Here is a 115,343-nt window from a genome sequence, read left to right on the forward strand (position 1 = left end):
TAGAGAGCCCTGTTTGAAATAGTCTCTTTATTTTAAAGCCTTTATACTTACTTTTACAGATTAGGGACACGCCCTAGGACGTGTTGAATATCAACTCATATCAAAGCATTTACGATAGCGTCTTTATTATGAAGGACGGTTTTGATTCATCGCATCAACGACTGGCGGCATTGGCTTTGGTAACTTGCCTTCTGCCTGCAGCTCTTTGGTGGTTTTGGCATCGATAGCCAGTCCCGCAATCAGGGCAATATCTTTGACAGGTTTACGCGTGCGGGTGGCAAAGCTCACTGGCACCATGCGCGCAAACTCATAAATATGCAGATAAGACTCTTCGCCACCTTCAAAGTTTTCGTCATCTTCTAAGCGAATACCACCGATTTTAGCCAAATCAGACAACATCTCATTTTCGTCACCACTTAGACCACAGTCGGTAATCCCAAAACCCGTCATAAAACCATTTGCCCACTGTTTCAATGCCATCACGCGCTCGTACAAATCATGTTCATCATCTGGTACTAATGGCGTGTAAGAATAAGCATCGTCTTTGTCTTTAAGCTGAAAAACCGTGTCTTCCGCTTCTTCTGTTAACAGTGTCAATGCCTCATCAGGTAAAGGCGCAAAACTGAGCTCCTCAAATACCTTAGCCCATACTTGCTCATCAGGCGCATTACAAGCAGTCATAAGCCCTGTCATCAAGCCGTGCACCTCGCTGATAGATACGTCAGTCCAGTCATCAAAAGCCGTCAGCCATGTATTCCAGCCAGATATATTGTCATTCATAATAGAGGTCCTAGTGATTGATTATTGCTTAAAAAATATTGCTTAAAAAATAAAAACAGACGGATAAAATAGGTTTGAGACATCGCTTGATATTATCAATCAAACCATGGCTAATAAAAATAAACAAACAACGCCTAATATAGGTAATTACTTTGTTGATATAGATATTATGCGGTCACCTATGGCATTATTAAACGCAGAGAACAAAATTCATTCACGCTTACTTGTTAAGGATAAAAACTGACTATGTATGATCAACTTAGAATATTAGAAAAAATGATACTCGACATAAAAAAACAGTATCAGCTTGTCAGTGCTGAACTTAGCAGCCTCAAACAGCATCCTGTTAGCGACCCTCAAGAGCTTGCAACATTAACGACCAAGCTCAACACTAGTCATAGCGAACGCGACGGTGCCAAAAAACAATTGAACGATCTCGACAAGCGCTACCAAAGCTTGGCTGAAGCGCATCATATGATAGGCGAAGAGCAAGATAAATTGCAAAAACAGGTCAGCCAATTGCAACAACAAAACAGCCAGTTACAGCAACAAAATAATGAATTAAAGCAGCAATATAGCGATATTAAACAGCAAAACAGTGAGCTGCAGAAAAAGAATCAATTGGCAGCAGAGCGTACACAAGTTGTATTAAAACGCTTAACCCACATCGATCAAGTAGAAGGCTGATCAGTGATGGTAATAAACGATGACCGATCATCACTACTTGCTAATGAAACCGACAAAATCAAAACGGTAATATTTTATATTACTCATTTTACTGACCAGACATTGTAGGATTTATCATGACCGATGACCACAAAAACTCTATAGAAGAAAAGCCACAAAATGGCCAACAGCAGAATATTTCTTCTAAACCACAACCAGTCGCTGCAACTGGTTCAAATACGTCGAGTGCTACTGTGAAAACCACTATCCCTGAACCACAAATCAAAAAGGTTGATATTGCAATTGCGGGTGTCACCTATCCTATTTATTGCCCAGTACACGAACAAGAAGAGCTGCTCTCAGCTGTCTCGTATATCAATAACCATGCACTAGATCTCAAACGAGATGCGCCAAGCCTCAGTCAAGAAAGTATCTTGGTACTGTGCTGCTTGAATTTGTATGAAAAAATACACACCAATCAAAGAAGCGATGAAGATCGACTACAGCAAGACAAACAATCTGAAGCGCTATTAAATAAAATTATGAAAGACGCACAGTCTGTTTTATAAGCGCATATTACGCGACGAAACAATAAGCGCTTCGCTCTGATGAGCCAAGCGCTTTTTTATGCCCAAGCCATAATCTAATTATTTATACGTCAGGGTTATAAACCTTACCTGCATGAAAATCTGCTTGATGCTCATAATTGCAAAAAAACAATGCTTGGTTTTCGCCAATAGCACTCTCACTATTTGCAGCCAAGTTGGGCTTGGTTTCAAGGACGCCTCGGTATTCAGCCAAGCTGTTGCCACAAAAATTGCACTGACGCGGTGTAATCACATCCCCTTTTTTTGGCATCATGCTTTTGGGCGCACGCGGGTACATAAATTTATAAAACCCCCACATTACTATCCAAATAACGATGATGATAATGATAACAGCAAACACGGCAGTGCTCCTTTGAATATGAGTAAGCGCTATGAATGATAAAAGCCGCTTGGCGGATTATTCAATACGTCTGAACAGTATAACTTAACCAGCAATACTGACGATATAGTCAGAGCATTTTTAAACCGCTACGGTGTTACCCGCCCTAGATGTACTCAGTGTACTATCTGCGGTCGGTCGCCTTGTAGCGATTCTAAAACTCCTTGACTATAGTGCTATGCTTTAGCGAGTTAATTGTCCATCCATTTATCATGGTAATTTATCAATAAATGCCATGATACGGTGTAAAAAACTGGCCATAGCGGGCCAGTTTTTGTATTAAACAGAAAATCAAGTGAGCGATTTATATTAGTGAAACTATAGCTGCAACTCACTGATATCAGCGACGGTTAAAAACAATGCGCGTACTTGCTTAAGCAGCGCTAAGCGGTTGTTTTTAAGGGCGGCATCTTCACTGTTGACCATCACATTATCAAAGAATTGCGTCAACGGCTCATCTAAGCTGGCAAGCGTTTGCAATACTTGTGTGTAATCAGCTTGTTCTAGCAGCGGTTTAACCGCCATCTGCGCTTGCAGCACACTTGCATATAAACTTTGCTCGGCAGATTCAGACAATAGCGCTTCATCCACAGTATCAGCGACACTCACTTCTGACTTGGCCAATATATTGGCGACACGCTTGTTTGAATCAGCAAGCATCGAGGCTTGTGACAATTCGCTAAAGGCTTGTACGGCGCGAATACGCTGATCAAAATCAAGCGGCATATGCGGGTTAATCGCTTGCACTGCCTGAATGGTATCGACGCTCACGCCCTGCTCGGTATACATCGCACGATAGCGCGAGTTTAAGAATGCCATGACCTGAGTAAACGTATCACCCATTTTTTCAATCTTGCTGCCTTCAGCGTCACTATAGCCTTTAATCGCTTGCTCAACGAGCGCTACCAAATTAATTGGCAATTGCTTTTCAATCAAAATACGCAAGATACCGATGGCTGAACGACGTAGACTGAACGGATCTTTTGAACCCGTCGGTGCTTGGTCAATGGCGAAAATACCAACAAGCGTATCTAAACGGTCGGCTAATGCTAAGCAAATGCCAATTGGCGTCTGTGGTAATACGTCGCCACTGAACTTGGGCAAATATTGCTCTTCTAAACTTGCCGCGACTGCTTCAGGCTCATTATTCAAACGCGCATAATAAGTGCCTGCAATACCTTGTAATTCAGGATATTCACCGACCAACGAGCTTGCCAAATCGGCTTTTGACAAAATACCCGCACGCACCGTTTCATCGATATCAATCTGCTGACCTTGCTGTTGCATCAAGGCGGCAATAAAGGCGGCAAGCTTGGCAATACGCTCAGATTTTTCCCAAATCGTACCCAGCTTGTCTTGGAAGACGCGAGTTTTGAGGCTTTCTGTCAACGCAAATAATGGCTGTTTTTGATCTTGTAAGAAGAAAAACTCGGCATCGGCCAAACGTGGACGTACGACTTTCTCATTACCTTCGATAATTTGATTGGGATCTTTTGACTCAATGTTGGTAATAAAAATAAAGTAAGGCTGCAACTTGCCTGCTTTATCAGTTAAGCAAAAATACTTTTGATCCGCTTGCATGGTCGAGATAAGCGCTTCTTGCGGCACTTGTAAAAAACGTGGCTCAAAGCTTGCTCGTAGCGCAATGGGGAAATCAACCAATGCGGTGACTTCATCCAACAAATCTTGCGGCACGATAGCATCAGCATTGACTTCATCTGCTAGCGCTTTGACTTGGTTTTTGATCAGCATTTGACGCTTATCAAAATCAGCCACAACTTTTAAGCCATCAAGCAATTGCTCATAATTACCAGCATGAGCAATCTCATGGTAATTAGGGCTATGGAAGCGATGACCACGCGTTTGATTAGCAGTCTGATGACCTTGGATAGTAGCGTCAATCACAGCACTATCTTGCATCAATACTGCCCATTGTACTGGACGGACGAATTCATTACGGCTAGCGCCTGAGCGCATACGCTTAGCAATCGGCAAGTTATCAAGCGCTGTTTGGAAAATAGCGGGTAGCAATTCAGTCGTTGCTTGACCCTGAATGGTTTGCTCAAAACTAATATAACTACCTTTGCTAGTGCCTGATACAGAAATTTTAATACCGTACTTTGTAAGAAAAGATATAGATTTCTGATTCAGTTCTTCTAAGACTTCTTTATAACCTTGCTTATTTATTTTATCAATAAGTTCTTTAAAATTACGATTTGATTTTTCGTCTTTCGAGTCCCTAAAAAAATTCTCCAATACTTGTGAATTTTCGAAAGGTATATTACTACTTACTGAGCCTCTCAAAGCCTTTGAAAGATTACCCTCTGCATCAAACGCGGCTTTAATCGCAGGACCGCGCTTTTGCTCGCTACGATCCGGCTGCTTATCGCTAATACCCTGAATCTGAAGTGCCAAACGACGCGGCGCAGCAAAAGCTTTAATGCTATCAAAGGTAATATCAGCTTCAGTTAACTGCGCTATCACGCTTGCTTGTAGCGCATCACGTAGAGGTTTTAGGCTTTTTGGAGGTAGCTCTTCACACCCCAGTTCAAATAGAATAGTACTCATGGGATGCTCCTATTTATTGTTATTAGTAGATTGGTTGTTATCAATAGTTTGATTGCTTTCTGTATTCTCAGCGGCTTCTTCTTTTGGCAAATACTTATCGAGCGCCGCTTGACGATGTGCCTCATCCGCTAATGGAAAGCCTAACTTAGCTCGTGCTTCAACGTAACCAATGGCAACCTTACGGGCAAGCGTACGCACACGTAAGATAAAACGCTGACGTTCGGTCACTGAAATCGCACCGCGCGCATCGAGCAAGTTAAAGGCATGCGAAGCTTTTAGTACCATCTCATAAGCAGGTAATGGCAAACCTTCGGCAACCAATTTATCTGCTTGCTGCTCATAAAAATCAAACATCTGACCCATCATTGGCACATCAGCGTGCTCAAAGTTATAAGTCGACTGCTCAACTTCGTTTTGATGAAAGACATCGCCATAAGTGACGCGACCAAACTCACCATCTGCCCAGACCAAATCGTAAACGCTGTCAACACCCTGCACGTACATTGCCAAGCGCTCAAGTCCATAAGTGATTTCACCAGTCACTGGGAAGCACTCAAGACCGCCTACTTGCTGGAAGTACGTAAATTGCGTTACTTCCATACCGTTGAGCCAAATCTCCCAGCCTAGTCCCCACGCACCCAGCGTTGGCGACTCCCAGTTATCTTCAACAAAACGCACATCGTGCACCAATGGATCAATACCAATGGCTCTTAGCGAGTCCAAATACAGCTCTTGGATATTGGGTGGATTTGGCTTTAGCACCACTTGAAACTGATAGTAATGCTGCAAGCGGTTGGGGTTGTCACCGTAGCGACCATCGGTTGGACGACGTGACGGCTGCACATAGGCAGCATTCCAACGCTCAGGACCTAACGAGCGTAAAAATGTCGCGGTGTGAAAAGTACCCGCGCCGACTTCCATATCATAAGGCTGCAAGATAACACAGCCCTTATCTGCCCAATAATTCTGTAGGGTTAGGATTAAATCCTGAAACGTCATCGGTTGAGGGTCTGTATTTTCTATCATCGGAGTTGTCGCTTGGGATGTCATAGTTTGGGTTTTCATAGTAAAGCCACTGTGGAATGGATATTTATAAATAAAGTTTTGATAGCACTCGTATAGCCTATTCGGCAACGACTCTATTTGCCTGCTCACCTTACTAAAAATTGACCATTTTATCTATATTTACATCAATTAAATTTATGCTGCAGACCTAAACGAGTCGTTATAGGGCTCATTTATAATCAAACTGCTGCAATATAGGAGACACAAAAGTAGCAGATAAAAAAATACCCAAATGCGCGAGCATCTGGGCAGGAGGAAAAGTATGTCTTTGGTATCCTGATGAGTCAGGCTTTTTGTTTTTTAGTCGAACTGCTATTCTTTTTTTTGGTAAAAATCTATCTGAGATAATCTCGATAGTGATGCTATCAAAACGATACTACTATTAAGCTATTAAAAAGATAAGAGCAAATATAAAAAAATCTTATTGGTAAGACGCACTAGTCGCTTTTGGCATGATTATCCATAAAATTATATAAATTAAGATGCCAGGTACTGCTGCACTCAAAGATGAGATAATCACGAATAATACTCTCACCCAAGTTGGTGACCAACCAACGTATTCGGCAATGCCGCCCATCACACCTGCTATCATGCGATTGTTCTGTGAGCGATGTAGTTTTGCTAGTTTAGCCAAATCAAATACCTCTCTATCATTTCTATTGTTATTTGAAATTCTGCTTTTTTTCTTCTGTTTTTATGCTTTTTTCCGATTGTAGTTAGGAAGCTGCTTAGCCTTCTTAACTTATGAATAAGTATAGCAACTATTTAATATTTATCTGTTGAACGTATAGACGTACTTTGTGAGTTTATGCTAACCAAGCTTGCCCTAATCTGTCATAAAACCTCATAAACTGCTGATTTTAAATAGTTATTTCAAAATGTTTCATGATTAGCTTTATTGCTGCCATATTACACATGTTGTTACAAATCCAATATTTAGCCATTTTCAGCACATAGATATTGTGTAGATGGACCTTCAGAAATGGTGAGATACTCAAACACTTACAGTTAAATTAATAACTTGGTCATATTTTTATCAGAAAAAAGTCGTATAAAGTCGTATAAAAAGATACCCCTTTACAATAACCTACCTGTAAATCGCCTTAAACCTTTATAACATGCTGGTAAATAACAGATATTCCAGCAGTCTATCTATAAAATTAGTGTGATGAAGCATGACTAAAAATTAAGGAAAGCTATGTACGAGTCAGGATTGATGATTGGACATTTTGAGCCACTACATTTAGGTCAAATGCGCAGTATATTGGCTGCGGCAGGACAAGTGAAAACCTTGCATATTATCATTATGGCGCATCCAGCACCGCATCCAGACTTTGAGATTACTTTGCAAGACAAAGCACGTTGGCTACAGATGGCGTGTGCTGATTTGCCATTTATCCAGATTCATACCACTCATGAGATTGAGCTGCCGCTACATGATAGCTTCGTTGATGTGACAATCGACATTCCTACCAGCAATGCCAAACTACAACGTTTGACGACAGCGCTCGACTTACCAGCAGATACAGTCTTGTTTGTCGCAGAAAACCACCCATTGGCGCAGAGTGATGTCTATGAGCGATTATCGATGCCAGTCGTCACGACCCCGTTACAGCCTGAGTTTGATTCTTATGCCATCGCTCGTAACCCAGTCGCGCATTGGTCAGCTATTCATCCCCAAGCGCGCGGCGACTATACCAAAACGGTGGCGATTGTTGGCGGTGAAAGTTCGGGTAAGACCACATTGGTACATAAACTGGCCAATTATTATGGCGCCAGCTTCGCTTTAGAGATGGGACGCTTATATGTCGGCACAGATTTGGGCGGTAGTGAAGTCGGTCTACAATACAATGACTATGGTCCGATTGCCCTTCAGCATGCTCAAGCTATAAGAGATGCGGCGGCTAATGCGACCGCTCCTGTCACCATCGTTGATACCGATTTTGTGACCACTCAAGCATTTTGTGAAGAATATGAAGGTCGCAGCCATCCTTTTGTGGCGGCTTGTATCGATGAGTTTCGCTTAGATCATACCATTATGCTGGATAACAATACGCCGTGGATTGATGATGGCATGCGCTCATTGGGCACGCCTGAGGCACGTGGACGCTTTGAGCGACGTCTCGTCGATATTTTTGCTCGTCATGATATCAAACCACACATGGTTGATCAGCCAGATTACGATGCGCGCTATCAGCAAGCGCTGCTGCTTATCGATCAGTATGTTTATGGCAGATAGACGACATGGTAAAAATAGCGATGGCAAGAATAGCGATAATACAAAAATAATATGATACTAAAAAATAAAATAAGAACTCATTGTAGTTTTAATACTTTAAGGAAAAAGGCTTTATGCGTATTCAGCTATTAGATAATATTACTGGAAAGTGGGCGATGCAATGGATTGTCACTTGGTTCATTTGCGGGGTAATAGCCTTATCCGCAGGTTTTTGGCTCACGACAGAACACACCACACTTGATATGTTTTATTTGGGCGTGTCTTTCGTTGGTTTGGTCTGTGTGGTTTCGCTATCATTTCGCAAAAACGTCATGGGCAACGGGCTGGGAATGGCAGCGACTGCGGGAGAAGTCGTCGTGCAGGCGACGTCTGGTGCAGTCGGTTTGATGCTCGCGCCACTTTTCAACTTTTTCACCCATGTCTACGGTATTTTTTATTGGTCAAAACATACCGATCCTGATGGCGACATGATACCAAAGGCGGCGAGCAAAGCAGTTTGGTTAATTACCGCCGCCTTTATTATTATTGGTCTCGCACTTTTCCCCACGGTAAATAATTTACTCGCCAGCTATGGCTATGCAGTGGTTGAAAATGATAATAGTAAATTCCTAGGATTTATCTCCTTCTTTTGGATCAACGTCATTGCTTTTGTCCTCTCCATCACTGCACAAGCCGCAATGATTTTGCGCTATTCATTTAACTGGTGGTTATGGATTATCGTTAACTTTGTCTGGCTCATCGTCAATCTAATGTCGGGCAATTACATTTTTGCCATTCAAACCATGATATATCAAATAAACGCTTTTATTGGTTTGTATGAATGGCAGCGCAGTGAACAAGGTTAACGGTTATCTTGTATGGTCATAAGCGCTGATATCTCAAAAGAATAAAATCGAAGAGCTCGCAGATATTGACAAATATATTGATAGCGCTATAGGTTTTGACTGTGCCGTCTATCAGATAATGTGGTGGACTGGCTCAATTAGTGCTACAACTGATAGGAGAGATTTTTCAATTCATCTACTAACACGGAGGTTAGTATGTCTCGTACTCAGCAAAAACGCCTGTCTAAACGCACACTTGAGCAATGGCTTAGTGAATATTCTGTCAGTCATCAAAACCTAGTCAATAAAAAAATCCATTGGCTATGCGTTCCTACTATATTTGTCAGCCTGTTAGGCATGGGCATGTCGCTATCAGTCTGGTTTACCTTGGTACTTAGCGCGTTGGTATTGTTGTTTTATATGCGTCTATCCACGCCGTTATTCTTGGCGATGGGAATATTTATTCTTATTTGTTTGTCAGTGATGGCATTATTACCATGGGGCTTTAAGGTTTGGGCGGCTATTTTTGTGGTTGCTTGGATTGGACAGTTCATCGGTCATAAAATTGAAGGCAAAAAACCCTCATTTTTTGAAGACTTACAATTCTTATTAATTGGTCCAGCATGGGTAGCTAATAGCTTGATGGGTCGAAAAAAAAGCCAAGCCTAACTATTTATCCTTGATAGTATCTTTAAGCTTAGTATCTTTAAGCTCAGTACCGTTAGAATTAGTACCTAAAAAACCACTATCTAAAACTGATATCTTGACTCAAAAAAGCACCGCTCAACAATCCGTTAAGTGGTGCTTTGTATATTACGCTATCAAAGAACAAGTTATAGAAAATAAGCTATCAAAAAAATTTATTGACTGTAATTAACTCCTCTAAATTTCAGAACAATAACACTGTAAATATAGCGTCAAATAACCACAGCAGAACCGTTTACTTCAAAATCGAACCATTCATTTTAGAATAGAGCCAACAGCATAAATTAAGCCTATTCGCCCGATAGTTAATACGCGACAAGCCTCTATGCAATGTGTTGTAAAAACTCTTCACTACGCGCCATCACCGACAGATACAGCACTGGCTGTCCCGTCCTAAACGCTGAGTTGGATTTTTCTGATCGACACATTGATTTGATCGAAGAAGGGTATGAGTTGGTCGAGTATTAAGAGCTGCAAGATTCCAGCGACCAAACAAAACGGCTGGCGCTGATTCGTTATTCGCTCTGTGCCAGTCCCGATTATCTGAGCAGGATGGGATTACTTGAGACGCTAGCAGATTTGGAGAATCATGAATTTTCACAAGATGGTTTTGGCATAACAAGCAACCTAAAGCTGACCGATGAAGAAGGCAGAAAGCAGAAGCACAGGATTCATGCCAAAATTAACGCCACTAATGGTGAGTTTTTGGTAGATATGGCCGTCAAAGGTCAGGGCATTACCTTTATACAAGGTCGATATCTGAATACAATGTCGATATTTGATAACGCAAATAATATCACATGTCTATCACGTTGAATTGTCGCTTATAGCCTGCCGAATCCAGCAATCTTAGTTACTTATGCGCCTTACTCAGTGATAGCAGAAATGACACCAATCAATTTTTTGGTCTTATATCTTGCTTCTGCTAGTGCCATCTTATTCTGCGCTACCACGGTCAATACACAAGGTTTACCAATATAGTCAGTTTTGACAAATAGCATATTCCCAGCAGTGGCTTCGACGATAGTGATGTCGCACTTGCCCTGCTTCATTTGACTCGCGGATGAATCGCTCAGCGCTGATAGCGTGCTACTCATCGCCGCAAACTTGTCCGTTTGATTGCTCAATTCACTGATCGAAAAGCAACTAATGGGAAAGCCATCTGTGGTGCATAAGCTAACCAATATGACTTCTCTATTGGCGTCACACAATGCTTTCATGTGGCTTAATAACGCTATTTTTGCTGGTGATTTTTCGTCTAATTTTTCTTTTAACATAGTCATATCTGGCATCAGTCTTGATTATTAAGGGTATTAAATAATGACAACAGAGACACGGCGGACTCTCTATTTCTAGGATCTGTATGGAGCACGGGTGCCACCACATTATGCTGCATCAACATCACTCTTATTTCTTGTCCCAGTGCTGAAAGACTATCTTTGTCAGCATCCTCGCAATGAGTGATACCAATGATACACGTGGTCTGATTTTTTTCTGGTGCAAAAAAGTGTAATAGCTTATCTAAATTGGCATAATCGGGTGTCTCGCCATATCTAATCAAAATGAGCAATCCCCATAGCGACTGATTGACGAATTCCCATAAAAAAGAAAAACGCTCTTGACCTGGCACACCGTAAATACCTAGCGCCATATCGTCAGACAGAGTGATGCGCCCATAATCGATGCCGACCGTCGTGTACTCTTTACCGATATCAATACTAGATTTTGCTTCTGTTTCGATGGGGCTTATCTCGCTTAGGGTTTTGACCAACTGAGTTTTTCCAGCACCTACTTCACCAATGATTGCTAGCTTCTGATAATTCAATTTTTTACCTCATTCCTAAGAATTTTTTGATCGCACCATAAAATTTGTTAGGCTTTTTCTCATTTACGGTTTGCTCATGTATCGGTGCTGCCTCTGTGACACTCAATAAACCTAAACGATCAAACTCTCTGACAATCTGTGTGACTTGATGATGGCTGCCAAACTCACCACTATCCGCTAGTGCATTAAACGAATAAGGCTTTTTAGTCAATTTGATACACAGGTTCATAATCATTTGCGGCTGGCTTTCATTGTTGAGATCAGGCCATGCCAGCAATCTTAAATCCTTACCTTCATAATACTTTTCAGGCACCGTATCAGATTTTTTTATATCAATAAACGGTTGAATACGTCTTTGTTGAGACTCATTAAAGCTGTTTAACACAGCGCTATTATTCTCAATGAACGCATTAAAAAAGTTGCCTTGATCCACAAAATCAAACACGCTCACAGCCCAATTATGAAAGCTGCGTTTGATCACGCGCACATCCAAAAACACCCAAAGATCTTCATGTCTAGGATCAGAAGCTATCTTACTCATTAACTTGTCTACTTCCAGATAAGGGCCTTCTAGCACTTGCAGGTACTGACCTTCACGGTAAGAGATGATACCCGTAATTTGCGATTTTGGATTATGCTTACGAGAGACGCTAACGATGTCTGATAACCCAGTAGGCATTCGAATAGTGCGATCACTGATTGGAACTCTACTGACGTATGCAATACATTTCATTTTGCCACCACTTGATAAAACGGCTCACGCTCGTTAAGTTGTTACCACTGTCTATAAAATAATAATTCGCTATGTACAGTACGTACATAGCGAATTTGACCTTGTTGCCAGCCTTGTCTTATTTAAGGCGCGATAAGCAACAAGGAGAGTTTGATAAATCACTCATTTTTTGAACACGACCAACCGAATTATACCTCTAGTTTATTTTCTACCGCTTGTACCTTACGGCGGGCTAATGCAAGATTGGCTTTTGATTTATCAAGCACCAAATAAATAAACAAGTCTTCATGCTTGGCTGTAGGACGAATGATGTGCAGTTGAGACTCCAAGGTGATCAACATATCTTCGATTTCACCTTTGATATCTAATGACTTCATTGTTGCTACCTTCGCCTTTACCACTTGCGAGTTACCTGCTGCTGCAAGTTCTAAGTCAACGCCGCCGCCAGCCATACCAAGTACCATGCCTGACATATAGTCAACGATACAGCCACCCATTGCACCATCAAGATTCATTAATTCTTGTGACGACTCATCGATATTTGACATACTTTTTCCTATTTATCTGATTGTATTTAAATGAAGTCATTCCATCACAGAAGTGCCTTCGTAATTTAAAGGTATGAAGCTAAATTTAGCTTATTATTTACTCTTTTTATTATTAGTATATCTTAACGTACACTAAAAACTTATAAGATAATTATAACAATAAAATATCAATAACTAAGTATGTTTTTTGGTAAAAACGATATAGTCTATTTATAAACAACGTCTACATACCGTAGCGGTGGTCATTATATTCCATATATTAGACTCGATGACGCTTCTTGCCCCTAACCACTCATGAACAAAAAACGACCGTTGAGTAGGAAAAAATAAAAACATCGAATAGTCATGCGGATTTAAAGTTTAAAACCCCCACTCTTGACACTAAAATGCCATTGATCATTAAGTCATTTCAAGCAAAAAAATAAGGAAAAACGATGCCCGATTTACTTATAAAAAATGCCCAATTACCCAATCATAAAAATTTGGTCAATATCAGTATAAACGGCGCTTATATTGAGAGCATTGACGACATTTCGGAAAAACCTGAACATGATGATGCGCCAAAAGCAATTTACGATGCTAAAGGTTACTTTGTCTGTGCAGGATTCTATGAGAGCCACATTCACCTTGATAAAGCCTGCATCCTTGATCGCTGTACTATAGAGCAAGGTGATTTAAACGAGGCTGTTGAAGAAACAGGTAAGGCTAAAAAGGATTTTACGGAAATAGATGTGTTTAATCGTGCTTCACGAGTGATTGAGATGGCGATTAAAAAAGGCACCGTTGGTCTGCGCACCTTTGTTGAAACAGATTCAAAAACAGAGATGCGTGCCTTTAATGCCATCAAAAAAGTCCGCGACACCTATGCATTTGCCATCGATATAGAGATTTGCGCCTTTGCGCAATCAGGATTGACCAATGACCTGCATACTCATGAGCTACTAAAACTGGCATTGTCGCAAGGCGCTGATTTGGTTGGCGGGTGTCCATACAAAGATGAGAATTCTCACAAGCATATTGAAATGGTGTTTGATTTGGCTGAGCAGTTTGACGTCGATGTTGATTTTCATCTGGATTTTGATCTGGATCCACAAGGCTCGAGCATTCCAAAATTGGTTGAAGAAACCATCAAGCGCCATTATCAAGGTCGCGTGTCTATTGGTCATGTGACTAAATTATCGGCGATGGACAAAGACAAACGTATAGAAATGGCTGCCTTACTGAAATTCGCTGACATTACCTTGACCGTGTTACCAGCCACCGACATATTTTTGAATGGGCGTGATTATGATGCGCTCATTCCTAGAGGCATGGTCAACGCCAATGAGCTATTAGCAATGGGCATCAATACGACTATTTCTAGTAATAATATTTTAAATGCTTTCACGCCTTACGGTGATGCCTCACTGATTAGAATGGCAAATATGTATGCCAATATCACTCAATTAGCAAAAGATGAGCAGATAGCGGAGGTATTCGATATGATTAGCAAAAATGCAGCGAAGCTTTTGTCACGGCAAACGGAGATTAAAGTAGGAGCACCGGCTACCTTAGTCATATTAGAAGCGAAAGACGCGGTAGAAGCGATTAGAATCAATTCACAAGCCATAGCAGGCTTTAAAAATGGCAAGCAAACCTTTTGCAATGAGGTTGCTCATATTTGCTTTTAATAACTTGAGTTACTTGAATACTCTTTAATTGAGCACATTCAGTCAACTGAAAGATACAGCCTATCAATGCGCCAGCATCTTTATCATAAAACATAGGTCTAAAACGATAAAAGCGTCACCCAACTATACATTGGATGACGCTTTTCATAACGGCTTTTTTACTATTTACTATAGCTTTAACATCATGGTTTAAATACTTTCATATGCAGATAAACTTAGTCTAAGGTCTGCACACCGCCGCCATTCACAAATATGGTTTGACCACTGACCCACTCAGATAGTGGTGCGGCAAAATACAGCATAGCACCAGCGATATCATCGGCTTCACCCAAACGTTGAATCGGCGTATGCTCTAGCATTTTCTTTTCGATTTCTGGTGTTAGTACAGTTTTTAACGCATCAGTACGCGTGGCACCAGGGCCAACCGCATTGACACGTACCTCAGGGCCAAAATCATGTGCCAAGTTCGCCACCATATGATTGACAGCCGCTTTTGATCCTGCATAACCACTCATGTTCGGGCTTTTATTGATACTCGACATCGAAGTGGTAAATACAATCGAGCCATAACCCGACGCTTTCATGTGTGGCACGCATAACTGCGACAAGCGCCAGCCACTAAAAACATTCAACTCAAAGTCACGGCGAATATCATCGACCGATGCTGTGGCTGGGTTTTCACGACCACCGCCGCCGCCACCAGCATTATTGATTAAAATATTGACAGTGCCAAATTCAGCGACGACCTTATCTACCATAGCGACCAAATCTTCATCTTTTAAGATATTACATTCGACTGCCAAGCCTCTGACACCATACACTTCGATATCCTTGACCGCAGCCTTTGCATCTTCTAGTTTTAAATCAGCGATAGCGATATTTGCCCCAGCTTGTGCTAGACGTAACGCCGTTGCTTTACCAATACCATTTGCACCACCTGTCACAATTGCGGTTTTTCCTGACAGATCAAATAATTCATTAAATGCTCTATGTTTGAATTCTTGCATAATTATTCCTTATTATCATCATGGTCTATAGATGGATTATTTGTTGTTATATTCGTTTAAACGATCTATATAATTATGCGTGATTAAACTGAGGCTAATGTGTCAAATTGACCACCTTTTGTAACTTAGTTTTGGCGCTGCAACTTTTAGTAATCTATGTCGTGAATTCCGTCGATAGTAACTTGGCATGTCATCGAAATGTTCTTAAGAAATAATGACAATCCTTAAAATCAGGACAAAAAAAAGCCTCACAATAAAGTGAGGCTTTGATGCTTTTTCAAGCCATATTTGGAGCGGGAAAAGAGATTCGAACTCTCGACCCCAACCTTGGCAAGGTTATGCTCTACCACTGAGCTATTCCCGCTGATTATCGAATTGTAGTGTTGTTAACAACAACTCCGTCTCGATAGGCTGGCTATTCTATCAGATATTCTAACCCTGTCAACCTCATTTTTAACGTTTATTTCCAATATTATGTCTTTAACTCGCTATTTATTGATGTAATTATCATAAATAATTGATTTAGAAAAAATTATTTATTTTAAATAATATCAATTATTTTTCACAATAATGTTAAAAATCTAAAGCTCTGTCCTTGTAGGTAGTATCTCATTACCTATGAGACTATTTTTTGACTGAGATTTATGCCGCCTATCAAGTTTATAGACGTTAATAGCGAAAAATAGATTTGTTGGTGTCAACGTCCCTCTCACTTACAATCCTACGCTGTATTGTTACTTTTCCTGCATTGGTTTTGCCTTAGTAACATTATTATACTTATGCCTAATGACAGTTCGGGTAAAATTTTACTGTTGAGGTCACGTAGCAAGCATAGGTAGAACATTAATAAAAAATTGCCTTACTTGCTGCTTTGACTCTTTATTCCACAAAAAATTTAATTCGAGTCATTTGAATGATAATTGTTTCAACGATAGTCGCTTTGCTATTAATAGCCGCTTTGATAACAGCCACTTTGTTATTAACCGCCACTTTGTTCTATTTTACTTTTTATCATTTACAGCGAGGATGTTTATTATGAAAAAATTACTGACCAGCACCGTGATGGCCGCTTCATTGTCGGCACTAGCCCTGACAGGCTGTACTAGCACCACCAGTACTGGGGCCGTTGGCGTTGACCGTCAGCAGCTATTACTGGTTTCTAGTGAGCAAGTTTTGCAGCTGTCTGCACAGAGTTATGCCAAAACGTTGCAAGAAGCAAAAGCGCGCGGCGTACTAGATACCAATAAAGCTCAGCTTAATCGCTTAAAGAACATCGCTAATCGTTTGGTCGGTCAGGTCGGCGTCTACCGTCCAGATGCGGCGAAATGGCAATGGGAAGTTCATACGATCAAATCTAATGAGCTGAATGCCTTTGTGGTGCCGGGTGGCAAAATCATGTTTTACTCGGGTATCATTGACCGCCTGAATCTCACCGATGACGAGATTGCGGCTATTATGGGTCATGAGATGTCACATGCGCTGCGTGAGCACTCACGTGAGCGCCTATCGCGTCAGTATGCGACGCAGACTGGTATCGGCGTGGCTGCTAGCATCTTTGGACTGTCACAAGGTCAAGCTGAACTAGCAAACGTTGCTGGGGATTTGGGGCTGAGCCGTCCACACAGTCGCACACAAGAAGCTGAAGCCGATCAGATTGGTCTAGAGTTAATGGCACGTGCTGGCTATAATCCGCAAGCAGCGGTTACCTTATGGCAGAAAATGCAAAGCGCAAGCCAAGGTGAGCCACCGCAGTTCTTAAGCACTCACCCGACCAGCAGCAATCGTATTGCTCAATTGCAATCGTTAATGCCTAAAGTGATGCCGCTTTATCAAAAAGCGCGCCGCTAACGAGATTGTTAGATTTCATGCTTTGAGTAAATGGCTGTTACTTATAATAATTGTTACTTATAAAAGCAGAGTACAGGTTATCAATCGTGCTCTGCTTTTTTTATGCTGATAGCTAACAGGTACCGCTACTTGCCATGACCAGCTATTATGTATCGTCATTAAAGACAGTATGTTAAAAAGAATATCTTTCATTGCTATATTTTTTAAAAACAGGATAGCTCAAAAGTGTAATCGCTTACAGGCACACGCAACTTAATAGCAGGCTTTACCGCTAATAGCGTCTGCTATAATGGGCATTATTTGCAATTCACAAATTGCTAAGTATGATACCGCCAAGTACTATTAGGCAAAATATATGGAAAGATTATTATGAGTAAAACACCGACTGCTGATGCGCTCAATGCTGAGCTACAAGCGTTGCAGCCGCAACATATAGAATTGTTGAATGAGTCAATGAATCATTCTGGTTATTTTGATGGTAAAGAAAGCCATTTTAAGCTTACGATTGTTAGTGATGCTTTTGAAGGCAAAAGATTGGTCGCACGGCATCAGCTTGTATATGGACTGGCAAACTCCTTATTAACCTCGCAAGGTGGTCAAATCCATGCTTTAGCGATTCATGCTTACACCCCAATAGAATGGCAAGGTCAAAGCCCTGATAGTCCGTTATGTGCTGGACAAAACAAGAGCTAATAACAAACTATTGCGAAGATAGTGTTTTCCATACCATCATTATATGTAACCAGTAAGCGCTGAAACTGCACCTTTAAAGGAAATAATATCTCATGAAACATCTACACATGCTCATGGCTGTATTGCTCATTGCCCTGTTTTTATATCAGAGCTATTTGGTATTAAGCTCAAACAAGCAAGCGCCACGCGTGGTCAAAATCTCTTCGCACATTCTCTATGCCCTCATTATTGTGTCAGGGGCAGTCATGCTAATGCAGCTGATGAGTGCCAATGCACCCATACAATGGGTGTTTGCAAAAGTAATCTTACTCGTTGCGGCTATCAGTGCCAGTATTAAAGCGTTCAATAATAACGCCACATCTAGCCAAAGAAAGACCGGTATTCTTATTGCTGGAGCGGCATATGTGGGCATTGTGGTACTAGCCTTTGCTAAACCTGGTAACTTATTTTAATAAACATATAACATTTTGATTGCACAAATACTTATATTACTAGCATTGAAAATATTTAATAATTGCTACATTTTCAATATCTTAATCCCATTATTTTTGCTATCTTACATAAATACAATCGCCTTAACCTAGCCTAATGGAGCCACTATGAAAACTCTTACTGCAGCGACACTACTGGCGACAGCTGGCTTTTTTGGTCTCTCAGGCTGTGCCTCGACGGGCAATGTCACGCCACAATATGTGCCGCCAAGCACGTATCAAAGTTACGATTGCCAAGCCCTTAGTCAAGAATATACCCGCGTCAATCGCTATGTCGATGCGGCGCGCAACGAGCAATCAACTTTATCCGCCTCAGGTGTCGGGGTTGGGGTTTCTGCGGGACGTTGGGGCATCTCCCCTAATATTAGTTTTGGCGTTGGCAAAAGCAACAATACTAAGGCGCGCGATGCAAAATTATCACGACTCTATGGCGAGCGTGATGCCATCATTCAATCCGCCCGCATTCAGCGTTGTAGCTTTGCCAATGGTGTCAAGATTTATGGCGAGTAATGTATGATAGGTTATGTTTAATAGATTATATTTAATAAGTTAAGTTTGATAAGTAATATTTAACTGTTCAATCCTTTGATGACTTTAGATAGTATTTGTTATAAAAAAGCCAGCATGCAATAAGCATACTGGCTTTTTTATAATCATAATCCGTTAAAACTCAAGAATGTAAGCTTTGTACCCACTGAACAATTTGATCATTAGGTAACGCACCTGACTGCCGTGCTATCTCTATACCATTTTTGAAAGCCACCATGGTTGGCAAACTGCGAATATTATAAGGTGCCGCCGCTTGCTCATATTTATCGGTTTGTATTTTGGCAAAAACCACTTGTGGCAGTTGCGCCGCTGCGGCTTTGAACTGCGGTGCCATCATTAGACACGGCTGGCACCAACTCGCCCAAAAATCAACTATGGTCAAGACCTCATTTTTTTGAATGACTTTACGAACCGTTTGGGCATTTAGTTCATGAGGACTCCCCTTTAATAACGGCTGACCACATTTGCCGCAATTTGGCGCAGCACTAAGTTTGGCTGCTGGTATGCGGTTGGTTGCCTGACAATGTGGGCAGACCAGATGAGAGTTTTGCTCACTCATTATAAGACTCCTATACAAGTAGCATGGGTATTGGTCAATCAAAGTATCCAATACCCATGCCTGATTATGTATTTATGACAATAAATCTAGCGACTATTTAACGCTTGCAGGTATTCATCCCAAGCATTTTATACAAAGGGCAAAAGCGGAAGAGTCCTGTGAGTAAAGGCACTAAGCCAATCACACCCCACCAGCTTTGAAAATACAAACCCAAGCCGATAATCACGACACCCGCGATAATACGTAGTAAACGCTCAGTACTGCCGATATTAATTTCCATGGTTCAATCCTTAAGTGTGAAGGCTTAATGGTAGAGGAGTAATATAGCCATGTGTTTACGGTAAAGACTAGGGCGTGTCTTCATTTCAAAAATGGAGATAAAAATGAGATAAATTGCCGTCAAACAAGAAAAATAGCGTAGATAATATCGGGATATTAACAAGCTATTTGACGATGTTTGGCAATATTTATCCATTTTTAGCCCATTTAGATGACTATTGAGTGAATTGAAGACACGCCCTAGCATTATGATGGCTTATACTCGTATTGTGCTTACGTAACGTTATGCATGTTTATAATGTTTGCTTCTTCTGATGTCTACTTATCCTGATATCTGTCTTATTGCCCAAGTACATTAATCGGTACTTTGAGATAACGGGTACCATTGTCTTCTGGCTCTGGGAAATGACCTGCATCGATGTTTACTTGTACCGATGGAATAATGAGACGCGGCATGTCAAGAGTGGCATCGCGGCGCTCACGCATTTGCACAAACTCTGCTTCATTGATGCCATCTTTGACATGGATATTGCCCAGTTTCTGTGCAGCGACAGTCGTGGTTGGACAGTGCTGACGACCCTTGCTTGGATAATCATGGCACAGATATATTATCGTATCTTCAGGGAGCGCAAGGAGCTTCTTGATTGAGTGGTACAGCGTCTTGGCATCCCCACCTGGAAAGTCACAGCGAGCCGTCCCGACATCAGGAGCAAATAAAGTATCACCAACAAAGACCACGGTCTTTTCATCATCAGTCGCAATATAGGCCATATCTGCGGGCGTATGACCTGGTACATACATGACCGTAATAGTAATATTGCCAAGCACCAAAGTATCGCCCTCATCCGTTAGAATATCGAACTGGCTGGCATCGGTGCGAAAGCTGGTATCAAAGTTGAATATTTGCTTAAATATTTTTTGCACTTCGGTGATATGTTGACCGATTACCAACTGCCCGCCAAGTGTGTCTTTGACATGTATCGCGGCGGATATATGGTCAGCATGCGCATGAGTCTCTATGATGTAAACCAGCTCCCAACCATGCTCGCGGACGAACCCTATCACCTCATCGACGCTAGTAGTACTCGTGCGCCCTGACTTAGCATCAAAATCCAACACAGGATCGATGATGGCACAGACTTGTTGTTGAACGTCCGCGAGTACGTGAGTATAAGTTTCTGTGTCGCTATGTAAGAATGAATGAACTTGCATGGCTACCTCTTTGCTTTTAGATGAATATTTTATTTTTTGATAAATTGTTCAGTATAATATGCACCGGCTTCAGCTTATCGTATTGACCGCCACATATTTATCAACGATGCATACCAATATAGCAACGATTTAACATTTTATCAATTTATATAATGTAAATAATGATAACTTGCTATCCGTGGCAATATCATTGATAATTAATCCTATCTTAGCTATTAATCCTAAATTTTTTATTATGTCTTATATAAGGAGCTTGCTCTGACTACTTCTACTTCAGCATTGAGCACCTCGACTACTAGCATTGATGATGCGTCATCTAGCGTAGCAGACTTTGCCCCTAAAGACCTTGCTGAGCAAATGCAGCAAGCGTCCATGCAAGCCAGCCAACTATTAAAGTCGCTTTCACATCCTGATCGCTTATTACTATTATGTCAGTTGACTCAAGGAGAATATTGCGTCAGCGAGCTCGAAAGCTTAGTCGGTGTTGGTCAGCCAAGCTTGTCACAGCAGCTTGGTATTCTGCGCAAAGATGCGCTGGTGACGACCCGCCGCGAAGGCAAGCAAATTTATTATAGTATTGCCAGCGACGATGCCTTGGCGGTGTTACATTTGTTGTATGAACGCTTTTGTGCCAAAACCGACAGCTAGTTTGTTGGCTTGAGTTTTTAGCATCACTTGTTAGCGTCATTTTTCAGCATAACTTTATGAATTTAGCGCTTAGCTGTATTTAACCTTTTCTTTTATTCAATTTTTTCTACTATAGTCGGTTCAATATAGTTTAGATACAAGGAAGGCACGCGAAAGTACTACAAATAGTAGACTAAGCGAGCCTGACACCGTATCTGATTTATATAGGATTGAATATATATTGTGATGACATATTGCTATGCCTTCTATCACCGCTCGTCTGATTCCTGCTTGGTTGCGTCAATACCAGCTGTCTGCCTTGCCAACTGACGTTGTTGCTGGGTTGGTGGTTGGGGTGCTCGTCATTCCGCAAAGCTTAGGTTATGCGGTATTGGCAGGATTGCCACCCGTCTATGGGCTCTACGCGGCCATCGTTCCCGTGCTGGTCTATGCATGGATAGGCTCGAGTAATGTGCAAGCAGTAGGGCCTGTCGCTATTACTGCGATTATGACAGCCAGCAGCCTGCACCCTTATGCTACAGAGGGCACTCAGCAATATATATTGATGGCAAGTTTGCTATCATTGATGGTTGGTACGATGTTATGGCTAGCAGGGCGGCTCAAGCTTGGCTGGATTATGCAGTTTATCAGTCGCGGCGTTTCAGCAGGCTTTATCAGTGGTGCAGCCGTATTGATTTTTGTCAGTCAGCTTAAATACCTGACCGCGATTCCTATTGCTGGAAATAACTTAATCGGTTATCTATCAAGCATGCAAATGTATGCGCGCCAGCTACACCCGCTAACCTTAGTTATTGGCGTCATTGCTTTTGCACTGTTGGTGGCCAATCGCTACGGTAGCAAATGGCTATGGAAATCTTGGTTATCAGTGTCTTATGCCAAATGGGCTGAGCGACTATTTCCGCTTATTTTGCTCGGTATTGCGATTGTTTTGAGCATCAGCTTACACTGGACAACGAACGGCGTGGCGACGATTGGGAGTATTCCACAAGGCTTACCAACCTTTACCCTGCCCTATGCACCAGACTTCGATGAAGCGCTGAATCTATTACCTAGCGCAGGTTTGATGGCATTGATTATCTTTGTCTCTAGCAGCTCCGTCGCCAGCAACTATGCACGCCTGCGCGGTGAGGCTTTTAACGCCAATAGTGAGCTGACTGGACTGGGACTTGCCAATATGGCGGGTGGCTTTTTTCAAGGCTTTACCGTCGCTGGTGGCTTTTCGCGCACCGCTATCAATGCCGACTCAGGTGCCAAAACACCAGTTGCAAGTTTAGTAACTGTGCTGGTCATGATTGCTGCTTTAATCGCTTTTGGCAATGTACTCGCACCATTGCCCTACGCTTTATTGGGCGCAACCATCATGGCATCGATCATCGGTCTCATTGATATGGCAACCTTGAAATCGGCATGGCAACGCGACCGTCTAGATGCGGCCAGCTTTTTGGCGGCATTCGTTGGTGTGCTGATATTTGGATTAAATACTGGCTTGGTGATTGGTTTGATGGTGTCGTTTGCTAGCCTCATTTGGCAATCGAGTAAACCGCACGTCGCTGTGGTTGGGCAGCTAGCTGGCACAGGGCATTTTCGCAATATAAACCGTCACGATGTGGTGACCTTTAGCAATTTATTGATGCTGCGTATCGATGAGAGCTTATTTTTTGGCAATAGTGAATCCGTCCATCGTAGGGTCATACAAGCCACTCAGCAATATCCAGAAGCGCATGAGGTCATACTCATCATGTCAGCAGTCAATCACATTGACCTGACCGGACAAGAGATGCTTATCAGTCTTAATCAAGAGCTGTTGAACCAAAATAAACATTTAAACTTTAGCTTTATTAAAGGACCAGTAATGGACATCATCGAGCATACTCCGGTCATTACCACCCTCTCAGGTCAAGTTTATTTAAGCACGATGGATGCGGTAAATGCGCTAACAGATATCTAATCGGTCTGTGAGACATATGTTGCTCAATCAAGCATAATTATTATTATGCTGTGACAAAATATAGATATGATAAAAGCTGTGTTATGCTAAATTGGTATAAGCCCTTAAAAAATACAGCCTTTAGAAGAGATACCTAAAGTACAGCCTTTATACAATGGCGCTTAGCTACAATACGATACCTCCAAACGTCTTTTAATATACGCGACCGAAACGACTTATGACCGATAATTTAACTATTTATAAGCAAATTTATCCAAGCCAATGCACCAAGATTGCTGAGCTTGGCTACCGCTCCGTGCTCAATATTCGTCCTGATGCCGAGACAGAAACGCAGCCCAATAGCGGCGACTTTACCAGTGCCACGGCAAAAGCCAACCTTACTTATCATCATTTACCCTTTGATGATGAGCGCTTGAGCATGGCGACTGTCGAGCAATTTGCGGCGTTTTATCGCTCGATGCCTAAACCGATATTGATGTTTTGCGGGACAGGTGCACGTGCTAAATTGTTATATCAAAGCGCATTGATGCAAGGTTTGTTATAACCGTTACTATAAAAAATCGATAATGCTTACATACGGTCTCTTTAGAAAGTTGCCTATTAAGATTAGGCTAAGATTCTGTATCTTACGCCACACACTTTATTTAGTATAAAAAATAAAAAGGAGCTCTTATGAGCCATCAAATTAGTATTACTGGACAAATCACCCCTGATCAAGTACCTATGATTGCTGAAAATGGTTTTAAAACCATTATTAACAACCGTCCAGATGGTGAAGAGCCGAACCAACCGACCAGCGCTGAGATTGAAGCTGCTGCTAAAAAAGCAGGTCTTGCTTATAAAGAAGTGTCTTTCGCTGGTAGTGAGCTTAATCAAAACCATGTCGAAGAATTTGCTGATTTCTTCAATCAAGCTGAACAGCCAATGCTAATTTTTTGCCGTACTGGCAACCGCTCAACGGGTATCTACGAAGCGGCTAAGCGTATGGATTTATTAGACGACTGATAGTGGTTTAAATATAATCGCTACTGCTGAAAAAACGCCCGTCCAAATTTTGGATGGGCGTTTTTTATTGGAATTACTAAACTATAGACTGGTCAATTTTCAGCATTGGGTACATAATCAAATTTTATTTATATAATTTGATAGGATTTCATGATGCAAAAACTGCTACTCATCATCGGTAATAAAAACTATTCCTCTTGGTCATTACGAGCTTGGCTATTACTCAAAGCCTTTAATGTTGACTTCAATGAGCAACTGATTGAGCTGTTTCATCCATCAGCGACACCCATTCTCAATGAGCATGCGCCAACAGGCAAAGTGCCAGTTTTGGTCTATGGTGAAGGTGATGAAAAAGTCACGGTCTGGGATACTTTAGCGATAGCCATTCACGCCAATGATTATTTGACAGAATTAGATCTTTGGACAGGATTTAAGAAGTCTGATGCTAAGAACAATACCAGCAACAGAATAAACAGCGCTTATTGCCAAAGCATCGTCGCTGAGATGCACTCAGGGTTCATAGGTATTCGTAGTGAGATGCCGATGAACATTCGAGCTAAAGCAAAAATACAACCTAGCAATGCCTGCTTAAATGATATCGCGCGTATAGAAACAATATTCGAAGATTGCCTGAAAGAGCGCTCAAAGGACAGCTACTTGTTTGGCTCATTTACGGCTGCTGATGCTTTTTTTGCACCAGTTATTCTACGTTTGCAAACGTATGCCGATGCCTCTGACATAGCATTGAAATCAACGACCAAACAGTATTGTGAGACGATGTTAAACAATCCTCACATACAAGCTTGGCGAGAGGCAGCACTTAAAGAAACTCGCGTAATTAAAGAAGATGAAGCAGGTGAGATACTGTCGGTGGTTGGGGTGTTGGCTGACCAAAAGTGAATCATTGAAAACGAGCTTAATAATTATCTTTTAAAGGATATTCATTAGGCTCTATATAGCCTTTGTTTTTTTGATAATGAATACGATAAGTAGCGTTATGATATTTCTTGCCTTTCACAAATCCATTGAGTGTTATTTCTAAAGGATAAAATCCATTAACCGTTTTACGACTATCGATGGCAAAAGTAGTTTTGGTATTATCGCACTCTGACATATTCTCTTCACATTTCCCAACGTCTTCGTTGTTATGATCCATGCCTATCCAACTCTCTTTGATACCTCCTCCATCGGGTATTAATATGACTAGGTAATCGTTGTAGTACCCTTGGATTGCGTTGCTATGCTTATTTAAAAACCCCCACGCATTCGGTCCGAACTTCTGTAAACGCCATTTAGAAAGACCAAAACCAAAACTTCCAGCGTTAATGGTAGGATTTGCTGATTCTACTTGCCAGCTACTACCTTGTGGTTTCAATACAAGCATACCGACCAAACCACTGTCAAAGCGAGTGTCGGTATACTCCAACGCTTCACCATCCTCATTAAAACTAGCGTTACCTTTCACCACTATATATAAACGTTTACCTTTATCAGTCTCTAATACTCGTTGTCTATCGATTTCAATACAATAGCCCGTAAACTCCCGTTCTCCAGTTAAACCATTATAAGGCCCTGAGGGTGCAATGATACCTTGGCACTGTTGAGCCTTATTATAGATAGGATAGTATTCTTTAATAATCTCATTAACGCTTTTTGCCGATGCAACATTTGATAAGCTCATAAGCGTAATCGCACCAACAACGCTTAAAGTTATTTGTGATAGTTTGAAGTTTGTCATACTTTATCTTTTCCTAAACGATTAACGGTTATTTTTTGCGACAGCTGCAGCGTGATGTACATTACGATATAAACAATAAAGTCGACACTTAAAAACTGACATCTTTCATTGGATAATCATTAGGTACTTGATACCCTAATCGGGGTTGATACTTAATAAGATAGACTTGATTTTTATATACCTTATCATCTTCAAAACCGTTTAGAGTAATCTCTAATGGATAAAAACCATTAATTATCGTCTTCTCGTCAACGCCTAGCTTAGCCTTTAAAAGTGTACAAGTACTGGCATCAGGATTGCTACAACCTCCTGCTGACCCAGATCCTCCATTAGAATGTTCATACTTGGCTTCTACCCAGCTTCTTCTAATATTACTCTTGTCTGGAGTAAGTAAAATAAAAGCTGACCCTGAATGAACCCAATGCGAGTCACTATGAATATTAATAAATCCCCACTTATCAGGGGCAACTTGTATCAGCTTCCAGTCTTTTAGACCTTTACCAGAAGCACCTGCATTCATCGCTGGATTGGCAGATTATACTTCCCAGCCTGAACCTTGTGGCTTTAGAACAAACATGCCTACTAGACCAGAAAAGACGTGTACTCCATACGCTTCGCTACCATCTTCATTAAAACCTATGTCGCCAGTTACCGATACATACAATCTTGTGCCTTGTCTAGTTTCTACCTTCAATTGTCTATCAATTTTAATACAGTAACCGTTTTGATAAAGTGCGCCTTCACCATCTGATGAGCCATTATTAGCCATAATACCTCGACACTGCTTAGCCTCATTATAGATAGGATAGTATTCTTTAATAATCTCATCGACGGTTTGCCCTGCATAAGCATTGGTTACACTAAATATAAACGATATAAAAACCAGACATTTAACCCAATGACTATTTTTGCGAACTGCATATTTATTTTTCACTATTAAGGCTCTCATAAAATATTAACGAACATATGTTAATTGATAAATTTTTACAAGTAGTATATCAGCACCCATAAAAAAACCACCTCAAAAGAGGTGGCTTATTAGACTAAATTTAGCGTGAAATAACTTACTGCATAACCAAGTACTCGAACGCTGATAACGCCGCTTTACTACCCTCACCCATCGCAATATTAATTTGCTTAAATGGCACAGTGGTCACGTCACCACAAGCAAAGATACCTTTGCGATCAGTACGGCAGCGCTCATCAATCTCAATCTCGCCAAAACGGTTCAAATCAACAAAGCCTTTGACAAACGTAGAGTTCGGTACTAAGCCGATCTGTACAAACACCCCTGCCAAGTCACGCTCATGAGTATCACCTGTACTGCGATCTTGATAAACGATCGAAGTCACTTTACCATCAGTCGCTTTAATTTCTTGCGTCGCTGCGCCAGTGATAAATTCGATATTGGCTTTCTCTTTGGCTTTGTTAATCAATACCTGATCCGCTTTTAAATCATCCGCGAACTCAAGCACGGTCACATGCTTCACGATACCAGCAAGATCTAATGCCGCTTCGATACCAGAGTTACCACCACCGACGACAGCAATGTCTTTACCCTTAAAGAATGGGCCATCACAGTGAGCACAGAAAGCCACACCTTTACCGATGTTCTCTTCTTCACCCGGAACACCAAGTTTACGCCACTGAGCACCCGTCGCTAAGATAATACTGCGTGTCTCAAACGTCTCACCCGTGTTTAGATGAATGCGATAGTTTTCATCTTCTGTCTCACTGATTTCTTTGACGCTGACGTGCTCTTTTAAAGTAATATCGTATTCGCGTAAATGCTTTTCAAAGTTCGCTGATAGCTCAGTACCCGTGGTTAAAGGCACAGAAATTAAGTTTTCGATATCCTGCGTGTCTTTCACCTGTCCGCCGATACGATCAGCAACCATCGTCACTTTTAAGCCTTTACGAGCGGTATAAATCGCAGCGGCAACGCCAGCTGGACCTGCACCAATAATCGTCACATCTTGCTGCTCTAACTGCTCAGCATCGTCATCAGCTTCTGCTAACAAGTCAGGAAATTGCTCTTGCAACTTTCCAATCAATTTGGCCGTGTCGATGAGACCATTGGCAAACGGTTTACCATTTAAGAATACCGCTGGTACACCTTGGATGTTATTAGCATCAACCTGCTCTTGGAATAGAGCACCATCAATCATCTCGTTGCTAATACCATCATTCAATAGTGCAAACTGGTTGAGCGCTTGTACCACTTCTGGGCAACTGTGGCAAGATAGCGACACGTAAGTTTGAAACTGTAGTGGCTTATTAAAACGCTTAATCAGCTTTTGAATACTTTCATCCAATTTTAGCGTATGACCACCGGCTTGCAAAATAGCCAAAATCAACGAAGTAAATTCATGACCACCAGGGATACCACTAAAAACAATACCCGTATCAGTCAATGCACCATCGACATGACTAACCACTTTAAAGCTAATTGGACTTGGTAAGCTGTCATCAGTTGCTGTTGCATCAAAATTGATTTTATCTGTGGTGCCAGCGATTTTAGTCAAAAAATTAATCAACTCAGCACGCTTACTATGTTCGCCACTACCCAATACGAAGGTAATTGGACGAGTCATTTTTTCACTGTAACTTTTGATGGCATCTAATAAACTTTTATCTATCATGTTTGTTCCTCATTATTACTGGATATGTAACGGCAACTGTCATGTTGCTCGTTCAAATATAGACTATTTAGTATTAATAATTTTATCTAAAATATTATAGGCCATAAGTTTATGCCCTTTGATGTCTCTATTATCATAGGTTGTGAGGGTTTCGGCAAGCTGAGAAACTCAAACCTTATGTTTTATAAAACCAATCATTAATTATTATTTATAATTAAATTTTAATCTATATGTAGATTATTCTCATGGTAACAAGGCTGTTTTTTCGCTACAATCAAATGAGGTTAATAGGAAAAACTCTTATTTTCCTCGTTGCAGATTGTCTTTTATGCAAGTTTATCAAAGAAGCTTTCTGCTACTATTAGGTCTTATCCATATTGAGCTAAATAGTGTTTTGGCTTAATAAAATCAAGTCTCAAAATCATAGCAATTCATCAAAACAATCTTACGACCATGCGCGGATGCTTACTACAAGCTTGCGCTTCATAACAAGGATGACAACATGAGAAAGACTGATACATGGCAAGATAACAAAGACATTATTGCTGAGCTTAAGCTAAAAGATAGTCATTTTGCGACGATCTTTGATGAGCATACCCAGCTAGATCAGCAGATTAATCAGTTGGATAAAAACTTGGTGACACACACCAGTCGCGATGAAGAAATTGAACTGATGAAACGACGAAAACTGCATTTAAAAGATGAGATTTATAAGATAATTGATAAAAATAAACTACAATCTCATGCTTAGCGCTTCACTTATTATCACGATGCATGAATAAAAACATTTATTGATAAATAACATAAAAAGACCCCATCAACTTATGCTGATGGGGTCTTCATTTATAATGCTGATTTAACTCAAAGTAGGATATACAGCACTACAAATATCTAAAGTATTGAGCCAGTTCGTTAAATCAAGAGTTAGATTTTACCAACAAGATCAAGACTTGGTTTTAACGTTTCTTGACCAGCTTCCCAAGCGGCAGGGCAAACTTCGCCATCGTTTTCACGAACATATTGAGCTGCTTTCACTTTACGTAGCATGTCTTTTGCACTACGGCCAATACCACCAGCATGAATCTCAGCAACTTGAATCAAGCCGTCTGGATCAACTAGGAATGTACCGCGTTCAGCCAAACCTGCTTCTTCGATCATGACGTTAAAGCCACGAGTGATACGGCCAGTAGGATCACCGATCATTGGGTATTGTACTTTACCGATCGCTTCTGAAGAGTCATGCCATGCTTTATGCGTGAAATGAGTATCAGTAGATACTGAGTATACTTCTACGCCCAAACCTTTAAGCTCGTCATAATGAGCCGCCATGTCTTCAAGTTCAGTTGGGCAAACAAAGGTAAAGTCAGCTGGGTAGAATAAAAATATTGCCCAGTTGCCTTTTACATCTTCTGAAGTGATGGTTTTGAATTCACCATTAACGTACGCATCAGCTGAAAATTCTGGGATTTCTTGATTGATAATAGACGCCATGATTGGCTCCTTTATAGTTGATTGATAGTTAAGTTAATTGAAATTTCTTGGTATGATTGTTTCTATTAAGCCTTTACTGCTTTGGGCTACCTGACAAACTATACGCGAATTCTATCGTTAATCCAGTTAAAAGTTTTTAATGTGATGTTTTGTTTTATTAAACTTGTTAAACTATTCTCTCTACTTTTTATCATCAGTGCATTATGCATCAGCCACTATAGAGCATGCGTCAGTCACTATACAGCCGTTAGGTTACGTTAAGATGACATCGAGTTTGGATATCGAATTGGTACACCCAATGAATCAGCCTAATATATCACGTTAAAAGCCCATTAATAGAGAGGTTTTATGATTACTTTACGTCAACTTGAGTTTGCTTTAGCAGTGGCCAAGCACCGTCACTTCAAACGTGCAGCAGAAGACTGTAATATCTCGCAATCGGCACTGAGCTTGGGTATTGCCGAGTTAGAAAAGCAACTGGATACGCAGATTTTTGAGCGTAACAATAAGCAAGTATTGATTACCCCTATTGGTGAAGACATTTTAACGCGGGCGCAGCGAGTTTTTTCTGAAGTCAATGATTTGACCACACGCGCCCATAGCCATCAATCGCCGCTGGCGTATCCGATGACTGTCGGTATCATTCCAACGATTGCGCCTTATCTGTTGCCAAAAGTATTGCCTGCCCTGCGAGCCAATTATCCAGAATTTCGTATGACCATCGTTGAGCAACAAACGGAGCGTTTGCTAGAGCAAGTGCGTTACGGTCATATTGATACGGCTATTATTGCGCTGCCTTATGCGGTCGATGGTTTGCACAGCTTTGAGTTTTGGAGCGAGGATTTCTTTGCCGTATTCCCAAAAGATGATGTGCATGCCAAGCTTGAAACCATCAACGCTGATGAGCTGGCAACCGCCAACCTCATGCTGCTCGGCGAAGGGCATTGCTTGACCGATCAAACCCTTTCTGTCTGTCATTTTGACCGTGCACAGATGAAATCAAGCTTTTCAGATGCCAGTCTAAACACCCTTATACAGATGGCACTTGCCAATATGGGGACGACATTGGTGCCAGAAATGGCGCTCGATCAACTGCATCTGCAAAACCAAAATGCCGTCGCGATACCACTCGCTGAGCAAGGGCCACACCGCCATATTGCCTTTGTCACACGTTTGAACTATGCCCGTGTCGATGACGTCAACTTATTGGGTAAAGTGTTTAAGCAAGCCTTTGAAGATGCTGCTAATAAAGAATAATCTGTTGGTTGTAAATTGCTAGCAGTTATCAAACGAAGGTTAACAATGGACGATTTGTCGCAACTAAATACTGAGCTTGGTACGATTTTCACGTGGCATTTATCCGCTATAAGTAGCCATATCACGCCAGAGCAAGTGAGCATACTTTGGCAGAATATCGCCATACGATATAACGAGCCACAGCGTGCTTATCATAGCTTGCAACATATTCAGCAGTTGTTTGGGCAGTTCGATCAGGTTAAGGATAATTTGCATGAGCCGCATATCATTGCGTTAGCACTGTTGTATCATGATGTGATATATGAACCGACGCGCTCAGATAACGAGCTTAAAAGTGCAGAGTATGCAGTAGAGTCATTAACTGGTTATTTAAATGCGAAGCAATGCCAACATATCTACGCGTTGATTATGATGACGGCTAGTCATCAAATTGACAAATGGTCAAACAAAGCTAAAGAGAGAGAAAAATACAGCGATGCCGCTTATTTACTAGATATGGACTTAAGTATTTTAGGGTCATCTTGGTCAGAGTATGAACAGTATGCTCACGCTGTACGCCAAGAGTATGCGCATGTCTCAGATGGCGATTATCGCGTCGGACGCATGGCCGTATTAAAAAAATTGCTGGCACATCCAACGCTTTATCTGACAGATTATTACTATGAACGGTTAGAAATACAGGCTCGAAAAAATATTGAGCACGAAATTACGCTTTTACACGCATCTTAATAAACAGCTCACTGCCCTGCCGTGCAGGATGTGAATTATAGCTTGGTGCCATGATTTCAATATCAAAGTGCTGCTCAAAACGCCGCTGATATTCAGCTTTTGTGCCGCCGAACGGTGGCTCTTCTCGTCCAAAGTCTTTATCAAAGAGCAAACCAATCAGCTTACCATGCGGTCTCAGTAACGCTGCCATCTGCTGCACATACTCGTCACGGCGTGATGGATTTATCGCACAAAAAAACGTCTGCTCAAGCACCCAATCAAACTGATACTGCTCAGGCGATAACTCAAAAAAGTCGGCACAGATTAAATGCTCAACTGGAAAGTCAGGATAACGCTCAGCAAACGCTGCAATCGGCGCTGGGGCAAAATCAACCAAGGTGACATTGGTAAATCCTTGCTCATGTAAATAACCTACCTCGTAAGCATTGCCCGCACCCGGCACCAGAATCGATTGCTCTTTGGCAGATTCGGGCAGTTGGTCAATATAGGCTTTGAGCGGTGGCGATACCTGTCCCATATCCCAGCCGATACTGTCTTGCTCATAACGCTGCTGCCAAAACTCCGCTTGATTGACGTTTTCCATACGACATCCCTGTAGACAAAATTATTATTTAAACGACACGATTTATATCGTTATGTCTAATCATATCAGGCTTATTAGAGCGTGTCTCATTTTAAAGATGGTGATGAAAATGAGGACATGCCTTACGATTATGCATATTATTTAGATAAATCGTTTAATCTAATTTTCCAGTCTTCCCCGCCAGCATATCGTGCCAATGCTGATAATCTGGCATTGCGGTTGCGACCGTTTGCCAAAAGGCACGGCTATGATTGGCATGGTGCAAATGACACAGCTCATGGACAATGACGTATTCGGTGCACGCAATAGGATAAGCAGGCAGATACACAGACAACCAAATTCGGCGCGCACGCGTGTTACAACTGCCCCAGCGCGTATGCATTTTTTTTAGGCGTATCTCATTGGCTGTCGCACCGATAATCGGTTGCCACTTTGCAAATAATGCAGGTATCGCTTCGGCGAGATGTTGCCGATAATAGGCAAGTTTTTCATCATGATTTAAAGTGAACGGTTGCTCTACACCCCACAATGGAAAAGTACTATCAGCAGTTGAAGCTTCCGCTAAGGGAAGTTGTTGCCGTTTATACTGCTCTAATACTTGCGGATGGTTTGCTATCGCCCATGACACGCGTTTCATCACAGCCTGCGCAGCTTGGGCTGGGCTAATAAATAGTGGTACAGATACCAGTAATTGATGCGGCTTTAAGCGGAAATTGATATTTTTTACCCGCTTTTTGCTGATATGCAGTTCGATATCTGCTTGCGCCAAATACTGTATCGATTTTTCTAATAAGGGAGACTGATATATTGGCGGCACATTCATGCTCAGAGCGCTTGCAGATGATTATCAAAGGACATCATATGATATTTACTGTTGATAAAAATACGCTCACCTTGATCTATAGTAGCAAGTTCAGCAGCTGCCAAGCTATTAACAGTTAACGCCGCTAACTGACCTTGACCATCACTAACGATAAAACCTGATTGCTCATTATTATCTTCTGCTTTTTCAGTATTATTATTAGACAATACTGCTGCACCTGCACAATCTGGTAGGCTAACATCATCAATCAATGTACGAGTATTTAAATCGTAAATCGCTGCACAACCGCCAATTGGTGTGGTCACGCATAGTAGGTTACGCGCACTATCGACCGCTACACTGGCGATATACTGATGAAAGCGCTGCCATTGATCATTGGGCATCATGAGCGCTTTAAAATCAGTATCACCGCGCTTATGGGTCAATACTAACGGTACATTAATATGCTTTTCGCCTTGGAATTGAATGCCTATCATCACCGTTCCATCGTCATGCATGGCTAGGTGACGCACGCTCATTTGATTGTGCTCAGGCATAATCTGCTCAAGTAAAGCGCCAGTATGACGATTAAGGTAAACCAATGATGGACGCATACTGTCTAAATTGAGCTCTTCACGCGACGCTTGCTCGGTTTTGATACCACCATTAGCGATCACTAACGTCTCGCTATCAGGATGCATAATCAGCTCGTGCGGACCGATACCATGCGAGTTGTACTCTGCTATTTTCTTATAATTATCGTAAGCATCGTAGATACCGATTTTACCATCCAAACTTATGGTGTCATTCTCGGTCACATACAGCAATTCACCGTCTAAACTATAACAAGCGTGTCCATAAAAATGACGGTTGTTTGCAGCGTTAATGGCGAATTTTACTTCTCCAGTTGCTGTGTCTAATACCCAAAACTTTTCGCTCGGACGACGACCCATAACCACGACGTCACGACTGCTATGATTCTTCACCGTACTATCTTGATCACTAAGCACAGGCTGAACGACAATATCATGGACACGTTCAGGCATGGTCGTTTGCCAAACAATTTGTCGCTCAGCATCAATACCGACCACACCAAAATCATTATCATCACGCTGCTCATCATTTGCTAATGCGCTATTTTTTGGCATAGACGCCACGCCGCTAACCCAACAAATGGGTCGCGTCAGTACGGTGGTGGTATGTGCTGCGCTAAAGTCAGCGACGCTATGATGGCTGGTATTATTCCTATCATCTAGCGATAAATAATAAGCGTGCTGCCATGCAGTAGCGGCTTGCTGACAAGCGTAACTAAACCGTGCTAGCTGGGGTGTTGGTGTAGAGGTTAACGACTGCAACTGCGAACGTATGCCTACGACATAATCCTGCAAGCGGGCATCAGGCTGACGCTGCTTGCGATAACGATGATGAATACCGACAAACGCTACGGTACCCATTATAGTAGAAAGCATCGTCAATGCTGATGTTGCCAGCAGCTCATTATTAGACTGCTTATCTTCTGGCTGCGGCGGTAATTTATTTGCTGTCTTAGTATCGATAGAGTGCATTTTTTAATCGCCATCAGTACTGTTAAAGCCCACACGGATACCCAGCGCCGGAATCAATTGGCGCTTAATAATACGTGTAATAGTCGTGAGGTGATCATACAGCTCTTGTTGAGTAGCTTTATCGGCAGTCCCTAAGTCTTCTGGCATTTGCGCTAATAGTGTGGTGGCATCAGCAAGCGCGGTCGATAAATTATCTGCTACTTCATTTTCATTATTGCTGCCCAAAATAGCGGTCAAAACGGGATCTGTCAGTGCTTCATTCAATGTCGCCAATTTAGCATTGATAATGGCACGGCTTTGCTCTGCGGTAGCGGCTGGCAAATGACCTTTTGCCTTTCCTGTTAAACCTAACGGTTGATCGATGGCATTAGACTTCATGGTCTCAACCAACGAGAGTAAAGAATTAAACCATTGATTCAATCCTTGATCGCTGTCAGCCGTTTTATCAATGGCTAATAGATTAGTCGCATTTTGCTGCCAGTTTTTCTCAATATCTTTGAGGCGCGTGCTCAAAGCACTGCTTGCACTCATCACATAAGCACATTGAGCAGCATCCAGACTGTCATTGGCATATAACGCTTCTTCTAATCCTGGCACCCCTTGCACGATGGCACTCTCGTTAGCCAATTGCTCGGCGGTGAGCTTAGGATTGGCAGCGATTAGCTCGGCAACGCCACTGTGTACCAGACCGCGCTCATCAGGATAGTAATTGATATATAAATTACTCATGCTGGCGGTCGCTGGACCAAAATTAATCATCTCAGCGCCTGCCCATGCTTGTGCGAGCACTAGCCATTGATCGCGCAGTGCATGCAGCTCATCACCGCTGACTGGTGCTTGCTGACAATGCTTTTGTGCCAAATCATGCAATAAATCACTCTGTTTTGCGGCATCCGCATAGGCTGGAATGACAATGTCATTTGCCACATGGGTCAAATAGGTCTTTTCAGTCTCAGCACTAATATCAACAGCGGTAATTTTATCTCCACTACTATCTTTTTCTGCAGCGCTGGTAGATGCCGCACTGTCTTGCGCAACTTTTTGGCTATCTACTTCTGGCGCTTTATTGTCATCAGCCGGTTTAACACAGCTGATCAGCAAGCCTGCGCTTAAGGCCGATAAGGCCATCGCTAAAGCATGGTTTATTTTCATAAATTTCTCAATATTATCAATAATGGTTTAAATTCTAATCTTTACAAGCTCTAGTCTCTAGTGTTTGATTGGGCGGATAACCTTATCAACACTTACTTATTTTCTCAGTTATTGCTCAGTCATTTAGCATAGATAAATGACCTTATCTCTATAATGACTGTAAGAACGCATTCAATTCAGAACGACCTTGTTTGTCGAGTTTGAGTACTTTTTGCTGTTGCTTCTGGGCTTCACCGCCGTGCCATAGCACCGCTTCCATCAACGTACGGGCGCGACCATCATGCAAAAATGTTGCTTGTGGATCGACCGTTTGCGCCAGACCAATGCCCCATAAAGCAGGCGTACGCCATTCATAAGAATTGGCTAAAAACTCAACTTGGATATTTTTTGCGGGTAATTTCCCAGCAATCGTGCGGTCGGCAAGATCATCACCCATGTCATGTAATAGCAAATCCGTATAAGGATAAATCACTTGTCCATGCTGCTCGAGATGGTCATCATCGGTTTTTGGCAACTGATATCTTGGCGTATGGCAACTTTGGCAACCCATATCATAAAAGCGTTTTTTGCCCGCTAGCACTAGCGTATCGTCAGCATCACGCCGATGTGGTACGGCTAAATTGCGCGTATAAAACTCTACAAACTTAGCCACTTCATCATTGACTTCGACGGGCGACTTACCATTGCCTTGCTCATCAGCCCCAGTCGTCGCATTCATACAAGCCGTCTGTGTCGGCATACAGGATTCATGAGGACGTATATTTGAGGTCAAGCCCATGTCTTCATTAAAAGCACTTTGGTTTTGAGTAATCAGCTTGGTTTGCCCAGCTTTCCAGCCAAAGCGTCCAAGGGCATGCTTGCCAGTCTGTGGATCCATGACCCAATTGAACTTGCCACTGATATCGCCATTCGTACTGTTTTTATTATCAACCGCTTGTTTTTTAATCGCTTCATCCGGTATTTGCTCGAGTAACCCAAGCCCAATCATCGGTAAAGCCACTCGCGGCGACACCATCAAGTCATCATCAAATGCACCATAACCCGGTTTGGTTAAATTAAAGGTGGGCGCACGCAATGTTTCGATATGACCATCTGCAAAAGTAACGGGCTTGTCTGTCCATTGCACCGCAATTCTGGCTTCAGCAGGCACACCTTGGATACCTCGATCTTGTAACTGACCACCATACATAGGATGAACGACTTTTTCCATAAGTGAGTTTTGCAGTTGCTGACGCTGCTCATCGGTGGTCGCTGGCATCGCAAGGCGAATAAGCAAGCTATCGGCATCGTCATCACTGGTCATAGGTGCATGACCGCGACCGTCCTTGACATGGCACGACTGACAGGCAGCAACATTGAACAATGCGCCCAAACCATCGCGGCTATCGGTACTGGCAGGGGCAATCACCCACGGTTGCCGAAAAAACGCATTACCAATAAAAAAATGCCCTTTCCGTGAGGCCGTCAAGTTTGATGAAGGTTTAGAGTAACTCTCAGCGCTGCTAATACTGATTCCTGTATCACCACCTTGCTTGACCTCTTGCGGATCAAAGCTTGCTAATTGCTGCATTGGTACGCCAGCGAGCGTTTCGATGGTTTGGAGGCGTTCAGGTGTTAGCGTTGGGTTGTCAGCATTATTAATGGCAGATTTTTCGTTTTCAGAAATATCATCAGACACACCGTCCGTCGGCTGACAAGCACTAAGGGATAGCACACATAGAATACCAAGCGTTGGCTTTAACAGGGTAGTTTTGCTGACAAAAGACGCATAAAAAGAGGCAGGGGTTTTGGCTTTGAAAATATTTGTGGTGTTCATCGTGGTGTTCATAAAGAGTACCTTAGTTCTAATCTAGAACCATTAAAATCGCATGCTATAAAGTGTTTCACTTCTAGTCGATAAGGTACAGCGATGTACTGACCTATCAGGCTATTTTAATATGGTAAAAAAAACACGCTGCCAACGGTAGTCGACAACGTGTGTATTATACCTAAATTATTTTTCCATGAAAATAATTCTCATTAGCTTATAACGACTTGTCAGGCATTATCGATCAATGCTATGTCGGTCAATACTATGTCAATCACTGCTATGCTTGCTGTTAAGCCAGTAAATTCGTGATCGGTTAAAACTGCGAACCTGCGTCAGCATCTAAATTGTCAATACCGACCGCTTTTGCCGCATTTTCGATACCAGCTGTCAGCTCTTGTAGGCTAGTGATACTATTTTCAATCCAGCTACGACGGGTATTTTGCTCTTCAGCTGAAATACCTTGTTTGCTTACTTGACCAGCGGTGGCAATCATTTGATCAACTTTTATGCCTTCTTTTTCACCTTTTTCAACAATCACATTAAAGGCGGCTTCTACCTTAGCAAAGTCAGTCGCCAATTTATCAGCCGCTTCTTTGTTGTTCGTATCGACTAGATAGTTTTTAACACCATAACCACCAACGCTCTTACCAGCGACTGTCTTATAGTTGCCGTTAAAGACATTTTGGATACCACGGGCATTGTTGGCATAGCTTAGATGGGTCAAATCACTGAAGCATTCGTGCTCATCTTCGGTAGAGCCCGTTACAAACGCAACCTGTATACGCTCAGAAGCAAGCTCACCCAATGCTAGGCTGCCCATCTGATACATGATTTGGCGTAGACCATTATCGTATTTGCGAGCCATCAGGTCGCTACGTAAGGTATTCTCACTCTCAGGCTGCCACTCAGCTTCCATGGCAGTCAAATCATCAACCAATAATTGAGTCGCTGCTTTTAAGAACGCGCCACGACGCTCACATATACCAGCATCTGCATTGACCGTCTCACCACTGGTACATTGACCTGCTTCAGTTACATAATCAGTCACTGGACGATTGCCTGCACCTTCGCCAACGCCGTTGGTATCTTGTCCCCACAGCATAAACTCAATCGCATGATAGCCGGTCGTCACATTGGCTTCACTGCCACCAATCTCATTCATTTCTGCTAACAGCTCAGGAGTGATAGTACTGGTATCTTGTTTGATACTACCGACCGTAATGCTATCGCTATTGATGATATTGTCTTGGCTATTGTATTCACCTTCATAGCCATCACTAACGTAATCAATCAGCGCCTCATCAAGTGGCCAAGCATTTACCTGCCCTTCCCAACCATCGATACTACCGAGTGCTCGTTTATCATTGGCTGTCACAAAGCCTTCATCAAAACGGAAAATCTCAGTTTGCGAATACGGCTGGCGCGCGGCTTTATACGCCGCTTTTGCCGCATCAAGGTTTGCTTGGGTTGGTGTTGTCACATATGTCTCTACTGCTGTTTGCAGGGCTTTGGCAGTATCTAGCGAATCTTTATAAGCAGCATGCGCCATGTTGGCATAGCTGATCATAAGTCTATCGGTATAAGCTTGATCAACCGCTGATAGTTTCGTCGTACCTGCAGCGGTTGTGTCTTGCACCGCTGTTTGCGTATCGGCGGTAGAGTCCGTGTCTTCCTTGGCTTGCTTGGTACAACCCGACACCATTAACAACCCTGCAAGCGCAGCAGCTAAAGTAGTTGGTAAAATCTTACGGCTCGTTACTGTGGTAATCGTCATACATATCCTCAAAAAGTATCGCAAAAGAAAAATGGGCTTTGAATAAAGAGCATTAGGGCATATCCTCATTTTAAATAATGCTGATAAAAATGAGAAAAACAGCGCCCATAATATCAAGATATTGACCAGAATTTGATACTATTAGACAAAATTTAGCTATTTTTGGTCCATTTAGAACAGCCTCAAATGAACTGACAACCTACCCTAGTATCGCCACAATAACAAAGCTTTGTAAATTATAGTGTTATTGATAATCATTATCAATATTTAATTAATATTAATGTAACCATTTAGCTAACGATTGTTTTATAAATAGAAACACCAAAAATATTTTAATATTGATTTAAAGATAACGGAATCCTGATACATAAAATCATTTTGAATTTGAAATCTAAATATCAGGCATAAAAAAAGGCCAGTTTATCACTGACCTTTTTTAACGCTATAATGACAGCTAAACCATCGTATGAATTAACGTACGTTGTTTGGCGCATTGATGGTTAATTCAACACGGCGGTTTTGCTGACGACCATACTCGGTGCTGTTATCAGCAACTGGGCGAGACTCACCATAAGCGACAACATTGATACGGCTAGAAGCCACACCGCGTGCGCTTAAATAGTTCGCTACTGCGTAAGCACGATCGCGTGACAGTTTCATGTTATAAGCATCAGAACCTTTGCTATCAGTATGACCAGCAACCGTTATCGTATTTTGGTTATACTCATTTAGCGTTGATGCAAGCTTATCAAGCGTTGGTCTAAATGATGGGTTTAAAGATGCATCATCAAATGAGAACGTGATGTTGCCTGGCATTACTAGGTCAATATTACCATTCGCATTTGGCGTAACAGTTACACCCGTACCGGCCATTTGCTGCTCAAGCTGCTTGGCTTGACGCTCCATGTAGTAACCAACACCAGCACCCAAAGCTGCGCCAATCGCGGCATCACGACCTGTGTTATCACCACCTGTTGCTTTTGAAATTGCGCCACCGCCTAAAGCACCTGCCAATGTACCAATGGCAGTTTTGTTCAAGCGTTGTTGTCCAGTGTTTGGATCAGTAGCACAACCGCTAAGAGCTAGACCTGACGCTACTGCTGCAATCATTAATGTATTACGCATAATATTTCCTCTTAAGTTTAAAAAATTATAGACAAAGTGTGCTTTTTATAAATATTTTCTGTTAATTCCATCTACATGCTTAATATACACTCGTCATTATTATGGCAATTACAATCTAATCATGTGTAATATTTTGTCACACCTGTGTATGAGAAGTGCAGAATGATTTAATGAGGCTTTCACAATGATTGGATACATTTGTGTTCTCACTTTTAACTACCCATTAGCGCAAGGTGTTATCACAAGTCACGTTTACACTCGTACACTCTGAAGCGTTTCTGCTAAAATTGTGCAATAAAACTGGCAATGAATCATTTATATACTAATAAGACTGACCGAAAAGGATTTAGCATGCGATTGACATCCACTATTCGAAAAATACACGAACGCAACCCTAAATTAGGCAAAGCCGTTTCACTTGCGACGGCGACTGGGGTTATTGCAGCCAACAGCTTCGGTGGTAGTATTCCCTTATGGTTAATGGGTGTTGGCAAAGTCATCACTGGTGCTCCTATCGCAGACAAAGCGGTCATCAAAATCGCGACTTATTGGATCAGTAGCAACAGTGCCTTGATCGATGACATGTTGCCACGTAAAGATTGGCGCATCAGCTTACCCGATGACGTGCACATCAATGGCAAATATTTGCTGGTCAGCAACCATCAGTCTTGGGTCGATACCAGTATCGTGCAGTACATTAGTGAAAAACGCTTGCCATTGACACGGTTTTTTACCAAATTTGAACTGATTTACATTCCGATTGTGGGTCAAGCCTTTTACTTTTTAGACTTCCCAATGATGCGTCGGCATTCTAAAGAAGCCGTCGCTAAAAATCCTACTCTACAAGGCAAAGACATCGAAGAAGCCAAACGTGCCTGTGCCCTGTTAAAAGACAAACCTTTTACTTTGTTAAATTACTTAGAAGGCACGCGTTTCACCAAAGCCAAACATGCAAAGCAACAGTCTCCTTATATGCATTTATTGAAGCCACGGGCAGGCGGCCTATCTTTAGCCATTAACGCGCTAGGCGAAGACATCGATGGCATGCTAGATATGACCATCGTTTATCCTGATGGTGTGCCAAGTTATAGTGATTTGTGGAAAGGTAACATCAAGCGTTTGGGCGTCGATGTGCGTTATATTGAGATGCCTGATGCATTATTTAACGATATTAAAAATGGTGGTTACGAAAATGATGACGCGGTAAAATCTCAAATGTTTGATTGGGTAGAGCAAATTTGGCAGCAAAAAGATCAGCGTATTACCGATATGTTGGCTGAGTTTGAAACAAACCCTAAAGCTCCGAATGCTTAGAAACATCGTTAACAGAGCAACGGCATACAACAGTGAATTACTTTAAGTCGTTTTAAAACTACGATTGAGCGCTGTTGTTTAAAATACTAATGCTAGATGTCAATTCATAAATGCTAACTGTAAATCCCAACTCGTAAATGATAATGCGTAATTATAATGAAAGATGGGTTGTTTTTTGGCTCTATTCATTGATAATGTGAATAGTCATGAGCCCATGACTTTTTGACCGTTAGTGACTTGATAGCCCTGTACTATTTGAGCCGCTTATTTTTCGTGTTATTTATCATTTATAAGGTTTGACTGTGCCCGCTTCCTCTTCTACTAGCCTGCCTCTAGACTCAGCGCCTGTATCCAATCAGCCGCCTGATAATACGCTGCCACCGCCAAACCGACCCACGCCAAATCGCTTAAAACTCACTTACGATATCGTGATGATTATTGCCATCAGTATCGATCTATTATTGATTAGTATTGATGCTATCTTGATGAGTAGCTTTAGTAGCAATGCCGCAGGATGGCTCAGTATTAGCGATGCTCTCAGTTGGTATCAAAATACCTTACATGAGCCTTTGCGTACCGCTGGTGGATTTTTTACCCTATTTTTGATCTTTGAGCTACTGCTACGTTGGGCGATTGCGATTAAACAAAACGTCTACTATCGCTGGTTCTTTTTTCCTTTTGTCCATTGGTATGAGGTATTGGGGTGCTTTCCCCAGCTGCGTGCCTTACGTTTATTCCGAGCGGTCATCATTGGGCGACGCTTATACCAGCTTGGTTACCAAGTGCTGCCGCAGCCATGGATCAATCGGATTAGGTTCTATATCGACTTATTATTAGAAGAGCTATCCGACCGCGTCATATTGACGACTATTCAAAACTTTCGGCAGCAACTGACCGATCCTAAAACGCATAAATCTTTTATTGAATCAACGATAACTCGTAATCGTAACGAGATTGAGGCAGCAGTGCTGTCGATACTGCGCACAGAGTTAGCACCAAAACTACAGGAGTTGACGGCAGCATCAGGTGGCGGCAGTATATTAGCCAGCGAGATGGGCAATGCTATTGAAGAGGGTTTAGCCAATACGCCTGAGCTGCGTCGCTACCTACGCATGATACCGATTGCCGGTAGCTTGATTGAATCACAGTTGCAACACGTCGGGCACAATATAGGCGAAAACGTCGTTTACGCACTCAATAAACGCCTTCTAGACCCCGAACGCCTCGATTCATTGATGGTAGCGATTGCCAACGGCATTGCCAGTATCGATACGGATAATACTGCGTTAGATACCTTGATTTCGAGTATCATTGATGACAGTTTGACTGAATTTGAAGCGCAGGTAAAAGTGCAGCAGTGGAAGCATCAAGAGATGCTTCATCTATAATCCATACTGCTAATAGCACGTCCTGCCTACAAAACATTAGGCTTGGCAAGCAAATGAATGGTATGACTCGATAATAAAAACAACACCGTGAATACAGTGACAGAATTATCTCTTGAGGGTTTATATATGACAGTTTCAGACAACGACAGCCAAGGCTTGAGCGCCGCGCCAGCATTACCAGCATTGGCATTTTATGGCAAGATGCTGACTTTTTCACGTTTGCAATTTAGCACAGATGATTTAAGCGCGATAGACGCCCAGCTTGCCGCAACGCTTAGTAATAAATCTAGTAACATCCCCATCCTTATCGATAGCGAGGTTGAACAAGATCTCTCAGCATTGGTAGAGCTTTTATGGTCGTGGGGCTTACAGCCTATTGGCGTCGTGACCGGTACACTAGATGCGCAAGCCCGTGAGCAGCGATTGGCCATCTTCCCTGCTGATGGCAAACGTATTGAGCGTATTTTACCTAGCAAGAAAGCTGCAACTCAAGTAAGTAAAGCTCCCGATGATAAACATACAGAATCAGCCAGTACCAATTCAGACAGTACCAATTCAACCAGTATCAATGATACTGCAGCCATCAACGAGTCAAATACAGAAACAACGATAGCAACCACCACAGCAGAGACATTGGTGAGCGCTGAGCATATTACCAGCCTAATTTACGATCAAATGCTACGTTCAGGACAAAGCCTGAATCACGTGGGCGGTGATTTGATTTTGACCAATAGTGTCAATAGTGGGGCGGAAGCGATTACCGATAATAGCTTGCACGTTTACGGTCGTGCCCAAGGTCGCTTGGTTGCTGGCGCTACTGGTGACAAGGATGCCCGTATTTTTTGTCAAGTTTTTAACCCTTCTTTGGTGTCAGTGGCAGGAACTTATTGCTTACGAGACAACTTACCTGAGCACGTGATTGACAAATCTGTACAAGTAAGATTTGTAGAAGGTGAAGGCTTAGTATTTACGGTAATGGATGACGCTTAAATTCTTTTGCCGTTAAGAACAATAGATGCGTCCGTGATTTTTATAAATGTAAACAGGCTAAGCCGATTTTCATCATACATGACGCTTATCAAAAAACGTTTATTAGAAAATCTCAACAGTAGACGTTTAGACAGCGCACTTAATATTATAGTAAGTTTATTTAACAAAACTGTTCTATGATGAATCGCTAGCTCTGCCACTATCTACACTACTCGTCAGCGTCTATTTTATTATTCACAATAGGCAATATTGACCAGCAAATTCTAGGTAGCAACGCTTTGTGATCCATATATAAGCTGTTTTTCTGATTTACTATGGACGTGCTATAAATTTTTGTTTATTTATGCTAGGCTACCTTCGCAGGTAGTGTATATATAGCATGTGAATAATGTGCAATTGCGCTATTTTTTTATATAAAAGATATCCCATTGATTCATAGGAGTGTGCCATTGTGGCGAAGATAGTTGTAATCACTTCAGGTAAAGGCGGTGTGGGCAAAACCACGACAAGTGCCTCTTTTGCCGCAGGTTTAGCATTGCGTGGCTATAAGACAGTCGTTATCGATTTTGATGTGGGTCTACGTAATCTAGACTTAATCATGGGTTGTGAAAACCGAATTGTTTATGATTTTGTTGATGTCATCACTGGTAGCGCACGCTTGTCGCAAGCACTGGTCAAAGACAAACAGCTTGAAAACTTGTATATCCTACCCGCCAGTCAAACGCGTGATAAAGACGCCCTGACAGACGAAGGGGTGGCAGAGGTCATGTCTGAGCTGTCTAAACAGTTCGACTATATTATCTGTGATTCACCAGCTGGTATTGAGCGCGGTGCACAACTCGCCATGTATCATGCTGATGAAGCGATCATCGTCACCAACCCTGAGATTTCTTCAGTGCGTGACTCAGACCGTATTATCGGTATCTTGCAAAGCCAGACCAAAAAGGTTGAAGAAAACCAAGGCTCTGTACGTGAGCATTTGATTATTACTCGTTATAATGCCGAGCGTGCAGCAGCCAACGAGATGATGGACATTGATACCATTTCAAATGATATCCTAAAAGTTCCGTTACTTGGGGTCGTCCCTGAAAGTCACTCAGTGCTTGAAGCATCTAACCATGGTGAGCCTGTCATTCATTATACCGATTCAGTTGCTGGTCAATGTTATGATGACATCGTCGCCCGCTTCTTAGGTGAAGAACGCCCACTACGTCATATTGACGTGAAGAAAAAGAGTCTATTACAGCGCTGGTTTGGAGGTCAATGATGACGAAGAAAAAAGGATTTTGGAGTAGCCTATTTGGTACTGACGACAGTGGTAGCGCAGGTAGCGCTAATATGGCTACTGAGCGTCTTAAGGTTATCGTTGCGAGCGAAAATCGCTTAAACAACCGCTTAACAGCTGATCGTATCGAAAAAATGAAACGTGAGATTTTAGAAGTGGTCAACAAATATGTCAATGGCGTACAGATTGATGATGTAAATATCAATCATCGTTCTGAGGACAGCCTAGACGTATTAGAGATGAATATCAGTCTACCTGAACACAAAAAATAAGCGCTGTCTTAGAAAAACAAAAAGCCCTAAGTATCATAACTTAGGGCTTTTCTATATGGCATGAAATAGTAGGTTTACCTATAGCAGCCTACGATTATTTTGATACCATTATTTTATACGCGCTATCAAATTATCTTTTTTGACAAACTGATGATATAGAGCAGCACCGATATGAATAAGTGTAAAGGCAATAATGGTCGGCCAAATAATATCAGTATGCAGGTCATTATAAAAGCGTGCCAACCCTCTATCTGGTGTGACAAATACAGGGATTTGAAACAAGCCAAAAATATCGACGGGGCGTCCACCATAAACGGACATCAGCAAACCAGCTATTGGCATTGCAATTAATAAGGCATATAAGCCAAAATGCGATAGTTTAGAGGCTAATAACTGCCACTTTGGCATCGGTACAGGTGGCGGCGCCTTAATAAATACACGATTAAGCACCCGTGCTATCATCCAACATAACAAACTAATACCAAACGCTTTATGCAACCCAATATAAAGATTGTTATCCAGATTATCGTACAACAGAATCATTATCCACGTAACCAACAGTAAAACGGCACTGATCCAGTGAAATATCCGGCTGCTGACTGGCCACTTTGACACATTTGAATTGCTACTATTCATGAGCTGTCCTATTACCCTCATCACTAATTATCTATCATCAATGTTATTGACAAAATAACCACTCATTCAACGATTAGCAATCATCAAAGTAATTGGGTAACCCTATTTCTCTGATAGTAGAAATAAACCCCGATATAAGCGAGAAGCTAACTGTCTAAATCGACCAATTGATGCGCAATTTTATCTAAGTCGGGCACCAAATAAGCCTTATCATCGATCATAACCGTTTGGAAAAGATAGGATAGCATAACGTTTTCATCAAAAGGTAGGGCTGTTTTGTCGCTGTCTATATTATCGGCATGCTTAGGGCTGTTAAATTGCTCAGGAACGTCAGTATCTTTAACCTCAGAAATACGCACTTGTCGGTGGTGCAGCTCGCCTGCCGTTTGTAAAGCTAAGCGATGATCGGTAGTATTGCCCTCTAATACAATCATGGTATCTGGCATTTGATCCTGTGGTAGCAGATGACATACTACTATCTTTTGCTGCTGACATTCATAGGTTGCCGTGCGCTCATTATAATCATCCACACTCAAAATCAGGCTGCTTGGAATAAGCCAATCAGGTTGGTCAAATGCTGGCACAATAGTGACATCAAGCATACCGTTATTTGTGGTCAGTAAGCTCACTGCCTCAAACGAATGTTTCAAAATTTGTTTCATACATCGCTCACAATCAGTTAATGCAAAGAGGCTACTACTAATCTTTCATCAATATAGTCTGTTAGTTTTTGTGCTAAATCCGCTGGACTGCCAATAAAACCACAATACCCTGAATCAATAATCGCCTGAGGTTGACTTGGGCAAGCGCTTAAGCTGGGATCTTGCACCCACAATTGACTGTTGTTTTCTTGAATGAGATCCAGATACTGCGAGCCATCATTACCCATACCAGAAAATATAATATTGATAAGCTCGCTACCATAAACGTCACTGGTGTTTTTGAGAATCTGACCAATCGCGGGCTTATACTCACCCTCCCAAGCTTGCTCTAGCAATATGACTCGACCGGTAGAGTCACAAACAATCTGTTTATCAATAGGAGCTATAAGACACTGGCCTGCTCTTAAACGCTGCGAAGAAGTAATCACCTGACAATGCCAGTCATTATGACGATTCAGGATGCGTGGCAGTGTGCCAATCATCGTTTTATTAAAATGGTGCGCCAGTAAAATACATACCGGTAGCGTCGCCGACAAGTTATCCAAAAATTCTTTTATAGCACTCGGCCCGCCCATAGAAGCACCCAAAAATACTACGTAGCGCCAGTCTGCATCAGCATTATCAGGTTTGTGCACGGGTGCATCCATTAAAACGGGTAATGCCAACATATGTGCCAGCTTACGCTTTAATTTGCGCTGCCATTTGGCATATTGCGGCGCTTCATTTAGATAAGGTGCTTGACTAAAACCCACTAACACCGCAGCAGGTTTAGATGCCGTAGTCGCGGCTACCACACTGTCGTCGTAATCACTATCTATTAGCCAGATGTCAATCGAGGTATCAGAGCTCCCCTGTTTTTCTTGCAGTTGCGCCCGTGACATACAGCCAACAAGGCTAAAACCACAACTGCGTACAGTATCTGAAAAGGCCATACGCTGATGATGGTCTTCTGCCACTACCATCACCTTAATATCGTCCTTGTTTTTTCCTCTTAGCGCCAAGACACGTGCATTATCCTTCATAAGTTACGCTGACCTTTTGACCCAGTATGTGCTGGATTTTATTAAGTAGCTCTTGTTCTTGGAATGGCTTACCCATGTAATCGTTCACGCCAATCTCTAGTGCACGCTCACGATGCTTTTCACCTGTACGTGATGTGATCATGATGATTGGGATATGTTGTAAGCGCTTGCTGTGTCTCACTTGAGTAGCCACCTCGAAACCATCCATGCGTGGCATTTCAATGTCGAGCAATATCATGTCTGGTATCATGTCTTGTAATATTTCAATTGCATCGATACCATCTTTTGCCACCGCCACAGTAAACCCTTGGCGCTCTAAGAAACGTGACGTCACTTTACGTACGGTAACAGAGTCATCAACCACTAAAATAGTAGACTTAAACTCTAAACGACTTCGTTTAGAATCAGCAGATTGTGAGATATTTTTGACCAACTGCGCATTACGCATCAAAGCAATCAAGTCTAAGATAAGCATTACTGAACCATCGCCCATGATAGTCGCTGCTGAAATACCTGGTAGATTCGATAACTGTTGTCCTAGAGGTTTGACCACGACTTCAATACGTGACCCTGCAATCTGATCAACCTGCAATGCAATATTCTGTCCGCTACGATTCTTAATGATAATAAGTGGCAAACTGGTATTGGTATTAACGACCAGTTCATTCAGTTCATTGCCTGACAAAATCTCATTTAAATAACGCACTCGATAATCAACATCTTCAAAGTTTAACGTTGCATCACCTGACTGATAATAGTCATAAAGCTTCTCTGGATTAATCCGTACCACACGCTCAATCTGTACCAAAGGTATCGCATAATAGCGATCCGCGGCACGCACAACCAATGCATCAGATACCGCAACCGTCAGTGGTAAACGCATCGTAAAGCGTGAGCCTTTACCCAGCTCTGAAACAACTGATACAGCGCCACCTAATTGACGAATCTCGCTGATGACCACGTCCATGCCCACGCCACGTCCAGAAATCTGCGTTACTTGCTTACTGGTACTCAATCCAGCATGGAAAATATACTGCATGATATCAAGATCAGTTAGGCTGTTATCATTTGCATCAATCAAGCCTTGAGAAATGGCTTTATTACGAACGGCTTCTACATCGATGCCGCGACCGTCATCTATTAACTGAATGACAATCTCACTACCTTCTCGATTTACCTCAAGAGTAATGCGACCACTACGCTCTTTACCTGCTTTTAAACGCGTTGAGGTATTTTCGATACCATGATCGACGGCGTTACGGAGCATATGTTCAAGCGGTGAAGTGATGCGCTCTAGAATGGTTCTATCCATCTCATCATCGGCATTGATGATCGTTAATTCAACAGATTTATTCAGCTCATTGGCAGTTTGTCGTACGATACGCTCAAGACGTGGCGTTAAGCGCGTAAACGGCACCATACGTGAATTCATAAGCCCATCTTGTAACTCGGTCTGTGTACGAGACAGCTGTAATAAAAGGCTTTCACTGTCTCGTGTTTTTTCTAATAGAGTATGATTAATATCAATCAAATCTGAGGCTGACTCTGTCAAAGATTTGGATAACTGATTTAAAGAAGAATATTGATCCATCTCTAGAGGGTCAAACCCTTCATGATTAATCAGCTCATCGTCTATCTGCGACAAGATCTGCGCCTCAAGCTCGATTTCCATTCGACGTAACTGATCAGCCAAGCGCTGTACCGTAATACCCATATCTTCGATACTATTGGTCAAGCTACTCATGCCCATATCGATACGAGCACGGTTGATGGCTGACTCACCAGACAGATTAATCATATGCTCGATCAAACCACCTGAGATACGAATCATCTCGTTATTATTGGCACTCTGATCTTCCTCACCCGTACTGCTGAGCATAGAAGGCATCTCACTAATATCTTTTGCCAGATACTGTGAGTCTTGCTGTTCTCTAGCAATAAAGAGCGCTTCATGCTGCGATTGTAGGGATTCTTTAGGGATTTGCTTTAGGCTGTCAGGATTTTTACTAAATTGCTGCAATGCCTCAATCAATAGCGCAGGCGTCGGTGGATTGACATGTTGTCTAAGGATAGAGATCGCATCAGCAAGCCAGTCATGACTGGCAACCAGCAACTCCAATACTTTTTTGGTAGCAGGACGACGATTATCTACAAAATCTGTATAAACCGATTCCATTTCATGTGCCAGATCAGCGATACCAGCTGCGGTGACCATTCGTGCGCCACCTTTGATGGTATGCAAATCACGCTGCAATGCCTGTAATGCTGTCGTATTATTGGTATCTTTTAAGAACAGTTGCAGATACTTATTACGATTGGTGAGCTCCTCAGCTTCTTCTAAAAACACCGACAATATATCAGGATCTGGCAAACCATTCGCCCATGACTGTTTAATCATCATGTCTAGGCTCAAGGTATCCGATACGTCAGCGCTGAGGTGAGCGTTGTTAGCCACCCTACTTTGTATTTCAGGTTCGAAGTGGGTTTTCGGTATAGGTATGATTAGCTCTACCGTTTCTGGCAAGGCTTGGGCTTTTACAAACTGTTGTAGTTGCTCAATCAACGCTGAGGCAAAAAATGATTTTTTATGATTTACGATATGCAGTACTTGCAACGACATGGTGTCTTGCACTATTTGCATTATTTCAAGCCATTGTGCTGTCGGTATTCTTCTATTCTCTACAAATGCTTCATAGACACTTTCAGCTTCATGGGTCAGATCACCAATACTACGAATACCTGCCATTCGCGCACCACCTTTGATAGTGTGCAGATGGCGCTGTAAAACTTTTAGCGCATTGATATTGCTGATATCAGCACGCCACTTATTAAAACTCTCATCCAGCGCGGCATCGAGCTCTTGAGCTTCTTCTAAAAATATCTCTAATAGCTCAGCATCAGTATCAATAGATTCAAGCTGTAGCTCAGGTGCTGCAACGGCTCTCACGACAAAGATACCCTCATCACCATTGCTATCATCGTCCTGGTAAATACGTTGTAGATCTTCAATAACTTGTTGGTCAATCTTCAATGACGTGCTACCAGCCAATGCGTCGAACAAACCAACCAATTGAGCATGACCAGCATGTAAAACCGCTTGGGTATCGATATTTCTTGCTGTATCAATATTATCTTTCAAATAGGCATAAGCGTGACCCAACTCATTGAGAATATAGGTGAATTTTGGAAACGCTTCTGCTTTATTGGCTAAGTAAGCTATTTGCGATATTTGCTGCGATATATAGCCCTGAACATGTGCTGTCTCAGAATGATTAAGTGCGTCATCTAACTCCCACTCAGCATCCAATAGTTCATCAATATTATTATCTAACAACTGCTCTATCGTTGGTTTGTTATCAGCCGTGACCTTATCATCGCTAATGACGTATTGCTCACCAAGCATGGCTTGCAATGAGGCTATATCTTGCTGACTTTGCGCGTCTTCGATCGATATATTTTGCGGCTGAACGTTTTGCTTGTAGTTGTTTAAATAACCGTCCATTAGCGTAGCAGACTTCGCCAATGCTTCTAGATGTTGAGCATTCATGGCAGTATCTTGCTGCTGTAGTAGCTCTAAGCTATGCTCTATCGTTGCGCTAACCTCGCTGATCGCTGCTAAAGCGCTAGAACCTGAAGCCCCTCGCAAGGTATGAAATGCGCGTACAATCTCATCCGTCACTTCAATATAAGACTGATCTTGATGCTCATCAACGAATTGGTCAATATCTTGCAATAGTCCTTCTGCTTCGTCGATAAAAATCTCACAAAACATTTTTTCTTCTTCGCTTTGCGGTGCTAAATAAATAGGCGCTTCTGCTATCATTTCATTGACAGAATTAATCGTCTGCAGCGTGGTATCTATCTCTGTATTAAGATTATCTTGGGTCGGGCTATGCTCATCAATAGCAGGCGACAGTACTGACGCTTGGATGGTCTCATCCTCAGAACTATTTGATGCTTGCTCATACAAGGCAGAATAGCTAAATGCATCCCCTTGCTGTTTGCTATAAGCATTAGCGCATGCGATCCATAAAGGCACCATCGCTGGATAATTTTGGCTGTCATTTTCAAATACTGTTAGCATCGCAGGATAGGCAGCTAGCACATCAGCAATAAGCTGACGCATATCTGCTGAGACAGTCACACTATGATCCAAAATGCGATTAAGCATATTTTCTATAGCCCAAGCCAGCTCAGCCGTATAATTTGCACCGACCATACGACCGGAACCTTTTAAGGTATGGAACCCTCGACGAATATCCACCAATCCGCTTAAGTCAGCTGGCAATAATCGCCAATCTTCATATAAAGGTACAATCTCAGCCAATACTTCATCAGCTTCTTCTAAAAATATCTCTTTAATATCAGGATCGGCATCATGAGCATCTGCCGCTAGCTGCTCAGTTTCTTGCATAAAGGGTTTGAGTATCGCTGGAATATCAATAGCAGATAAGGAAGCAACAGCAGTGCTCTTTGTACTATCAGCAGTTGTCTCGTTTGACTCATTGCTCATGTCGAGAGCACTTAGCAATTCAGCATCATCATCAAATGGAGGCGATAGTTCTAATGCTGAGTCTGAATCAGCAGTGACAGCATCTAATATGGTCAGCCCAGCATTGATAGGTTGCTGTGTCATGAGGTTATGGCTTTGTAGAATAGTGACAGCAGGATCAAAGCTTGGAGATTGTTGTGCTTCAAAATCTACCACTAATGCTGGTAGACGTTTTGCCGTATTCATCACCAGACTTACAACTTCATCTGTGACAGGCAGCGTTTTATCTAACAGGCGATTGAGCAGATTTTCGATCGACCATGCCATCTCGCTGATGCTAAAAGCCCCAACCATACGTCCTGAGCCTTTTAAAGTATGGAACCCTCTACGCACTTCAGTGAGTGGGGTTAAATCCTTTGAGTCTTGCTGCCAGATATGTAGAAAGTCTTCTAAATCAGCAATGACTTCCGTCACCTCTTCGATAAAGATGTCACGAATCTCTGCGTCCATCTCAAAATTATCAGGCTTAACTTGCTCACGAGCAAGCGTTAATGGTTCACTCTCGGTACTATCATCATCAGCCGTATCTTGCCCTACCACACGCTCATTATCTACATCAGTCAAAGCTTGGTTAGCAACATCATTTTGACTATTAGCAGGAGTAATCTCGCCACTATCATCGTAACGCAATACGTTGGTCGCTACGGATTTTTGGGTAAGGAAAGTGTCTTTAATGGTCTCTGGCGATGCAATATAATGAGTCAGAAGTTGGGCGGCAGTCGCAGTATACTCATTTGCCCGCATTAATAGCTGCGGGTCAAAAACCTGCTGCGCAAGGTAGTCAAGCAACAATTCAATAGACGTTAGTCCTTCAGCCAATGCCTGAGTCACATCCCAACTGAGTACGTCAATCTCATGAATGGTCAATTGTGTAAATATACTTGCCATATCATTCATGGTTTGACGAATTGATGGCAATCCCATGTCGGCAAAAGCATCGCCAATATCGGTAAAATCAGCAGCAATGGGCAGTAAGTCAGTGTCTTGACGCTGTACATATTCATGGAAGCTTTGTTTGACATCTTCTACCGCGATGCGCAGCTCACGTAAACTTCCACCAACAGAAGCCGTCGCAGGACTTTCTTCCGACTGCGTGTCAATATCTTCAAACGTTGCAGACAATGTCGTAAAAGAAGCGGCATCCCCTATCTTGAGAGATATCGTCTGTTCAGTATGATAGATAGCGTTATATAGCTCTTGAAGCTGGCGCTCAATCTGCCATTGTTCTTGTGCAAATCCTGTTTCTGATGATAGAGCCTGCTCTATGTCTGTAACAATTTCATGTATTTGCGACACGTAATAAGTCCAACCTCGACCTTCGAGTTGACTTTGTATTTTCTGTAAAGGAACAAGAAGCGTGTCTGGCTTATCCAAAGTAAAGATAAGTGTCTCAAGCTCACTGAGTATACGTGGTAAAAAGCGTGATCCCGTTGACGACGTTTGCGACAAATTATTTAGAAGTGACAGAGTGCGCTTGCTACTTTGAGCAAGGCTATTTAGTTCGATATACACCCTTATGATTAAGCTTCGAATAACGCTTGATGACAACTCAGCTTGCTGAGTGCGAGACTCTATTACTTGATCCAGCTGACTTAGCAATGACGCATAATGCTCAGGTAATGGGGTGTCATTATGAGCAAGGTCATTTAGCCACAGTTCCGTTAAGTACCAAAGGCGTTGTAAGTCATCATGTTGAATGGTCTGCCATAAGTATTGGCTGACTCTTTCTAGTGTAGTCAATAAGGACGGTTGATTGGTATTGGCACTCAATAACGCTTGTACTTGCTGTCGCCAAACCAGTAATAATTGTTGATAGTGATAATCAGCTAAATGAGTCGCCGTTCTATTCGCCGGCATCATCACTTCGATGCTATTGATACCATCGATAATATGATCATCGATAGCATGATTATTTAGATTCTTATGCTGAGTATTCGCCAAGCTGACCGAGATATCTGGCGCTACCCCCAGTTTCGATAGTGCTTGAGTAAGCTCGTCAGCAGCATTATCAATTAAAACGGTGTTGTGATTACCCATACCTGCGTATTGATTCAACTCACGCTGTAGCAAGCGATGAGAAAACTGACCAATGCGGCGGTCGTTAGCAGAAATACGATCGCGACTGCTAACGTCTGCCAGCAAGCTCAGTTTATTGGCAAGATCTGCTAATAAATTAAGGCGAATCATCGTTAGCGCGCCGCCAACCTGATGATAATGTTGCACCATCTGCTCGTAATCAGTGCTATCAGCGTCTAACTGCCAGCCATCAGATATCTGTGATAATTGCTGATTAAACAGTGGTAATAACCACTCAAGCGTCACTATGTCATTGGGCTGGTTTTTCATAGGGTTATCCTAACTTGTCTAGGCACTAATCTAGACATTAATTTTTTGCCACACATTAACCTGTGGGTGCGCAATACGGCGCATATTTGAAGGACGCCAAAACAACGCCTCACCTGGAGCCAATATAATATATCCACCTAACGCACACTGCTCTGATAGCTTTGCCAAAATATCACGCTGATCAAACTTGCGAAAATATAGCAGCATATTTTGACAGATAATGACATGCTGAAGGTGCGAAGTGGGTGGTTTTTGCTCAATAATATTGTGTAAAGCGAAGCTAACATAGCGTCGTAACGTTGGCGCAATCTGCCAGTCGGTCTGAGTGCCAGTCATCGCCTTTTTTGCGGTAGACACCTTATAAAAATGCGATTGACTGATATCACACTTAGCTCGCCATGGCTGAACGAACTGCTGGCACAGGTCTGGAATTAACGACTGCTGCCGCTTATCATACTGCCCTAGTCGTGCTTTTGTAATGGCTTGTTGGCTGACATCTGTACCCAATATCGTATAATTAATCAATTGTTCAGAAGCCAAGCTCATCGCCAATGACCATGTTTCTTGTCCACTGGCACAACCAACACTCCAAATGCGAAATAAATCATTAGCATCATTGTCGTGACCACGATCAGTACTAGTGGCAGTAAGCTGCTGGCGCTGATGCTGTAATGCACACTTTGTGACAAAATCGATAGAAGGCATATGACGAAAAAAACGACTTTCGTGAATCAGTACTTTATCCAATAACTGCTGGCGTACTTCATCGTTTTTTGGTAGTTGACACCACAGCTTTTCAACTGTCAATCCATGTGATAATGCCGTGTGTTCAATCGCATTTATCAACCATTGCAGCTGGACATTGGGTAGAACGAAACCAATCTCTTGTTCTATATATCGCTGCCACTGCTGCACATCAAAACTGTCTGCCTGCAGCAAACCTTTAATCAACGAGGGCTTGATTGCTTTGATAGAATTGCTGTCTGGTTGAGTAAAATTATTCACGTCACCTGCTATAGTCACTGCTGCAAATCATCGTATCTGCACAGTATATTATTAACACATTAATTTAAAAACGGTCAGTGGTCTCACACCTACTTGACGTTAACACTTGTCATTACACACTTGCTGATAACGCTTCTTCGCTATCCAACATCTCGTTTTCTAGTAGCTCATCATCGTTCGATACTTTAAAACCAGTGACTGACTCTTGCAATGCTGCAGCCATTTCGCTCAGCTCACCAATAGAGCGCGCGGTTGCCATTGTGCCAGAAGAGGTCTGTGAGGTAATATCTTGAATAATATTCATCGTATGAGAGATGTGACCAGCTGACTCGGCCTGCTGCAAAGCGGCGTTTGAGATGTTTTGAATCAAGTCAGCCAAGGTATTAGAAACGCTCTGCACTTCTTCTAGGGCTTCACCAGCATCTTTTGCCAAGCGTGCACCGCGCACAACTTCAGAGGTCGTCGATTCCATTGACATAACTGCTTCGTTGGTATCTGCCTGAATGGTTTTCACCAAGGTTTCAATCTGTTTGGTAGCGTTAGCTGAACGCTCAGCAAGACGTTGGACTTCATCAGCAACGACCGCAAAGCCTCGACCGGCCTCACCTGCCATCGATGCCTGAATAGCAGCATTCAATGCCAAAACGTTGGTCTGGTCAGCAATATCATTAATTAAACCAACGATATCACCAATTTCTTGCGAAGACTCACCCAGACGCTTAATACGTTTTGAGGTCTCTTGAATCTGATCACGAATCACGTTCATACCTTCAATAGAGCGCTGTACAACTTCCGCTCCATTATGAGAGATGGCTACTGAGCGCTGAGCAACAGTCGCCGATTCTGAAGCGTTGTTCGAAACTTGGTCAATCGATACTGTCATCTCATTAATAGCCGCTGATACACCAGCAATTTCTTGTGCTTGGTGCTCAGATGCTTCAGCAAGTTCGACTGCATTCATCTGTGTTTGGTCTGAAGACTGCGAAACGCGGTCAGCCGTGTTGTTAATAACCAAAACCAATTGACGTAATTGGTCAATCGCAAAGTTCACTGAGCCAGCAATTGCCCCAGTAAAATCTTCTGATACGGTGGCATTAACCGTCAAATCACCTTCTGCTAAATCACCCAATTCATCAAGTAGACGTAGAATAGCAATCTGGTTACGTTCGTTTTCTTCTTGAATTTGACGCGCTCGCTCAGATTCCGCTTCTGCTTCCTGACGACGACGCAAGGTTTCTTTTTCAATGAGTAGACGCTCTGATCCCCCACGCTGCTTCAGTAACTGATACAGAGCAAAGAGGATGCCTAATACCCCTACGACAAATATAATCGCTGGTAAAGTAACGGATTGATTAAAATCAGCCAAGTACTGACTTACTGACGATAACGAATTGACCAGCCAAATCAGGCAGGCCACACTTATTAGCACAAAAAACCCTAACAATAACTTCCACTTGCTATTAGCGTCCTTGCCATCTGTTGTATTGGTCGTACCAGCTACAGGTTTCTTTATAACATCACTCATCGTACGTATTCCTTTCAAACAATCATCAAAGTCTCATCGTGACTGACTTTGACAATCTTATTGTTATAAAAACAACAGTGATTAGCAAAGCCTGTATGAATACTGACACCCAACCGTATCATGTCATTCGCTATTATTTCGTCATCGTTATAGCAGCCAGATAGCTGTTATCGACTGCTATATTGCAGCATCGGTATACTGCAAGTCTTGTGCGAGCAGGCTTGGCATAAAAACATACCAATCTTGCTCATTTTTAAAGAACTTACCGTGATTATAAGGAGCAAAGGGCGAATTAGGCTCTATAGCTTCGGCACGGTATTGATCATGCGTAAATTGTTCAATCCCAATAACTTGATCTACTAACAGTCCTGAAAAGAGATTGTCATGTTCAATGACAATGACTTTTCGTTGGCTCATTTGCGTTAAACGACTAGGAACCTGTAGAAACTGAGACAAATCGGTGATTGGCAATAGGCGTCCGCGGATATTGGCGATGCCTAGCATCCAAGGCTTCACTAGAGGCAAGCTGGTATACTCTGGCATGGCCAATACTTCTGATACTTGACCCATCGGTGCAACCAACCGCTGTCCGCCAATCTCGAATACCACACCTTGCCAGTCATACTCTTGTCCACCGCGGCGACCACTTTTGCGCGCGCGTGCCAAGTCTGCTAAGCGCAGAAGCTCAATAAACCCTCTGGAAGCCACAATCTACTCCATTACTTTACGAATGATATTAACCAATCCATTTTCGTCAACGGGCTTTGCCATATACTCTTTAGCGCCTTGGCGTTTTCCCCAAACTCGATCGGTTTCCTGATTTTTGGTACTGATCATAATCACTGGAATATGCGCGGTGGTCTTACCTCGAGTAATTTTGCGAGTGGCCTGAAAACCGTTCATCTCAGGCATAACCACGTCCATTAAAATGACATCTGGTAAGTGATCAATGGCCATCTGGCAACCTTGCTCACCATTTATCGCCTCTAATACTTTAAAATTATGTCTGGCAAGCATGTCGCGAAATTTCGCCATCTCAGATGGTGAGTCGTCAATGACTAAAACTGTAGTCATAGGAATTTCCTTTATTTTCGAAAGTATCCATAAGGATATGTTGTTATATTATTGAGACAATCCGACTGAAAGTAGCACGCCAACCATGAATGGCAGGGCAATTCTCTTAACAGTTTCGATTAAATATTGAGCAGTTATCAGTAATATTTTATCAATACTAAATCTCTTAACCGTAATGCCTAGCCTAATTTATCTGATTCTATATAAAGCATAGCAATGCATAAATCATACCAACTTGTAAGAAGATATTTAACGATATATCTACAAGCGGACTTATATATATTAGCGGTACTGATTAATTGCCTCGAACAGCTCATCTTTACTAAATGGCTTGGTCAGATACTCATCTGAACCCACAATACGACCACGCGCTTTGTCAAATAAGCCATCTTTAGACGACAACATAATCACAGGTTTGCTGGCATAATCAGGGTTGTTTTTTATTAGCGCACAAGTCTGATAGCCATCCAAACGCGGCATCATGATGTCGACAAAAATAATATCTGGATTGTTATCGACAATTTTTGCTAAAGCATCAAAACCATCAATGGCGGTCACAACTTCGCAACCCGCTTTTTGTAATAAAGTCTCTGCGGTACGGCGAATGGTTTTTGAATCATCAATCACCATTACTTTTAAACCATCAAAATTATTTTCCATTATCAGTGTCCTATAAACGACTATTTATTCTTAATACCATCCATCAATGCAAAAATTTAACGATTATTTCAACCTGTCATATCATCCATTATTGGACTGATATGAGACGCTAAATTTGCATTACCATATGTTATGACAGTCAACATATCAGCTGCCAGTATCCGCCTGTCAAACAGAGCGTCAACATGGGCTACTATACGCACTTTCTAATTAATAAGCTTACTAAATTGCGCCAAATCTATGGCTTTTTAGACGACTTATTTTGCTTTTATTATCGTCCACTGTAGCCGTATTTGGTCTAAAACAAGGTAAAGTACCTTTTATTACTGATGACCTTGACGATAAAAGAGGTAAGCCCGAAGTAGAAGAACCATCAACCTTATGATATTTCTGCATTATATAGAAACGCTTGGCACATTGCTGAATAATTTTCTTTTGTGATAAAAATGTATCATTGTATTTTGTTATGTTTGTTTTAGCACAGTTATCGACTAATTTCCAGTTATGAATGAGCCAATATTCGAACTGGTCAGTAATATAAAAATTTGTTCAGACTAGCTGTCCCTCCTACCTTAGCTAATGACTGGATTTAGTAGCCTTAATGTCAGCGGTTTATTAAGTTTTCTGCACTTATTTCACCCAGTTGCAATTCACTATATAATAAAACGATGACTACTATGGTGACTGCTATGACGGCTTCTAAATTTTTAAAAAATAGCACCTATCTACTGAGTGCTTTTCTTCTTGCTGCCTGTCAGCCTTCACCGCCTACCAATGAGCCTGTGACTGCAGAAAACAGTGAGACTGTAGATACCCCTATTGTCATTACCGACGATAGTGTGACCATGACGCCAGATCATATATTGAGCATAAAACCTTCACGTTATCAGCCCAGTCTTGGTTTACAAGGTAAGATCGAACCTATCAAACAGACTAAGCTTATCGCTGCATACCCCATTAACGTCGAAGAAATACTGGTTACTGAGGATCAATGGGTAGAAAAAGATATGCCGCTGCTTATTGTTCGACGCGTGCAATCAGAAAGCAAAACAGCAGATGCATCTAACCCGGTCAAGGAACAATCTTCGGCATCGAACAGCGTTGCCCCAGATTCTGAGATGACAAACAATGCGGTTGATGTAAAGCAAACACACTCACAAAAAACAGACGCTAGCTCAAAACCCAATCAGCCTACAGCAGAAAATAGCGCAACAACCACTAAAAACGACCCAATTGCTAACAAGGAAGAGGCAGCAGCAAACGCCACAGTGGGCACTCCTAAAAACGCAGTCGGCAACCTTAAAAACAATGACCAAACCAGCGCTAATAGCACGGCGAGCTCAAAACCGCAGCAGAATCAGTATAATTTGGTCACTGTGCGTGCCAGTTTTTCTGGCCGTGTAAAAAACTTATATGCCAAAGCAGGTCAAAGACTAGAGGCGCGCACGCCTTTATTACAGCTTAGCGATGAAACTAAATTACACTTTATCGCGACCCTGCCTATTCAAGCAGAACCGCAACTTTCGGTTGGTCAGACTGTCAATTTTACAGCTGAAGGTATGTCGGAACAGTTCACAGGACAAGTCAGTAAACTGACCGCGACCAGCCAGCCGAAAAAGCTGTTGGTCTATGTTAACGTCATTGACAATGAAGCAAGTCGAGACAAGTTATTGCCAGATATGAAAGTCACGGGGCGGGTTAATTATGGTCAAATAGATGTGGGCACCATCGTACCTAAGCGCGCGTTGCACGATGTTGACTTGACAGAATTGCAAACGTCACCATATAAGCCTCTGTCACCGTTAACTGCTAACGTGTGGATTATTGGACAGGATCAGCGCCTGACACGCCAGCCTATTGAAGTAGTCGAATATGACCCTATCACAAAGCAGTATTTAATTGCAGGTATTAGCAACGACAGTTTGATTTGTTTGGCTGATTTACCGGCTGATGCTAAAGGTAAAAAAGTCAATGTCTCGTAGCTATGCATGCCGACAGTTACATTGTGTAGAAACATTAACAAAGCCTCTCTTGTTTTGTAACTGCGTAATTAGGCAATATGGCCGTACGATATATAGCATTAACCGAGTATTCTGAATCATTGGTATTAAATGACTCAATATCTTGAAAGTTTGAGAAATCTTAGAAAGTTTGAGAACCTAGAGGCTTAATCGTTTAACTGTTTGAGATCCTAAAATCGGCGATGTATTTATCGTGATACAAAATATCAAAACAGATGAAACGTTTGGCCAACCATAACAACAACTAGAGGATAACCCATGAGCAAGCAGATTTTATTAATCGAAGATGATCCTGATCTAGCTGAGTTAATCAGCGATTACCTGACCATGAATTATTATGATGTCCATCATGCAGGGCTTGGTCAAGAAGGGCTTGATTTATTGGATGCCAAAGAGCGTGACATTGATTTGGTCGTGCTTGACTTAATGCTGCCTGACATGGACGGTATGCAAGTGTGTCAAAAAATTCGCGGCAATAAAAACAACATGACCAATAAAGTACCAATTATCATGTTGACCGCGAAAGGCGATACCACCGATCGCGTGCTAGGTCTTGAGATGGGTGCTGACGATTATATATCTAAGCCTTTTGAGCCACGTGAGCTTCTCGCTCGAATCCGTGCTGTTATTCGCCGTCATGAGCAGCCCAATCAAGCAGATAGCCAGTCTGATAGCTTGACCTTTGGTCGTTTGAGCGTGTTCCCTGACAGCCATGAAGTGACCATCGATGATGAGCCTGTCCGTTTAACGACGCATCAGTTTCAATTATTGCATTACTTTGCCACCCATTCTGGTAAAGTATTGAATCGCGAGCAACTGTGGCAAGCCATGCCCAATGATGACAGCTCAGATAATATCGATCGCGCCATTGATGTTCATATCTCGCGTCTGCGTGCTTTAATTGAAGACAACCCACGCCAGCCAAAACGTATTATTACGGTACGCGGTGTTGGTTATCAATTTGCCACTGATCAGGTTTAATCACAAAAGCGGCAAATTAATCGATAAAAACCATACTTTTGATTTGTTTATGCAAATTAGAAGTATGAGTCGATATAAACGGCTGATAGTAGAGATGGTTTAATGCAGCAGTTGGGATTTCGTTCGGTATTTGCCAAGTTATTTGCCAGTGTCATGCTGGCACTTATTTTATTTGCAGTGGCGATGGTGCTGTTGACGCAACTTGTGCATGATAAAGATGCAAGTATTCGATCAGAAGTATTGGCCACCCAGATTTTAGGACAAATAGACCCCTTCTTGCATGAGTTGAATATCTCTGTTAGCGAGGACAATCGCTTGCAAGCGCGCTTTATGCTAGCAGTGGTCAAAAAGAGCTTTGATATCTTTGATGAGTCATTACAGGCAAAGATGGGCTTATATGACAGCGAAGGTCGATTGCTAATGCAAACGGATAACAGCGATTTGCCATTGGAGTTGCCCGCACCGCCCTCTTTATTTTCACGCGTTTTCCCCTCTCTCGCAGACACCTCCCCTACCAAGCAAGCTCAGGTTTATAGCAGCACCGGCTATACGCTTTTGTATGAATCACGCTTACCGCCTAAAAAACCAGTACTCTCCTCTGCGCTGAATTTATTTACTGGCACACTACTACTGTTACTTATTATGGCAGGTGTCCTATGGTGGATTGCTCGTACCATCACTTGGCGCATCAATCAGATGAGCCAGCAGATGGCGCAACTGGGTGATGGTGATTTTACCGTACGGGTGAATGCTCGTGGTAACGATGAGATCGCCTCACTAGCGCGTGGATTTAACCAAGCAGCACAAAAAATCGAACACCTTATCGATGCCAATAACCTGCTCTTAGCACATGCTTCTCATGAGCTACGTACCCCCATTACTCGTATTCGCTTACAGATTGAGATGATGGATATGCTCGCAGGGGCGCTACCATCTGATACCAAAGCAAAGTTTGATAAACGTGCGCAAGCGATTAACCGCGATTTGTCAGGGCTCAATGATTTGGTAGAGAGTATCTTATTGGTGAGTCGTTTAGACGCCGGTCATGCCTTGCAGCAAGTTGAAAGTTTAGATTTATACGATCTGGTGAATCAAGAACGGCAACATTATCCTGAAGCGACGCTCATTGGTGAACATATTGTGATCGATGGTCAATCATCGATGTTGACCCACTTGATTCGCAACTTATTAACCAATGCCATGCTACACGGCAAGCCACCCGTGACGGTACTATTGTATGGTGTGCAAACTATTGATGAAGCAGATACCATACCTGATTACCTGCTACAAACGATACTCTGCAGTAGCTTTGCCGATTATAATAGCTCTGATTTTGACTCCTATCACCAACCAATCGAGGTTAATGAAGACGATACGCATAATCATATTGCGCATAGTCATACGCAGTCAAACGATTCTTCTCATATTACTGGTAAAGTTAAATCTGAAGCAACGGATGCTATTATCCTGTTGCCAGCACCACCGATATATAGAAACGGAGAAAATATTGCGGTTGAGCATGATCTCAATTCCGATACCGATACCGATACCGATACCGATACCGATACCGATGTGAATATAGAGACTAAAATCGATACGGCTGATATTAATACCAACAGCGACACTGATTCTATTGAAGCCCACGCGACCTTAACAGAATCTACTGATGCGAATAGTGTTCAAACTGACTCAAGCACTTTGACAAACGCAGTCAACAGTAACGATACCGTTGGAAGCACCAGTGCATCCTCATTGATTGCTAATTATCATAACTTTACCAATGATTTGACTGACAAAATTAAAAAGATGGTTTGGAAAGCAGTTCCTGACACTGAAGAGCCGTCTGCAGTTATCAATGACGCTAAGAGTACTGCCTTGAATGATGCAATTCCTAAATCCAAAGGTGCCATAATAAATAAAAGTGGCAATACACGCGACAAGGGTGATGCTCAAAACAACACTCAAAATCCTACAGAAGTACTCAGTACACCACGCAAAGAAGGCTTGTTTGCTAAGCATCTAAAAAAAGCCAAGACCGATCCTGTACGCCCATTACCGAAATATGCAGTATTGGCAGTGATTGATGAAGGCACGGGTATTCCAGAAGACAAACGTGAAGAAGTATTTAGCCCATTTGTGCGGTTGCAACAAAAAAATAAAGGTTCTGGACTAGGCTTATCGCTAGTATCACAAATCGTTACCGCACATCAAGGGCGCATCATTACTGATACGTTGAATGGACATACCAGGTTTTTAGTTGTCATACCAGTCAAGCACGACCCACATTATCACCAGCATGACTAGGAAGTGCCTTCAGTCCAATCTATTAACCTTTAAATGGGCTAAAAATGGCTAATTTTTGCCAAACATCGTCAAATAGCTTATCAATATCTCGATATTATTTGCGCTACTTTCCTTGTTTGACGGCAATTTATCTCATTTTTATCACCATTTTTATCACCATTTTTATCACCATTTTTAAAATAAGGACACGACCTAGTCAGCGATGCTATAGTCGATTCAATTTAAAAGTAGTACAAGGCAACCGAGTATATATGTATATTTAATACCTCAAGCGAGGTTAACGCAGTAATATTTTTATGGTGAAATGACTATATAAGGTGCTATGAACAGACACTTCATTCTACTCGATCGTCGCGACTCACATTCTACAAACCCCCTCTTACTAATAGCTATTAATCATAAGCCTGTCACGGATGTTCATATCCAAAGTGCTCGATAATATGCTATATTAGCGCCCCTTATTATAGGGTTATTAACGGTTGTTTCTTAATTGGCTTCTTACATTGTTAAAGAGGCCCGACAGCGCGTTTGTGACTATTAAAAAAATTATTGAATTTTGAGCCCTCCATGAATGACATGATTGTCTTAAACAATGTGACCAAGAGTTTTTTAAGCGACCGATCAATCAAAGACAAAGATGGCAAACCACATTGGTTTACTGCCGTTGAACCGACCTCGTTATCTGTCCAGCAAGGCGAAATCTTCGGCCTAATGGGATACTCGGGTGCCGGTAAGTCTACTTTGCTACGCCTAATCAATATGCTTGAGCGTCCAGATGCTGGTCAAGTCATCGTTGATGGCACTGACTTGACCACTTTGTCTGCCAGTGAATTGCGTATCGCTCGGCATAATATTGGTATGATTTTTCAGCAGTTTAATCTGATGTCCAATCGTACTGTTTTTGACAACGTGGCCTTTAATTTAACTGTTTCAGGATATCCGAGCCGCGACATTCATAAACGAGTCATGGATTGCCTAGAGATTGTTGATCTAACAGACCGCGCTGGTCACTACCCTGCGCAGCTGTCAGGCGGACAAAAACAGCGTGTCGGTATTGCCCGAGCGATTGCCCCCAGTCCTAAAGTATTATTGGCTGATGAGCCAACCAGTGCGCTTGATCCTGCGACGACCCGCAGCTTGTTGACTTGTCTACGCGATATCAACGAACAACTTGGCGTCACCATTGTGATTGTGACTCATGAGATGAGTGTCATCCGTAGGCTGTGTGATCGCGCCGCATTACTGCATCAAGGTCAACTCTTGGAAGTTGCAGATGTGAGAGACGGTCTGATTCAAGCGACCACCCCGATTGGCAAAGGCTTAGTGCACGAAGACTAATGAGGCAGGAGAAATAAATATGTTAACTGGTAGTGAATTATCCGCCTCGATAGACAAGCTGTTTGCCCTGCGCAAAGAGATTGTAAACGCGTTTATTGATACATTTATTATGCTTGGCATCTCAACGACGGTGGCGATTGTCATCGGTGGGTTGTTTGGCGTATTTTTGTTTTTATCCAGTGATCGACAGTTTTTGCAAAACAAAACATTGTATGGTCTGCTTGGTGGTATCACCAACTTTATGCGCGCTTTCCCATTTGTCATTTTGATGATTGCCATGAGCCCATTTACGAAGGCTATCGTTGGCACGGGTATTGGACCGATTGCGGCCTCATTGGTACTCGCCATTGCAGGTTCGTTCTATTTTGCCCGTTTGGTTGAGCAGAACTTACGTGAAGTACCACGCGGTATCATAGAAGCGACAGAGTCTATGGGTGCTCGGCCTCTGACTATTATAAAAGTCTTACTGAACGAAGCTCGCTCAGGGCTAGTGCTGTCTGTGACCATTCTGTGTATCAGCCTGCTTTCTTACTCGGCAGCCGCCGGTATGATTGGTGGCGGTGGTCTAGGTGACTTGGCGATTCGTTATGGCTATTATCGTTATCAAACTGAGGTCATGATTTTTATCGTTATTGTCCTATCAGTCATGGTTGTCTCCATTCAAGCATCAGGTAATTGGTTGGCTAACCGTTTGGATAAACGATAGAAAAAAAGACTTAGACAAAGCCAGTTAACGCTAATATGAATAATACTCAAGGTTTAATGCCGATTCATCCTAAGCAAAATGCTTGACTTTGTTACTGAGACCCTTTAATTTTGATACTAACTTAACAGTCGTTAACTTAGCAGCATTACTATCCCTAATGTTGCTTTTTTAATGGCCAGCGTTTGCCCTCCATCCCATCCCTCTTATTAAGGAAGTTCCATGAAATTAACAGATATCAGCCGTCAGTTAGCGACTGCATTTGCGGCCGTTGGCGTATCAAGCCTAGTCTTGGTTGGTTGCAACAACTCATCAGCACCAGAAGCGACTAAAGAGCCTGTTACTGAAGGCTCAACAGCAGAAACTGCCGCTAGCGATATCGATCCTGAGCATACCAAAATCGTCATCGGTACCACCGAAGGTGACTTCGCCGATATGGTGCGCAACCAAGTGAAAAGCTCACTGGAAGCGCAAGGTTACGAAGTTGAGCTGATTGCTTTTACTGACTATGTACGCCCAAACCTTGCCTTGGCTGAAGGTGATTTGGACATCAACATCTTCCAGCATAAGCCTTATCTTGATACCTTCAAAAAAGAAAACAATCTTGATCTAGTAGAAGTTTTCCAAGTACCTACTGCCCCACTTGGCATTTACTCAGGTAAAAAGACCACGCTTGATGATGTCTATAAAGGCATGAGAGTCTCTGCACCAAATGATCCAAGTAACTTTGCTCGTGCGCTGGTGATGATGGATGATCTTGGCTGGATCAAGCTAAAAGACAATATTGACCCACTAACGGCATCAAAAACTGACATCGCTGATAACAGCAAATACGACATTGAAATCATTGAGTTAGAAGCCGCTCAATTGCCACGTGCTCGTGATGAAGTCGACTTTGCCGTCATCAATGGCAACTATGCCACGGATGCTGGTATCAAGCTGACTGAAGCACTATTTCAAGAGCCTAGCTTTGCTTATGTCAACTGGTCAGCCATCAAATCAGCAGATGCTGGCAAAAAATGGGTCGAAGATGTGACCAATGCATATAATTCAGAAGCCTTTAAAAAGTATGCTCATGAAACTTTCCCTGGTTATAAGTACCCAAAAATCTGGGGCTCTGATCACAGTGCGCACACGGATACCGCAACAAAACCTGCACCTGTAGAAGCGGCTGCTCAATAAGCTCTTAAGCCAAAAACACTTAAATATCGTCTTCGTCCCGATTGTAAACGCCCATTGCTAGATAGTGATGGGCGTTTTTTATGGACTCAATTTTACGATTTTTATTTTTTAACCGCGCGCTGCTGTCTATCAGTTACTAAAAATGACGTTACAGCCTGTTTGTCCTTTGTAGGAAAGCGTCACGTGCCCTTTTACTTGCTGCTAATTTTTTCTATAGTGTGTAGGTTAAATAGAGAGGGTAATCAGGATATTGATGATCCGATGCTCTATCAATAAATACATAAATAACAAGGATAATAAGATGCGTGCTAAAACTTATAATATTCGTACCGCGGGACAAGCAAATATTCCTGTACTAGGGCTTGGTACATGGCAATCGACCGGTCAAGGTTGTGTTGATGTCGTCAGTCAAGCGTTGAAAATGGGTTACGAGCACATCGATACCGCTCAAGCTTATGGTAATGAAAAAGAAGTGGGTCAAGGTATCAAACAATCAGGGGTATCTCGTGATAAGTTCTTTTTGACCACAAAGATTTTTCCTGATGATATGAAGTTTGAGCCTGAGAAATTGATTGCCGCCGCCAAACGCTCTTTAGCAGATTTAGATACTGATTATGTTGATTTACTACTATTGCACTGGCCCGATGACCGTGTTCCTTTATCCGAAACCATTCCTGCCTTGTGCGAGCTACAGAAACAAGGTTTGACACGCCATATCGGGGTTTCTAACTTTAATATTGCTAATATCATTGAAGCTGAGAAATATGCTGATGTACCGATTGTGGTCAATCAGGTTGAGTTTCATCCGTTCATCAAGCAAAAAACCTTGCAGACTTTTTTGAATAATCACCACATTCTACTCGAAGCTTATTCACCACTTGCACGCGGTGATGTATTCGATAATGAGATTATTAGAGAAATCGCTGACAAACATAATGTCACGCCAGCACAGATATCATTGGCTTGGATTCTGTCAGACAAGCATCGTATCGCTATTCCGAAAACGTCTAACCCTGATCATTTGCAAGGCAACTTAGACGCTATAAAAGTACAGTTAAGTGCGGATGATATTGAGAAAATCAGCAGCTTAGCGCGTGCTGATGGGCGCAAAATTAAGCATCCAGATTACTCGCCTGAATGGGACGACTAAGTTCTTATAAGAAACTATCGAAACTTATTAGTACCAAAATTCATGTAAAAAAAGAGCCGCTAATATATTATTAGCGGCTCTTTTACTATGATATGGACTATATAACTACTGCTGTAGAGTATCCGTCTCATGTACCTTTTCAGCAGGATTATATTGCTCAGAAGGAGGCACTACACCGCTACGGTTGTTTTCTTTCATCGATTTGGCCACTTCTGGCGGCATGTAGTTTTCATCATGCTTCGCCAAGACTTCTCCAGCGACAAAAGTATCACCCTGCATCTTACCTGTCGCTACGACACCTGAGTTTTCAGCAAATAAATCTGGCAAAATACCTTGATAAGTCACTGGTACTGTCGATTGAAAGTCAGTAATGGCAAACTCAACGTTTAGTGGATTGTCTTCTGCGCGCTGGACACTACCCGCAACGACCATACCGCCTGCTCGAATACGCTTATCTTGTGGTGCTTCACCTTGTGCAATCGCGGTAGCATCAAAGTAGTAATCGGTCTGTTGCCCAATGGCATAAAGAACCAATACCACGGCTATCGCCGCCCCTGCAAGCGTAAACATAACCCACATCAGTTTTTTGCGACGAACTGCGTTCATACCACTACCTCATTGATGAGTCACTGTTTTATAAACTATAGTCAATGCCATACAAATATATAAAACAGAAAAATTTGAAGAAACTACCATTAGAAAAACGTTCTAAAAATGTCTTTCTAATCGTACTCTTCTAATGGCTATATGGTAGCATTTTTCGGACAAATCAATAAGCCATATAACCTCTGTAGCAGTCACCTCTTTATCAGGTGCTAAGTTACAGATTGAGTGGCTAAAAATTAACGGCTAACGCTAGATAGGACGAACCTACTAGTTAATTAGGCTGTTTGGTGACAGGTATGGTTGTTTTAGCCATACGCTGTGCTTGCCGCGCTTGCTGAATGGTCAACTGTTTGATTAAAGCCTGTCGTTGTCTACGACTGTAAATAACAAAAGCCAGCATCATGCCAACGGTAATTGCCCAGCATGACCAAACGAACACGCCATGCTTACCCATGGCAAGAAACTCAGATACGCTATAAAAGTAAGGCTGCATAATATTTTCCTAGCCGTGATTTTTTTTGGCGACAGTCATTAACGTCATTTAGCTTGCCCGCGAATGTATTCTTTGACCCACGCTTTGCCTTGATCACGATACAAGATAAGCGTATTGGTACGATAAATCGCTAATGTTGCCACTAATAAATAACTACCAATAATCATCAGTAATAAGGGCATCCACATATCTGCTGACATCTTGGGCGCGGCGGTCAAAGTAAAGGTCGAGCCTTGGTGCAAGGTGTTCCACCACTGTACCGAATACTTGATAATGGGCAGATTTACTGCGCCAACAATAGACAAAATAGCGGCGGCTTTACCACGATTGGCAGTATGCTCAAACGCGGCAAATAACGCCATCACGCCCGCATACAGAAACGCCAAAATGAGCATAGAGGTCAAACGTGCATCCCAAACCCAGTAAGTACCCCAAGTGGGTTTCGCCCAAATAGAGCCCGTGATTAAGCTAATCACACAGAGCAAAAATCCTAGCGGAGCAAGCGCCTGTGCCACCAGACTGGCAGTCTTTATTTTCCAAACTAAAAAAATGACCCCGAGCACTGCTAAGGCAAAATAGATGGAAATGGCGATACTGGCAGCGGGTACGTGGATAAAGATAATACGGTAGCTATTACCTTGTAGGTAATCAGGCGGCGCAAAAGCGAGACCCCAGACACTACCGACCAATAGGCAAATACTTGCTAATATGGCTAACCACTTGACCCAAGGCGAAAAAATGCGAAAAAACTGCTTGGTACCCACAGTGGTCAAAAAGCCTTGCCAGATGCGCTGCCACAAGCTAGGAGATGAGACGTTATTCAAGTTGGGCATGGGAATAAACCTATTGGCACAGCGTATTGGTTGTAACCGATATAGCGCATCATGGGCGCGACTACCTGCTAACCTGCTGGCGTTAAACACTGGATAAAATCTACAAGTGATTGTTTGCTTAGTTAACTGACTATTATAGCAAAATTGCCAGTTTTCAACATGCTGTTAATACAAAGGTTTTTTATAGGGGTTTTTATTACAAACTCTCAATACAGAGAGTTGTACATAACTTATGTCGTTTCTAATTCAGCCACGCCATTTTTAACGTCATGGCAATCACCCATGGCATCACCAAAACCGAGATAATACTGCCTGCTAGTAATAAAGCCAGTATCGGTAAACCATTGAGACCAGTGGCAAATAAATCAACCGCTCCTGTGGCAAAAATTAACACTGGTAACTGCATCGGCAAAGCAATCAAAGGCACTAGCACCGCACCATTCTTTAATGACAGCGTCAAACTACTCGCGACCGCTGACAGCATCAACAACATCGGACTGCCCGTCACAATAGAAGCCATCAATATCCACGCCTCAAACCAACTAAGCTGAAACAAAGGCACGGCAAGTAAACTAAGCGCTGCCACAATACCACTACTAAAAATCCAATGGATAACCAAACGAATCAACACCCATAAGGGCAATGACGCTTTGGCAACGACCAATTGTGCCAGTGTGCCATTATCAAGGGCAGGCTTAAACAAACCGTCAACACCCATGACCAGTGACAGCAAAGCGGCAATCCAAACTGCCGATACGCCAAGGCGTTGCAATAGCGCAGGCTCGCTACCCACTGCTAGCGGAAATAAAGTGATAATGACCAAAAATAGCACTAGCGGATACAGCCACTGCACGGCGCCTTGCTGTTTGACTTGCCACTCGCGCCGCCATAACTGTATAAAGCTGATACCGCGCACCGCAGCTAAGTCAGCATTTGAGCTTTTATTCACTGTTTGTACTGGACCGTCTGTTTCTATCATTTATTTGCTCTTCTACGGATGCTTGTAAAACTTATACTGAGAGTATGCAAACTAGTATTCAAACCATATAATCGGACAAATCGAGCACTTGATTGGCAACACCAACGGCCTGATGACTGGTCATTAATATAGCGCCGCCTTCATGGGCAAAATCGCGCAATCTGTCTTCCATTCGCGCCACCATATCGACATCGAGGGCAGTAAAAGGCTCATCAAGTAGCCATAATGGTGTCACCTCAGGGGTCAATAAATATAACCGTGCAAGGGTAATGCGGCGGGTTTGCCCAGCAGATAAATGGCTTGAGCTAATCGTCTCAAAGCCTTGTAATCCAACCCAAGCCAAGGCGTCATCAATATCAGTAACGCTTGGGCTAATCCCATATAAATTCAGCAAAAAGGTCAGGTTTTGCGCGACCGTTAGACTTGGATGTATACCTAACTGGTGCGACACATACAAAGGCTGAATAGGTAAACTTGCTATTCCTTGATAGTAAACTTCACCTTCCAACACTGGCAATAACCCAGCCAGCTGCATTAGCAAAGTCGTCTTACCCGTACCATTAGCACCAATCAAGTGACAAATACTGCCTGCCGGTAAATCAAGCGCAACGCCTTCGCATAGAGGGATTTCGCCGCGCTGAACGGTCAGCTCATCAAGCGCAAGTAAGGCGGTATTCAGAGCTGTCATCAAAACCTCTCATTATTTATTAAGCGGCAATCAATATTCATCACAAACACAGATGACGTTCATGGCATAATACTTTATGCTTACCCCACCCACACAGTATAACAAATTGTCGATTATTATGACCTCAAAACCTATGCAGACTTCAAAAGATAACCAAAATTTAGATATGCCAGCGCTAACCATAGATGGCTTAATCGAGGCACAAGTTGCGTTTATGCAGCAATGGCTACGCATGCAAGCTGAACCGCTGTCTATGCAGGCATGGCAATGGTTTGCTGCACAGCCATTGAATAAATATGTCAGCGCCGATAATTTGCAACAGCTGATTAATGACTGGCTACTCAATCAACCGATGACTGATGTGATACGTAAAGATATTCGCGATATCTTGCATACGATTATTTATCATCCAGTCAATGATAACGTGCCGTTGTCTGAGCTGGTGGATGACACTCAAGTTGAAACCCTTGCCAATTATGTGGGTAGCCATGAGCAGCAACGCAATATCTTAATTCATACCTTGGTCGGCAACGAGACTTTTGCCGATTTGCTAACCCAAACGCTCTATCATGCCATTAATGACTTTATGGAAACCACGTTAGATAAAGCGGGTGCGGCTGGTAAACTGATGAAATTTGGGCGCAGCTCTTTTGAAAAGGCAACCAATAGAAACCTTGACGAAAAACTGCAGGCGTATTTGCATCGTAATATCAAAGACTTAGCACGCCGCGCAGAAGCCAATGCGCAAGAGCATTTATCAAATGACGAAGTCGCGCGATTATTAATCACTGGTTGGGCGCGAATCAAAGACCAGCCTGTCAGTCATCTACAGACTTATCTTCGTGATGAACCTGACAACAGCAGCATCGGTCATATCGAAGCCAGCATTCAGCAAAGCTATAACCGCCTGCGCCAGTCACCTTACTTACACAGCCTTGTGGCAGCGAGCATCGATACTTGGTATGGTAATCATCAGTCAGATACTATTGCGACAGTAGTTTCGAGTCTTCATATTGATGAGCAAGCCATGACTCAATTGAGTACAGCGCTATTACCTGTGGTGCACGATGCCATTGAAAGCGAGTGGTTGACGGCACATACTCGTGAAATGTTACAAGCGTTTTATGAGCAACCGAATATCAAAAAAGGCTTAGCATTTAATACCTAGTCGTTTACTGTCTTGATGTATTTGTCTCAGTTTCCCATCTCATTCATTTATTTGACAGCACCATACTTATGAGTCAACGTAATACACTCAGCTTGTGGCAAAAACTCAAACAGTTACTGACTGGTTCAGTAGCGCAGGCTGATGAAATTGATATGATACAAACAGAGCCTCATGACATATATAGTAGTGATACATATAGTAGTGATAAAGATGATGAGGATACTAGTGACGCTCATGATGATACCAAAATCGATTCTGAATCTGATGTCAAAAACACAAGCGAATATTCAGAAACTGACGCCTTTAACTCGAGTGCCAGTCAACACGAAGCTAGCGACACGCCCATTATCGATTTTCTGAAACAGTACTTTAATGATAAGCAGTGGCACTATACTCACTATCGACCTAAAAGTAGTGGCAACAAAAACAATGACCGTCAGCAATCGCATCACTTATCGCTTAGAATGCGCAATAAAAGTCTCGATTGCGGCTATTTGTTTCGCGTGCAAGAAAACAACAAGCTGCTAGCAGTCTATGGAATTTTGCCATTTTTAATACCAGAGAGTCATCAAAGCGCGGCGATGCTACTGATTACTCAAATAAATTATGACTTGTTAATCGGCAATCTAGAAATGGATGTCAATGATGGCGAAATACGCTACAAACACGCTATCGATGTCGAAGCGGTAGGCATCGGTAATGATGCTATCGAGCATTTATTACAAAGTGTCATCGCGATGACCACGGTCGCGAATGAGATATTTAGTGATTTGATCGATAATCAAAACCCTGCGGAAGACTTACCGACATTACTAACCGAGCTACGTCAACAATCAGATTCTAGAACCTTTTTTTTGCCAACGCAATTTGTGCAGTAATGAACAGACTACCATAGCTATCTGTAGCTTTTACAATGTCTCATCAGCACCTTATTGTTAAAGCGCTTAAATCTATTTACCCTTAATATACTTTTCAAAAAAGACATCCTCTAACACTATGCTAAAAATTGCTTACTCTGATATTTTTCGATATTCCGTGCCTGAAAAACACCGCTTTCCCATGCAAAAATACACCATGATTCCTGAGCGGCTATTGGCTGAAGGCACTATCAGTACCGACAACTTTTTTGCCCCTGCATGTTTGAGCGAAGATGAAATTTTGACCACGCATACTGCGGACTACTGGTATCAGCTGAAAACCCAAACGCTACCACGAAAGGAAGCGCGAGCCATTGGCTTTGAAATGACACCAGAGCTGGTAGAACGTGGGCGTTATATTGCTCATGCCACTTATGAATGTGCATTATATGCGCAGCAATATGGCGCGGCGATGAATGTCGCAGGTGGCACGCATCATGCGTTTGCTGATCATGGCGAAGGGTTTTGCGTGTTTAATGATGTTTGTATCGCGAGTAATTTATTATTAAATCGCGGACAAGCGCAAAAGATTTTGGTGATCGATTTAGACGTCCATCAAGGCAATGGCAATGCCAGTATTATGATGGATGAGCCACGCGTTTTTGTGTTTAGCATGCATGGCGCAAAGAACTATCCATTTCGAAAGCAAGTATCAGATTTGGATATTGAACTAGACAATGATACTGGCGATGCGGAGTATTTGCAGTTACTAGAGGCGACATTACCACGTTTGATTAGCGACGTTGCGCCAGATATGATCTTTTATCAATCCGCTGTCGATGTACTGGCAACTGATAAATTAGGAAAGTTAGGGCTGACGATAGAGGGTTGTAAAGCGCGTGATGAATATGTATTACGCCAAGCAAAAGCCGCTAAAATTCCTATCGCTATCGTGATGGGTGGTGGCTATTCAGAAGATATCGACGATGTGGTTGAGGCGCACTGTAATACCTTTCGTTTGACGCAACAGATATTTTTTGATGAAATAACAAAATAATGCGCGCATAAAATAGCATCTAAACAGCCAGCTGCCTCGCGAGCTATCTTACAAAAATGCCATAACTCCCTGCCAGCCGACACGAATACCAAGCACGGTAAGTATCAATAAAATAAGCTGACGAAAGCGTGCTTGTGGTAAATAACGACGTAAGCGGATACCAACTAAAAGCGCGGCAATAGATAAAATACTGAGCAAAGTAATCAGCTGCCATTCACCACTGCTGAGCGCCATAATAGGCTCACGTAATACAATTATTTGGGCAATTTTACCCAAAAAATAGCACATGTTGCCGACTTTGGCGATGGTATTTTTATCATCGCTGGCAGACAGTAGATACATCATCAATATGGTCGACATGGCATTGGTCGAGCCGCCAATCACCCCTGCACTAAAACCAACGATGATTAACACAGGCTTGGTAGCAGGTAGACGGAGTTGCTTACCAAGCAAGCTGCTTATGACATAAAAACCAATAACCGCTGCCAATAGCAATAAAATATAGGCGCTATCGACCCATAGTAAGAGCTTCGCGCCTAGAATACTACCAAGTAAGCTGGTCAACGCCAATAACCAATAGCGCCTGCCGTAATAGATGAAATTTTGCCAGATCGTACGGTCGCCACCCGCGAGCCAAGTCATCGCATTAAGCAATAATGATGGAAAAATGACCAATACAATAGCATGTGGTAACGGATAGATACTAGCAAGCGCAGTGGTCGTCACCAACGTCACACCCAGCCCACTAATACCGTGTAGCAACGATGCCAGCGCAAAGATTACCATCAATAACAACGTCTGGGTGCTATCACTATCCATCATATTAGCCATAAACATTAAGACCTAATATCTGGATTCATAGTGACATAACTAGGCATTGTGACCATTGTGGCGTTGCCATATTGTCTCACCAATGATGCCAGCCAACTGCTCGGCAATCTTATCTTTGCTCGCCTTCTCAAGTGTGACGCTATCGTGCTCATAACGCTCTGAGAAAAATACCTGCATGGCATTGTCATCGCTGGCAAAACCAATGTCTGCTCGTGAAACATCATTACAAGCGATCAAATCTAAATCTTTAGACACCAGTTTGCCACGAGCATAGCGCTCGATATCTTGCGTTTCTGCCGCAAAACCAACGACAAACAGCGCTGGATGCGCAAGCGAAATCGTCGCTAAAATATCAGGGTTTTTGACCAAACTCAGCGTCATAGCATCTTGGGTTTTTTTAATTTTTTGCGGGGCAGCTTCTTCAGTACGATAATCAGCGACAGCCGCCGTGGCGATAAAGATATCCGCCATTACATTTTGATTCTCGCTATGAGCATGATGCTGCTTATCATCAATTTCATGGCTGTGGTTATGACTGTGGCTATGATCATCGCCACAATCACACTCGCCATGATTTTCATGTTGATGGCTATGGTCGTGATCGTGATCGTGAGAATGGTCGTGCTCATCTTCAGGCACATACTGTAGCGCACTGTGCGTACCATCCACGCACTGCTGCGCCGCCATCAGCATCTCTTTAGCCGACAATACATCAATACGTGTGACATTCAGCGGTGTCGGCAGTGCCACTTTGCCGCCCGCAATCAAGATAACGTCTGCACCAGCAGCCACGCACGCACGTGCTAATGCAAAGCCCATCTTGCCAGTAGAGTGATTGGACAAGTAGCGCACCGGATCGATAGCTTCTACCGTCGGTCCTGCAGTAATTACCACGCGTTTACCTGCCAATAATTGCGGCGTGGTTTGCATGGCGTTAAATAATAACACTTCTGCCAAGAGCTGCTCAGGTTCAGGCAAACGCCCTGCTCCCACATCACCGCAGGCTTGCTCGCCACTAGCAGGCGCAATAATTTGATAATTCATATCGCGCAGGGTCTGGACATTGAGATTGACCGCAGGGTGCGCCCACATCTGCTGATTCATGGCTGGTGCAATGATGACTGGTGCCGCCGTTGCAAGGCATACGGTTGTCAATAAATCATCAGCCATGCCCATCGCGAGACGCGCAAGCGTATTTGCAGAGGCTGGCGCAATGATGATTAAATCTGCCCATTTCGCCAATTCGATATGCCCCATCCCCGCTTCTGCTTTTTCATCGAGTAATGAGATATGCACCTCATTGCCAGTCAAAGCTTGCAGGGTCAGTGGCGTAATAAAAGCTTGTGCCCCTGTGGTCATAATGACACGCACCTCAAAGCCTGCCTTGATTAATAGGCGGGCAAAGATAGCAGATTTATAAGCGGCGATACCGCCAGTGATAGCAAGCACAATATTGGACATAAGCATGGCATCAATAAAAAGTTGAAAGATAAAATTGCGCTTATAGTAACAATTATGAGATAAGTTGGGTAAGAATTTCCGTATTTACTCAATATATCTGGCAGCAATCCATTCTCAAGGAGTGACAATGGCGATTAAAGACTGGCATGAAGATGATAGACCACGTGAAAAACTACTAAAATTTGGGGCAGCTCATTTATCCGATGCCGAGATATTAGCGATATTTCTGCGCACAGGTACGCAGTCACAGTCAGCTATCGAGCTGGCGCGTCATTTGATCGAGCAATTTGGTAGCTTGGCAGAATTATTGGCAGCGCCGCAAGAGACTGTACTTGCTTGTCATGGTATTGGTCCTGCCAAATACGCGCAGATATTGGCCTCACTTGAGATGGGTACGCGTTATTTGGACAGTCAGCTTAAAACTGGTCACGCACTTGGGCGCTCGCAAATGGTCAAATACTATATCAGCACTCAGCTGCGCGGGGAGCATCGCGAAGTCTTTGCGGTACTTTGCTTAGACAATGCGTTAAATCTCATTAATTTTGAGATACTATTTACTGGCGGCATCTCCTCTTGCTCCGTCTGTATCAAACACGTTCTGCGTCATGCTTTGAGTCACGCTGCCAGCCAACTCATCGTCGCGCACAATCATCCGCATACCGATGCGACCCCTTCAACGGCAGACAACTTATTAACTTACGAGCTAAAGAAAGCCTGCGATTTAATCGATTTATCCTTGGTAGACCACATCATTGTTGGACGCAATGAGACATTATCTTATGCAGAAAGCGGCTTAGCGCCTTTTGGATAATTAATTACGACTGTTATTTTTGCCTATATGAGAAAATCTTGATACATATAATCGACACAGCGTAGCATTTTAGCTATTGATAGTTATCGGCAACTGTTTCATATTGATGGCTAAATTTGTCTTTTATTTGTCTGTCACTGGTTAGACAGTTATCAAAGCCACTTTTGTAAAATGCTCAACAAATTAAAATTGATTATAAAACATGCTACAAAATCCATAACGGCTCATTGGTTTAATTTGGTCACCAGACCCTTAAACATCAGCAAAAATAACAACAAGATTTATTCAAATACTTTAATACACACACATTTTTCGCGCTTTTGGTTTAGCGTTATAAAAGGAGACAGTCATGGCAATTGGCTTATTTATTTTGGCAATCATTATTCAATTAGCCATGGTTTTGGCCATCTTTTTATTGTCCCTATCACGAGTCACAGGCAGTATCGTTGCCCTAGTTACCGTCCTTGTCACCGCCTTTATCAGTCCTTGGTCGCTTATTCTGGGCATACCAATTGCTTTACTTTGCATCGTTTTGCTCGTCGCCCCTATTCGTCAGTCACTGATTACCAGACCTGTTTACAAGACTTTGGGCGGGGCAATGCCGAGCATGAGCGATACCGAGCGCGAAGCACTCGATGCGGGTACCAGCTGGTGGGAAAAAGAGCTGTTTATGGGCAATCCCGACTGGGACACTTTTGCTCAATATCCCTATCCAGAGCTGTCGGCAGAAGAGCAAAGCTTTATTGATAATGAAGTAGAAGTACTATGCGCCATGCTTGATGAATGGAAAATTCAGCATGAAGACAAAGAGCTGTCGCCTGAAGCGTGGCAATTTATCAAAGCCAATGGATTTTTAGGCTTAATCATTCCAAAAGAGTTTGGCGGTTTAGATTTTAGCTCTTATGCACAAAGCCGTATCATGAGCAAAATCGCTTCGCGCTCGCCGACCGCTGCGGTTACCTGTATGGTGCCAAACTCGCTCGGCCCTGGTGAGCTGTTGATGCATTACGGTACGGACGAACAAAAACAGCGCTGGCTACCCGGTCTTGCCAAAGGCGACGAGGTACCTTGCTTTGGTCTCACTGGTCCTGAAGCGGGCTCCGATGCTGGTGCGATTCCAGATACAGGAGTGGTTTGTTATGGTGCGCATGAGGGCGAGCAAGTGCTCGGTTTGCGTATGAACTTTTCTAAGCGCTGGATTACCCTCGCACCTATCGCCACGGTCGTGGGGTTAGCATTCAAGATGCACGATCCTGAAGGTTTGCTTGGCAATCCTGATAAGACCGATTACGGTATCACTTGTGCGCTTGTGCCTGCCAGCCATGAAGGTGTCATCATAGGACCACGCCATAATCCAATTGGCTCGCCATTTATGAATGGTACAGTCGATGGTAAAGACGTCTTTATTCCACTAGATTACATCATCGGCGGCGTCGAAAATGCGGGTCGCGGTTGGCGTATGCTGATGGAGTGCTTGGGCGTTGGTCGCGGCATCTCCTTACCAGCTTTATCAACCTCAGCCAGTGAAATGACGTATCTGTCTGTCGGTGCTTTTGCCAAAGTACGCGAACAGTTTAAAATCTCTGTTGGCAAGTTTGAAGGCGTCCAAGACGCTACCAGCCGCATGGCCAGTAACACTTATATGCTAGAGGCATTTCGTCACCTCGTCACCTGCGGTCTGAACCAAGGCGGTACACCATCAGTGATGACGGCAATGGCAAAATACTATGCGACTGAAACCATGCGCAGTGTGGTCAATGACGGTATGGATGTGGTTGGTGGTCGCGCGGTACAGATGGGTCCACGTAACTTTTTGGCTACCCCTTATCAGGCAATTCCAGTATCTATCACGGTTGAAGGCGCAAATATCTTGACGCGTTCACTCATGATATTTGGTCAAGGCGCGATGCGTTGCCATCCTTATCTCTTTGATGAGCTGCAATTGTTGCAAAGCGAAGATAAAGAAGGCGCACTCAAACAGTTCGACACACTGTTTTTTAAACATTTGGGTTATACCTTTAATCGCGGCGCAAAGGCATTTGTCGCAGGTTATGTCGGTGGCAGTAATCATGCACCAAGCTTCGCAGACAGCTTTACTCGTCCCTACTACAAACACATCAACCGCCTGAGCGCAAGTTTTGCCTTAACGGCTGACATGGCATTAGGATTGCTCGCTGGTGACTTAAAACGTAAAGAGATGCTGTCTGGGCGCTTAGCTGATATTCATAGCCATTTATTCATTAGCACTGCTATTTTGCAGTTTTATGAGCATGGTACTAAATCAGCGTCCGAACGCTTGCATGCTGAGGTTGCCTTACAAAATAGCTTATATACCATTCAAGAAGCTTTTGAAGCCTTTTTTGCAAACTTCCCTAATCGTATGGCAGCCAGTTTGGTCAGTTTTGTGACTTTCCCCAGCGGCTCTATCTTTACGCCGCCAAGCGATGAGCTCAAACGCAAGCTGGGCGATGCTTTTATGGATGACTTTGAAGCCAACCCGTTCCGTGATTATCTTAAAACCATGGTCTATTATAATACTGAAGCCGATGATGTCACTGGACGTATGGAACACGCTTATCAAACGTTACTTAGCATCGAGCCATTATGGCAGAGGTTTAAAAAGGCTGAACACAAGGACAGTTTTGAAGGGCTTACTTTTGAGGATCATGTGGTATATGCCAGCCAAAACGGCGATATTACTGAAGAAGAAGCTGAAGTGCTTATTCAGTACAACGCCATACGCTTTGACTCATTATTGACTGACGTGTTCGATAAACACTTATTGCATGCCCAAGAGCGCACCAATCCACACAGCCTTGATAATGCCGTACAGCAATTAACGGACTATGCACAATTGAAAAATGACGCGCAAGCTAGAAATGGCATTGCGACAAACATGACAGCTGAAAATGATGTCGACTCTAATAATTTGGGTACGCCCGTCAGTACAGACAAACCAACTGGCGATGCCAACCCCAATCATGGTTATGAGAGTGACGGTGATGTAGAAATGGTCAAAGAGCAAGATACTATTGAGGAGGTACGTGCACAGACCAACTTTGATGAGTCTGAGCCTAAGATCGAAGCACTAGATCATCGCCACCGTGATGCAGAGTCACACTTAAGTGAACGTATGAGTAACAACCATCGTCTGAATCAACATAATGCTGACGACCTAGAGCCTTCTGAAATATCTGAAGATGCAGAGAATGTGAAGGATAATATAGACAAACCTGCCGCTACTGATCCTAAATGGCAGGATGGTCTACGCCGTGATGAAAGTGACAAAGTCTAAAATAAAAAGCTTTGATAATTCTTAAAATGACAAGCTTTGAAATAACAAGGCACAAAAGAATCAGGCTTAAAATATTTAAAAAACAATAGGTGTTAAGGCTGCTATAGTCGAGTCAATTTAAAAGTAGTACAAGGCAACCGAGTGTAGATGTATATTAAATACTTCAAGCGAGGTTAACGCAGTAATACTTTTATAGTGGAATGACTATAGAAACCTTGCACGATACATTCTGATCATTCACTTAGAAAAGACTGCCCTATTTGAGCAGTCTTTTTTTAGTTATGAATCGCCATTTTTAACCGTTAAGGCGTGTTTGATGATTCAACCATGACACTGACAGAGACTGTTTTTTAGGCAGTTTGACGTTAAAAATAGTAAATCTGTTCATTCTAAGCGTCTACTTTTAACAATGAAATGGCAAAAAAACAGTCCTGTCTCCTTCTATTCATATTGGAAATAATACTAAATTCTCCCAGCTCCATATAAAAAATATGTTATAAAACTAATTAAGGCATGAACATTACCGTCATTTTACGCTTTGTCTGGAACAGTTTTAGCGATCAGTAGTGATTATTTTTGAATTTTCAACACACCCTAATATTGGTCAATATGCCTTATCATTTACCTACTTTAATCGCGAAAAATTCGGCGCAGATAACTTAACTATTGATTTATATTACCTTAGTCATAAAAAAACGTTGCAGTATCCTTAACAATTATTTTATATTGTGCCCCGAAAACGTGACACTAAGTGGAAGTTGAAAGAATTTAATAGACGTAGCAAGAGCGGTGATAATAATGGCAACAATCACATTGATGTGAGCAGCCTATCTATTCGCTACTGGGGCACGTACACAAAGGATATAAGTTATGTGGAAAAATATGGGACTGACCGGCAAGATTATTGTCGCTATGGTACTCGGTATCATACTGGGATTGTTTATAAACTATTCAGGACTGAACGCTGAAGGCGGTTTCATTCATACGTACATTACCAATGGCTTCCTCGCCATTGTCGGCAAGCTATTTGTCAACTCGCTCAAAATGCTAGTCGTGCCTTTGGTGCTGATCTCACTGATTTGCGGTGTTTGCGGTATCGGGGATATTCGTTTGCTTGGTCGCATCGGCACCAAGACATTTCTTATTTATATGATGACAACAGCTCTGGCTATCGCAACAGCGATTGGGCTTGGCGTGCTATTTGGTATCGGTAAAGGCATGAATATCGAAACCGAAGCGGCATTTGAAGCAGCATCAGCGCCGCCGCTGCTTGATGTTTTCTCTAATATTATCCCATCAAACCCCATCAGTGCGATGGCAAATGGTGATATGTTATCGATTATTTTCTTTGCTATTTTGATCGGTGTTAGTATCTTGATGGTGGGTAAACCTGCCAAAGGCTTAGTGCAGAGCTTAGAATTAATCAATGAAGTCATCTTAAAAATGGTGACCATCATTATGAATCTTGCACCTTATGGTGTATTTGCGCTATTGACCAAAGCAATGGCAGAGCTGGGTTTAGACTTGATTTGGTCACTGCTCGGTTATGTGGCGGTATTGGTCGGCTCATTGGCATTCCATTTCTTTGTCACTATGATGATTGTACTCAAAGTCTCTTCGGGCTTATCCATCAAAACCTTTTTGGCAAAAATGCGTGAAGTTCAGATTTTTGCTTTTAGTACGTCAAGCTCGAACGCGACGATTCCTATTACCTTGCGTACGGTCACTAAGCGCATGGGTGTCAATAACTCAGTTGCTTCATTTACTGTTCCATTTGGTGCGACCATCAATATGGATGGTACCGCCATTATGCAAGGTACGGCGACCATTTTCATTGCCAATATTTATGGTATTGACTTGGGCGTGACTGAGTATCTAACTGTCATTCTAATGTCCGTTTTGGCTTCCGTCGGTACCGCTGGTGTACCGGGTGTTGGTCTGATTATGCTATCAATGGTATTTGCCCAAGTCGGTCTACCTATCGAAGGTATCGGTCTTATCTTAGGTGTGGATCGTATCCTTGATATGTTACGTACCGCAGTGAACGTCGGTGGCGATGCTGCTGTGACGGCTATTGTGGCAAAATCAGAAGGCAAAATGGATTTGGCTATTTATAACGATCCTAACGCTGGTGCAAAAGACGTGTTTGATGGTCACATTGATGAAGACAATGAGCGTGAATTCTCTGAAGTCTTTAGTGATGGGATCATGGGCAGTGAGTACGATGATATCGATCGTCGCCGCTAGGCACTTATATTGAATAGATTTTGATAATTTATTCAATATACATAAAAAACCTCAGTCATATTGGCTGAGGTTTTTTTGCTTTACTAAATACATTTAGGGCGTGTTGAACAACAATCAACCAAAAACGTATTTGGTTACCATCGCCAAGCATACCACTACAATCATCGGACGAATCAGCTTACTACCGCCCTTGACTACCATATGAGAGCCAAAATACGCACCTATCGTTTGTCCCACCATCATGGCAAGCCCTACTTTCCACAACACATTACCGCCCAAAATAAAGAATATTAACGAACCAATATTGGTCGATAAATTCAATACCTTTGCTGCACCTGTCGCTTCGATAATTTGCCGACCGCGCAACGCCACGTTGCCGAGCGCAAAAAACATCCCTGTGCCTGGTCCAATATAACCATCATAAAAACCAATTAATGGTGCAACCACTTTTTGCCATTTGCCTTCTGAGATACGCGGCGCAGCTTCTACTTCGCCAAGTCGAGGCGCAAACAAGGTATAAATCCCGATAGCCGCAATCAAAAACGGAATCAGTGTCTCAAGCAGATCCGGCGGCGACATCTGTACAGCGATAGTGCCGAGAACAGAACCGATAAAAGCGCCAACAATAGCTACTTTGATACGTTGCGGTTTGACCACCCCTTTTCTAATCATCGTAATAGAGGCTGCTAGCGCACCTGAAGCGGCTTGTAGCTTATTGGTACCGAGCGTTAGCACTGGTGGGATATTGGCGAGTAACATGGCGGGGATGGTCAATAAACCACCACCACCAGCGATGGCATCAATAAAGCCTGCCAACGCTGCCACAGCGGTAAGCATTAATATAACCTCTAACGAAAGCGATAAGTCCATGACGCTGACCTGTAAATTTTATGATGGAAAATGAGTAAGTTCTAAAACTGGCTTTAAGAACTGGCTTTAAGAACAGGAAATAAAATATTAGTAGCAATGTTGCTATCAACTTTGCTATTCATTAGCTGATAGTACTGCTGATATGTATTAAAGCTGTGACAGAACATCACAAAATGCCAATCATTATAAAGATAAAACGCTAAAAAAAGCCAAAAACGTAAAAAAGTCTGCTAGATTTGTCTAACGGCTTAATAAGTATCTAAAATAAGCAGCGATTGATTAAAAGTATGTAACGACTGAGCACGATTTTGTCTGCTCTATCGACTTTATAATATCGCTATTATTAATGTGGCAAGCGGCACTTATAACTTTTGGTTGACGTATTTTGTTGTCTATATCAATAAGAGTATGAGAAACTGTTGCTGTCTATCATGTCTTTATGAGTCGTGTCATAGATATTTGAGGTTATTGGATTAATTTGTAATTCGTGTTTAGCAAATGAGGATGATATGGCAATACGCAGGATTAAAGCATTTTTTGAATTTGAGGCAGCGGGCGGTATCGTCCTAGCATTGGCTGCCATTGCTGCAATGATTATTGCCAACTCCCCTCTCAATGTGTGGTATGAGGGCTTTATTCACGCACCCGTTGCCATTCAAATCGGTGAGTTCGCTATCGCTAAAGACGCTCATCACTGGATTAATGACGGTTTGATGGCGATTTTCTTTTTTTTAGTGGGACTTGAGCTAAAGCGTGAAGTGCTGATCGGTGAGCTGTCTAACGTTAAGCAAATCATCCTGCCAGCTGGTGCGGCACTCGGTGGCATGATTATGCCAGCGATTGTCTATCTGCTTTTTAACTATAACGAGCCTGAGTTTTGGAAAGGATGGGCGATTCCAGCCGCGACCGATATTGCTTTTGCCCTAGGTATTTTGAGCTTATTAGGCAACCGCGTTCCCAACTCTTTAAAAGTATTTTTAGTATCAATTGCTATTTTTGATGATATTGGCGCCATTTTAATCATTGCTTTATTTTATACCAGTGATTTGTCATTAGAGTCATTGGCAGTGGCAGGTCTATGTCTACCCTTCTTATACCTTCTTAATCGTCGCAACGTCACCAGCATCACGCCTTATCTGCTGATCGGTGTGATCATGTGGATTGCGGTACTCAAATCCGGCATCCATGCCACCTTGGCTGGCGTGGTCTTAGCACTATTTATTCCTATGTTTGACCGTACTGATCCTGAGCACTCACCGCTAGAAGAGCTAGAGCACGATTTACATAACACCGTTGCCTTCGGTATCTTGCCATTATTCGCATTTGCCAACTCAGGCATATCTCTCAAAGGTGCAGGCTTCGCTGAGCTGTTCCATTCAGTACCGCTTGGTATTGCGGCCGGTCTATTCATCGGTAAGCAAATTGGTGTAATGGTTATGTGCTGGTTAATCTTTAAACTTGGTATCTCAACCATGCCAAGAGGCATGAATTATAAGCAGATTTACGGTGCAGCCTTACTCTGTGGTGTTGGTTTTACCATGAGTCTGTTCATTGGCGGTCTGGCATTTGCTGGTGAAACAGCCTTATTTGATGAGCGCTTAGGTATTATTATGGGCTCAATCGTCTCTGGTATCGCAGGTTACCTCATGCTCAAAGTCAGCTTGAAAGACAATGTAAGCGGCACCTCAGTCGATCTGACTCGCCCTCATTAATAAGAAGATAAGCCACTTAAAGGCGATTTAGCTTATCAGTGGCTTATTATTTTATAGTTTACGTACTTTGGCAGCCGAGCATGGTTCATTAAAAGTATTTTTCATTAGCCATATCAGCACTTGCATCAATAGCCATAGAAGAGATAATCATGCGACAGTTTGTACTGCGGCCTTCGTTAAGCTTGGCGCTCCTTGGTAGCATTGTTTTACTATCAAGCTGTGCCACGCTCTCTAAGCAGGAGTGCCTCGTTGGTGACTGGCAGGCTATTGGCTACAACGATGGCGTGGCAGGTTACCCATCAGATCGCCTTGCATCACATGCCAAAGCCTGTGCCAAGGCCAGTGTTGCCCCCAACTATCTGGCATGGGAGCGCGGTCGCCAGCTGGGGCTTAAGCAATACTGCACGACCAGTAATGCTTACAATGTCGGTCGGCGCGGACGTCAGCTCAATAATGTCTGCCTCTTAACCTTGGCGAATACACTGCAAACTGCCAATCAAAAAGGCTTAGACTATTACGCCTTAGACAGTCAGTTAGACAAAGACAAGCGCCTCATAGAAACCTACCAAGAAGAATTTGATAAGCTAGAAAGTGGGGCGATGTTAAACTTTGCTAATGAAAAAGAAGCACGTGCGCGCTTACTGTCATTAGCCGACGAGCTGCGTAAAGCCAAGCGCCGCATGAATACCACGCAAAGACAATTAGAAGCTCTAAACCAGTCAAATAGCTATTAATATAATTGGCCTTGTGAAATAATCTAATAGGAAAATATCTGGTAAGAAAGCATTTGGTAAGAAAGCATTTGGTAAGAAGGCATTTGATAAATATGGATTCAATCAACATAACTGATAAACAGACGGCTGATACTTTGAATCACCAAAAATCCTCAATAAAACCTTATCAGCGTCACGGACGGACGACCGCGATTGATGACCATAGCGACTTGCAAGTCTTAAAGCGCATCAAGCGTTATTTATTGCCAAAAGACTTCGTTATCTCGCAAGATTTATTAAATGAAATAGTCACAGGCTACGATATTGGCGATTCACTGGCAGATACATTGGCCGCTGACGGCATTCGTTTTGCAAAGCCCCTACAGCAATTTATTATCAGCGACAACAGCAATAACTTCGACGCTGACCTCGCAAATAACCCTGCATTTAACGTTTTGACTGAACAATTTAGCCGTCATCCCGATTGGTTCGATCCCAAGCTCGCCCAAATCGGTGCGGTTGCCTATCGGCGCTATCCGCTGATGTTGATTTGGCTATTACGTAATGTCGCCCTGATGGCAGGCTACAGCATTCCTGCCCTCTCCCTGCCGCTCATTCAGACAGGTGCATTGATGCATGATGCCCTGCCGCGCCTGATGCGTACTTACGCTTATATCCTAGCTGTCTCTGAACATCCACTATTACATAAGTCGAATACGAGTGCACGCAATAACCGTCAGCCTATCGAGCAAGTATTAGCGATTGGTTCTGAAGGTTGGCGGCAATCGATCAAAGTGCGGCAAATTCATACTTTAGTACGGCAAAACTTGCTCAAAGGTAAAGGCAATGCTGCTAAAGGCGTCATACCAAATGCCGACCAACACCATAATCCAGATGGCAGCTGGAATACCGCCTATTGGGGCCTTCCTATCAACCAAACCGATATGATTGCTACTCATTTGCAGTTTTCATTGTTGATTATGCGCGGCTTACGGCTGCTTGGCGCACGCATCAGCACTGAAGAAGCAGAAGGTATCCTGCATCTATGGAATCTTGCCAGCTATTGGATGGGCGTTGACTTAGATCGTCTGCCAAAAGATGAAACCGCTTGTTGGGAGTGGCTCTATACCTATTTATCAATTCAGCAGCTTGATTTTAAAATGGGACAGCCATTAGCCAAGGCCCTGCATGATTTGCCGCGTCAGCTGATGGGCGAGGACAACCGCCGTGGGCGTTTCGTTGAGATGGTCAATGCTAGCGTGACCCGTACCTTAGTCGGCGATGATATCGGCGATGGGCTGGATTTGCCAAAATCAAAAATCCGCTTTGGCGTCTTATCGTCGGTGCCGATTCTTTTTGCTCTCGATACGGCACGCCAACACAATCAAACGATAGCTGAAAAATTAGAAGCTTTCCGCGCCAAACGCCAAGATAATATGAATTGGTGGCTAAAGAAAAATGACGAATATTATAAGTAAGCAATTATAAATAAAGCATAGTAAATAAACGAATAATAATTAAACGTCAACCGCCTTACGAGTTAATTGCGGGTATTTTGGATGCGATAATACCACTCAAGCTGGCGATCAAAGCCTGTTTCCAACAAACTGGCAATGACTCGCCCTGTCAGACCCCAAACCGTTTCACCATCCACTTGCCAGCTAGGAGTGAGAATGGTCGCGGTCTGATCTTGCATCGCATATTCTACTGCATACTCGACGGTAGGCTGAGTCAGCAAGGTTTCAAAATCTGCCCAAAAAATACGCGAGATTTCGCCAAGCTCAGGTACTAACAATAAATCTGGCGCAATCAGTGCCACAATAGGACGGACACTCATACCACTTTTGGAGGTTTGAATGGGCAATTGACCAATTAGCTGGACTTTATTGGGTGGTAGTGCGGTCTCTTCACAGGCTTCACGCAAAGCGGTGACGACATTATTACCATCACCTGCGTCATGTTTACCCCCAGCACAAGAGACCTCACCAGCATGACTGTTCATGTGCGCAGCGCGACGTGTCAATAGCAGTTTTGGATGGCGTTCATGAGTGATGGCGACCAATACCGAGGCATCGGCAATAGGTGTCTGATACAAGCTATCTAGAATGCAAGCGCTACGAGAGGTCTTAGCGTCGTATAGCGCAGGACTGGTGACAGCATTTAAGGTCTCATGCTGCACCCGTTCCGCCAACGTTCTAATGGTGGGATAACGAATAAAGTCCGGCACAGCGACTGAAAACTCATCAAAACGTAGCGACTGCGGGGGGAGTAACATTATCATTGCCCTATATTTTTATCAGTATGAAGCATCAATGCCATTAAATATAAATAGCAATCAAATACAAATATTGACTACTCAGGTTCACCAGTTTATCTTTTTTGACCTTATTTGGCATCGAATGGTGGAGCTTGTCTCTTGCAGCTATTACAGTGCTTGCGCTAGAGCATGCTCTCATTTATAACCATATCAGTCGCGGCTGCTATTACTGTCACCATTGGTAAAGCCATCATTCAATAGTTAGTGTAAGTCTAGCCTAGCGCAATCTGACCTTGACTGCATATACTTTATGTGACTGAGCTGCTCTGCCTATAGAACTCATTAATCCAATTATTAACACATCATAACCGTAGCAGAAACCAGTTGCGCAAACCTGTGTGCTTGTTATTATCACTGCCAGTGTGATGAGAATTTGTGTTATCTTAGGATTAACAGCTATGATCACCTAACATCTGATAAGCTAAAGTCATACTATTTTATAAAATAAGAACCATAATTCTTCAAAGAACGACAATCCTTTTTCTCATTTCTATTTATCATGTATATTTATCATTAAATAAGGCAGTTGATATGCGCTATTGTTTACAATGCGGTCATGAAGCGGAACGCAAAATACCAGCCACGGATAATATCCCACGCTTGGTATGCCCCAATTGCCACTATATTCACTATGAAAATCCAAAAGTGATTTGTGGCTCACTCGTTGTGCATAAGCATCGGGTACTGCTATGTCGCCGCGCGATCGAGCCACAGTATGGCTTATGGACACTGCCAGCTGGCTTTATGGAAAATGGCGAAACCATGGCAGAAGGGGCCGCTCGTGAAAGCTTTGAAGAAGCAGAAGCGGTCGTCATCAATCCGCATTTATATTGCTTATATGATATTCCTGATATCGGGCAAATCTATAGCATCTATATCACTGAGTTAAAAGACGGTGCTTATGGCATCGGCTCTGAAAGTCTTGATTGTGCGTTATTTACCGAAGAAGATATTCCATGGGACAAACTTGCCTTTGAAGCGGTACGTCGCACTTTAAAAAGTTACTTTGCTGACCGCAAGCAATACGATAATCATGAAAATTTCCCTATTCATCAAGATATCATCGGTAAAGACCAAGCGATCAAGCGATACTAGCCCTAAACATATAAAGAATAGAGTTATAAAAAATAACCTTATAAAAAAATCGACTGCTTTACAAAAGTGGTTGGTAAAAACCATTGATAAGTCTTATGCTAAGTTTTGAATATAGCCACTTATCAATGGTTTTTTATTGTCTGAAGTTAATCGTTTAAGCCGACTTGCGAGAATATTATGCTGACTTTATTGCAACGCTCTTTACCGCTACTACCACTGACCATCGCCATGACTCTAACCAGTATAAGTATCACCAGCCATGCGGAAGATGCACGGTTAACCGCCAAACAATCCGACCCACAAACGCTTGGCTGGATGCAAGGTTTTCCGCCGCCTGCTGATAAACTGATTACTCAACCTTCCTCTAATTTTTTTAGTTTTCCCAAGCTGCGCTGGACGGTCTGTCATATCCGTGAGTTGATGCCTACCACTGACGTCAGTCGCGGTATCGGCGCGCCTTCCAAGCTGAGCTATGCGCTAGATAAAAATATCGATGCCATCACCTTTATGCCTACTAACAGTAAGCGCCCGATGACTTGGAAGCAATCACTGGATGCCAATTATACTGACGGCATTATGGTCATGCATCATGGCAAGGTAGTATACGAGCGCCAAAACGGCTGCCTCAATGAGCTGGGCAATCATGCGGCGATGTCGATGACCAAATCAATGACTGGGCTGTTAGCAGAAATCCTCGTGACCGAAGGTAAGCTTGACGATAAAGCTTTGGTGGCGTCTATCATTCCAGAGCTCAAAAACAGTGGCTTTGGTGATGCAACCGTACGCCAAGTCATGGACATGACCACAGCGCTCGATTATAGCGAAGACTATGCTGATCCTAATGCCGATATCTGGAAGTATTCAGAAGCGGCAAGCCCATTACCAAAACCGAAAGACTATAAAGGACCCAATGGTTACTTTGAGTACCTTCAAACAGTTAAGAAGAATGGCGAACATGGGGAAGCTTTCAACTATCGAACCATTAATAGCGACGCCCTAGGTTGGATTATTTCGCGTACGACTGGTAAAGCGGTGAATGAATTACTCTCGGAACGCATCTGGCAAAAAATCGGTGCTGAACAAAGCGCCTATATGACGGTCGATGCTAAAGGTACGCCGTTTGCCGGCGGCGGTCTTAGTGCAGGTTTGCATGATATGGCACGCATTGGTAGCTTGATGCTCAATAAAGGCGAGATTAATGGTGAGCGCTTATTCCCAGCTGCGGTCGTTGATAATATCGAAGCGGGTGGCGATAAAGAGGCTTTTGCGAAAGCCGATTATAAGCAGCTGACTAACGGCAGCTACACAAGCATGTGGTGGTTATTTAATAACCCCACGCCCATCTATGCAGCACGCGGCGTCCACGGTCAAACTGTCTATGTGGATCCAGCAGCCGATATGGTCATTGTGCGTTTTGCGTCATACCCAGATGCCAGTAACGGCAAAATAGATCCGACTTCTTTACCTGCCTATAAAGCAGTCGCCAATTACTTAATCAAAAAGTAAGCCTTTAAAAAACGCTATCAAGTAATAAAAACCGCCGCTTCCATTTTTAGTGAAAGCGGCGGTTTTTTATAGCAATTAAGTCAATAGATTTTAAGTGAACTAGCTCTTAATTTTACAGACTTTAAAGCCAAGCTCTTTTACTGCTGCTTCTTTATCATAGGGCGCGAGTACTGCACGTACATGCTTTTGCTCTTGTAGATATTGCTTAGCAACGCGCTGCAAGTCTGCCACGGTCACGGCCAATATTGAGGCACGCATTTTACGCTGCCAGTCGACGCCGCGATGATGCAAATCTGCAAAGCAGGCTTTAACCGCCTCCCCTGCTGGAGAGCCTGGCTTATCCATTCCTGAGATAATACCTAAGATGGCCTCTTCTAACTGCTCGTCTGTTTGCGGCTCATTCAATAGCCATTCGATACTAGCATCAAAATGCCCAAAGGTCTCAGCACACTGCGGATCACGGTAGCTAAAGAACTTAAAGGCACAGGCATTGGCGTCGTAGCCCGCACCGCCGCCATAAGCACCGCCGCGCTCACGAATAGCGCTATGCAGATAACCATTGCGTAGATAAGGCGCTAATACCATCAAGGCTGCTGTATCAGGATGATCAGCCGCTGGTACGGTATAAGCGCTGGCATTATGATAGACGTTGGTTGGCACTAGCCACGCTAAGTCTTCAACATCGAGCGCCACATCACTTTCTAGCGCTTCGACCGCGTCTTTCTCACCATTTAACGCCGCATCAAGTTGCAATTCGGCAAACTCGCTTGGAATATTGGCGTCGATACTCGCATCAGAATTTTTTAACTGCGCTGCAATCTTCGGCGCTTGACTGTCTTTCCAGCTATCAACGATTAAATTGCTTAAGCGTTCGGTTTGCTCCGCTTCACAGATGATAACCGCGTGCTTAGGCAAACTAATTAGACGTTGATGTAAGTCCATCAAGCTGTTTGCTAATTTATCCCACTGTGCGTCATCGCTACTGGCATGAGTTAAGAAGTCTTTTAGCGCGTTCAATGCTGGCAGACCACTGCGCACGTACTCTAATTGCGCTTGGCGACTCATGCCGCGGCTGGCGGTTTGCATGGCATAGGAATGACCTGAACCAGCAAGGTTTGATTGCCAGCCTGCTTGACGCTGCTGCAAGATTTCTTTGATACGATCATGCTCACTAAAGATACTGTGTTCCATGACTTCTTTGAGCAAATCAATCGCTTCAGGTTTACGATTCAGCGCGCGCGTTGCCACCACAAAGTAGCTGCTAATCGCTTGGCTGTCGTCAATATTGGTACGCTGACTGATACGCGCCGTCACTCCTGATGAATGAGCCGCTTGCTTGGCCTGCATTTCGTGAGCGCTGAGCGAATCTGTACCTAGCTCTGATAACAAGCTTAAATAAATAGGCAATAACGGATGATTAATTACTTCATTAACGGGTAGCTCGCTTGTATCCTCATTACCAATCGCATCAGTCAACGGTACAATTATTTGATAATAATATAAGCCGTTAGTGCCCGCTTCATATTCAAATAACGTACTGTCTTTGCCACTTAAATTAATCTGCTTTTGCGTGCCTTGCTTAAAGCTGATATCGGTTGGAACGTCTTCTAAACCCACTTTTGGCAATAAGCTTAAATCATCAGGCGCTGCTTGGCGCGCTGCCAAATCAAGCGCTTGTTGTTTTAAGATAGCTTTATCATCAGCGGTCAAATCCATCTCGATGGTATCAAGACGGGTCTGCTCAGCTGCCGCCAAACGGGCAGTTTTTTCGCTGTCAGGCGTCATTGTGACGCGGACACGATGCTGATTATCAAGCAAATGCTGCTTGATTAAATTCGGTAACCATTGCGCATCTTTTACTTGCTCACGTAGCCACTGCAAATGCTCATCGACTTCCCAGACATCGATAGGATTACCATCATGAATAGCAGTGCTAAAGCCTTCTAGCATCAGATTTAGACCATAGGGCATGCTATCGCCGCCGATATGACGCTGATCAATCTCGATTTGGTGCAGAATCGTCTCAATGGTTTCATCATCAATCGGTTGGCTCGCGACCTCTTTAAGCAAATCAATAATGCCTTGCTCTACCGCTTCGGCGTGTTCAGGGTTAGAACCGCGCAGACCGGTATAAAAGACCATTTCATAATGACTGTCATCCAAACCTAGTAGCGGACTTGGCGCTTTACCGAGTGGATGGCTATCTAGATACGCACGCAGCGGCGAACCAGCATGTTCAACCAACACGCCTTCTAATAAACGCAATGCCAAACGCTGCTTTGGATCAGTAATCGATGGTAATAACCACGCAATGACATGATGAGTTTGGTCAGGACCTGCTTCGTCAGCCGTATAAGTATCAACCGCGCTAATCGGTGCAGACAGGCGTTTTTCAGGACGTGAGACGTGTTTTTTACCCGCTTCAAACTGAATCAAGGCATCTTCATGGATTTTGGCTTGGGTTTCAGCGACTGGAATATTACCAAAGCTCATGATCACGCTGTTTGACGGATGATAATGGCTCTGATGGAATTCAACCAGCTCAGTATGGGTCAAGTCAGGAATATCGGCAGGATCGCCGCCCGAATTATAGTGATACGTCGTCGTTGGGAATAAATGATGGGCGACCGTATGATACAACTGGTCAATCTCACCACTCATTGCGCCTTTCATTTCATTAAAAACGATACCCTTAAATTGCGGCTTGTCATTTTCGTCTAACTCTACACGAATACCTTCTTGGGCAAAATCCAGCGGATGAATATTCGGAAAAAACGAGGCATCCAGATAAACGGCTAGCAAATTAAAGTAGTCATTTTTATTTTGCGTCGCATACGGATACGCCGTCCAATCGGCAGCGGTCATCGCATTCATAAACGTGTTCAATGAGCGTTTAATCATCGAAAAAAACGGGTCACGAACGGAGAACTTCTCAGAGCCACATAAAGCCACATGCTCTAAAATATGCGCTTCGCCTTTTGAATCCATTGGCTGAGTTCGAAAGCCCACCAAAAAGGCGTTTTCATCACTTGGATGTGCCAAGTGGTAATGCATCGCGCCTGTTTTGACGTGTTGGCTTATTAATACGTCCATCGACAATGCATCGATATGGCGGTGCTCAATCAGCTCAAAGGCAGGATGCAAAGTTAGATCAGTAGTAGATAACGTGTCGGTCATAATTTTCCTTATGGATTGCTCTAATTTTATTTAGAATAATATGCGATTAGTGACTAAATCTAGCCAGTGGCGATAAAATAAAATCGGAGTAAACAATAGATAGATAGTGTATGTAATACTTATCGTAGGGTCTTTTTTATATGATAATTATATAAAAATATTGTGAGTATTATTGTGATTAACCTATGAGTAATATTCAAATTTAATGGCATGTACCCGTGCATCATTTTAAATGACAGCAATGCACTGGTATAAATTAAAAAGAATTTGCCTAACGGAATTAGATGGGGTTCGCACCTTCATAAGTCAAGATACTATAGTGATAAAGATGACCAAGATGGCAGAATGTCGGATTTTCACAAAGCGAACTCAAAGCTTACTTAACAGCAGCCATCAGTAGTGCTATAGTTAAAATCATCTGTCACAAGGAGCCGCTCATGAGTTACGAACATATTTTATTGGTCACCGACTTAATGTCCGATGCTGATGTGGTCGCCCAAAAGGCCAAACGTATCGTCGAGAATCGTCCTAACGCTAAGTTATCGGTATTACATATCGTCAAAGATACTATGGTCGGCTTCGGCTATGAGCTGGTGCCAGCCTCCAGCTTATATGACGAAATTGACGATGAACGCTGTCAAGAAGCGCGCGCTAAATTGGCACAGTTTTTGGAGCGTAATGACCTACATGCAGTGAATTCTGAAGTGACCACTGCCATCTCTAACAGTGAAGGCATCGTCAACTATTGCCACAAGCATGACGTTGATTTGTTGGTCATCGGTCGTCATGAACGCCATGGTATCGCAGCTTGGCTCAGTGGCGCGACGGCAGACAATATCTTGCCTAACGTCCCATGTGACAGCTTAGTCGTAAGACTGGATAAGCCCGTTAATAAGTAGTTTAAAAAAAGACTTAACGCTGTATCTAAATTATTTAAACCTATCAAAAATAGCGCATCGGATAACTTTGCGCTTTTTTATTATTTATTGACATAGTAGACATTCTCGCTAATACCTCTATATTTCTAAGACCTCTATATTTATCACTAAAGTTAATCTTCTGTCAAAATATCAATAAAACTTTGCCAAATCGGGCTTTGATGGCGGGCTTTATGCCACACTAGCCACCAAGTTCGTGACAAATCGATGCCCGCGACTTTCACCTGTACCAGCGCTCCTGCTGTCAGCTCTGCCTGAATGACATGCTGTGATAAACAGCCAAGACCAATATCTGCACTCACCATATGCTTAATAGCTTCCGACTGCTGAATCGCCATCACAATTTCCGCATCAGGCAAATGCTTGAGCAGCTGCTCGTCGATAATTTGCCGTGTACCTGACCCTGCCTCTCGTACCAATAGCGGCAGCTTTGCCAGTTGTGCAATGCTAAGCTCGTAGCAATTATCCGCATCGTTATACGCTGCCATGTCTGTCAACCATTTGCTATCGCGCTTGGTAAAGATCATCAAGGTATCTGTCCGCCACGCACGCTGCTCAATGACTTTCATATCTGTGGGGCGTGGCATACCCTCTACGAGCGCAATATCAATATTTAATTGTTCAACTTCGCTGACCACTTCTTGAGTATTGGCGATATACATATCGATATGGGCATCGGGTAGCGTCGCATATAGCTTGGCAAGCAGCGGCGGCAGCACATAATTGCCAATCGTGGTACTGGCACCGATATGAATCTGCCCTGCTTGATGCTTATGATAATGCTCTAGAGTTAAGGCCTGCCCCAAGATGGCTTGTGCCTGTATATAAATAGGATGGGCGTTGGGGTGCTGATTGAGCCTACGCCCGACGCGCTCAAACAATGGCATCTGCAGCCTTGCTTCTAATTCTGTCAGCGCACTACTGACCGCCGACTGCGATAAATGCAGCGCTTCACTGGCACGGCTGGTACTACCCGTTTGATAAATACTGACAAACACCGATAATTGCTTGAGGGTAATCTTTGGTAATACCTGCATGGCTTTTTTCATAATTTCTCTGACATCCTATCTTATTGATACAATCTAAAAAGCACCTGTTATTTTAAAAAACCTTTATTATCTAAAAAACCATCTTTTTAGCCCAAAGACTTTTATTAACCTAAAAAATCGATAGTTTTTATCTAATTAATCTGTTTTTATTATAGATTGGTCTGCCTTATAATGTCTATTCATAAGCTTATGCTTATTTCGATTATACATAATAGGACAGTCAGTCATGTACGCCTTGACCCAATCAGTAAATAACTATTTCCCGCGCAGCCGCCATTTAGCAGGGCTTATCGTCGTGCTGATTGGCAGCTTATTTTGTTTATGGCTCAATACTAGTGTCAACACATGGACCAATGGACGTATCGTTGGCTTGTCTTCTCTCACTTTAGCCATTCTCATTGGTATGGTATTGGGCAATACGGTCTATCCTAACCTTGCTGAGCGCTTAAGTGTCGGCGTGGCATTTGCCAAAGGTCAAATATTGCGCCTCGCCATCATGTTTTATGGCTTTAAGCTGACCCTAACGCAAGTATCAAGTGTCGGACTGTCTGCGGTGATGAGCGATGCATTGGTATTGACATCGACCTTTTTACTCACCTATTGGATAGGTACCCGATGGTTAAAAGTCGATAAACAAACGACGCTATTGATTGGGTCAGGCGCAAGCATTTGCGGTGCCGCCGCGGTGATTGCCGCCGAGCCTGTGGTCAAAGCGGAAGCACACAAAGTCACTATTGCCGTGGCGACAGTGGTGGTCTTTGGTACGGTTGCGATGCTGCTCTATCCGTTTTTATACCATCTTGGTTGGTTGCAACCTTGGCTAAATGCTCAGCAGTACGGGATTTATACGGGTTCCACCATTCATGAAGTGGCGCAAGTCGTCGTCGCTGGTAACGCCGTCAGCCCCGAAGTGGGTGACACAGCGGTTGTGACCAAGATGATACGCGTCATGATGCTTGCTCCTTTTTTACTTATTTTATCGTTTGCCTTAACCAAAGGTAGCAGCAACAATGGCAAAAAACCATCGTTTATAAATCGCGTTCAACAAGTCAAAGTGCCTTGGTTTGCCTTTATATTTATTGCCATCGTTTTACTACACACTTGGGTGCCGATGACCGCAAGCTTTGAGCGTAGTATGGTGATGCTAGACGATGTGCTGCTTACCATGGCGATGTTTGCGCTTGGTCTAACCACGCATTTGGGCGCTATTAAACAAGCTGGCGTTAAACCCCTTATCTTGGGGGCGATTATGTTTGCTTGGCTGATCGTTGGCGGTGGATTGATTAATATTGGCATAAGCTTACTTGGCTAAAGTAAACTACCAAACATCCTTACCGTTCGTTATCATTCTTGCCATGAGTTATATAGATCAAAAAAGCCGATGACTATGCTAGTCATCGGCTTTTTTGGTTTATCGTCTGATTTAAAAGCCACTCAATATAAAGCGCACGTTACGTTATAGATATTAAGCTTTTAATTGCAAATAGCTTATCTTAAATCGTAGATGAAAAAAAAACGAACCCGAAGGTTCGCTTTTTTTTCATCTTGCTCTAAGTGTCTATAAAGACAAATTAGATAGCAACGATGTTATGGGCTTGTGGGCCTTTTTGACCTTGAGTTACAGTGAACTCAACTTCTTGGCCTTCAGCTAAAGTTTTGAAGCCTGAACCAGTGATTTCGCTGTAATGAGCAAAAACGTCTGCGCCAGTTTCTGGAGCGATAAAACCAAAGCCTTTAGCTTCGTTGAACCACTTAACTGTACCTTTTTGAACGTCTGACATAATATAATCCTACTTTTAAATTTATTAATGGCCTAGTGACCGATAACGCTTGCAAATAGCTACTGAACGATAAATATTAAAACGAAGGATTATAACTAATACTACGAGGTAATGATTTGGTGCAGAACTGCTCTTAAGCTTGGACGTATTATAGGGGGAACATCCTGATTTCGCAAGTCTTATCTTAGCTTTCATGTAACTAAAGCCTATTTTTTACGATTTTTGACCTGAAAATCAACGTATTTTAAGCATTTGGCAAACGGAACAAATAGACCGCTACCCCAGTACAGACCACGGCTACCAGCCATGCCATCCATATCATATCGGTGGGAATATTAAAAAACAACATCGTTGTTGAAATAGTCATCATTATTGTTGCTAACCACTTAGCATAGAGTGGCACCGCATGATTATTTTCCCAATCGCGGACAAATTTCCCAAAGTATTTATGATTGATCAGCCAAAAATGAAAACGCCGCGAACTACGTGCCCAGCAACCTGCCGCCAGTAATATAAAAGGCGCAGTCGGCATGACTGGCAGTAACACGCCGATAATCCCTAATACAAAAAATAGCCAACCCAGTATGACAAACGTCCAACGCACCGTTGGGCTGTTATGCTGATTGGTTTTGGGTCGATAATAAAAAGCTTTTTTGTGTTGGCTCATAAAAATACTGTCATTGAATGATATGTAGAGGCTAATATTTAATAAAGATTAGACAGCTAGATTGTTAAACCAGATAATCATTTATAGAACTGCCTACCTATATAGGTAGCTAAGCATGCAATATCACTTAAAACGGTACAAGGCTATTTTTACGAGGTTTTTGCTATCAATAGGTACGTTTGGTTAGTGGTTGGGTAAGTGAACTCACCACCTTTGACTAAATTTTCAGCAATGAAAAACCGCTCATAGCTAGACTATGAACGGTTTTATCGTTAAAGATACTATCCTAATTTATTCATTTCGCTATCAATCCTATCTCGCGTGCCTCTTTTAGCCAGCTTGGGAACTCCTCCAGCATATTCTCATATAAGGCTTCTTCGCTGATATCATCCAAATCATCGAGTTCAAAAAAGTCACAATTATCAATCACGCGCCCTGTCATGTCGTCCAGTTTTTTTAGGATGCCATAACCACGACCACCCAAGCCTACAAACTGCCAAAATATCGGTAGTTTCGCGGCTTCCGTCATGACTCTGGTGATACCGCGATTGTCATTCACCCCGCCATCACTGATAAATAGCACGTATACAGGTACATCCAAGCCATCTTTTTGGTAAAACTCCGTCACGGCTTTCATGACTTCTGCTTCGTTATTCACACGTGGGCCAAGTGCCCATTTGCGCCAGCCGCCATGAGCGTTGTCAATGAAACCATCATAGTTATTCAGCCCAATCTCACCCAAATACTGCGGATCTCGGGCAAACGCCCAGCAGTCTAGCTCTTGGTCGTCATCGAAGCTCACTGCCAATGGCAATATGCGATTGACTACCTCTTGCACGCGGCCTTTTTTGTACTGTCTGTTCATTGAGCCTGAGGCATCTAGCACCAATGCTACCTTTGCGGTTAATTGCTGCAATTGGCGCTTCTCAAGCGATATTGTGGCTTTTTTGGCCAGATTGACCAGTTTGGGTGCTTTGTCTAGCATGACCTTTTCTAGCGATGGTTTTGTTTTAACTGGCGTTGCGGTCGGCTCTGCTGTCGAGCTGCCCTCTTCTACGTCACCACCGAAATGCTGCACGATGGCGGCAAGTCCACCATTAAAGCCTTGCGCGACGTTAGATACTCGCCAAACGCCACTCTTACGATACAGCTGTATCAGCATACTGGCTTGCTGCTGGGCAAAGTCTGCTGCTTGATATTCTGCTTGCGCCTTTTGCGATTGTTGCCAAATGCCAATCTCTAACGATTGAATTTGATTGAGCGGCGTGTCGGCTGATAACACAAAAAATAAGCTGTCTATATTCGTAGCCAGTTTGGATAAATTCACCTCAAACTCGGCTTGGATGCTGCTAGAGGATGATGGCTGTGACTCGTAATGGGTGAGCTTGATTTGCCCGCATGGTGAGGCTGGCTGATTATAAAACACCATGTAATCATCGTTGATCAGTTTGCCCGCTGCGTCTAAGGCAAAGCAGCTGATGTCCATCTCTATCGGGCTTTGGCGAGTGAATTTAAGCGTGATGGGTGCGGTATCGTCAATAGCAAGATTGCTTAAAGGCGCGCGTTGTCCGACGGTGAGATGGTTCATGGTGTTCCTTGTATACATTTGAATGCTTATAACAATTACTTGTGTTAAAAGTTATTATCTGTTTCGTTAAAGAAAAAATCTTTATACTCTTGTCGATACCACTCGTATAAAGACTCATGAGAAACATTTACCTCATACTTACCTGCCGCAAAACAATCAATAACATACGGATCGAAGTGAAATACCCACCCTTTAGAATCAATACTAAAACGGTCATTAAAGGACTCATCTCTTAATCCATTGATACCATCTATCAACCAATCATCTTCATTCTCGTCATATTCTTTTTTGTGCCTGAGAAATTTCTGTTTTTGTACTTCTCTAACAATCACATTTTCAAAAAAATCTAATATCTCTTTTTCAGTTTCATAGTCTTCATAGAAAAAATCACAAAAGCTTAAAACATATAATTTATTGTCTTTAATTCTTAGATTCATATTTTTTGTATAGTAGTTATCATGCGCTGCTCCATTAGAGTAATAGTTAATATCAAACCTTAAACTTACAAAGTTTTCGCTTAAGTAGCAAACATCGCATACTGTAGAACTATAATCATTGTTAACTCTCAACTGATTAGCTACACCATAGTCAACATTTTTAACGCCTAATATCTCTTTCTCAGACTCTAAGAAGCTTTCTAAGTAAAAGCTTTCCTTTTCGTGGCTCTTATTAGGTAATATTCGACAAGATAACTTATCACTCATTCTTTGAGCGGTTAACAGTTGGTTTAGTTCGCGAGCAACGATGCTTACTTTTTTTGAATCGAAGTAAGGATAACTATAAGAAAATTGATAACCAGGGTTACCGTTTTCTATTTCATAGTCATATTTCATTTCGATTTCAAACACACCATTTTGTTCGCTTTTTATTACAATATTTCTTTGTGAAGCTGCAAGGCTTAAAGAGCTTAATACCTTGTTCCAACTTTCATCTTCTACACCCGGTACTTTTATATACTGAACTTTGCTAGTTAAATCACTTGGAGGTAAACAGTCATCTAACAGTATAGGTATACAGAAAATATAATTTTTCGGAAACTCATCCAACTTATCTATAAAGTAGTTCAATTCCCTTCTTACATAACCTATTCTATCCAAACTTTTACTCGAAATAAATAATATACATACGTCGGTGTCAGACATATGACTCTTGATTTCATCATTCCACGACATACCTGGCAATAAGTCAAAAAAATCCATCCAAGGAGTAAATTTTCTATTTTTCAAATCTTCATAAAATGGTTTAACTTTGTCTTGATCATCTCTTGTATAACTGAGGAATATTTTCATAATCAGATTCTTATTTAGATATTTAAAATACAGTTTTATTATATAAAGTAATTTATTGGAATTTAAATCCAATAAATACTATCGAAGCAATGAAAAAACAAGATAACCAAGCTCTTTTGTAGCCCAGACAGATGTATTTGAGTTCATATCAGAAGATAGTATTACCTACAAAACACTATGGATAATAGCACACAAATATTTAGTTATAGCATAGACATAAGCCTTACGACTAAATAGTAGATAATAAAAAAACGCCATCACAATTGTGACAGCGTCTTTTATTACTATAGATATTTAGCTTTCTTTACAAAGCCTTTAACTCTTCCATCTGCGCCGTCATCGCCGTCAACTGACCTTCTAACTCAGCCAGTTTCGCCTTCTCAGCATCGACCATTTCCGCAGTTGCTTTGCTGACAAAGCCTTCATTACCTAGCTTACGCAAGATACTTTCAGCTTGCTTAAAAAAACCACTTAAACCCAACTAAAACTATCACAGTTACAACCAGTCCCAACCAACCAAATCCCTTTGTTCCTTGTACTGGTATCGTCGCATTTATTTCAGGAAATAGAATAGCGCCATACGATACTAGAGGTAATATCATCAGCAAGGTATCAATATGACGATTCGGTGAAAAGTATGGAGGATTTAAAAATAGATAAACAAGCACATATACCACCATAAATATAGTGGCGAAAATGGCATGCTTATCTAATGACTCATGACGATTCCAATAGAAAAATAGAATCGCCATGATCAAGAATGCAAGTATTAAAGTTATTGCCATTATAATGATTGCTTAGACTACAACGCTTTCAACTGCTCCATCTGCGCCGTCATTGCGGTCAACTGCCCTTCTAGCTCAGCCAGTTTCGCTTTTTCAGCATCGACCACTTCCGCAGGCGCTTTACTGACAAAACCTTCATTACCTAGCTTACGAGCGATGCCTTCAGATTGACCTTTCAACTTATCATACGACTTACCCAAACGAGCCAGCTCAGCCGTTGGATCGATTAGCCCTTTCATCGGTACGAGTACCCGTAGCTGACCGACCATACTTGATGACGATAGTGGCACTTCATCGCCTTCTTTGACGATCTCTAAGCTCTCGACTTTGGCAAGCGCTTTGAACTGGTTTTTGATACGTGATAGACGCGCATCCTCATCGGCAGAGATATTTTGTAGCAATACTGGCAGACGTACCGCATTACCCAATTTCATCTCACCACGAATATTACGCACACTGGCAATCAGCTCTTGTAGCCATGCCATATCGGCTTCGACTTGCTCACTGATTTGTGCCTCATCCGTTTTTGGATAGTCAGCGACCACGATGCTGTCAGTGTTTTTACGACCCAATAGCGGCGCCACTGTCTGCCAGATTTGCTCGGTTAGATATGGCATGATTGGATGGCTAAAGCGTAGCGCCGTCTCTAGCACGTGCAGCAGTACATAACGAATTTGCGCTTTACGCTCATCTGATACTGAGTCATCATTTAGACTGGCTTTGGCAAGCTCAACGTACCAATCACAGTACTCATTCCAGATAAACTCATAGATATCTTGGCTGACCATATCGAGACGATACTGGGCGAAATGCTGATGGATATCGGCAACGGTAGAGTTCAGACGACTCATGATCCATTTTTCTGGCAATTCCCAAACGTCAGGGTTTGCCACTTGGTCGATAGGCTTGGCAGCACCTTCGCTATCGACACAGTTCATGAGTACAAAACGGCTGGCGTTCCAGATTTTATTACAGAAGTTACGATAGCCCTCGACACGCTTTAGATCAAAGTTGATATCACGACCCGTACTGGCTAAGGACGTAAAGGTAAAGCGCAACGCATCCGTACCAAAGGCTGGGATACCTTCTGGGAACTCTTTACGCGTTTGCTTTTCGATTTTGGCCGCGTCTTTCGGATTCATCATATTGCTGGTGCGTTTTTCGACCAAAGCTTCCAGATCAATACCGTCGATTAGGTCAATCGGATCTAAAACGTTACCCTTCGATTTTGACATTTTTTGACCATTGCCATCACGTACCAGACCATGCACATAGACGGTCTTAAACGGTACTTGCGGCGTGCCGTCTTCGTTTTTCACGAAGTGCATGGTCATCATGATCATGCGGGCCACCCAAAAGAAGATAATGTCAAAACCTGTCACGAGCACGCTGGTTGGGTGGAAGGTGTCCATCACGCGTGGATCAGCGTTGACGTCTGCCCAGTCAAGCGTACTGAACGTCCATAGACCAGAGCTGAACCATGTATCGAGTACGTCATCATCTTGGCGCAAGATTACGTCATCGCCAAGGCTGTATTTACTACGAACTTCGGCTTCGTCACGGGCGACATAAACTTCACCAGTTGCATCGTCATACCATGCAGGGATACGATGTCCCCACCATAACTGACGGCTGATGCACCAATCTTGCAGATCGGTCATCCACGACATATACATGTTTTTATACTGCGCAGGGACGAACTCGATGCTACCGTCTTCTACTGCGTCAATCGCAGGCTTGGCCAATTCTTTCACAGCGACATACCACTGATCGGTCAACCATGGCTCAACGATCGTACCGCCACGCTCAGCACGTGGGGCTTTGAGTGCGTAGTCCTCGATGTCTTCTAGCCAGCCCTGCTCGCCTGCTTGCGCCACGAGGAACTTACGCGCGGCAAAACGTTCTAAACCAGCATACTCACTAGGTGTAGTTTCTAGCTCTGGCTCACGTGTTTGCAGATCAGGATAAACTTCCATCGCTGGCAAAATATTGGCGCGCTCATCAAGGATATTAATCAATGGCAAGCTATGACGACGACCCAATTCGTAATCGTTGAAATCATGTGCTGGGGTGATTTTTACGCAGCCCGTACCAAAGTCTTTTTCGACATAATCATCAGCGACGATAGGCACGACGCGACCCGTAATTGGCAGAGTAATGGTTTTACCAACTAAATGTGCATAACGCTCATCGCTAGGATTGACCGCAACAGCAGTATCACCAAGCAAAGTCTCAGGACGCGTAGTCGCTACCACCAGATAGTTTTTACCATCTTGAGTCGTTAGGTCTTTATCCGTGAAATGATAGCGGAAATGCCACAAGCTGCCTTTTTCGTCATGGTTTTCAACTTCTAAATCAGACAGCGCGGTTTGGAATTTTGGATCCCAATTCACCAAACGCTTACCGCGATAGATAAGTCCATCATCAAACAGGCGTACGAACACTTCTTTTACCGCGTTGGACAGACCATCATCCATGGTAAAGCGCTCACGCGACCAATCAACCGAGCTGCCCAAACGGCGAATTTGGCTGGTGATATTGCCGCCCGACTCTTCTTTCCATTCCCACACTTTATCGACGAAATCTTCACGCGTCATGTCACGGCGCTTAATACCTTGCGCCTCCAAACGACGCTCAACAACCATTTGGGTCGCGATACCGGCATGATCCGTACCCGGTTGCCATAGCGTATTGTCACCATCCATGCGGTGATAACGGGTCAGCGCATCCATGATTGCGTTGTTAAAGCCATGACCCATGTGCAGCGAGCCAGTGACATTCGGTGGTGGCAAGGCGATAGAGAACGACTCTTCTTTATCAAAGGTCGGCTTAAAATAGCCGCTTTCTTCCCAGCCTTGATACATACCCGCTTCGACTTCTGCAGGGTTGTAAGCATTCTCTAACTGGCTTAGGGCCGCTTGAATAGATGTAGTGAGGTTGTGGTTACTCATAATGGCATTATCTTTTATTGATTGAATGTGATTAAAGCGAATATAAAAATTAGGAAAATCATGAATAGAGTGATTTTAACGCAGATAGGCAGATTTTGTTAGATGCTAAGGCAATTTATCAGACTTGCAGAGTGGCATTGCCCCATTAATAAACGCAAAAGTCCATAAACGTCCCCAATCGAATGAGACTCCAACAAAATAAATGCTAGTGATGTTATAAAATATGGTTCATGCTATGAGGTATATTCTATAACATCACTAGCATATAAATGGCGTCTTTATCCTAAAATCATGATCTTATAAACAGCGAGCCGACCGTGTCCAAAGATACCGAGCACACCTATCACAATAGCAGCCACTCTCAAGCTGATGAATCTGACGCTAATGATAGAGACGATAAGCTCTTGATTGATGATAGCGTTTATCAACCATCTGTTACTGAAGATAAAGACGTTAGCAAGACTGCGATTCCAGATGATACCGAGGCGACAGAAAGTTTAGAAGACGAAGATTTCTCTGAAGATATGAGCGAAGCAGATAAAGAAACCATCAAAAAAGTCGCCAATGATGATAACTTGAGTCAAGCAAAAAGCTATGCCAGTATCTTGGTTGAGCAAGTGATGGATGCCAAAGAAACCTTTGAGCGCTCACTTGGCTCGCTATTTACCAGTGCCTTTACCGCTGGGCTTGAGATTGGCATTAGCTTCTTTATGATTTTATCGGCTTTTGCGCTGTTGAGTGGCGTACTACCAAGCCAATACGCAATCGTGCTCGCCTCCCTACTTTACCCAATTGGCTTTATCATCGTCGTCATTGGTCAGTCGCTATTATTCACCGAACAAACCTCACTATTAAGCCTACCTGTGCTTAACAAAATTGAACCGCTGCATAAATTACTACGCCTTTGGGGCATTGTCATCTCTGGTAACATCGTTGGCGGCTGTTTGTTTGCCGCATTGATGATAGGTTTGGGTTTAAATATGCAGCTGTTTAGCGTGAGCGACATCGACACTTATGCCGAACACATTTTAGGGTTTAGGTGGTGGGTCATATTTGGTAGTGCCATCTTGGCAGGCTGGATGATGGGCGTCACCGCTTGGCTTGTGACCTCAGCACGCGACACCCTTAGCCGCATCGTTTTGGTAACGCTTATTACTGGCAGTATTGGTTTTTTAGGATTGCACCACAGTATCGTGGGCAACATTGAGATTTTTTCTGCCTTGCTATATGGCAATACCGTCAGCTTGGGGCGTTATTTACTGTTTTTAGTAGTGATATTGGTGGGCAATACCGTCGGCGGCGTGGTGTTTGTGGCGGTACTCAAAAACCGTACCTTCTTATTTCAAATCGAAAAAGTAAAAGAACAAACGGCTAGTGAACAAGCGGAAGCTAGAAGCAGTATAAATACCCACCGACCTTGATTGGTATTGGTATTGGTATTGGTATTGGTTAATGCTAAATGCTATAAATAGATAACTCACCTATTCCCCATAACAAGGTTCAATGTTTAAACCTGTTATGGGTTTTCAGCATCTACAGCATACGCGCTGCCAACACGCTATTTTCTATTTCAGATTTTCTCAGCTTATCGTGTTGAGCACTAAATATACGCACCAAAATTCCCGCGCTTAAGAACATCACCAAGGTATAAATGGCTGGCATCATCGACATGTCGTAGTTAGACAATAGCGTCAATGCCATAAATATCGATAAGGTACTGTTTTGTAGACCGACTTCTAGCGTCACCGAGGTTCTTTGCGCCCAGTTGAGACCGAACCATTTACTACTATAAAAACCGAGCGCCATGGTTGAGAGGTTTAATAATACCGATACGGGACCAGTAGCGATAAAGGCGTCGACAATGATATCGCGTTGCACATAGCCCAAAAATAGCACTAAAAACGTTAAAAATATCACCCCAAATCGAGACACATAGACTTGTGAACGATCGGCAACGGTTGGTGCATAGCGTTTAATCAGCATACCGACACTAATAGGCACTATCGTCAGCACCACCAAAGTCAGCATCGTTTTTACTACCGGTAACTCAAACTCACTACCGCTGCCCATAAAATAAATCAATGAAAAGCTCAGCACAATGGGAATGGTAAAGACGGTAATCACGCTCGCAATCGCGGTCATCGTCACCGACAGCGCCACATCGCCTTTAGCTAAATAGGTAAATAAATTTGAGGTAGTGCCACCCGGACACAATACGAGGAGCATAACCCCGACGGCATACTCTGGGCGTAATGGCATGATATTGGCCAAGGCAAAGCCAATGATAGGTAACAGTATCAACTGATTGGTCAAGCCAATGCCGACTGCTTTTGGATATTTTAAAACCCGTTTAAAATCGTTGGTGACGAGGGTCAGACCCATGCCCATCATGATTAAAAACAGACAAATAGGAATGATAACTGAATTGACTAACGTGACTATTGCAAGACCTTCCATAACTACATCCTTGTAGATAAGAGCTGTTTATAGGTTCATTTTATAGATGAATTTTTAGACCGAGCATGCTGATTAAATGACGCCTGATTAGCAATCCTTGCTAAGGCGTGTCCTCATAATCAATAGCCGTTGAGCACCGACAATCAACTAAAAAACAGCAAAAAATAAGACATGATAAAGGCAAGTATATAGGGGTAAAGTCGCCCTTATTTGCTTTATTCAACGACTCATCAGTCAAATATGGTTTTTGGGTTTAGAGAACGATGAAATATCATTGAACAACAACCTTCAATCACCACCACCTGAATCACCGCTACTTGAGTCGCTGCTGCTTGAATCACTACCATCGCTATCGTCAAGATTATCCTGATCCCAAGAAGAATCCAAAGAAACTGGCGAATTGTCGCTACTTCCAAACCAACTGGCGACTTTTATGACGATATAAAGGATTATAAATCCAGCGATAATCTGTAGAAGAAGCATGGTTTATTCTTTATAAATAACAGGTGAGGTAAGTAAGAAACGGTATAGATGAGGGACAATCAAAACGCATGACTAGCATTCAATCATAGATATTGATTATATTAATTCTGAGTGATTCATTGCGCTTTAGAGTTACTCACGGCTTTTCACTGCAGTGCCATAAGCGATGGCTTCAACCATACTGCCCAATTGATTGATATTGCTGACTTCTAGACGTAAGCCGTAGATATGGTTATAGCCTTTGGCTTGTGCTTCGGTACGCATACGTACCAGAGCTTCGCGGCGGGCACGGTCAAGTAAGGTCTCGTAAGTGGTCAAGTTTTTACCAAAGATACTCAATACCCGAGCGATAATCATTTTGAAATAATCTTGGGCAATAACCACGCTACCAAGTACCAGCTCGCCCTCAGTATTGGCAACAAGTTTTGGCACATAAAAGCGCTCACTTGAGACCATAATATGGCTTAATTCTTGCTCTGCAATGCTTAACTGCGCGAGATGTTGGCGCTCATGACGCGACCCAAAGAACCAACCAGCAGCGAATAGTAAAATAAACGGTGCGTAATTGATAAGCATTTGGGTAAGGGAGTTATTCATGGCACGTCTCTTGTCATAAACTTATCATAAAAAAGCATCGATGCTTTAAGATTTGGTTAGCTAACCAAAAGGATTGAAACGTGGCAAGTCATCGGTCGCTGTCGGTGCAGAATTTTGTAGATTTGGCTGTTGACCAGACTGATGATAAGAATCGCTTGGTGGGGTTTGATAAACTTGCTGCGGCATCGGTATGGCTTTGACAGCAGTGCCATAGACAAACAATTCAGAGGCTCCCTGCGCGATGCTAGAGGTCGAAAAACGCAACCCCACAACTGCATCTGCACCCAAAGCTTCTGCTTTGACAATCATCCGATCGATCGCCTCTTGCCGTGACTCTTCTAACAGCTCGGTATAAGCCGTTAACTCACCACCGACGATATTCTTAAGTCCAGCAAACAAGTCTTTACCGACGTGTTTTGAGCGTACTGTACTGCCGTACACCACATCCAAACGCTCAGTGATTTGGTAGTTGGGCAAATGCTCAAGATTGGAGAGTTGCACAGTCATAATACGACCTTATCGGTGACGTTTTATAGACAGCGTCAACTTGGATATAGACCAAACCACGCTGTCCCTATATTGATAAAAAAGGCTAATCGTTGGTATGGAACAATAAAAATAACTCGGTCAAATTGCCTTCGATGCTATTGGCCATTTGTGCCAGCTTGTCTTCATCTTTACGCATCTCTGCAAGCTCTGGATCTTCATCATCGATACCGCTTAGCAAAATCATTGGTAAAGTCAAGACAGCCACATCTTCAGCCGTTTCTTCATCTTCAAACCAATCACTGGCTTCATCGCCATACATCGCATCGACAAAGCCAATTGACCAAGCAACGATATCTGATTCATCTGAAAAATCAACGGCCACTTCTTCATCACCCGCATCTTCACCAAACGGTAGCTCAATAGGTGTCTCGTTTTTTAGCTCAGCGATAATAGAATCGCGCCAGCGCTGGATACCGTCGATGACATTTTCTGGGATTTCGCTAACATGACCTTCAAACAGTGCATCCAGCCAATTCGGTAATGGACGCCCAATAACTGTCGCTGTCAAAAAACCATGCGCGGCGACACTATCAAGCACAAATGGGCTCTCTTGATTGTCCAAATAGTCTAATAACTCATCGAAGCTTAATTGGTTACTCATGATGTAATTGTCCTTGAAAGATAGAGTGCGGCAGTCGCCATAAACGATCGGTTAAGTGCAGAATAGTGGATAATTTGAAGGTAAAAATGGTTTCGGTAAAGCACCCAAACCATCTTTATAAAATAAGAATCATTGCATAGAGCGGGTGGCGAGCAACCGTCAAAAAATAACGATCGCGATATCATTAGCATTACACTGTCAGCTAATATGCCGTTATTAAAAGGCTTTAGTCGGCTTAAATGACTGAGCACTTTCACATTGGGCTATGACTTAAGTTTAAAAACTAAAGATCGTCATCATCCCAATCATCGCCATCTTCATCGAAATTGTCTATATCGTCTAGATCGTCCTTTAGCTCTTTGGCCAAACGCTTTTCTTCTAGCAGATTATCGATCAGTCGACGCTTCTCAAGACTACTTAAGCGCGTACGCACGCTCGTCTCGGCCTCTTCCACCATCTTTGCATCATCATCGTCGACAAAATTATCATCAAAATCGTCGTCAATATCAGCGTCACTCATGACAAACTCCTATCATTTTTAGCAAGGGTATTAAGAATACATTAATATATATATGCCTTATAAAGTCTCTACTTCACGTTGTCAATGCTTTTTATTATTACTGCCCTATTTTTAGGCTGTTTAAAGATAACGACAGAGACAATATCTCAGACAATTGTATAGTAATAAGCGAATATAAGCAGCATTAAATAGCCGACTCATCTGCGCTTTCAATCATCAATACCGCATTGCGCACATCCGCTAAGCGTTGGATCATCGAATCATTACCACCATCGAACACGGCACACTCACGTTCATAAACAGTGGTTGGGCGCATGATACTCTGCACCTGCACATGGTGGCTGATTTGCTTGAGACCTGCATTGGGTAACAAAATCAGCATTTGCTCTTTTTTGCCGACGCTGTGTAATAATTGCGTCATTGCTTGCGCCTGTGCATCATCGCTGACACCTGCTTTAGCAGGTAGTGCAAAGCGACTTAGCTCAATGTGCTTGTCATGGATGATTTTGTTGAGCATCAAATACAGCTTGCCAAGCATTACACCTGCTAACGCCACTTTGGCATGGCTATTGTCCGCCTTTAACAATACGCTAGCACCCGTGTCATCGAAACGTGGCTCATTCATCGCGCTGACACCCAACAACAATGGCTGCTTGAGTAACTCGGTAACCGCTTGGTTTAATAGCTGCGTACATAATGCCAAATAAGGTAAACGCTGAGCCGGTGCCAGACGCTCAAGCATATTGAACTCGTCATGGAATACAATCTGCACTCTCACACTGTCAAATGAGCGGGTGGCAGACAACCGAGAGGCGCTACCAGATTTAGGAGCGCGGCTTATCTCATCTTGGGCAGCACCATTTGCTGCATCATGCTCCGCTCGCTCTTCAGTCGTACTATCGATAGGCTGACTATCAGAGCCAGTGGTATCAGTCGCCGCTTGATTCTGTTGCGTTCTTAAATACTGGTTTACTTCACTATGTACATCCAATTTGTGTGCATTGGTTGGCTGACTGTCCGTTGCACTCTCTACAGGATGCTCCGATGCTTCTCTATCCGTATCCGTGGCACGGCGTTCAAACTCCCGATCATAACTGCGCTGATCGATTTGCATATACTGCTCACGATGCAAATCTTGAATATCGCGGCTAAGCGCGTTAATTTGCTCTTTGGTTGGACGGGCAAGATAACCATAAACCAGCCAAAGCAACAAATGCAGCAGCATCGTACCGATGACGAACGGCCATTGCATAGCGATAATCTCGCCTTTGCTAATATCTTTTAACGTCAACGACACACTGCCAATCACCGAATCGCCATTAGTAGCAATCTGACGAATGGTATCACCTTGCTGCATGGGCGCATTGCCAACAGGCACCAAGATGTCGTCGTTATTGTCTTTAATCAATATGCGCGTCACGTCTTGCTCGCTGGTATAGCGATTGGCAATGACACTCAAGCTGACACGGTCTTTATTTTCTAAAGACAACCTTGCTTCATCAATCAGCTGGGCGACCATCTGCTCGCCTTTTAACGCACGACTTTTGCTCAGCTGTTGATCGGTACTGATGACCAATAACAACGTCTGCAAACAAAAACTAACCAGAAGAATAATGGCAAACAACCCTTGCCGCGGCGCTAAATACGTCATGATATGGTAAACTTTTTTGGATAAGAGAAATTAAAAAAACAAGGCTATCCCTCATTTTTTGGCGAATTTAAAAAAACTATAATAGTGCGCATCTTAATAAGTATGTATTGAACTTAAGTACCATAACCCGACACCTCTGTTGTTGCCTAAAATAACATTTACAACAAGGTTTGGTTACTTAAAAACTGCTGTCTCAAATACTAATACTCAGGATAATCTACGGCACATTTGGTAAGCGGCGACTGCGAGCATTGTTGTAGATATCATCATGAATACAGCCCGCTTATCTTACCTACTATATCACCATAATAAGTCTTATAGCGTTAGTAGATTTATAAATTTATCATAATAATCACATTCAATTTCAAATGATTTTTCAATGATTGCTGTCATCTTTAATCGACGGTGATACTTTGCGCGTCATCTATAGGCGCTGCCGAGTAAAGCTGCTATTATTCCCAATCTTATATGAGCATACAAGGGACCATTGAGCCATGCCACACAATACATCTTACTCGTTACCAAAAGACAGCAAAGCATGGCAACAAGCCGTTGACTCTATTGCGTCACTGTTACCAGATAACACGAACTTACAAGATTTTGATGCGCTACAGTCCCTGCCAGTTTTTGCTCTTATTGTTGTGCTACCGACCAAAGTATCGACGCTTGATATCCACCAGTATGTACAATCATGGGTCGATGAACAGCCAAGCTGGCATTTGGTCACCGTCGCTGAAGATACTGATGCCAGTTTTGTCAATATTACCGTTTCTGATACAGAGCCAACGGCAGCA

The 115,343-nt window shown here is 42.8% G+C and carries 104 protein-coding genes, 1 tRNA gene and 3 pseudogenes (1 of these 108 running past the window's edge); 47 read left to right on the forward strand and 61 right to left on the reverse strand.

The features are described 5' to 3' along the window. Nucleotides 1-126: 126 nt before the first annotated feature. Complete coding sequence (locus JMX82_RS07550) at nt 127-780, reverse strand: UPF0149 family protein (protein ID WP_055124733.1); 654 nt, start codon at nt 778-780, stop codon at nt 127-129. Between the two features lie 246 nt (nt 781-1,026). Here JMX82_RS07550 and JMX82_RS07555 point away from each other — a divergent pair, with 246 nt between their 5' ends. Together JMX82_RS07555 and JMX82_RS07560 are read left to right on the forward strand one after the other, a co-directional pair. Next, nucleotides 1,027-1,467 (forward strand): hypothetical protein, encoded by a 441-nt coding sequence (locus JMX82_RS07555; protein WP_201540085.1) that lies wholly within the window; start codon nt 1,027-1,029, stop codon nt 1,465-1,467. 116 nt (nt 1,468-1,583) lie between these two features. Continuing rightward, entirely contained in the window at nt 1,584-2,015 is a 432-nt protein-coding gene (locus tag JMX82_RS07560) for a cell division protein ZapA (protein ID WP_201540086.1), read from the forward strand. Between the two features lie 82 nt (nt 2,016-2,097). Here the strand turns inward: JMX82_RS07560 and JMX82_RS07565 are convergent, their stop codons facing one another. The 5 genes and pseudogenes from JMX82_RS07565 to JMX82_RS07585 form a co-directional block, all read right to left on the reverse strand. Further along, entirely contained in the window at nt 2,098-2,394 is a 297-nt protein-coding gene (locus JMX82_RS07565; protein ID WP_227676468.1) for a hypothetical protein, read from the reverse strand. 357 nt (nt 2,395-2,751) lie between these two features. Then, nucleotides 2,752-4,596, reverse strand: a pseudogene (gene glyS / locus JMX82_RS07570) (glycine--tRNA ligase subunit beta); the annotation flags it as partial. Nucleotides 4,597-4,692: 96 nt separating this feature from the next. Beyond that, nucleotides 4,693-5,001: pseudogene (locus JMX82_RS14410) on the reverse strand (glycine--tRNA ligase subunit beta); the annotation flags it as partial. 9 nt (nt 5,002-5,010) lie between these two features. Continuing rightward, the gene (glyQ, locus tag JMX82_RS07580) at nt 5,011-6,000 is read right to left on the reverse strand and encodes a glycine--tRNA ligase subunit alpha (protein WP_201540168.1); all 990 of its coding nucleotides are present in this window, start codon (nt 5,998-6,000) and stop codon (nt 5,011-5,013) included. A gap of 487 nt (nt 6,001-6,487) precedes the next feature. Continuing rightward, nucleotides 6,488-6,700 (reverse strand): PspC domain-containing protein, encoded by a 213-nt coding sequence (locus tag JMX82_RS07585; protein ID WP_045454060.1) that lies wholly within the window; start codon nt 6,698-6,700, stop codon nt 6,488-6,490. Between the two features lie 564 nt (nt 6,701-7,264). Here JMX82_RS07585 and nadR point away from each other — a divergent pair. The 5 genes from nadR to JMX82_RS07610 all read left to right on the forward strand — a co-directional run bounded on the left by nadR (nt 7,265) and on the right by JMX82_RS07610 (nt 10,650). Further along, a complete protein-coding gene (gene nadR / locus JMX82_RS07590; RefSeq protein WP_201540087.1) occupies nt 7,265-8,305 on the forward strand; it encodes a multifunctional transcriptional regulator/nicotinamide-nucleotide adenylyltransferase/ribosylnicotinamide kinase NadR in 1,041 nt (346 codons plus the stop codon). 113 nt (nt 8,306-8,418) lie between these two features. After that, nucleotides 8,419-9,150, forward strand: a complete 732-nt coding sequence (gene pnuC / locus JMX82_RS07595) for a nicotinamide riboside transporter PnuC (RefSeq protein WP_055124738.1) — start codon at nt 8,419-8,421, stop codon at nt 9,148-9,150. A 195-nt stretch (nt 9,151-9,345) separates the two neighbouring features. Then, nucleotides 9,346-9,798, forward strand: coding sequence for a DUF962 domain-containing protein (locus tag JMX82_RS07600; RefSeq protein ID WP_201540088.1), 453 nt, complete (start codon nt 9,346-9,348; stop codon nt 9,796-9,798). A 366-nt stretch (nt 9,799-10,164) separates the two neighbouring features. Next, nucleotides 10,165-10,302, forward strand: a complete 138-nt coding sequence (locus tag JMX82_RS07605) for a hypothetical protein (RefSeq protein ID WP_201540089.1) — start codon at nt 10,165-10,167, stop codon at nt 10,300-10,302. A gap of 33 nt (nt 10,303-10,335) precedes the next feature. Continuing rightward, entirely contained in the window at nt 10,336-10,650 is a 315-nt protein-coding gene (locus JMX82_RS07610; protein ID WP_265089311.1) for a hypothetical protein, read from the forward strand. A 50-nt stretch (nt 10,651-10,700) separates the two neighbouring features. Here JMX82_RS07610 and JMX82_RS07615 read toward each other — a convergent pair whose 3' ends face one another. From JMX82_RS07615 to JMX82_RS07630, 4 genes are all read right to left on the reverse strand, one after another. Next, nucleotides 10,701-11,117 (reverse strand): roadblock/LC7 domain-containing protein, encoded by a 417-nt coding sequence (locus JMX82_RS07615; RefSeq protein ID WP_140412966.1) that lies wholly within the window; start codon nt 11,115-11,117, stop codon nt 10,701-10,703. Between the two features lie 8 nt (nt 11,118-11,125). After that, nucleotides 11,126-11,659, reverse strand: a complete 534-nt coding sequence (locus tag JMX82_RS07620) for a GTP-binding protein (RefSeq protein ID WP_055124740.1) — start codon at nt 11,657-11,659, stop codon at nt 11,126-11,128. Between the two features lie 4 nt (nt 11,660-11,663). Next, nucleotides 11,664-12,392, reverse strand: a complete 729-nt coding sequence (locus tag JMX82_RS07625; RefSeq protein ID WP_201540090.1) for a BLUF domain-containing protein — start codon at nt 12,390-12,392, stop codon at nt 11,664-11,666. A gap of 188 nt (nt 12,393-12,580) precedes the next feature. Next, nucleotides 12,581-12,940, reverse strand: a complete 360-nt coding sequence (locus tag JMX82_RS07630; protein WP_201540091.1) for a hypothetical protein — start codon at nt 12,938-12,940, stop codon at nt 12,581-12,583. A gap of 434 nt (nt 12,941-13,374) precedes the next feature. Here JMX82_RS07630 and JMX82_RS07635 point away from each other — a divergent pair, with 434 nt between their 5' ends. Further along, nucleotides 13,375-14,610, forward strand: coding sequence for an amidohydrolase family protein (locus tag JMX82_RS07635; protein ID WP_201540092.1), 1,236 nt, complete (start codon nt 13,375-13,377; stop codon nt 14,608-14,610). A 215-nt stretch (nt 14,611-14,825) separates the two neighbouring features. Here JMX82_RS07635 and JMX82_RS07640 read toward each other — a convergent pair whose 3' ends face one another. Next, nucleotides 14,826-15,617: a glucose 1-dehydrogenase gene (locus JMX82_RS07640; protein ID WP_201540093.1), complete on the reverse strand. Its 792-nt coding sequence runs from the start codon at nt 15,615-15,617 to the stop codon at nt 14,826-14,828. A 289-nt stretch (nt 15,618-15,906) separates the two neighbouring features. Then, nucleotides 15,907-15,981 (reverse strand) — tRNA-Gly (locus JMX82_RS07645). Between the two features lie 671 nt (nt 15,982-16,652). Here JMX82_RS07645 and JMX82_RS07650 point away from each other — a divergent pair. From JMX82_RS07650 to JMX82_RS07665, 4 genes are all read left to right on the forward strand, one after another. Continuing rightward, entirely contained in the window at nt 16,653-17,465 is an 813-nt protein-coding gene (locus tag JMX82_RS07650; RefSeq protein ID WP_045453551.1) for a M48 family metallopeptidase, read from the forward strand. A gap of 369 nt (nt 17,466-17,834) precedes the next feature. Continuing rightward, the gene (locus JMX82_RS07655; protein WP_201540094.1) at nt 17,835-18,158 is read left to right on the forward strand and encodes a BolA family protein; all 324 of its coding nucleotides are present in this window, start codon (nt 17,835-17,837) and stop codon (nt 18,156-18,158) included. 92 nt (nt 18,159-18,250) lie between these two features. After that, a complete protein-coding gene (locus JMX82_RS07660; protein ID WP_060491792.1) occupies nt 18,251-18,610 on the forward strand; it encodes a SirB2 family protein in 360 nt (119 codons plus the stop codon). A gap of 147 nt (nt 18,611-18,757) precedes the next feature. Next, nucleotides 18,758-19,159, forward strand: a complete 402-nt coding sequence (locus JMX82_RS07665) for a hypothetical protein (protein WP_201540095.1) — start codon at nt 18,758-18,760, stop codon at nt 19,157-19,159. 160 nt (nt 19,160-19,319) lie between these two features. On the opposite strand, the gene trxC is transcribed toward JMX82_RS07665, so the two are convergent. The 3 genes from trxC to JMX82_RS07680 form a co-directional block, all read right to left on the reverse strand. Further along, nucleotides 19,320-19,757 carry a thioredoxin TrxC gene (gene trxC, locus JMX82_RS07670; RefSeq protein WP_201540096.1) on the reverse strand — a complete coding sequence of 146 codons (438 nt, stop codon included), beginning with the start codon at nt 19,755-19,757 and terminating at the stop codon, nt 19,320-19,322. Nucleotides 19,758-19,854: 97 nt separating this feature from the next. Continuing rightward, nucleotides 19,855-20,037 carry a DUF2892 domain-containing protein gene (locus JMX82_RS07675; protein ID WP_045444095.1) on the reverse strand — a complete coding sequence of 61 codons (183 nt, stop codon included), beginning with the start codon at nt 20,035-20,037 and terminating at the stop codon, nt 19,855-19,857. Between the two features lie 338 nt (nt 20,038-20,375). Then, on the reverse strand, nt 20,376-21,248 hold the full coding sequence (locus JMX82_RS07680; protein ID WP_198330187.1) for an MBL fold metallo-hydrolase: 873 nt from the start codon (nt 21,246-21,248) through the stop codon (nt 20,376-20,378). Nucleotides 21,249-21,527: 279 nt separating this feature from the next. On the opposite strand from JMX82_RS07680, the gene JMX82_RS07685 reads away from it, so the two are divergent. The 5 genes from JMX82_RS07685 to JMX82_RS07705 all read left to right on the forward strand — a co-directional run bounded on the left by JMX82_RS07685 (nt 21,528) and on the right by JMX82_RS07705 (nt 25,749). After that, the gene (locus JMX82_RS07685; RefSeq protein ID WP_319020723.1) at nt 21,528-21,896 is read left to right on the forward strand and encodes an ArsR/SmtB family transcription factor; all 369 of its coding nucleotides are present in this window, start codon (nt 21,528-21,530) and stop codon (nt 21,894-21,896) included. Nucleotides 21,897-22,134: 238 nt separating this feature from the next. Then, nucleotides 22,135-23,844 (forward strand): SulP family inorganic anion transporter, encoded by a 1,710-nt coding sequence (locus tag JMX82_RS07690; RefSeq protein WP_201540097.1) that lies wholly within the window; start codon nt 22,135-22,137, stop codon nt 23,842-23,844. A gap of 217 nt (nt 23,845-24,061) precedes the next feature. Further along, nucleotides 24,062-24,388: a beta-lactamase hydrolase domain-containing protein gene (locus JMX82_RS07695; protein ID WP_060491797.1), complete on the forward strand. Its 327-nt coding sequence runs from the start codon at nt 24,062-24,064 to the stop codon at nt 24,386-24,388. Between the two features lie 128 nt (nt 24,389-24,516). Further along, the gene (locus JMX82_RS07700; protein WP_021813753.1) at nt 24,517-24,849 is read left to right on the forward strand and encodes a TIGR01244 family sulfur transferase; all 333 of its coding nucleotides are present in this window, start codon (nt 24,517-24,519) and stop codon (nt 24,847-24,849) included. 153 nt (nt 24,850-25,002) lie between these two features. Beyond that, nucleotides 25,003-25,749 carry a glutathione S-transferase family protein gene (locus JMX82_RS07705; RefSeq protein WP_201540098.1) on the forward strand — a complete coding sequence of 249 codons (747 nt, stop codon included), beginning with the start codon at nt 25,003-25,005 and terminating at the stop codon, nt 25,747-25,749. Nucleotides 25,750-25,765: 16 nt separating this feature from the next. Here JMX82_RS07705 and JMX82_RS07710 read toward each other — a convergent pair whose 3' ends face one another. From JMX82_RS07710 to ahpF, 4 genes are all read right to left on the reverse strand, one after another. Continuing rightward, nucleotides 25,766-26,587: a hypothetical protein gene (locus JMX82_RS07710; RefSeq protein WP_201540099.1), complete on the reverse strand. Its 822-nt coding sequence runs from the start codon at nt 26,585-26,587 to the stop codon at nt 25,766-25,768. A gap of 88 nt (nt 26,588-26,675) precedes the next feature. After that, nucleotides 26,676-27,107, reverse strand: coding sequence for a hypothetical protein (locus JMX82_RS07715; RefSeq protein WP_201540100.1), 432 nt, complete (start codon nt 27,105-27,107; stop codon nt 26,676-26,678). Nucleotides 27,108-27,122: 15 nt separating this feature from the next. Further along, on the reverse strand, nt 27,123-27,521 hold the full coding sequence (locus JMX82_RS07720) for a hypothetical protein (protein ID WP_201540101.1): 399 nt from the start codon (nt 27,519-27,521) through the stop codon (nt 27,123-27,125). Between the two features lie 130 nt (nt 27,522-27,651). Continuing rightward, complete coding sequence (gene ahpF, locus JMX82_RS07725; protein ID WP_201540102.1) at nt 27,652-29,229, reverse strand: alkyl hydroperoxide reductase subunit F; 1,578 nt, start codon at nt 29,227-29,229, stop codon at nt 27,652-27,654. 502 nt (nt 29,230-29,731) lie between these two features. On the opposite strand from ahpF, the gene JMX82_RS07730 reads away from it, so the two are divergent. After that, nucleotides 29,732-29,980: a YdcH family protein gene (locus JMX82_RS07730; protein ID WP_045444089.1), complete on the forward strand. Its 249-nt coding sequence runs from the start codon at nt 29,732-29,734 to the stop codon at nt 29,978-29,980. Nucleotides 29,981-30,153: 173 nt separating this feature from the next. Here the strand turns inward: JMX82_RS07730 and ahpC are convergent, their stop codons facing one another. After that, nucleotides 30,154-30,720, reverse strand: coding sequence for an alkyl hydroperoxide reductase subunit C (gene ahpC, locus JMX82_RS07735; protein ID WP_045453533.1), 567 nt, complete (start codon nt 30,718-30,720; stop codon nt 30,154-30,156). Nucleotides 30,721-31,068: 348 nt separating this feature from the next. Between ahpC and JMX82_RS07740 the strand changes: the two genes are divergently transcribed. Together JMX82_RS07740 and JMX82_RS07745 are read left to right on the forward strand one after the other, a co-directional pair. Then, nucleotides 31,069-31,977: a hydrogen peroxide-inducible genes activator gene (locus JMX82_RS07740; RefSeq protein ID WP_201540103.1), complete on the forward strand. Its 909-nt coding sequence runs from the start codon at nt 31,069-31,071 to the stop codon at nt 31,975-31,977. A gap of 45 nt (nt 31,978-32,022) precedes the next feature. Then, on the forward strand, nt 32,023-32,706 hold the full coding sequence (locus JMX82_RS07745; RefSeq protein ID WP_201540104.1) for a hypothetical protein: 684 nt from the start codon (nt 32,023-32,025) through the stop codon (nt 32,704-32,706). Here the strand turns inward: JMX82_RS07745 and JMX82_RS07750 are convergent. From JMX82_RS07750 to JMX82_RS14415, 7 genes are all read right to left on the reverse strand, one after another. Beyond that, nucleotides 32,684-33,289, reverse strand: a complete 606-nt coding sequence (locus JMX82_RS07750; protein WP_201540105.1) for a methyltransferase domain-containing protein — start codon at nt 33,287-33,289, stop codon at nt 32,684-32,686. The two genes, JMX82_RS07745 and JMX82_RS07750, sit on opposite strands and share 23 nt — an antisense overlap. Nucleotides 33,290-33,443: 154 nt before the next feature. Continuing rightward, nucleotides 33,444-34,112: a M48 family metallopeptidase gene (locus JMX82_RS07755; protein ID WP_201540106.1), complete on the reverse strand. Its 669-nt coding sequence runs from the start codon at nt 34,110-34,112 to the stop codon at nt 33,444-33,446. Between the two features lie 2 nt (nt 34,113-34,114). Beyond that, complete coding sequence (locus tag JMX82_RS07760) at nt 34,115-35,656, reverse strand: DUF1513 domain-containing protein (RefSeq protein WP_201540107.1); 1,542 nt, start codon at nt 35,654-35,656, stop codon at nt 34,115-34,117. 3 nt (nt 35,657-35,659) lie between these two features. Then, nucleotides 35,660-36,808 (reverse strand): imelysin family protein, encoded by a 1,149-nt coding sequence (locus JMX82_RS07765; protein WP_201540108.1) that lies wholly within the window; start codon nt 36,806-36,808, stop codon nt 35,660-35,662. A 148-nt stretch (nt 36,809-36,956) separates the two neighbouring features. Further along, nucleotides 36,957-38,636 carry a di-heme oxidoredictase family protein gene (locus JMX82_RS07770; RefSeq protein WP_227676477.1) on the reverse strand — a complete coding sequence of 560 codons (1,680 nt, stop codon included), beginning with the start codon at nt 38,634-38,636 and terminating at the stop codon, nt 36,957-36,959. Between the two features lie 295 nt (nt 38,637-38,931). Beyond that, nucleotides 38,932-40,392, reverse strand: a complete 1,461-nt coding sequence (locus tag JMX82_RS07775; protein WP_201540109.1) for an imelysin family protein — start codon at nt 40,390-40,392, stop codon at nt 38,932-38,934. 471 nt (nt 40,393-40,863) lie between these two features. Further along, nucleotides 40,864-41,517, reverse strand: a complete 654-nt coding sequence (locus JMX82_RS14415; RefSeq protein ID WP_055124860.1) for an OmpA family protein — start codon at nt 41,515-41,517, stop codon at nt 40,864-40,866. Between the two features lie 351 nt (nt 41,518-41,868). Between JMX82_RS14415 and JMX82_RS07785 the strand changes: the two genes are divergently transcribed. From JMX82_RS07785 to minE, 5 genes are all read left to right on the forward strand, one after another. Beyond that, a complete protein-coding gene (locus tag JMX82_RS07785) occupies nt 41,869-42,831 on the forward strand; it encodes an acyltransferase (RefSeq protein ID WP_201540110.1) in 963 nt (320 codons plus the stop codon). A gap of 326 nt (nt 42,832-43,157) precedes the next feature. Beyond that, entirely contained in the window at nt 43,158-44,219 is a 1,062-nt protein-coding gene (locus tag JMX82_RS07790; RefSeq protein WP_226950354.1) for a hypothetical protein, read from the forward strand. 126 nt (nt 44,220-44,345) lie between these two features. After that, on the forward strand, nt 44,346-45,209 hold the full coding sequence (gene minC, locus JMX82_RS07795; protein ID WP_201540111.1) for a septum site-determining protein MinC: 864 nt from the start codon (nt 44,346-44,348) through the stop codon (nt 45,207-45,209). Between the two features lie 451 nt (nt 45,210-45,660). Next, nucleotides 45,661-46,476: a septum site-determining protein MinD gene (gene minD / locus JMX82_RS07800; protein ID WP_045444058.1), complete on the forward strand. Its 816-nt coding sequence runs from the start codon at nt 45,661-45,663 to the stop codon at nt 46,474-46,476. Continuing rightward, on the forward strand, nt 46,476-46,766 hold the full coding sequence (gene minE, locus JMX82_RS07805) for a cell division topological specificity factor MinE (protein ID WP_055124765.1): 291 nt from the start codon (nt 46,476-46,478) through the stop codon (nt 46,764-46,766). The genes minD and minE overlap by 1 nt, the downstream gene beginning before the upstream one ends. 108 nt (nt 46,767-46,874) lie before the next feature. On the opposite strand, the gene JMX82_RS07810 is transcribed toward minE, so the two are convergent. From JMX82_RS07810 to pilG, 9 genes and pseudogenes are all read right to left on the reverse strand, one after another. After that, nucleotides 46,875-47,402: a cytochrome b gene (locus tag JMX82_RS07810; protein WP_055124766.1), complete on the reverse strand. Its 528-nt coding sequence runs from the start codon at nt 47,400-47,402 to the stop codon at nt 46,875-46,877. Between the two features lie 146 nt (nt 47,403-47,548). After that, complete coding sequence (locus JMX82_RS07815) at nt 47,549-48,064, reverse strand: hypothetical protein (RefSeq protein WP_201540112.1); 516 nt, start codon at nt 48,062-48,064, stop codon at nt 47,549-47,551. A 17-nt stretch (nt 48,065-48,081) separates the two neighbouring features. Then, nucleotides 48,082-49,086 carry a chemotaxis protein CheB gene (locus JMX82_RS07820; protein WP_201540113.1) on the reverse strand — a complete coding sequence of 335 codons (1,005 nt, stop codon included), beginning with the start codon at nt 49,084-49,086 and terminating at the stop codon, nt 48,082-48,084. Next, a complete protein-coding gene (locus JMX82_RS07825) occupies nt 49,076-55,984 on the reverse strand; it encodes an Hpt domain-containing protein (protein ID WP_201540114.1) in 6,909 nt (2,302 codons plus the stop codon). The genes JMX82_RS07820 and JMX82_RS07825 overlap by 11 nt, the downstream gene beginning before the upstream one ends. A 30-nt stretch (nt 55,985-56,014) precedes the next feature. Further along, entirely contained in the window at nt 56,015-56,956 is a 942-nt protein-coding gene (locus tag JMX82_RS07830; RefSeq protein ID WP_413786763.1) for a CheR family methyltransferase, read from the reverse strand. Between the two features lie 145 nt (nt 56,957-57,101). After that, nucleotides 57,102-58,175: pseudogene (locus JMX82_RS07835) on the reverse strand (methyl-accepting chemotaxis protein); the annotation flags it as partial. A 516-nt stretch (nt 58,176-58,691) separates the two neighbouring features. After that, complete coding sequence (locus JMX82_RS07840) at nt 58,692-59,222, reverse strand: chemotaxis protein CheW (RefSeq protein ID WP_055124771.1); 531 nt, start codon at nt 59,220-59,222, stop codon at nt 58,692-58,694. A gap of 3 nt (nt 59,223-59,225) precedes the next feature. Next, a complete protein-coding gene (locus tag JMX82_RS07845) occupies nt 59,226-59,588 on the reverse strand; it encodes a response regulator (RefSeq protein WP_045444033.1) in 363 nt (120 codons plus the stop codon). A gap of 282 nt (nt 59,589-59,870) precedes the next feature. After that, entirely contained in the window at nt 59,871-60,248 is a 378-nt protein-coding gene (pilG, locus tag JMX82_RS07850; protein WP_045453505.1) for a twitching motility response regulator PilG, read from the reverse strand. A gap of 689 nt (nt 60,249-60,937) precedes the next feature. Between pilG and JMX82_RS07855 the strand changes: the two genes are divergently transcribed. From JMX82_RS07855 to JMX82_RS07885, 7 genes are all read left to right on the forward strand, one after another. Continuing rightward, on the forward strand, nt 60,938-62,230 hold the full coding sequence (locus JMX82_RS07855; protein WP_227676481.1) for an HlyD family efflux transporter periplasmic adaptor subunit: 1,293 nt from the start codon (nt 60,938-60,940) through the stop codon (nt 62,228-62,230). A gap of 297 nt (nt 62,231-62,527) precedes the next feature. Then, the gene (locus JMX82_RS07860) at nt 62,528-63,250 is read left to right on the forward strand and encodes a response regulator transcription factor (protein WP_045444030.1); all 723 of its coding nucleotides are present in this window, start codon (nt 62,528-62,530) and stop codon (nt 63,248-63,250) included. A 102-nt stretch (nt 63,251-63,352) separates the two neighbouring features. Then, nucleotides 63,353-65,554 carry a sensor histidine kinase gene (locus JMX82_RS07865; RefSeq protein ID WP_201540117.1) on the forward strand — a complete coding sequence of 734 codons (2,202 nt, stop codon included), beginning with the start codon at nt 63,353-63,355 and terminating at the stop codon, nt 65,552-65,554. Nucleotides 65,555-66,121: 567 nt separating this feature from the next. Then, complete coding sequence (locus tag JMX82_RS07870; RefSeq protein ID WP_055124775.1) at nt 66,122-66,892, forward strand: methionine ABC transporter ATP-binding protein; 771 nt, start codon at nt 66,122-66,124, stop codon at nt 66,890-66,892. Nucleotides 66,893-66,911: 19 nt separating this feature from the next. Further along, nucleotides 66,912-67,598 (forward strand): methionine ABC transporter permease, encoded by a 687-nt coding sequence (locus JMX82_RS07875; RefSeq protein ID WP_055124776.1) that lies wholly within the window; start codon nt 66,912-66,914, stop codon nt 67,596-67,598. Nucleotides 67,599-67,817: 219 nt separating this feature from the next. Further along, entirely contained in the window at nt 67,818-68,777 is a 960-nt protein-coding gene (locus JMX82_RS07880) for a MetQ/NlpA family ABC transporter substrate-binding protein (protein WP_201540118.1), read from the forward strand. 301 nt (nt 68,778-69,078) lie between these two features. After that, nucleotides 69,079-69,927: an aldo/keto reductase gene (locus JMX82_RS07885; protein WP_201540119.1), complete on the forward strand. Its 849-nt coding sequence runs from the start codon at nt 69,079-69,081 to the stop codon at nt 69,925-69,927. 105 nt (nt 69,928-70,032) lie between these two features. Here JMX82_RS07885 and ccmE read toward each other — a convergent pair whose 3' ends face one another. From ccmE to ccmA, 5 genes are all read right to left on the reverse strand, one after another. Continuing rightward, nucleotides 70,033-70,533: a cytochrome c maturation protein CcmE gene (gene ccmE / locus JMX82_RS07890; protein WP_045453493.1), complete on the reverse strand. Its 501-nt coding sequence runs from the start codon at nt 70,531-70,533 to the stop codon at nt 70,033-70,035. A 271-nt stretch (nt 70,534-70,804) separates the two neighbouring features. Further along, nucleotides 70,805-71,026 (reverse strand): heme exporter protein CcmD, encoded by a 222-nt coding sequence (gene ccmD, locus JMX82_RS07895; protein WP_201540120.1) that lies wholly within the window; start codon nt 71,024-71,026, stop codon nt 70,805-70,807. Between the two features lie 44 nt (nt 71,027-71,070). Beyond that, nucleotides 71,071-71,859 carry a heme ABC transporter permease CcmC gene (ccmC, locus tag JMX82_RS07900; RefSeq protein ID WP_201540121.1) on the reverse strand — a complete coding sequence of 263 codons (789 nt, stop codon included), beginning with the start codon at nt 71,857-71,859 and terminating at the stop codon, nt 71,071-71,073. Nucleotides 71,860-72,100: 241 nt separating this feature from the next. Continuing rightward, the gene (locus tag JMX82_RS07905) at nt 72,101-72,838 is read right to left on the reverse strand and encodes a heme exporter protein CcmB (protein WP_227676482.1); all 738 of its coding nucleotides are present in this window, start codon (nt 72,836-72,838) and stop codon (nt 72,101-72,103) included. A 58-nt stretch (nt 72,839-72,896) separates the two neighbouring features. After that, entirely contained in the window at nt 72,897-73,526 is a 630-nt protein-coding gene (gene ccmA / locus JMX82_RS07910) for a heme ABC exporter ATP-binding protein CcmA (protein ID WP_201540122.1), read from the reverse strand. A gap of 133 nt (nt 73,527-73,659) precedes the next feature. Here ccmA and JMX82_RS07915 point away from each other — a divergent pair, with 133 nt between their 5' ends. The 3 genes from JMX82_RS07915 (at nt 73,660) to JMX82_RS07925 (ending at nt 76,608) form a co-directional block, all read left to right on the forward strand. Then, the gene (locus JMX82_RS07915) at nt 73,660-74,694 is read left to right on the forward strand and encodes a hypothetical protein (RefSeq protein WP_227676483.1); all 1,035 of its coding nucleotides are present in this window, start codon (nt 73,660-73,662) and stop codon (nt 74,692-74,694) included. A 68-nt stretch (nt 74,695-74,762) separates the two neighbouring features. Continuing rightward, nucleotides 74,763-75,572 carry a YbjN domain-containing protein gene (locus tag JMX82_RS07920; protein WP_201540124.1) on the forward strand — a complete coding sequence of 270 codons (810 nt, stop codon included), beginning with the start codon at nt 74,763-74,765 and terminating at the stop codon, nt 75,570-75,572. A 118-nt stretch (nt 75,573-75,690) separates the two neighbouring features. Continuing rightward, nucleotides 75,691-76,608 carry a histone deacetylase gene (locus JMX82_RS07925; RefSeq protein ID WP_201540125.1) on the forward strand — a complete coding sequence of 306 codons (918 nt, stop codon included), beginning with the start codon at nt 75,691-75,693 and terminating at the stop codon, nt 76,606-76,608. A 48-nt stretch (nt 76,609-76,656) separates the two neighbouring features. On the opposite strand, the gene JMX82_RS07930 is transcribed toward JMX82_RS07925, so the two are convergent. Together JMX82_RS07930 and coaBC are read right to left on the reverse strand one after the other, a co-directional pair. Continuing rightward, entirely contained in the window at nt 76,657-77,439 is a 783-nt protein-coding gene (locus JMX82_RS07930) for a sulfite exporter TauE/SafE family protein (protein WP_201540126.1), read from the reverse strand. A 39-nt stretch (nt 77,440-77,478) separates the two neighbouring features. Continuing rightward, complete coding sequence (coaBC, locus tag JMX82_RS07935; RefSeq protein WP_201540127.1) at nt 77,479-78,900, reverse strand: bifunctional phosphopantothenoylcysteine decarboxylase/phosphopantothenate--cysteine ligase CoaBC; 1,422 nt, start codon at nt 78,898-78,900, stop codon at nt 77,479-77,481. Nucleotides 78,901-79,027: 127 nt separating this feature from the next. On the opposite strand from coaBC, the gene radC reads away from it, so the two are divergent. From radC to JMX82_RS07950, 3 genes are all read left to right on the forward strand, one after another. Continuing rightward, on the forward strand, nt 79,028-79,711 hold the full coding sequence (radC, locus tag JMX82_RS07940) for a RadC family protein (RefSeq protein WP_201540128.1): 684 nt from the start codon (nt 79,028-79,030) through the stop codon (nt 79,709-79,711). Nucleotides 79,712-80,060: 349 nt separating this feature from the next. Then, nucleotides 80,061-83,006 (forward strand): acyl-CoA dehydrogenase, encoded by a 2,946-nt coding sequence (locus JMX82_RS07945; protein WP_201540129.1) that lies wholly within the window; start codon nt 80,061-80,063, stop codon nt 83,004-83,006. 870 nt (nt 83,007-83,876) lie between these two features. Further along, complete coding sequence (locus JMX82_RS07950; RefSeq protein WP_045444003.1) at nt 83,877-85,253, forward strand: dicarboxylate/amino acid:cation symporter; 1,377 nt, start codon at nt 83,877-83,879, stop codon at nt 85,251-85,253. Nucleotides 85,254-85,367: 114 nt separating this feature from the next. Here the strand turns inward: JMX82_RS07950 and JMX82_RS07955 are convergent, their stop codons facing one another. After that, nucleotides 85,368-86,123 (reverse strand): TSUP family transporter, encoded by a 756-nt coding sequence (locus JMX82_RS07955; protein WP_045453480.1) that lies wholly within the window; start codon nt 86,121-86,123, stop codon nt 85,368-85,370. A gap of 509 nt (nt 86,124-86,632) precedes the next feature. Here JMX82_RS07955 and nhaA point away from each other — a divergent pair. The 3 genes from nhaA (at nt 86,633) to JMX82_RS07970 (ending at nt 90,026) form a co-directional block, all read left to right on the forward strand. Next, a complete protein-coding gene (gene nhaA / locus JMX82_RS07960; protein ID WP_109591860.1) occupies nt 86,633-87,835 on the forward strand; it encodes a Na+/H+ antiporter NhaA in 1,203 nt (400 codons plus the stop codon). Nucleotides 87,836-87,984: 149 nt separating this feature from the next. Then, nucleotides 87,985-88,569: a DUF2799 domain-containing protein gene (locus JMX82_RS07965; protein ID WP_201540130.1), complete on the forward strand. Its 585-nt coding sequence runs from the start codon at nt 87,985-87,987 to the stop codon at nt 88,567-88,569. 92 nt (nt 88,570-88,661) lie between these two features. After that, on the forward strand, nt 88,662-90,026 hold the full coding sequence (locus tag JMX82_RS07970; protein ID WP_201540131.1) for an oxygenase MpaB family protein: 1,365 nt from the start codon (nt 88,662-88,664) through the stop codon (nt 90,024-90,026). A gap of 62 nt (nt 90,027-90,088) precedes the next feature. Here the strand turns inward: JMX82_RS07970 and JMX82_RS07975 are convergent, their stop codons facing one another. Next, nucleotides 90,089-90,823: an NUDIX hydrolase gene (locus JMX82_RS07975; RefSeq protein ID WP_201540132.1), complete on the reverse strand. Its 735-nt coding sequence runs from the start codon at nt 90,821-90,823 to the stop codon at nt 90,089-90,091. Nucleotides 90,824-91,396: 573 nt separating this feature from the next. Here JMX82_RS07975 and JMX82_RS07980 point away from each other — a divergent pair. After that, nucleotides 91,397-91,960 carry an NUDIX hydrolase gene (locus tag JMX82_RS07980; RefSeq protein WP_045453478.1) on the forward strand — a complete coding sequence of 188 codons (564 nt, stop codon included), beginning with the start codon at nt 91,397-91,399 and terminating at the stop codon, nt 91,958-91,960. Between the two features lie 177 nt (nt 91,961-92,137). Further along, complete coding sequence (locus JMX82_RS07985; RefSeq protein WP_055124791.1) at nt 92,138-93,466, forward strand: serine hydrolase domain-containing protein; 1,329 nt, start codon at nt 92,138-92,140, stop codon at nt 93,464-93,466. Between the two features lie 99 nt (nt 93,467-93,565). On the opposite strand, the gene JMX82_RS07990 is transcribed toward JMX82_RS07985, so the two are convergent. Then, a complete protein-coding gene (locus JMX82_RS07990) occupies nt 93,566-96,643 on the reverse strand; it encodes an insulinase family protein (protein ID WP_201540133.1) in 3,078 nt (1,025 codons plus the stop codon). A 437-nt stretch (nt 96,644-97,080) separates the two neighbouring features. Between JMX82_RS07990 and JMX82_RS07995 the strand changes: the two genes are divergently transcribed. Continuing rightward, nucleotides 97,081-97,542 (forward strand): universal stress protein, encoded by a 462-nt coding sequence (locus JMX82_RS07995; RefSeq protein WP_045453475.1) that lies wholly within the window; start codon nt 97,081-97,083, stop codon nt 97,540-97,542. Nucleotides 97,543-97,694: 152 nt separating this feature from the next. Here the strand turns inward: JMX82_RS07995 and JMX82_RS08000 are convergent, their stop codons facing one another. Continuing rightward, on the reverse strand, nt 97,695-98,630 hold the full coding sequence (locus JMX82_RS08000) for a LysR substrate-binding domain-containing protein (RefSeq protein ID WP_060491834.1): 936 nt from the start codon (nt 98,628-98,630) through the stop codon (nt 97,695-97,697). 226 nt (nt 98,631-98,856) lie between these two features. Here JMX82_RS08000 and JMX82_RS08005 point away from each other — a divergent pair, with 226 nt between their 5' ends. After that, complete coding sequence (locus JMX82_RS08005; RefSeq protein WP_201540134.1) at nt 98,857-99,942, forward strand: YeiH family protein; 1,086 nt, start codon at nt 98,857-98,859, stop codon at nt 99,940-99,942. A gap of 259 nt (nt 99,943-100,201) precedes the next feature. Here JMX82_RS08005 and JMX82_RS08010 read toward each other — a convergent pair whose 3' ends face one another. From JMX82_RS08010 to JMX82_RS08040, 7 genes are all read right to left on the reverse strand, one after another. Then, nucleotides 100,202-100,411: a cold-shock protein gene (locus JMX82_RS08010; protein ID WP_045453470.1), complete on the reverse strand. Its 210-nt coding sequence runs from the start codon at nt 100,409-100,411 to the stop codon at nt 100,202-100,204. A 244-nt stretch (nt 100,412-100,655) separates the two neighbouring features. Continuing rightward, nucleotides 100,656-101,078, reverse strand: a complete 423-nt coding sequence (locus tag JMX82_RS08015; protein ID WP_198330147.1) for a YbaN family protein — start codon at nt 101,076-101,078, stop codon at nt 100,656-100,658. A gap of 295 nt (nt 101,079-101,373) precedes the next feature. Next, nucleotides 101,374-102,666 (reverse strand): VWA domain-containing protein, encoded by a 1,293-nt coding sequence (locus tag JMX82_RS08020; protein ID WP_201540135.1) that lies wholly within the window; start codon nt 102,664-102,666, stop codon nt 101,374-101,376. Between the two features lie 44 nt (nt 102,667-102,710). Next, nucleotides 102,711-103,955, reverse strand: coding sequence for a TIR domain-containing protein (locus JMX82_RS08025; protein WP_201540136.1), 1,245 nt, complete (start codon nt 103,953-103,955; stop codon nt 102,711-102,713). 304 nt (nt 103,956-104,259) lie between these two features. Then, nucleotides 104,260-104,397, reverse strand: coding sequence for a hypothetical protein (locus JMX82_RS08030; RefSeq protein WP_201540137.1), 138 nt, complete (start codon nt 104,395-104,397; stop codon nt 104,260-104,262). A gap of 16 nt (nt 104,398-104,413) precedes the next feature. Then, nucleotides 104,414-104,740: a hypothetical protein gene (locus JMX82_RS08035; protein ID WP_201540138.1), complete on the reverse strand. Its 327-nt coding sequence runs from the start codon at nt 104,738-104,740 to the stop codon at nt 104,414-104,416. A gap of 17 nt (nt 104,741-104,757) precedes the next feature. Continuing rightward, nucleotides 104,758-107,691 carry a valine--tRNA ligase gene (locus tag JMX82_RS08040; protein WP_201540139.1) on the reverse strand — a complete coding sequence of 978 codons (2,934 nt, stop codon included), beginning with the start codon at nt 107,689-107,691 and terminating at the stop codon, nt 104,758-104,760. A gap of 317 nt (nt 107,692-108,008) precedes the next feature. On the opposite strand from JMX82_RS08040, the gene JMX82_RS08045 reads away from it, so the two are divergent. Then, complete coding sequence (locus tag JMX82_RS08045) at nt 108,009-109,112, forward strand: formate/nitrite transporter family protein (protein WP_201540140.1); 1,104 nt, start codon at nt 108,009-108,011, stop codon at nt 109,110-109,112. Between the two features lie 112 nt (nt 109,113-109,224). Here the strand turns inward: JMX82_RS08045 and JMX82_RS08050 are convergent, their stop codons facing one another. From JMX82_RS08050 to JMX82_RS08080, 7 genes are all read right to left on the reverse strand, one after another. After that, a complete protein-coding gene (locus JMX82_RS08050) occupies nt 109,225-110,148 on the reverse strand; it encodes a bile acid:sodium symporter family protein (RefSeq protein WP_201540141.1) in 924 nt (307 codons plus the stop codon). Nucleotides 110,149-110,436: 288 nt separating this feature from the next. Then, nucleotides 110,437-110,631: a hypothetical protein gene (locus tag JMX82_RS08055; RefSeq protein ID WP_201540142.1), complete on the reverse strand. Its 195-nt coding sequence runs from the start codon at nt 110,629-110,631 to the stop codon at nt 110,437-110,439. Between the two features lie 132 nt (nt 110,632-110,763). After that, nucleotides 110,764-111,228 carry a YbjQ family protein gene (locus JMX82_RS08060; RefSeq protein WP_201540143.1) on the reverse strand — a complete coding sequence of 155 codons (465 nt, stop codon included), beginning with the start codon at nt 111,226-111,228 and terminating at the stop codon, nt 110,764-110,766. A 60-nt stretch (nt 111,229-111,288) separates the two neighbouring features. Next, a complete protein-coding gene (locus JMX82_RS08065; RefSeq protein ID WP_060491846.1) occupies nt 111,289-111,735 on the reverse strand; it encodes a YbjQ family protein in 447 nt (148 codons plus the stop codon). 85 nt (nt 111,736-111,820) lie between these two features. Next, entirely contained in the window at nt 111,821-112,378 is a 558-nt protein-coding gene (locus tag JMX82_RS08070; RefSeq protein ID WP_055124803.1) for a YecA family protein, read from the reverse strand. A 283-nt stretch (nt 112,379-112,661) separates the two neighbouring features. Then, nucleotides 112,662-112,898, reverse strand: a complete 237-nt coding sequence (locus tag JMX82_RS08075) for a PA3496 family putative envelope integrity protein (protein WP_201540144.1) — start codon at nt 112,896-112,898, stop codon at nt 112,662-112,664. Between the two features lie 184 nt (nt 112,899-113,082). Beyond that, nucleotides 113,083-114,549, reverse strand: a complete 1,467-nt coding sequence (locus JMX82_RS08080) for a hypothetical protein (RefSeq protein WP_201540145.1) — start codon at nt 114,547-114,549, stop codon at nt 113,083-113,085. Nucleotides 114,550-115,043: 494 nt separating this feature from the next. On the opposite strand from JMX82_RS08080, the gene serB reads away from it, so the two are divergent. Further along, nucleotides 115,044-115,343, forward strand: the beginning of a protein-coding gene (gene serB, locus JMX82_RS08085) for a phosphoserine phosphatase SerB (RefSeq protein ID WP_201540146.1). 891 nt of this gene lie beyond the right edge of the window; the window shows 300 of its 1,191 coding nt (coding positions 1-300); the start codon lies at nt 115,044-115,046; its stop codon lies beyond the right edge, outside the window.

The organism is Psychrobacter sp. 1044, assembly GCF_904846525.1.
In the GTDB taxonomy this organism is placed as follows: domain Bacteria; phylum Pseudomonadota; class Gammaproteobacteria; order Pseudomonadales; family Moraxellaceae; genus Psychrobacter.

Coding starts and splice junctions, on each gene's coding strand:
- JMX82_RS07550 (WP_055124733.1), bottom strand. CDS start 780: ATGAATGACAATATATCTGGCTGGAATACATGGCTGACGGCTTTTGAT.
- JMX82_RS07555 (WP_201540085.1), top strand. CDS start 1,027: ATGTATGATCAACTTAGAATATTAGAAAAAATGATACTCGACATAAAA.
- JMX82_RS07560 (WP_201540086.1), top strand. CDS start 1,584: ATGACCGATGACCACAAAAACTCTATAGAAGAAAAGCCACAAAATGGC.
- glyQ (WP_201540168.1), bottom strand. CDS start 6,000: ATGACGTTTCAGGATTTAATCCTAACCCTACAGAATTATTGGGCAGAT.
- nadR (WP_201540087.1), top strand. CDS start 7,265: ATGTACGAGTCAGGATTGATGATTGGACATTTTGAGCCACTACATTTA.
- pnuC (WP_055124738.1), top strand. CDS start 8,419: ATGCGTATTCAGCTATTAGATAATATTACTGGAAAGTGGGCGATGCAA.
- JMX82_RS07600 (WP_201540088.1), top strand. CDS start 9,346: ATGTCTCGTACTCAGCAAAAACGCCTGTCTAAACGCACACTTGAGCAA.
- JMX82_RS07605 (WP_201540089.1), top strand. CDS start 10,165: ATGTGTTGTAAAAACTCTTCACTACGCGCCATCACCGACAGATACAGC.
- JMX82_RS07615 (WP_140412966.1), bottom strand. CDS start 11,117: ATGACTATGTTAAAAGAAAAATTAGACGAAAAATCACCAGCAAAAATA.
- JMX82_RS07625 (WP_201540090.1), bottom strand. CDS start 12,392: ATGAAATGTATTGCATACGTCAGTAGAGTTCCAATCAGTGATCGCACT.
- JMX82_RS07630 (WP_201540091.1), bottom strand. CDS start 12,940: ATGTCAAATATCGATGAGTCGTCACAAGAATTAATGAATCTTGATGGT.
- JMX82_RS07635 (WP_201540092.1), top strand. CDS start 13,375: ATGCCCGATTTACTTATAAAAAATGCCCAATTACCCAATCATAAAAAT.
- JMX82_RS07640 (WP_201540093.1), bottom strand. CDS start 15,617: ATGCAAGAATTCAAACATAGAGCATTTAATGAATTATTTGATCTGTCA.
- JMX82_RS07650 (WP_045453551.1), top strand. CDS start 16,653: ATGAAAAAATTACTGACCAGCACCGTGATGGCCGCTTCATTGTCGGCA.
- JMX82_RS07655 (WP_201540094.1), top strand. CDS start 17,835: ATGAGTAAAACACCGACTGCTGATGCGCTCAATGCTGAGCTACAAGCG.
- JMX82_RS07660 (WP_060491792.1), top strand. CDS start 18,251: ATGAAACATCTACACATGCTCATGGCTGTATTGCTCATTGCCCTGTTT.
- JMX82_RS07665 (WP_201540095.1), top strand. CDS start 18,758: ATGAAAACTCTTACTGCAGCGACACTACTGGCGACAGCTGGCTTTTTT.
- trxC (WP_201540096.1), bottom strand. CDS start 19,757: ATGAGTGAGCAAAACTCTCATCTGGTCTGCCCACATTGTCAGGCAACC.
- JMX82_RS07675 (WP_045444095.1), bottom strand. CDS start 20,037: ATGGAAATTAATATCGGCAGTACTGAGCGTTTACTACGTATTATCGCG.
- JMX82_RS07680 (WP_198330187.1), bottom strand. CDS start 21,248: ATGCAAGTTCATTCATTCTTACATAGCGACACAGAAACTTATACTCAC.
- JMX82_RS07690 (WP_201540097.1), top strand. CDS start 22,135: ATGCCTTCTATCACCGCTCGTCTGATTCCTGCTTGGTTGCGTCAATAC.
- JMX82_RS07695 (WP_060491797.1), top strand. CDS start 24,062: ATGACCGATAATTTAACTATTTATAAGCAAATTTATCCAAGCCAATGC.
- JMX82_RS07700 (WP_021813753.1), top strand. CDS start 24,517: ATGAGCCATCAAATTAGTATTACTGGACAAATCACCCCTGATCAAGTA.
- JMX82_RS07705 (WP_201540098.1), top strand. CDS start 25,003: ATGCAAAAACTGCTACTCATCATCGGTAATAAAAACTATTCCTCTTGG.
- JMX82_RS07710 (WP_201540099.1), bottom strand. CDS start 26,587: ATGACAAACTTCAAACTATCACAAATAACTTTAAGCGTTGTTGGTGCG.
- JMX82_RS07715 (WP_201540100.1), bottom strand. CDS start 27,107: ATGAATGCAGGTGCTTCTGGTAAAGGTCTAAAAGACTGGAAGCTGATA.
- ahpF (WP_201540102.1), bottom strand. CDS start 29,229: ATGATAGATAAAAGTTTATTAGATGCCATCAAAAGTTACAGTGAAAAA.
- JMX82_RS07730 (WP_045444089.1), top strand. CDS start 29,732: ATGAGAAAGACTGATACATGGCAAGATAACAAAGACATTATTGCTGAG.
- ahpC (WP_045453533.1), bottom strand. CDS start 30,720: ATGGCGTCTATTATCAATCAAGAAATCCCAGAATTTTCAGCTGATGCG.
- JMX82_RS07740 (WP_201540103.1), top strand. CDS start 31,069: ATGATTACTTTACGTCAACTTGAGTTTGCTTTAGCAGTGGCCAAGCAC.
- JMX82_RS07745 (WP_201540104.1), top strand. CDS start 32,023: ATGGACGATTTGTCGCAACTAAATACTGAGCTTGGTACGATTTTCACG.
- JMX82_RS07750 (WP_201540105.1), bottom strand. CDS start 33,289: ATGGAAAACGTCAATCAAGCGGAGTTTTGGCAGCAGCGTTATGAGCAA.
- JMX82_RS07755 (WP_201540106.1), bottom strand. CDS start 34,112: ATGAATGTGCCGCCAATATATCAGTCTCCCTTATTAGAAAAATCGATA.
- JMX82_RS07760 (WP_201540107.1), bottom strand. CDS start 35,656: ATGCACTCTATCGATACTAAGACAGCAAATAAATTACCGCCGCAGCCA.
- JMX82_RS07765 (WP_201540108.1), bottom strand. CDS start 36,808: ATGAAAATAAACCATGCTTTAGCGATGGCCTTATCGGCCTTAAGCGCA.
- JMX82_RS07770 (WP_227676477.1), bottom strand. CDS start 38,636: ATGAACACCACGATGAACACCACAAATATTTTCAAAGCCAAAACCCCT.
- JMX82_RS07775 (WP_201540109.1), bottom strand. CDS start 40,392: ATGACGATTACCACAGTAACGAGCCGTAAGATTTTACCAACTACTTTA.
- JMX82_RS14415 (WP_055124860.1), bottom strand. CDS start 41,517: ATGCGTAATACATTAATGATTGCAGCAGTAGCGTCAGGTCTAGCTCTT.
- JMX82_RS07785 (WP_201540110.1), top strand. CDS start 41,869: ATGCGATTGACATCCACTATTCGAAAAATACACGAACGCAACCCTAAA.
- minC (WP_201540111.1), top strand. CDS start 44,346: ATGACAGTTTCAGACAACGACAGCCAAGGCTTGAGCGCCGCGCCAGCA.
- minE (WP_055124765.1), top strand. CDS start 46,476: ATGACGAAGAAAAAAGGATTTTGGAGTAGCCTATTTGGTACTGACGAC.
- JMX82_RS07810 (WP_055124766.1), bottom strand. CDS start 47,402: ATGAATAGTAGCAATTCAAATGTGTCAAAGTGGCCAGTCAGCAGCCGG.
- JMX82_RS07815 (WP_201540112.1), bottom strand. CDS start 48,064: ATGAAACAAATTTTGAAACATTCGTTTGAGGCAGTGAGCTTACTGACC.
- JMX82_RS07820 (WP_201540113.1), bottom strand. CDS start 49,086: ATGAAGGATAATGCACGTGTCTTGGCGCTAAGAGGAAAAAACAAGGAC.
- JMX82_RS07825 (WP_201540114.1), bottom strand. CDS start 55,984: ATGAAAAACCAGCCCAATGACATAGTGACGCTTGAGTGGTTATTACCA.
- JMX82_RS07845 (WP_045444033.1), bottom strand. CDS start 59,588: ATGACTACAGTTTTAGTCATTGACGACTCACCATCTGAGATGGCGAAA.
- pilG (WP_045453505.1), bottom strand. CDS start 60,248: ATGGAAAATAATTTTGATGGTTTAAAAGTAATGGTGATTGATGATTCA.
- JMX82_RS07855 (WP_227676481.1), top strand. CDS start 60,938: ATGACGGCTTCTAAATTTTTAAAAAATAGCACCTATCTACTGAGTGCT.
- JMX82_RS07860 (WP_045444030.1), top strand. CDS start 62,528: ATGAGCAAGCAGATTTTATTAATCGAAGATGATCCTGATCTAGCTGAG.
- JMX82_RS07865 (WP_201540117.1), top strand. CDS start 63,353: ATGCAGCAGTTGGGATTTCGTTCGGTATTTGCCAAGTTATTTGCCAGT.
- JMX82_RS07870 (WP_055124775.1), top strand. CDS start 66,122: ATGAATGACATGATTGTCTTAAACAATGTGACCAAGAGTTTTTTAAGC.
- JMX82_RS07875 (WP_055124776.1), top strand. CDS start 66,912: ATGTTAACTGGTAGTGAATTATCCGCCTCGATAGACAAGCTGTTTGCC.
- JMX82_RS07880 (WP_201540118.1), top strand. CDS start 67,818: ATGAAATTAACAGATATCAGCCGTCAGTTAGCGACTGCATTTGCGGCC.
- JMX82_RS07885 (WP_201540119.1), top strand. CDS start 69,079: ATGCGTGCTAAAACTTATAATATTCGTACCGCGGGACAAGCAAATATT.
- ccmE (WP_045453493.1), bottom strand. CDS start 70,533: ATGAACGCAGTTCGTCGCAAAAAACTGATGTGGGTTATGTTTACGCTT.
- ccmD (WP_201540120.1), bottom strand. CDS start 71,026: ATGCAGCCTTACTTTTATAGCGTATCTGAGTTTCTTGCCATGGGTAAG.
- ccmC (WP_201540121.1), bottom strand. CDS start 71,859: ATGCCCAACTTGAATAACGTCTCATCTCCTAGCTTGTGGCAGCGCATC.
- JMX82_RS07905 (WP_227676482.1), bottom strand. CDS start 72,838: ATGATAGAAACAGACGGTCCAGTACAAACAGTGAATAAAAGCTCAAAT.
- ccmA (WP_201540122.1), bottom strand. CDS start 73,526: ATGACAGCTCTGAATACCGCCTTACTTGCGCTTGATGAGCTGACCGTT.
- JMX82_RS07915 (WP_227676483.1), top strand. CDS start 73,660: ATGCAGACTTCAAAAGATAACCAAAATTTAGATATGCCAGCGCTAACC.
- JMX82_RS07920 (WP_201540124.1), top strand. CDS start 74,763: ATGAGTCAACGTAATACACTCAGCTTGTGGCAAAAACTCAAACAGTTA.
- JMX82_RS07925 (WP_201540125.1), top strand. CDS start 75,691: ATGCTAAAAATTGCTTACTCTGATATTTTTCGATATTCCGTGCCTGAA.
- JMX82_RS07930 (WP_201540126.1), bottom strand. CDS start 77,439: ATGGCTAATATGATGGATAGTGATAGCACCCAGACGTTGTTATTGATG.
- coaBC (WP_201540127.1), bottom strand. CDS start 78,900: ATGTCCAATATTGTGCTTGCTATCACTGGCGGTATCGCCGCTTATAAA.
- radC (WP_201540128.1), top strand. CDS start 79,028: ATGGCGATTAAAGACTGGCATGAAGATGATAGACCACGTGAAAAACTA.
- JMX82_RS07945 (WP_201540129.1), top strand. CDS start 80,061: ATGGCAATTGGCTTATTTATTTTGGCAATCATTATTCAATTAGCCATG.
- JMX82_RS07950 (WP_045444003.1), top strand. CDS start 83,877: ATGTGGAAAAATATGGGACTGACCGGCAAGATTATTGTCGCTATGGTA.
- JMX82_RS07955 (WP_045453480.1), bottom strand. CDS start 86,123: ATGGACTTATCGCTTTCGTTAGAGGTTATATTAATGCTTACCGCTGTG.
- nhaA (WP_109591860.1), top strand. CDS start 86,633: ATGGCAATACGCAGGATTAAAGCATTTTTTGAATTTGAGGCAGCGGGC.
- JMX82_RS07965 (WP_201540130.1), top strand. CDS start 87,985: ATGCGACAGTTTGTACTGCGGCCTTCGTTAAGCTTGGCGCTCCTTGGT.
- JMX82_RS07970 (WP_201540131.1), top strand. CDS start 88,662: ATGGATTCAATCAACATAACTGATAAACAGACGGCTGATACTTTGAAT.
- JMX82_RS07975 (WP_201540132.1), bottom strand. CDS start 90,823: ATGTTACTCCCCCCGCAGTCGCTACGTTTTGATGAGTTTTCAGTCGCT.
- JMX82_RS07980 (WP_045453478.1), top strand. CDS start 91,397: ATGCGCTATTGTTTACAATGCGGTCATGAAGCGGAACGCAAAATACCA.
- JMX82_RS07985 (WP_055124791.1), top strand. CDS start 92,138: ATGCTGACTTTATTGCAACGCTCTTTACCGCTACTACCACTGACCATC.
- JMX82_RS07990 (WP_201540133.1), bottom strand. CDS start 96,643: ATGACCGACACGTTATCTACTACTGATCTAACTTTGCATCCTGCCTTT.
- JMX82_RS07995 (WP_045453475.1), top strand. CDS start 97,081: ATGAGTTACGAACATATTTTATTGGTCACCGACTTAATGTCCGATGCT.
- JMX82_RS08000 (WP_060491834.1), bottom strand. CDS start 98,630: ATGAAAAAAGCCATGCAGGTATTACCAAAGATTACCCTCAAGCAATTA.
- JMX82_RS08005 (WP_201540134.1), top strand. CDS start 98,857: ATGTACGCCTTGACCCAATCAGTAAATAACTATTTCCCGCGCAGCCGC.
- JMX82_RS08010 (WP_045453470.1), bottom strand. CDS start 100,411: ATGTCAGACGTTCAAAAAGGTACAGTTAAGTGGTTCAACGAAGCTAAA.
- JMX82_RS08015 (WP_198330147.1), bottom strand. CDS start 101,078: ATGAGCCAACACAAAAAAGCTTTTTATTATCGACCCAAAACCAATCAG.
- JMX82_RS08020 (WP_201540135.1), bottom strand. CDS start 102,666: ATGAACCATCTCACCGTCGGACAACGCGCGCCTTTAAGCAATCTTGCT.
- JMX82_RS08025 (WP_201540136.1), bottom strand. CDS start 103,955: ATGAAAATATTCCTCAGTTATACAAGAGATGATCAAGACAAAGTTAAA.
- JMX82_RS08035 (WP_201540138.1), bottom strand. CDS start 104,740: ATGGCAATAACTTTAATACTTGCATTCTTGATCATGGCGATTCTATTT.
- JMX82_RS08040 (WP_201540139.1), bottom strand. CDS start 107,691: ATGAGTAACCACAACCTCACTACATCTATTCAAGCGGCCCTAAGCCAG.
- JMX82_RS08050 (WP_201540141.1), bottom strand. CDS start 110,148: ATGGAAGGTCTTGCAATAGTCACGTTAGTCAATTCAGTTATCATTCCT.
- JMX82_RS08055 (WP_201540142.1), bottom strand. CDS start 110,631: ATGCTTCTTCTACAGATTATCGCTGGATTTATAATCCTTTATATCGTC.
- JMX82_RS08060 (WP_201540143.1), bottom strand. CDS start 111,228: ATGAATAACTCCCTTACCCAAATGCTTATCAATTACGCACCGTTTATT.
- JMX82_RS08065 (WP_060491846.1), bottom strand. CDS start 111,735: ATGACTGTGCAACTCTCCAATCTTGAGCATTTGCCCAACTACCAAATC.
- JMX82_RS08070 (WP_055124803.1), bottom strand. CDS start 112,378: ATGAGTAACCAATTAAGCTTCGATGAGTTATTAGACTATTTGGACAAT.
- JMX82_RS08075 (WP_201540144.1), bottom strand. CDS start 112,898: ATGAGTGACGCTGATATTGACGACGATTTTGATGATAATTTTGTCGAC.
- JMX82_RS08080 (WP_201540145.1), bottom strand. CDS start 114,549: ATGACGTATTTAGCGCCGCGGCAAGGGTTGTTTGCCATTATTCTTCTG.